We start from the raw sequence: 115343 nt of genomic DNA on the forward strand, positions 1-115343 counted from the left end.
CGCGCCGCTTGGGTTGCGCGTAGACAAAGCCATCGAGAAACGGCGCCTGGCCGGCCAACGCTGCCAGGGTTTGCACGCCCGTTAGCTTGCCTCGTCCGGCCTCGCGCCGCGCCGCCAAATCGGCGGTGACGCGTGCCGCGAGACGAACGTCGGCCGCAAATTGCTCTGCGATGACATTGGCATTGCCCGCGTAGTGAACCTCGATGCGGCTAAGCCACGCGGGGTCGGTCGCGGCAACGGGCAACGCCTGCGGGGCGTCGATCACCGACATCATGTCCTCGGTGATCTCGACCTCTATGGCCTCGGGGACCTCCGCCGCGAGCGCCTTCTCGAGTTGCAAGCGAAACCTCACCTCGTCGCGGTGAACCTTGCCGTCGTCGGCCATCATCGCGTCAACGGCGGCGATGAGCCCGGTGCGATTTTGCGGACTGAATTCAAGAAACGTCTCGTAGCAGCGCAGCATCAGCCGCGAGCTGACGTATTCGGTGGCATCTTCGTCTTTGGCGCGCGCCTCGCCGTAAAGCCCGCGAATATATAAGTCGACCTTGCTCACCAGATCATAAAAATGGCCGGCAAACGTCTGCGTGGTCGCCGCGCGGTCGGCGGCGCTGGCACTGGCCATGGTCGCCTCGACCTGCGCGTGCACGAGCTGATGCAAAATACCGTGCACCAGCGCACGTTCCCGGTCGTTAAATTCTCCGTCGATGTAGCCGAACGCGGTCAGGTAGAAGACCAGCGCGTTCATCTGGCGCTCGGCAACTACTGGATCGCTGCTCAGGTCCACCATCGAAATGAGCTTAGGACAATCGCCGTCGGCGCGCTTGGTGTATGCTTAGGTTTATGGCAGCAAAGTCGCGAGCGGCGGCGACGCGTGGGGCAATCGGTGGCGCGGCACTTGTCGCGGTGCTGCTCGTGGCAGCCTCCGCTGGCGAGGCCCGGCCGCGCTTAGACGTAGGTGCTTACACCGGCGTGCTGGTGCTGGACGACGGCAATGAGCTCGGCAACGCCTGGGCTCCCGAGCAAGTGCCGGGAGTTGGGGCCGTGCTTGGTGTGCGGCTCGGTTTTGTGCCCTGGCGATGGTCGGTGGGGCGAGGCTACCTGGAGCTCGGCGCTGAAGCCGAAGCACGGTTGTCCTTGGCCGCTACCGGCAGCGAGCCCGCGTACGGTCGCAATTCGTATTCATCACCCGTGGTCGGCGTGCATGCGCAGTTTTCGCTGGCATATGCGCCGAGCGCCGACGCGCGCTGGGTGCCGTTTCTCTTGGTAGGCGGCGGCCCAGAAACCGTTTTCTCGTCATCGCCGTATGTGCAAACCGATGCCGATGCCGCCGCGTATTGGGGCGCCGGCGTGCGTTATCAATTGCAGCCAACCTTCGCCTTGCGTCTCGACCTGCGCCAGGGCGTTACCGCTGGCCGCGACGCCGAGCGATCCTATACGTACGAAGTGGGGCTCGGCATCAGCAAGGCCATCATGTTTGGCCGGCCACCCAGGCCATCGCTGCCGCAGGATCGCGATGACGATGGCATCGTCGACGCGACCGACAAATGTCCCGAGGACGCGGAGACCTATAATAGCTATGAAGACGACGATGGCTGTCCCGACAACGCCGATCTCGACAACGACGGCATCAAAAACCAAGACGATAAGTGCCCCGAGCGCATCGAAAACTTTAACGGCATTGCCGACGATGACGGCTGTCCGGAAACGGATGACGACAACGATCGCATCCTGTCAAATCTCGATAAGTGCCCCGACGTGGCCGAGGACTACGACAAATTTGAGGACGAGGATGGCTGTCCAGATGTCGACAACGACCGCGATGGCGTGAGCGATGCGCTCGACGAATGTCCTGCGGAGCCCGAGTTGCGCAACGGGTATCGCGATGAAGACGGCTGCCCCGACGAGCTGCCGCGAGAAATTGCCAAGTACGCCGGCGTGGTGCCAGGCATTTCATTCGAGATGGGCGACGCCCGCATCAAGAAATCGTCTAATGCAACGCTCAAGGAGGCGGTGCGGGTATTTCGCAAGTATCCCGAGCTGCGCATTTCGATCATCGGCCACACCGATGACATCGGCACCCGCGAGGAAAATCTCGATCTGTCCAAGCGGCGCGCCGAGGCAGTCAAGTGGTGGTTAGTCGACCGCGGCATCATGCCCGAGCGCATCGAAGCCTTTGGCAAGGGTCCCGACGAGCCCAAGGTGCCCAACACCTCGCCGCAAAATCGCGAGCTCAACCGCCGCATCGAGTTTCAGCTCATCATTGCGCCCCCGGTGGTCGCGCCGCCCCCGTCAGCCCCGCCGGCTGCGGCACCCGCCGCGCCAAAGGCCGCCCCCGCGGCGCCAAAGACCGCACCCGTTGCGCCAAAGGCCGCACCCGGCGCGACTCTGCCGAAGAAACCTTGAGCGGCTGCGGGGCGCGCGTGACGCGAAACCTTCGTTGCGGTCCCACGGCTATTCGCAGGGCTCATAACGCCTGGCACTCGGCCACGGCCTTAACGAAACAATTGGCACGAATAGAGAACCTCGTGACGGGACCTTCACGAAGCTTCGCGCCCCGCGCGCTGGACCGCCGCGCTTGCGACGTCACGTATTAGTCATTTGTCAGCGAAAAGCAAAGGCCAATTGAATAGGGCGACCTTTAACGTCGACTCGCGGACGTAAGACATATCTCGCAGAGGTTGATCGTAAGGCGCCGGGCGCGGCTGTAAATGGCCGGCGCTTCGGCGCTCCACCGCAACGATTCACCAGGTGGATCTCTTGGCTATCCCTGCTCGTATTCAGGAGCATCCTCGGCCTCCGGTGGTAAGACAAACAGCTCTCGCAAGAAACCGGCGACCATCCACACCACGGCGAACCATGGCAAGGAGATGGCCCATAGCATAGGCACCGCTAGCGCGCCCATTCCGCACCCATGCCCCGGCGGCGGGGATGCCGTCGCCAAAGCTATAACAAGCAGGTCGAGTACACCTCCGACGAATAGCGTCGCAATAAAGACTAATGTGAGGGCCATCCCTCGTCTGAGCCGGCGGCTTACCGAGATATATATGAAGTAGCCAGAAATTGGGACCACGAGCAATAACAGCGCGGGGATCAGCAATTCCATAGGATTATGGTGGTCTGTCGCGTGAAGCTCGACAAGCAGGATCCTTGAGAGCAGGGCAAAACTTTGTCAACGAGGTAAGGCATTGTCTACGAGATGTATCGACGCGTGGTGCCCGCAAGGAATCGTGCGGACGGTGCGGATCATCAAAGGCACGGCGGCAGGGAAATTACCGCGTGCTCGTCGCGTCCGCGGCGTCGATGCGCAGCGGCGCGTCGGCGAGCACGTACGCCATGACGGCGATGGCGGCGATGTTGTTTGTAAAATCGACGGGGTTAATCTTGTCGAGCGTGTCGGCGTGGGTGTGGTGGTAGTCGAAGTAGCGTTCGTTGGCGCTGTCGATGGTGGCGCCTAGCATGCCCAAGTCGATCATCGGCTCAATGTCCGTGCCGGCCCAGCCCGTCTTGATCGTTGGCGCGCCCGCCACGGCGAAGATCGGCGCAAGCTGCGCCCACCGGGCCGTGATTGTCACCTCGGTGGCCTTAGGCGCCGCAATGGTAAAACCGCGCGGCGCAAACGTGCCGGCGTCGGTCTCGAACACCAGCACGTGGTTGCCGGCGTCCTTGCCGTATTGCGCGGCGTAGGCCTCGGCGCCGGCCGTGCCATTTTCTTCATTGGTAAACAAGACGACGCGAATCGTGCGGCGGGGCGTCAGGCCGAGGCGTTTCAGCGTCGCAAGCGCCTGCATGCACGCAACCACGCCGCCGCCATCATCGTGCGCACCCTGGCCAATGTCCCACGAATCGATATGGGCGCTAATCAACACGATTTCGTGCGGCGCCTCGCGGCCTGGCAGCTCCGCGATGACGTTGAACGACGGCGCCGGCGGCCGCTCGCGGCTTTGCAGCCGCAGCGTCACGCTGACAGGTTGACCGCTCGCAACGAGGCGCGCGATCAAATCGGCGTCTTCGATGGCAATGGCCGCCGCGGGGATTTTTTTGACGCCGGCTTTATAGCTGAGCGTGCCGGTGTGGGGCGTGTGCAGCGAGACCGTAGTCAGCGATCGCACGAGCACCGCCGCCGCGCCGAGCTCGGCCGCGCGCGAGGCGCCATAGTAACGAAAACCAAAGATGGCCCCGTAGCTCGCCATCGTTGTCATCGGCACATTGAACAACACGATCGCGCCCTTGATGCGATCTTTCGCCGCCGCCATGGCCTCCCACGAATCCACCACGACCACATTGGCGGTGATGCCCCGCGCCGGCGTTGACACCGTGCCGCCAAGCCCAAGCAGCGCAAGGCGATGCGAGATGGGTGCAACGATGCTGCCGCGTTCCTCACCGCGTACCCAATGGCGCACCTTGACCGGCTGCAACGTTGTCGCGAGGCCTTCTTGGATCAACGTCGTCTGCGCCCACGTAATGGCCGCCGCCAATTGCGGCGAGCCGCTGAGGCGGGCACCGATGCGGTCGGTGAGATAAGCGAGGCGCGGCCACGCGGTGGTGTCCGCGGCGACCGCCGCGATGATGCGCTTGGCATCGCCTGCAAGGCGAGCCAGTTCGGCTTCGGCGAGCCACGCGGTTGCGTTAGGCGCCATTGCCCCGCCGCCGGTTGCGCCCGACGTGCCGGTCCGCGTAACAAAGGCATCGGCATCGCCGTCGATTTCGGCCGCACGCTCGGCGTCACTTTCACGCGTCGCCATTGGATCGCGCGCATCGTCGCCGCCAAGCGGTCGTGGGCCATGCTTGGGCGTGCAGCCCATCATGGGCAAGGTGCAAGCGAGCAGCATGATCAGCGCCGCAGCGGAAAGACGCGTACCTGGTTGCATAATCGGTTCCTCGTGAAGGAAGGGGGCGGCGTCGACCAGCAGCCACAGGCCAACGACGCCCATCAAGGTATAGAGCGGCCAGGGCAGGCCAAGCCCGCCCATCATGATGAGCGCGAGGCCAACCGACGCATCGCGCTGCGCCCGTACCTCAGAGACGGCGCAAGCGCCGATGGTCCACATAAGGGCGGCCGCGGCGGAGGCTCCGACCAATAGGCGCGACGGCGAGACGCCTTCGCGCAGATCGATGCCAAAGGTCGTAAAAAACATCTGCGCGCTGGCGACCGGTTGTTCGTCGAGGCTGGAATAGATCACGCCTGCACAGAGGATGGCGAGCAGCCACGGCCCACTGCGGCGAATCGCCACGGACACCGGGCGTGGCGCAAACCATACCGGGGTAAGCAGCGCGACGAGCGGGATAAACGCGAGCAGCTTGTGGATGCCACGTGCCACGGCATCGGCGCCGAGCCACGGCCGCAACGCCACCAACGCGAGTGGCACCAGCAAGCAGCTGGCCCACACGCTAATGCCAAGCTTGCTGCGAATTGGCGCAGAGCTACGCCAAGCGACCACGACGGCGCCGATGACGGCGGCGATCGCGAGCACACGGAGTGCGACGGCCGCGTTGGCCAGCCCAGGCAGCGCAGCAGCCGTGACGCTTGCCAGCGCGGTGGTGCCGAGGACGAGCGGCAACGGCAGGCTTGTCACCCGCCGCGGCGCGCCTCCCGCGGTAAACCCGCGCCAAAACAACGCGATGGCCGCGACGATCGTCGCGAAATAAAACAGATAGAGGCCAGCCCAGTCGAGCGCCAGCAACGCCTTCGACGTCGCATGCCCAGGTGGCGGCCGCAACGACTCGACAATGACGCGGTTGATCGCTAGCTCCAGCGCGCCGACCACAAACAGCGTGCGCGACAGCGGAAAAAGTGCGTGCGCCGTATGATCTAAAAACATGGGGGTTATAGAAGGGTTTGCCGCTAGGTTTCGTAGCGAAATTAGCGAGTTGCGTCAAGGAAAGGCCGAAGTTTTGTCGCTTTACAGGCGATGTCGTATGGTGAGGAGACATGCTTCGATTGCTAGTGGCTTTGGGCGTTTGCGCGGCGCTAACCTGGGCGCTCTCGGGCGACTTTGCGACCTCCCGCGCGAGGCGTGAAGACACGGCGGCGGCCATCGCGGGCAAGGCCGCGACCCTTGCCGCGGCGCCGTCGATGCCAGCGACTACCGCGCGAACCGTTGGAGATGACAGCCGCATTGACACTGGACTTGGCGCCGCGCGAGGGCCGGTCATTGTGCTCGATCCGGGCCACGGCGGCTCAAACCATGGCGCGCTTGCCATCGTGCCAAGCGTGCTCGAAAAGCAGCTTACCTTGGCGATTGCGACGCAGACCGCGACACGCTTGCGCGCGGCGGGCTACACCGTCTATCTCACGCGCGAGGACGATCGCGCGCTGACCTTGCGCGAACGCTTGGCATTTGGCGAAAACGTCAACGCCACGCTCTTTGTCAGTATTCACGCCAATGCCTCGCAAAGTCGGCAGCAGCACGGCTTTGAAACCTATGTGCTTTCGGCGCGGGCCATCGATGTCGACGCGCCGGCGTTGCGTCACGATCTCTCGCGACCTCGGCCGGGCATTGACCCGACCACGGCGATGGTGCTGGACGACATCGAGCGCGGCGTGTCGCAATGGCGCTCGATTGACGTCGCGGAGCGGGTGCAGCTGGCGCTGGCGCAGGCGCGGCCGAACAGCCCCAATCGCGGCATTCGGCAGGAGTCCCAACATGTGCTGCTTGGCGCCACCATGCCCGCGATATTAGTTGAGGTGGGCTTCATCGACCATCCCCGCGAAGGGCGTGAATTGATGCAGCCGCCAGTACAGGGCAAGATCGCGGAGGCGCTGGCGAATGCGATGTCAGCCTGGATGGTCGCCAATAAACTTGGGCCGACGCGGCCGTAGCGCGCATTTGCGAGATGCAGTACTACCGGCGCCATGCGCATCGATGGCCGAAAAAACAATGAACTCCGCAAGCTCGAGATTGTTTCGGGCTATCAAAAACACGCCGAGGGCAGCGCGCTCATCAAGATGGGCGATACGCACGTGCTGTGTGCGGCCTCGGTTGAAGCGGGCGTTCCGCACTTCCTAAAGGGCAAAGGCCAGGGCTGGCTGACCGCCGAATACGCCATGTTGCCGCGCGCGACGCACACGCGCAGCAAGCGCGACCCGGGTGGCCGCGGCAAAGAAATCCAACGCCTCATCGGCCGCGCCTTGCGCCAGGCCGTTGACCTGCAAAAGCTCGGCGAATTCACCATTGCCGTCGATTGTGACGTGTTGCAGGCCGATGGCGGCACGCGGGTATCGTCGATTACGGGGGCTTGGGTCGCCTTGGCGTGGGCCATCGAGTCCATGATAAAATCTGGCGCGCTCGCCGATCGCGGCGCGCTATTGCCACCGGTGGCGGCGATCTCGGTCGGCATCGTGGGCGGCGAAGTCATGCTCGACCTGCCCTACGAAGAGGATAGCCGCGCCGAAGTCGACATGAATGTCGTCATGAACGAGCAGGGCAAGCTCATCGAAGTGCAAGGCACCGGCGAGAACGCGTCGTTTAATCGCGCACAACTCGACGCCATGCTCGACGTCGCGCATGTCGGCATCGACGTCTTGTGCAAGCGTCAGCGCGAGGCCGCGCCAAAATGAGCGCGCCGCGCACGCTGGTGTTTGCGACGCGCAACAAGGGCAAGGTCGCCGAGTTGCAGGCGTTGCTCGCCGGGGCGGGCATTGCGGTTTGTTCGCTCGCCGAGCTCGAGGCCGCGCGCGGCATCGCCCTGCCAGAGGTGATTGAGGATGGCGCGACGTTTTACGACAACGCGCTGCTTAAGGCCCGCGCGATCGCCTTGGCCACGGGCTTGCCGGCGCTTGCCGACGACAGCGGCCTCATCGTCGATGCCCTCGGCGGCGCGCCAGGGGTATTTTCGGCGCGCTATGCCGGCGAGCCAAGCAACGACGCCGCGAATAATGGCAAGCTCTTGGCGGAGCTCGCCGCGGTGCCCAGCGACCAGCGCACCGCGCGCTTCGTCGCCTCGCTGGTGTTTTGCGACGTGGCGGATGGCGTCGAACAACTCATCGCCGCCGAGGGCGTGTGCGAAGGCACCATCTTGACCGCGCCGCGCGGCTCAGGTGGCTTCGGCTACGATCCACTTTTCTTGTCCCTCGACGCCGGGGTATCGTTTGCCGAGCTCACGGTGGCGCAAAAGTCGCAATTCTCGCATCGCGCGCGTGCGATGGCGGCGCTGGCGACCAGCCTCGTCGCTGCCCTTCAACCATAGGAGCCTTATGCCTAAGCCTCACCTCTACGTTGGCAACTATAACTACTCCAGTTGGTCGTTGCGGCCATGGCTCTGCCTGGCTTGGTCGGGCCTTGCCTTCGACGAAACGCTCATCAATCTCGATCAAGACGGCTATGGCGAGAAAAAGATCGCCGACGTGCTAGCCGTCTCGCCGACCGGCACCTTGCCTGCCATGCGCGTTGGCGACCTGACGATTTGGGACAGCCTCGCCATTGCCGAGTGGGCGGCCGAGGCGGCGCCCGCCGCGAGCCTGTGGCCACAAGACCTGATGGTCCGCGCCGTGGCGCGCTCGGTGACGTGCGAAATGCATGCCGGGTTTCCAGGCATCCGCCGCGATCTCTCGATGAACATACGCCGGCGCGTGGTGGCGACCGGGCTGCCCTCGGAGACCCTCGCCGAAATCGAGCGGATCGATCAGCTTTGGTGCACAATGCGCGCGCAATTTGGCAGCGGCGGCGCGCATTTGTTTGGTCACCGCACGATCGCCGACGCCTTTTATACGCCGGTGGCCACGCGCTTTCGCACCTATGGCATCTCGCTCTCTGCCGCCGCTGGGGCCTATTGCGACGCCCTGCTGGCTGATACCGCCTTTACCACCTGGGAAGCACGCGTGCTCGCCGTGCCCGCCGAGCCGTTTTCGCGGGCACCGATCGACGCGCTCTATATTTAGGGCACGACAGCCCACGCCGGCGGAGGCGCGGTAAACGCAAGTGGCGCGTCGGTGACGGGATGGCGAAACGAAAGCGTGTGCGCGTGCAGGCACATCGGCGGCGCGCCGACTGGTAGCGTCTGCGCGTCGGCAATGCGGCCGCCCGGTAGGTACGTCGGGTCGCCAACCACCGGCATGCCGAGCTGCCAAGCGTGAATGCGGATTTGATTCGTCCGTCCGGTAATCGGACGAGCGGTGACCATCGCCGTGCCGTCGGGCAGCCGCGCCAAGACCGCAAATTCGGTGCGCGCGGCCTGGCCACCTTCGTCGTCGACGGTACGCGAGCCCGCAAGGCCCGCCCCCGTGCTGATCGGCGCCTCGACCACAAACGTATCTTGCGGTGGGTGCCCGGCGATGCGCGCGAGGTATTGCTTGCGAACGTCGCCACGCTCAAATTGCTGCTGCAGCTTGTGCGCCGCATGGCGGCTGCGCGCAAAGACCACCAAGCCGGACGTGTTGGCGTCGAGCCGGTGGACGGGACGAGGCCTTTGAGGCGCGTAGACCTGCGCCAACATGTGCTGCAGCGTGTTGCGATTAAAGCGCCCGCTTGGGTGCATGGGCAGCGGCGCCGGCTTGCCCACCACGAGCATCACGTCGTCGCTTGTCAGCAGCTCGATGTCAGCACAAACATCGGGCTCGCGCGTCGCTGGATCGATGCGAAAAAAACGCTCGCCGGCGCGCACGATCGTGTCGGACGCAATAGGTTCGTGTTCTTCGTCGATGATGCGCCCATGCGCAAACGCCACGTCCCAGGTCGCCACGTCTACGTGCGGAAAGACGCCGCGCAAGAAGGCGCCGATGGGTTGGCCGTCGAACGCCTGCGTGATCTTGAAGGGCTTAAAGTTGTCGTAGGGCTCGCTGCCTGGCAGCGCCTTGGCGAATGCGCGCAAGGCCGCGGCCTTAGCTACGCGCTCGGCGGCCAAATGGGTCTCGGACGTCACAAAGCAGTGTGGACAGGACTCGCCTTTAATGTAGCGCGGGTCGCGTTGCTCGATCGCGGTGACCGGCGCCATGCACGCAAAGCATTGCGCCGTCTCGGTCGGCTGCAGATGTGCGTCAATCCCAACCCGGTGGTCAAACACAAAGCACTCGCCGGTGTAGTGCGCGCTGCCAACATCTTCAAAGTACTTCAAGATGCCGCCGTCGAGCTGATAAACATGTTTGTAGCCAGCTTGTGCCATGTAAGGCCCAGCTTTTTCGCAGCGGATGCCGCCGGTGCAAAACATCACGATCGGCGTGTCCGGCGTAATTTCGCCTGCTTTCGCCAGCGATTCAACCGCGGCGGGAAACTGGCGAAAATGGTCGATGGGGAGGGTCTTGGCCCCGGCAAACGTGCCGATCTTGTATTCGTAGTCGTTGCGCGTATCGAGCATCAGCACCGGCTTGCCATCATCGAGCCAGCGCTTTAGCTCGGCCGGTGCCAGCTTAGGCGACGGCTTGTTGGCCGGATCAATGCCGTCAATGCCAAACGCGATGATCTCTTTCTTGATGCGCACCAACATGCGATTGAACGGTTGCGCCGCGCTCTCGCTGTATTTTGCCGCAAGCGTCCCCAGCCCCGGCACCGCCCGCAGCTTCGCGAGTAAATCGTCGGCACCTTGCTTGTCGCCGGCGATAAATAGATTAATGCCCTCCGGCGCGAGCAAGATGGTGCCCTTTAGCGCCCGCGCCTTGCAAAAGCCCTGCAGGTCCTCGCGCAGCGCGCGCAATTCGCCCAGGTTGGCAAACTTGTAGGCAGCAATATTGGTGACGGCTTCCATGTCGCGCCCCCACTTGGATTTGAACCAAGGACCTACGGCTTAGAAGGCCGTTGCTCTATCCAACTGAGCTATGGGAGCCGGGTGGCGCGACCATATCACCGCTCTCGCCTAGGCGGGTACCGGCGACGAGAGGCAAAATCCGCGCTCCTGGGCGCCCGGGCCTGGCCAATCCCCATGCGCGTGGTATCCAGGTCTGCGTATGCCCGTACTATCGACGCAAGCCCACGAAACTCTGTTTACCGCGGCACGCACGCATCAGGGCTGGACCGACGAAGCCATCCCAGAGGCGACGCTGCACCAGCTCTACGACCTCATGAAATGGGGCCCGACCGAAGCCAACACCACGCCCGGCCGCTTTGTATTTGTGACCTCACCCGAGGCAAAGGCCAAGCTGTCGCCGTGCATGGCCGCGGGCAATCGCGCCAAGACCGACGCCGCACCAGTTACCGTGCTGTTTGCCTACGACGCCGCGTTTTTCGAATTCTCGCCGCGGCTCATGCCCGCCATCAAAGGCCTGCGTGAGCTCTATGCCGGTAACGCCACGCTGGCTGAGAGCGTCGCGCGTCGCAGCGCCAGCCTGCAGGCCGCCTACTTCATGCTTGCGGCGCGCAGCCTGGGCCTAGATTGCGGCCCCATGGCCGGCTTTGACATCGACAAGGTCAACGAGGCCTTCTTCGCCGGCACCACGTGGCGCATCAACTTCGTCTGCAACCTCGGCCATGGCGACCCCTCCAAACTCTACCCACGCGGGCCGCGCCTTGACTTCACCGAAGCCTGCAAAATCCTCTAAACAGAAACGCATTGAGTGGGGATCTTTCGGTGTACGGCTTCGCGAGCCTCGTTGCAGCCAGACGGCTGCGCCTCGGCATCGCTGCAGGCGTGCACCGAAATCTCCTCCACCCACTGCGTTCTGTTCTCCGCCATTTAGGATCTATTGCTGCGCGATCCTTGATAGCTTCAGCTGAGAAGCCCACATACCTCTATCGCGACAACGCACCGTGAGCAGCCCAACGCCCCGACGTGATAAGTAAGCACCGTGCCGTAGCGGGATGCGAAGCTTCGTTAGGGCCGCCGAATGGGTAAGTCGGTCGAGGATCGGCCCCGAGGCGCCCGGATGGCAAGGCGCGAGGAGGGAGCTGGCCCGTCGGCCAGTGACCGAGGAGCAACGCAGTCAGCCGGGATGCATCGGGGGCGAGAACGAGCGAGTTACGCATTCGGTGGCCCTTAAGGTCCCGTCACGAGGTTCTAAATCGCTTCGTTTGTTTCGCGCTGCCCATGACCGAGTGCTAGGCGTCGCGAGCAGAGCGAGCAGCCGTGGGACCGTAACGAAGGCTTCGAGGCCCGCGAACTAAAACATCGTGCGAACGACCACTGTTGGTCGGGGTGGAGGGATTCGAACCCCCGACTCCCTGGTCCCAAACCAGGTGCGCTACCAGACTGCGCTACACCCCGAACGCCTTAACGGCTCGGCTCTTGTAGACAATGCACCAAAAACTTGCAAGCCAGTCCGTCGCGATTTTTGGGGCGAACGATGGGGATCGAACCCACGACAGCCAGAACCACAATCTGGAGCTCTACCGACTGAGCTACGTCCGCCAAGAAGGCCTACGGATATCACCTAGCCCCGTGCCTGTCAATGCCGGCATACGCGCGCCTAGAGGCCGCCATCGCGCCGCGCGGCGCTGGTGATTTGGGCTATTTTCGCCCGGCAAAGTAGTTGCGCAGCACGGTGGTCTCAACGTTGATGCCGGCCGCGGTCGACTTGCCTTCGGTTGATTTGGCCGCGGCGTCGAGCTTGGGCACGCATTCTTCGCAGGGCCGTGCGGCAATCTTGGGTAGGGCGAGCAAAATGGCTTGTCGCACTAAGCTGTCATCGGTCTTGGCGCCGTCGAGCAACGCGGGCGTCGCGCTAGCGGCGCTGCTACCCATCTTGCCGAGCTCAAGCATGGCACGGTCGATTTGCGCGGCAACGAGGTCCTTCTTTTCGTCCTTGGTCCAGGTTTCCTTGATGTTGGGCACATACGTCGCAACCGCCTCCGCCACTTCATCGGCCTTGGTGGTCAGTGACTTGGCGTAGCAGGCTGCGTCCTTGCAGCGCAGCGCGATTTCGATCTTGGCGACGTGGTTTTCAAACGTGCGCTGAAACGCGGTGTAGTCCTTGGCTGCGCCGAGCAGTGGCTTGTACGCATACTGTGCCTTCTCGAATTCGCCTTTGGCCTTGGCATACGCTTCCTTGGGGGCCGTCTCGCTTGGCGTACCCTTGACCGCATCCCATTCCTTTTTCTTGCCTTCCATAACTGCCTTAGCGGTTTCGAAGGCCGCCTTTGGCGCGCCATTGGCTTCGGTCAGCCTCTTGGCAGATTCGGCCTTGTAACGCCCCGCCGCTTCGAGCAGCGGCGCGATGTCGGCCGTGCTCTTAGCCAAGCGGCCATAGGTTTCGGCGGCCGCCAGACGCAAATTTTGGTCGGCGCTATCGTCTTTGAAAATCGCCGCGAGTTCGCCCAGCGCCGACGTATCGCGCGCGGTAAAGCCATACGCGCTCATCGCCATGACGCGAATTTTCAGGTCACCACTGCCGGCCCAAATACCTTTGAGCGCCGCCGAGGCGTCGGCCGAACCGATCTTGCGCAGCGCATCGATGATGCCGGCATGTTGCACGGGGCCCGGTTGGTCTTGAAAATAATATGAAGGCTTGGCTGGCTTGGCGAGCGCCGCAAGCAAGTCGGGGACCACGGCGTTGCTATACGTGTCGCCGAGAATAATCGCGGCGTAGTAATCCTTCATCGCAACCTCTTCGCACTGGCCTTGCACGCAATACTGGTCGAGCTTCTTGGCGGCAAACAGCGCGTTAACGCCGGTATGCTGGCCGCGGAGAATCTTCTGGCCCTCGGCTGCAACCTCAGGGCCGATCGAGGCCAAGGCGCGGCGGCAGAATTCAAATAGCGCCGGATACTGATACATGGTCTCAATGAGCACCGGCATCGATTCAGCGCCGCCGATGGTGCCAATCGCATTGACCGCCGCGCCACGCGCGAACAGGTCGAGCGTTTCCTTGCCGAGCAGCTCGGAAAGCGGCGCGATGCTGCTGGTTTGCTTGTATTTGCCGACCGCGCTGATAAACGAAATTTGCGCGCGCAGACCGTTTTTGCCATACGTCTTCTTGAGCGCCGAGACCAGCACCGGCAAGCCTTCGGCGTAACCCGAGTCTCCCAGCGCGTCAGCGGCCTTGATGGCCTGGTCGATGAGAAATTGCTTGGACTCATCGACTTCTTCGATTGCCATCTTGAGCGCCGGGAAGGCGTCGTCCCAATGAGCGTCGCGCGTCTGGTTATCTTGGTAGTAGACCTTGAGGTACTGCTCCTTGGTGAGCGGCCGGGCGAGGTTGATGATGACCTGCAAGATCTTGGAGGGCTTGCCTTGGCGTTCCCACGCCTTTACCAGGGCAGGAATGGCCTTGGGGTCGCCAAGCTGGTCGAGCTTGGTGACGGCATCTTCCCACTCGCGGCCGTCGAGTTTTTCGGTCCACGTGGCGGCGTCGTACGGATTCTTGGCGCAGCCGGGCGCGGCGAGCGCCAGAGCCAACACACACACAAGTCCAAAACATTTGGCGCGCATCATTAAACTACCCTTCGCTATTCGTATCGCAGAAACCTATTTGCCTTTGACGGCAAACAGGATGTTGTTAAAACCAGAAACTCGCATCGTCACGATCACCTTGTTGACGAGGCGCGCATCGGTGCCCTCGTCGGCTTGCAAGATCACGAGGCCTTCGGGACAGAAAAATTCGGGGCGCTTGCCCGAGGCGATGGCTTCACAGGCCTTCTTCAGGACGTCGTTGATGCGGCCGTTGTCGACATCATCTTTGATGCGCTTGGCCTCGGCCTCGAGCGGCTCCTTGAGCAGGTCAATCATGGGCGAGGAATCGTCGGCGACGATGTTCTCGACCGGCGCAATGAGCTTGCCGTTGAGCGTAAGCTCGTTTTGCGTGATCATGACGATCGGCGCGGTTTGCAGCGCCGCCTTGGTGACCGCCGTAGGCAAGGTCAGGCCGCGCTGCGACTTAATGATTTCGCCGCTGGCCGAAAACACGATGAGCAGAAACGTGACCAAGATGGTCATCATGTCGACAAACGGCGTCAGGTTAAGCGAGACGTTGCTGGCGCGGGTCTGCCCGGCGCCGGTGTGCTTGACCAAGTGGTCAAACGGCACCGAAGAATAGAGGCGTGGGCCGGGTGAATGAACTGGCATGGCGTAGCTCCTTTAAAGTTGTGGCCGGACCGAGAGGCCCGCGGGGTCGGAGATGCCGGGATCGATGAAGCCAACGGCTTTGGCGCGGTCCATGGCGGCGATGAGATCTTGGTAGGAAACCTTGGCCGTATCGGTGCTCTCGGCGGCAATCTCGAGGTCAGTGCGATCGGAGAAATACACCGACTCCTTATGCGCCTTGAGCTTGGCTTCGAAGTCGTCCCAGTCAAAGTCGCCGCCGCCGCCCTTGTCGACGGTTTGAAAATCGCCGCCGGTGACGCCAATCCAGATTCGATCGGACTGGATCAGAATCGAAAGCGTTTGGCGATCTTCAATTTGCTCGATGGGTTGCGATTCGCGGTTCTTGCCGCGCGGCTTGATGTCGAGCTGGGAGTTGTCCACCCAGACGGCGGTCGCGAGCAGGAACGATGCGAGAACACTCATCAAGTCGATAAAGGGAATGATGTTGAGCTCAATGTCAACGCTCCCTTTGCCGCCTGATGCTCCTAATGATGCGCCCATGGGTTAATCCTTTGTCCTTTGTCGGCCAAGTAACGAAATTAGAGGCGAGGGGGCGATGCGGTCACCGCCCCGTCGACCTAGCCTTGCATTTGGCCGCGGTTGTTGGTGACGAGATTCACCACTTGCACGGTCACTTCGTTGATGTCGTCGACAATCGCGGTGGTCTTGCCTTGGAGGAACGAGTAGCCGAGCAGACCGACCAGCGACGAGCCAATGCCGAACGCGGTGCAGTTGAGCGCTTCGGAAATGTGACCGGCGAGCTCGCCTGCCTTGCTGCCGGCGTCGCCGCCGACCGAGGCAAACGCGCCGATCATCCCGATGACCGTGCCGAAGAGACCCGCCATAACGGCGAAGTTGGCGAGCATGGCCAGGTAAGGGGTGCGGGCGTTGATTTTTGGCAACTCGCGCAACGCGGCTTCGTCCATGGCGGCCTGGACTTCGTCGTCGCTCTTGTTGAACTTAATAAGGCCGGCTTGCACGATGCGCGTAATTGGCGTTGGGTTGCCCGAGCAAACCTTGATCGCGCCTTGCACGTTGCCGCTCGAGACCTGGCTCTTAAGCAGCGAGAGCAGCTTGTCCTTGTCGACGGTGGATTTCATCAGGTACACGCTGCGCTCGACGGTGATCGCGACGATCGCCGCCAACGAAAGGAGGATGATCCACATCATCCATCCGCCGTGATCAAATGCTGTTGAAATAACTTGAAGTGCTCCCATGGCTTTTCTCCGATTAACTTGCTTGCAGTGAGTTGATGAATGCGCGAGGTGCGCCGGTAGTGTCGGCCACGTATCCTACGCGTGAAGGTTTGATGTGCAATAAGGCAGCCAAGCAAATGCGGGTCCCGCAGCTTCAATTTGGGGGCCAGGCTGATCGGCGCGGCGCGGTGGGCGGGGCATCGCGGGACATCCCAACGATGGCTGGGGTATTTCGCTACATATCTGGGATATTCGCGGAACCAGACGGGTTGCGCGGTGTCGTGGCAATTGCGATATATACTGTCGGCCGTCACGCCGACGCCCTGCTGATCAAGGACGCCACATGAAATTTCCGCGATGGATGAGCTGGTTTGATGTTGGCGCGATCGTCATCATGGTGACGTTGCCCTTCATGCCGGGTAGCGTTCATTACGCCGAATCTGGGGCGCTAGCGGCGTTTCGCGGCACCACCGATTCCGCCGAGGTTAGGTGGCGCGTGGTGATGGCGCAGGCGCGCAACGAGGTGAAGCCGACGGCGGGCCATACGGTGCAGTTGGTCGGCGCCTTGACGTCGGCGAGCTACGGTGATTGGGCGGTCGACGAGGCGCATCGCGGCGTTGCCGCGGCACAGGCCGTTTCGCGCAATGAGTGGCGCGAGGCGTTTGCCGTTTCCGAAGCCTATGCTGATCGTCTGGAGCCGCTGCCCGCCCTGGCTTGGGCTCAGCGCGCACAGGCCCTGTGTGCGGCAGCCGCCGGCGCCACAGGCGTGGGGAGCCAACCGGGGGATAGCTCGGAAGCCAGTCTCATGGCGGCCGGGATTTGTCCTACGTCCTGGGGCCCGCGATTAAGTGAATACATTAGAGCGTTTGAGGCAGGCGTCGCGTCGGGCATTGATCCACGCCGCAACCCAAATGGGTTTCGCGCCGCTGGTGAATCGGCCCTGCGCGTCATCCGCCCCGCCGCGCAATAGCGTTGTAGTGGTCGTTTGACCGCTCCGCCTTTTACCTACATCACACCTACATTCGCACTGGAGACGCACAGTTAGAAATGTGTTCAGTGTTGCTGTTCGTGTGTTTAGTGGAGGCGAAATTTGTTTAGTATTTAACTATGGGCCTATCGCGCGAAACCAACTTCTCTTCCATGGCCGCCTCGGCGGTGGCATCGAAGGCACTTGGTGTTTCGCGCTGGCGGGTTGCGTTTATGTGCGGCGTCTTGTCGCTCGTTGCTTCAGTAAGTGGCTGCGCGCGGCCGCATGGCGCGACCACGCTGAGCGTCAAACAGGTCGCCGTGCGCACCAAGCCTGGGATTGTTCGCGTCGAGGCAGGTGGCGATCGCGTGGGGTCGGGGTTTGTGGTCGATGCGCGCGGCCTGATAGTTACGAATTTGCATGTTGTTGCGGGCACCGCGGAGATCAAGATTCGCATGGCGAGCGGGCAGGAGCTGCGCGTCGTGCAGATTGCAGCCGTGGATCCGCAACGCGACCTCGTCCTCTTGCGCGTCAGCCCGCCAGATGAAATCCCTGCGCTGCGCCTCGGCGATAGCAGCAAGGTCGAGGCCGGCGACCCGGTGATCTCAATCGGCAATCCGCTCGGCGTATTTGATTATACGATTTCGGACGGGTTGATTAGCTCGGTGCGAGTGCTCAGCCCGCAACTTACCGTGCTGCAGATATCGGCGCCAATTTCGCAGGGCTCCAGCGGCGGCCCGATCTTTAATAGCTATGGCGAGGTAATTGGCATCTCGACCGCGATCGTAAACGGCGGGCAGAATATCAACTTTGCGCTGCCTTCGAACTATGTGCGGCCGCTGCTCGAGGAAAAGCGCGGCATGACGCTGGCGGCGTTTGCGCATGTGTCGCGGCGCTCAGAGGTGAAAGATCGCACCGAGCTGGCCACCGCCAAGGTGGTGCGGGCGATCCCGCGTGTAGAGGCCGAGGTGTTTGCCGGTTGCTCGGCGCGCGATGTCGAACAGTTGAAAGTTTCGCTCCTGGGTTCGATCGCCAGCGGCAGCCCGCTCTACAACGATGGCAATCACGAGGCATGCTACCGCATCTACGAAGGCACGGCCTTGCTGGCCGAGCGCGCGCTGCCGTGTGAGGGCGCGCGGGACGTGCTAACGCGAGGGCTTGCGCGGGCGGCGACGCTCGATAGCTTCGCGGCCAAGGCGTGGGCGCTGCGCGACACCATTGACGGCATGTTGGCGGCGCTTGAGCGGCTGGCGCCGAGCGGCGTTTAGGGCGCCCCGCGGCTTTATTCGGCGTTGCCGTACACAATGAGGCTAGTTAATTCGAGCTCCTCGTTTGTACCAAGACCCGAGACCGAGATAACGATGGCGCCGCGATCGGTAAATGGCTCGATGTTAGTCGCAGACGGAACGTCATTGATCACGTCTGCGCCCGGCGTAGGGCCAAAACAGATCGCATTGCCACCGATGAACAAGTGCATAACAGAGACGTAGTCGGCGAAGTAGTTCTGTTCTTGGCTGTCGCCAAAGTGAGGGAGAGTGTTATGTACCGCGACACCGTAGTCCAAGGGAGGATTGATGGGTTTCTGTTGCATTTGGCAATCGGCCACGGAGCTCTCTTCGCTTCTTGAGGTGTACGACTTAATCGAGATCGTGGCGTTGTTCAATCTGCCGCGCCACGTGGCGATGACGCCGACGTGGTTAGCGATTGCTGGATCATCTAGCACCCACTCCGAGGATTGTCCGGCAAACCGCAAGGATGAGCTGTCGGCGTCGTACGTCACGCGAACGGGTAGCCCTTTAGGTGCCTCGTAAAACATCTCGCGCAGCAAGACGACTTGAGCGGGAGTGGTGTCCCACTCGTCAAACGGAATTTCACAGGCATCGCCTAAGCCGTCATCGTCGGCATCGACGTTGTCAATGGTGTCGCGGTGCGGGCAATGATCGTCGGCATCGAGAAAGTCGTCGCCGTCTTCGTTGGCGGAGGACGGCGGCGGGGGTGTCGAGTCTGGCCGCGTGGTAACTTCATCAAGCCCCAAAATTGCGTTGCAGCCGGCGAGCGCCGTAGCGATCACGAGCCAGCCTGCCTGAGCGCGAAAGCGGACCATTGCTAAAGCATAGCAGGTTAGGGCGCTGGCGATGCAAGCGGTTGCGCCGATCGCGTCGGGCGCGCATTAAGCCAAAGGCGCAGCACCATCGCGATCGCTACGGATCCGAAGGCGACCCACAGCGTGACCGTCATGATGCTCACGTCGGGCACGTGCCGCAGGCGGCTATAGATGCCAAGCAACGCCCACAAGGTGACGGCGCCCCAGGCGAGGTCGCGCCGCGTAAGCACGAGGAAGGCGGTGAGGTTGGCGATGATGATGAGCAGTGCCGTGCCCCAGGCCTCCGCGGTAAGCGGCGCGCCGTCCCATCGCAAGCTCACCAGCAGCGCGGTGAGGTTGAGTACGAGTGCGAGCGAAATCCACGCAAAGTACACGGAGAACGGCAGGGTAACGCAGAGGTAGGCAGCGCTTGCGGCGGGCGTCTTGTTGGCGCCGAGGCGCACGTAGATCATCGCTAGCGACGCGAAGATCACCAGCATGATGGCAACCGACGCCTCAATTTGTAAATAGTGCCAGGCGGCGATCCAGGCGGCATTCGCCAGTGCGTTGACCACCAGCCAAGGCCCGATGGTCGCAACGGTCTGCTGCGCGGGGGCGCCGCCGAGAAACTGATACGCAACAAATCCCAGCACCAGCAAATAGATGACGCCCCAAATCGCGAAGGTGAACCCCGCCGGCACCAGCAAGTTGGGATAGAGCGCCGAGACGTCGCCGGTGGTGAGGCCATTGATAGGCAGGCCGTTTGCCAGCCCGTTGGCAACGAGCATGATCGCGACAGCGGCGACGTTGAGCATGGCGAGCGTGCGGGTGGACATCCCGGCAAGCTACGCCGCCCGAGGCCAATCGTCGCCTACATTGGCAGAAGGTTGACAATTGTTGAGTGCCTGCACGTCGGGGCACCGCGGCTAGTTTGATGCGGCGCTCGTGCTGGGTGGGGTTGACGTCGACGGTACGGCCCCACAGGCATTGCGCAGCGGATTTTCCTCGCCCAAGTCGAGGCCCTCGCGCACCGCGGCTGGCAGCTTACATACCGCGTGCTCGACGAAGGCCGATGTAATTTCGCTGGCCGGTCGCAACCGGAGCCAGTGCCGGTCTAGGCGCTGATCGGCATTGAGCGTCACTAGATAATCTTCAAGCGGGCTTGGGATCAGCCATATGCTGGACCGATCGACACTCAATAGCGCGATCTGCTTGTACGTCGTGAGTTCCCAGGCTCTTACCTCGCCTCGGTCATTTAAGCAGTAGGCGCGCGCGCCATCGGGGGTGATGATGGTGTCGGCAACGCGCGTACCGTGACCGCCCAAGACGCGGATTAGATTGCCCGAATTAACGCCCCATACCGCCGCATTGCCATCGAGCAAGCCGAAGATGACCTTGTCGCTTTGCGGGGTAATCGCGATTTGCTCGACGCGTTCGGTTTGCCGCATCGAGTGCCGCAGCGTGCCGTCGCTGCCCCAAAGCGTTGCGGTTGGATCGCCCCGCTTAATGGCGATGATAAAGGCACCATTGGGCGCGAGTTTAGCGACGCGCCACAGCTCGGGCAGCGTTGTGATTGGCGCGTGGCTGACAGCATCATAAAGAACGACCGTAAGCGCTGCGGTCTTGCCACTTGAAATCAGCAACCGGGAGCCATCGGCTGACCAGCCGCCGTCCATCGGCGCGCCCCCAGTGCGGCTCGTCGCCAGCAGCGTGCCCGCGGCGCCGTACCATCGCAGCGTGCCGTCGGCGGTTCCAACTACGAACCGATCACCTTGCGGTGAACTTTTCAGCAACGTAACCGCGCCTAAACGCTCTGCAATATCCTTTCGCTTGGAGAGGTCGGCGGTGGCAAAGAGCGAGGCAACGCCAGTTGGTGACCAATGCACCAGCGTTTGCCCGCCGTCGAGCAAGGCAATTCGCCCCGGGGCATTGGCATCGGTGTCGATGCTTGCGACGGCGCCGGTTGCCAGGTTCCACGCCATCACGCCGTCATCAATGGCTCGATAGAGCACACCGGCCGTCGAAATTTCAGGACGCTGTTCGTTGTCGTCCGAGTTGGCGGCAGGGGGCACGGTTCGTAGCAGGTCTGCCGCCTCGAGCCGCCAAAATTTTACGGTGCCCAGGCTAGACGCAGTGGCGTATTGCGCTGTGAGCGGTGACATTGCGGCATCCGTGATGAGGCCGCCGTGCAGTTGCGTTGCCACGAGTAGCCCCCGCGCGGTCTCCCACACGCGGATTGCGCCACCGTCATCGCTTGAAACGAAGTAGCTATCGTCGCTAGAGAAGCGCACGTAGGAGACGGAGGCGACGTGGCCGCGCAGGACCTGCACGTTGTTGCGCCCCAACTCCCAGCTGCGGATCGTCTGGTCGACAGAACCACTTAATAGCCTCGTGCTGTCTCTGCTAAATGCCAAGCTGCCAACGCTTCCATCGTGGCCGGTCAGGATTTCGACAATCGTCAGCGTCTGCGGGTCCAAGACCGTGACCACACCATCCATATCTGCCGTGGCGAGTCGTGTACCCAGTTGATTGAAGGCCATGGTTTGAACCGCACCATGACGGCCGGCAAGGCGGCGCGTCGGTCCTACCAAGGGCACCAACATGACCTCTCCGCGATCAGCCGCTACCGATGCAAACCCAATCGCGCACAACCCCGTGGTGGGCGAGACGGCCACTGCGACAGGAATATCCGACTTCGTGGGGTCGTGGTAGAGCAGGGTCGAGGAGCTGCTGTCAGGTTGCCACCGCCGCACCGTCTTGTCTTGTGAGATCGTGATGGCGCTGCGCGACAATGGATTCCACTGGATCTCAAACAACTCTTCTTTGTGGCTCGTATCTGACGCTACGACCTCACGGTTAGCGACATCCCACAGCCTGAGCGTGCCATCGCGGCTGCCAACTATAATGCGGTCATTGTCGATCCATGTGGCGACGATGCGGCCCGCCTCCTGGGGCGTTCCCAATTGGCTCCGCAACTGGTGCGTCGCGGCGTCGACGATGCGAATTGTCCCATCACCGCTCGCGGTGAGCAGGCTGGTACTGTCGGGTGAGTAGCGAATAGCGAAGATCTTGGCGGCGCCGCCGTCAAGCGTTGTCACCTCGGCTCGTAACGAGTCAGTGGCGCGCGTCAGCATATAGGCTAGGCCAGCGTCGGGTGAGTTGCGGAGGCGCGCCGCGCCAAAAAACAAGAGAGAAGAGGCCACGTCGCCCGCGAGGGCGGCGCGCCGGCCTTGCTCGACGTAATTTTGGGTAAGGCCCCGGCTCACGCGAGCGCGGTTAGTCTCGGCCGTCGAGCGCAAACGCGCGAACACGATCGTGGTGATCGTCATCGCAATCAGCAACGTCGCCAGCAACGCTCGGCGTATCCGCGCGACCCGGGCGGCGTCGGCGAGGCTCTCATTGGCAAACTGCTGCTCGATTTGCGTAACCTGTCCAGGGTAACGCGCGCGCCACAGGCGATATTCCGTGAGGGCGTCGCCGCGCCACAGCAGGCTTCGATTTCGGCCACGTTCCTGCCACTGCTTTGCGGCGACGCGCAATTGATCGCGCAGGCGTGCGCTCTCGGCGTCCTCATGGCGCCAAGCGACCAAGCGCGGCCACGCCGCCAACAGGGCCTCGTGAATCACCTCGATGCGCTCGCGTTCCGCACCATCCTCTTGCGCAACTAGCAAGCGCGCCGCGATCAGCGATTCGATCACGCGCTCCGCCGCCTCGCCGCCGCCGGTGACGTCGAGCAGCTCGGAGCGACTGAGGCTGGCACGCGTGCCAGCGGCGGTGACCAAGTGGCGAAATACCTCGCGCACGACGCGAGCCTCGTCGGCATTGAGGGAGGCCATGACCGATTCGGCGTGGTGCGCCAAGGCGCCCCCGACGCCACCAAGTGCCTGGTAAGCGGCGCGCGTCAACCGGTGGAAGTGTTTGTCGCGAAATTGCCACAGCTGCGAGGCGGTGAATGAGAGCAACGCCAACGCCGCGGATTGCTGCTCAACATCGCGAGCAATCTCGGCGACGAGTTCTTCGTCCTCAAATGCGTAGCCAAAGCGACGCGCCGGCTCGGTGAGAATCCGTCGCAGGTCGTCTGCGCTCGGGGTGGTCACCAGATGAAGGCTCGTTGCCAGCCGGTCGCGCAAGGTTGAAATCTGCGCCACCCGCAACAAGAAGTCATCGCGCAACGTGACGATGACCGTGCCGCCTGAGGCGTCATCTTCGCTGATCGCGACGATGGCTTTGGCAAAGGCGACACGATGTGCGTCGTCCAAACATTGTGTCACGAGCTCTTCGAATTGATCGACAATGAGCAACAACGGCCGCGTGCTGGCGCGCTTGCGCAGTGCGCTGAGCAGCGCGCTCGGCGCTTCGTCCATGGCCTTCGCCGCGATGTCGACGCCTACTTGCGCGAGGGCATGCGACAGGACTTGCAGCGGCTGAGGACCTGGGCGCATCACGACCACGTCCCCCGCCTCGCTTAGGTTGGGCATGACACCGGCCTGGATAAACGAACTCTTGCCCGATCCTGACGGACCAACAACCGCGATCCATCGCCGCCCGCGCAAGCGATTGATGAACCCAATGACCTCGGCCTCGCGGCCGAAATACAGATGCGCCTGATCGGCGGTAAACGTTTGCAACCCGAGATAGGGCACGGCATCTGCCGCGTGGATCGGATTGTGCGCCTCAGACTCGGCGTTTAGCTGATGTTGTCGCCACACATCATCGCGCCGCAGCTCAAGCGCGCCCGGCAGCGCGAGCAGGCGGGCGCTGCCATGGATGCCACCCGCCAGCCAAAAAAGCTCACGCGGCGCACCGGGGCTGGGGGCGGCGCAGCCGGCGACGGGGTCGAGGTTGCAGACAAAACCGCCGTTAATCCCAATCAGCGAGACCTCCGCCTCAAGCGTGCCGGCGACCGAGGCTTCGAGGCGAATTGGGCGGCGAACGCCCATCCATTCCTCGGCGATGCCTTGATGCGCCACCACGAGCGTATAGCTATGAAGAAACCGCAGGGCGCGCAATGCGCGGCCGCAGAGCTGGACGGCGCCGACCAAAAACGTGCGCAGCTCGTCGGCCGAGGCGGACGCTGGCGGGTTAAGGCGCCTGCTCGCGAGCATCGCATCCATTGCGCTGTGAACCTCGACCCCTTGTTCAAAGAACAGCTCGACCAGCTCTGGGATGGGATAGAGCGTCGGCTTGCCGGCAAAAGGACGTACCAGCTCGCGGGTGAGCGACCACCATTGCTCGGTTGCCAGTGAACCTTGCACCAAGGCTTGCAAAAAAGACGTCACCTGGGGCGCGTCGCCAACGCGGCCTTGCGAGCGTTGCCGAATGGCCAAGGCAACGTTGCCGACGTAGGCAGCGATGACGGTGACGACGTCCCACAGCGCTGCCCGCAGCTGGGCCGGGGTGCGCGCAGCTTCCATTGCCGCGAGGCTTTCGGCAATGGGCTGCGGCGCGCTCATCACCACTTCGTCGCGTGTCGCGGGATCGAGCTGAGGCAAGCCGACGGCTTCGATCGAAAGCCCCGAAGCATCGCGGATGGCCTCGCCGTATGCCAATGCCGATTGGAAACGCTCCGCGGGACGCTTGGCAAGGGCCTTATAGACGGCAGCCGCGAGATCTCGGGCGAAGAGGTCGGGTAGGGGTTTGGGTTGAGCGCGCGCATGCTGGCGTGCCACGTCCATCACCGACGTGCCGTTAAACGGCGGCGCGCCGGTTAGGACCTCATAAGTGAGTGCGCCGAGGCCATAGACATCGGTTGCTGGGGTAATTGGCGCGCCAGTCACCCATTGTTCCGGGGCCATGTACAGTGGCGTACCCGCGGCTACTAGCCCCGTCGCGGTGGATGAAGCACCCCGTGGTTGCGACGCGCTAGCCTCGCTGGCGATGCCCAGATCGAGCAGCTTGGGAAACATCGTGCCCGAGCGCGAAATGACCATCACGTTGTCGGGCTTGATGTCGCGATGGATAATGCCCTGCTCATGCAGCGTATGCACGACTTCACACAGGCGGGTCAGTAGTGGCACGGCGCGCCCTAGCGGCAGGCTGCCGCTTGCCAGCAGCTCGGCCAACGACGTGCCGCGCACCAGCTCCATGGCAATCCACAGGAAGCCGTCGGTCTCGGCGCCAAAGGCATACACGTGGGCGGCGAAGGGGTGATCGATGCGGGAGGCGATGCGGGCCTCTTGGAGAAATTTTCCGACGCGTTCTTGGTCTTTCAGCGTGTCGGCAAGTGAGATCTTAATGACGGCTTCGCGGTTGAGCATTTGCTGCTCGGCGCGATACACCGCGCCAAAGCCACCTTCGCCAATTTGCTCGCGCAAGACAAAGTCGCCACAGCGTCGACCCGTGAAGGCGCCCTGGAGAGGGACGTTAAGGCCGGCCATTGCGCGAAGTGTAACATGGACCGCGGAAGTCGGTTCTGGAGTGCAAATGCACTTGGCGGTCAACCGCCGATGCACTTTGCATGCAGCCTTAAGGCAAATTCACGTGCGAGTTAGCGACGTGATTGTGTGTAAAAAAATAGATGAACTATATGATATTATTATGCTAATCGTTGATACGCCGAATCAGCGAAACAGTTGGCACGCCGGATGCAAAGGTTAAGGTAGGAGGAAAATCAAATGAAGAAAATTAATAGCAAAAAACTCACGCTTTCCCGCGTTACCGTCACCAATCTCACGTCGGCTGCTGGCGGTGCGACGCCGGTTTACACTGATGGGAAGGACTGCCAGACTTCAGCGCCGGGCTCAAGGGTGAATTGCGGAATATGCGAATCAGTTGATGCGGCGTGCTTACCAGTAGCGTCTGTAAACGCACCGTGTGCGTGGACTCAACAACCAGGGTGTGTTCCCTTGGTTTCCGAACAATGCTAAATTAGGCAACGTCTGTTTGCGCGGCCTCCAGTGCCAAACTGGTAGCGGCGCGACGTACGACGAGTTCGCTCCCAAACGGAATCTTGTTTGGGAGCGAGCGCGTTTCGTGGCCGACAACCATTCTGCTAGGGTTCAATTGTTATGGCGGCATCGGCAGAGGCGACATATCACAGCATCGTGCAAGCGGTGCTCGCTGCATCGTTGGACGCAACGCAAGCCGCCCACGTGGCGTTGTTGCTCGCCTACCATCCAGCTCGAGAATCGGCTGAGGTATTTACGACGCTAAATAATAGTTTGGCGCAGGCAGTGGCGAATGTTCGGACGCCACGAAGTGCCCTGGGGGCATTTCATGTAGTGAATTTTGATGCGTGGGTATTGGCCCACGTAGGCGACGATGAGTTGGTCGCGAACCTAGCTAGCTTCGATGAGCGGCTGTTGGCATTGCTACAAGACCGTTCCATTGCCGCCGATTGTGGCCTGCGCCGCGGTGTCGCGGGGGCGGCGCTCTACGCCCTGGAGCGATGGCATCGCGGTGACCACCTTCTGGCTGCAACCATGTTTGAGGCGATCGTAACCCGTTTGCGCGGCATGGCGCGCTACGACGAGCACGGGTGTTTTTGGACAACCGGCTACGACGCGGCGTCGGATACCTTAGATCCTGTCTTGTCGACGGGGTATCAGAATCTCGGGTTGCTTCACGGCATCCCGGGTGTGATCTCGGTGCTGGGGTCCATTGCCGAAACCGGTACCGTCCCGTGCGCCGATTTAGTGCGCGATGGCGCGCGTTGGGTGCTGTCGCAGTTTGTCGACGATGATGCATACCCGAGCCGCTTGCCGTCGGTGGTAGGGGATCCAGAACTGGCCAGGCGAGTGGTGTCCGCGTGGTGTCGCGGCGCCGTGGGCGCGCTGGCTGGTTTGTGGAACGGGCTACGCCGCGCCGGTCTCAGCGAGACGCAGCTGGAACCCCAGATACAATACGTACTCGGTCGCGAGCGTGCGCCATCAAGGGTAGTTGATGCGGGGATTTGTCATGGCGCCGCCGGCATGAGCCAGATCTTTTATCGGTTCTACTATGCAACGGGCCGCAGCGAGTTTCTAAACGCCGCGCAGGCGAGGCTGGCGCAGGCACAAGCCTGTCATGTGCCGACCCTTGATTTTGGCGGGTACGGCGCCTGGAATAACCGCCCGCGAGGGAGCGTCGCGTCGTGGAAGGATGATTGTACGCTGCTTGACGGCGCGGTTGGCGTCGCGCTTGCCATGCAGGCGACGTGGCTTGGCGAAGAACCAGCGTGGGACCGCATACTTGCGATCAACATTCCAAAACTGAACCCCGGCCTCGGCGATGTGTGACCGGCTAGATCAGCTATAGTACCGCGGTGACCGCGTATCCTCACTTGCTCGCGCCGCTGGATCTCGGCTTTACGACGCTGAAAAACCGCTCGCTGATGGGCTCGATGCATACGGGGCTAGAAGATGAGCGCAAGCTAGACAAGCTGGCGGCGTATTTGCGCGAGCGCGCGCGCGGGCAGATTGGGCTAATTGTTACAGGCGGTTTTGCACCCAACTTGGTCGGCTCGGCCAAGCCGTTTGCCGGCATGCTGGCGAGCGACCGCGGCGTTGCGCGCCACAAGGCGGTGACGCAGGCGGTGCATGCCGAAGGCGGCAAGGTCGCGCTGCAGATCTTGCACACCGGGCGCTATGCGTATCATCCGTTTTCGGTGGCGCCTTCGCGCATCAAGTCGCCGATCACGCCGTTTACGCCGTTTGCCTTATCGGCGCGCGGCGTGGAGCGGCAGATCGCCGCGTTTGTGCGTTGCGCGAGCCTGGCGCGCGAGGCGGGCTATGACGGCGTTGAGATCATGGGGTCGGAGGGCTATTTCATCAATCAGTTTTTGGTGACGCATACCAATCAGCGCACCGATGCGTGGGGCGGCAGCTATGAAAACCGCATGCGGCTGCCGGTGGAAATCATGCAGCGCACGCGCGAAGCGGTGGGGCGCGACTTTATTTTGATCTATCGCTTGTCGATGATCGATCTCATTCCCGATGGCAGCTCGTGGGATGAGGTGGTGACGCTCGCCAAGGCGATTGAGCGCGCCGGCGCAACTATTATCAACACCGGCATTGGCTGGCATGAGGCGCGAATTCCAACCATTGCCACCAGCGTGCCGCGCGGCGCGTTTGCATGGGTGACGAAAAAACTCATGGGGCAGGTTGGCATTCCGCTGGTGACGACCAACCGCATTAACATGCCCGAAGTGGCCGAGGCGATCTTAGCCGAGGGCGCGGCCGACATGGTGTCAATGGCGCGGCCACTGCTCGCAGACCCTGAATTTATGATCAAAGCGGCGACGGGCCGTGCGCGCGAAATCAACACCTGCATCGGCTGCAACCAGGCGTGTCTCGATCACATCTTTGAACGCAAGCTCACGTCGTGTCTGGTCAACCCACGCGCCTGCGACGAGGCGGCGACGGCGATCGTGGCGACTACGGCGCCGCAAAATGTCGCCGTGGTGGGTGCAGGCCCCGGCGGCTTGTCAGCGGCGATTGTGCTCGCCGAGCGCGGCCATCGCGTGACCTTGGTCGACGCCGCGGCGCAAATTGGCGGGCAGCTAAACATGGCCAAGGTGGTGCCTGGCAAGGAAGAGTTTTTCGAGACGCTGCGTTACTACGAGGTGCAGCTGGCGCGGCTGGGCGTAAATGTGGTGCTCGGCACGCGCGCTGACGACGCGTGGTTGGCGGCCGGTGGTTTTTCGCAGGTTGTCTTGGCGACCGGCGTGGTGCCGCGCGTGCCGACCATCGAGGGGATCGCGCATCCCAAGGTGCTGTCGTATATTAATGTATTGCGCGACAAGGCCCCAGTTGGCGCGCGCGTCGCGATCATCGGCGCCGGCGGCATTGGCTTTGACGTGGCGGAATACCTGACGCATCAAGGAACATCGGCGAGCCTTGATCTTGAAAAATGGAAAACCGAATGGGGCGTCGGCAATCCCTCTGACGCGAGAGGCGGTCTGGCGACGCCGCAGCCCGAGGCGTCGCCGCGGCACGTGTATTTGCTACAGCGCAAGGGCGGCAAGCTCGGCGCCAACTTGGGCAAGACCACGGGCTGGATTCATCGCGCGCAAATGAAGACCAAGGGCGTACAGATGCTTGGCGGTGTCAACTACGAAAAGATCGACGACCAAGGCTTGTGGATTTCGCTTGGCGAAGAACGCCGCGAGCGGCAATGCCTGGCGGTTGACAACGTCGTTCTGTGCGCCGGGCAGGAATCGCTGACCGCGCTGGCAGGGCCGCTGCAGGCGCGCGGGGTGCCCGTGCACATTATTGGCGGCGCCAAGCTGGCGAGCGAGCTTGACGCCAAACGTGCCATCGCCGAGGGGGCCGCGGTTGGGCGAGCAATTTAGGTCCGCCGCGTTGAGGCGGCAGGCCCGCGCGTGCGCAACTTTAGTGACGGTCCTCGCCGTGTTCGGATCGGCGTCGCTTGCGCGCGCCCAGGGCTTGCCCCCCATTGACGACCGCGGCTACGCGATTGATCTGTATCAGGGCGTGGTCATTGGCTCGTCCGAGATCATCGGCCAAGGCGGCGCGGGCGTCGCTGGCAGTGAAGGCTCGGTCGGCGTGTTGTTTAATCCCGCGACAGCAGCCATACGCCCGACGACCACCAATAGTTCACTACGCGCCACGTTGCACCTCGACTGGCTCAATGCGGGGCGCAAAGACGATTTGGAAAACAGCGGCCTGCCGCACGATGACGCCTCATCGCTGCTGCTCACCGGTGGCCTAAGCATCACGTACAAAGCGTGGAGCCTGGCGCTAACGGGGACAACGTTCTCATTTGCCAAGCGGGATGACGCGGCCACGGAGGTCCGTTTGCAGAACGCGAAGCTCGCGGTCGCACGCATGGTGGCGCGCGATACAATCGCGCTAGGCGTCGCGGTGCGCACCGGCACGCTTGGCATCGACGCTGGCGGCGAGACGTTATTTGAGACCTCATCGCAGGCCCTTGAGCTAGGCGGTGTGTGGCTGCCAACCGGTCGCGCTTATCGCCTAGGTGCGGCCATGTCGCTGCCCGTGCGGCGCGGACGCGTTGAAGCGAGCAGCTGCGATCCGATGGATTGCATGGGGTATATCTTGCCCGAAGAAGTCGCGTTGCCGCCGACGCTGCGGCTCGGCGCGGCGTATCGCTTTGGCCCGACGCCGTGGAACACCCGCGTTGCGGCCAAGTATCGCGACGAACGGCACTACACCGTCGCGGCAGATGTCTTGCTAACCGCACCGGCGAGGCAGGGCGCGGGCCTTGGCGCCTTTCTCGAACAGAAGCTGCAGCGGTCTGGGCAGCATACGACGGTGAATATCAACGTGGGCGCCAATGCGGAAATCATGCCGGGCCGGCTGCGCGTTCGCGCGGGCAGCTACTGGGAGGCGGCGCGGCTAGAAAACCGGCACGGGCGCGTCCATGGCACTGCCGGCGCGGACTGGCGGCTATTTGCGATGCGGCTGTGGAGTTGGCGGTTTCGCGTTCGCCTGACCGCGACGGTTGATGTGGCCTCGCGCTACGTTAACAGCGGCATCTCGCTCGGGTTTTGGAACTAATGACGAAACAGCAAACGGAGCGGGGCATGCGACAAGCGATCAAGCGCATTGCGGCGCACGTGTGGCGCGCGCTGGGGCGCGTCTTTGATGGCGACCTTACGACGGTCGCGGGTGGCATGGCGCTGTTTTCGCTCTTGGCGACGATCCCCATGATTGCGGTCTTGGTGGCCATCTATGGCCTGGCGGCTGATCCGATGCAGGCCGCGTCACAGCTCGAGGGGCTGCAGCGTGTCTTGCCGACGGCCGTGGCGACCTTTATGTCCGAGCAACTCGCGCGCACCAGCGAGGGCTCGACCAGCGCGCTCGCGACGACCTTGGCGTCGAGCCTGGTGCTCGCCTTGTATTCGGCGCGGGGCGCGGTGAATGCGGCCATCTCGGGGCTCAACGCGGCCTATCGCTGCGTCGAGCACCGCGCGCGCTGGCGGCGATACGTGCAATCCGTGGTGCTCGCGGTTGGTGCCGTCGTGAGCTTTCTCGCGCTGATCTTCGCGGTGGTGGCGTTGCCCACGGTGGTTGAGCTCCTATTTTCGGGGCGCGCCTCGGCGATTGTAGCGACGTTGCGTTGGCCCGTATTGCTGGTATTTGTCAGCGCGCTGTATGGTTTTCTCTATCGGTGGGCGCCAGCGCGCCCGCGCACGGATCGTTCCCCCTTGGTGTGGCCAGGTGCGATCGTCGGCACCAGCATTTGGCTCATCGCGTCGCTTGGGCTGGCCTGGTGGGTCGAGCGAGGGGCTCACTATCAGGCGCTCTACGGCGCGTTTGCCAGCGTCGTGGTGGTGATCTTGTGGTTCTATATTTCCGCGCTTACGCTGCTCATCGGCGCCGCCCTAAACGCCGAAATCGCGGTAACAAAATCGACACCAAAATAGTGTGGTTTTTGATAGCCCGCGCCGCGCAAACTCGCTAGAAATCGCGCATGAGCAAGGTCCTTATTATTGGCGCCGGTGGCGTCGGCGGCGTAGTGGCGCACAAGTGTGCCCAGGCCAAAGAACATTTCTCTGACATCCTGCTGGCGAGCCGCACGGTGAGCAAATGCGAGGCGCTCAAAAAAGAAGTCAAGGAGCTGCAAGGCCGTGACATTAGCGTCGCCAAGGTCGATGCCGACAACGTCGCCGAGCTGTCGGCCTTGATCAAAGATTTTCAGCCCAAGCTGGTGCTCAACGTCGCCTTGCCGTATCAAGATCTGACAATTATGGACGCCTGCTTGGCGACCGGCGTCGATTACCTCGATACCGCCAACTATGAGCCGCCCGACGTCGCCAAGTTTGAATACAAGTGGCAGTGGGCGTATCGCGAGCGCTTCGAAAAGGCGGGGCTCATGGCGCTGCTCGGGTCGGGGTTTGATCCAGGCGTGACGAACGTGTTTTGCGCGCACGCGCAGAAAAACTTGTTCGATACGATTTCCACCATCGACATCATGGATTGCAACGGCGGCTCGCACGGCAAGGCGTTCGCCACCAACTTTAACCCCGAGATCAATATTCGCGAGATCACCGCGCGCGGCCGCTATTGGGAAAAGGGCGAGTGGAAAGAAACCGATCCGCTGTCGCAGTCGATGATGTTTGATTATCCAGGCGTTGGCGAGCGCAAGAGCTTTCTGCTCTATCACGAAGAACTCGAGTCGCTGGCGCAAAACATCAAGGGCTTGCAGCGCATTCGCTTCTTTATGACATTTGGCGAGGAGTACCTCACCCACCTGCGCGTCATGGAAAATATCGGCATGACGCGGATCGATCCGGTCATGTACGAAGGCCATCCCGTGGTGCCGATGAAGTTTTTGAAGTTGCTGCTGCCTGACCCGTCGTCGCTTGCGGCCAATTACACCGGCAAGACGTCGATCGGTTGTTTGGTGACGGGCAAAAAGGACGGCGTCGAGAAGACGGTGTTTATTTATAATATTTGCGATCATGCCGAGACGTACAAAGAGGTGCGAGCGCAGGCCGTGTCGTACACAACTGGCGTGCCCGCCGTAACCGGCGCCATCATGATGGTGTCCGGCAAATGGAAACGCCCCGGTGTATGGAACATCGAGCAGCTCGATCCAGATCCGTTCCTGGCTGAACTCGGCAAGCGCGGCCTGCCTTGGCACGTGGAGGCCAGGTGAGCGCAGGCGCCAGCCTTGGCGCCGAAATGGCGGCGCGTATAAATGTGAGTGCGCTGCAAACGCCGTGCTACGTCACGGACCTCGGCGCGCTGGCGCAGAACCTTGCGCTGATGGAGCGCATCCAGCGCGAGGCCGACTGCAAGATCATCCTCGCGCTCAAGGGCTTTGCGCAGTGGTCGACGTTTCCGCTGATTAAGCAGTATCTGCAGGGCACCACGGCTAGTTCCGTGGCCGAGGCGCGCCTGGGCCGCGAAGAATTCGGCGGCGAGGTGCATGCCTACGCGCCAGCATGGTCGGAGGCTGATCTGCGAGAGATCGTCGAGCTCGTCGATCACATCGTGTTTAACTCGCCAGGGCAGTGGAAACGGCTACGTCCGATTGTTGCCGCCGCAAGGGCGCGCGGGCGCAAGCTTACATGTGGCCTGCGCACCAACCCCGAGCACCGCGAAGTCGAAGTGGCGCTGTACGACCCGGCGGCGGCGTGCTCGCGGCTTGGTACCACGCGTGCCAACGTGACCGCGGCGGATCTTGAAGGCCTCGATGGCCTGCATTTTCATACGCTATGCGAACTCGGCAGCGACGCCCTAGAACGCACGCTAGAGGCGTTTGTCGCCAAGTTTGGCGAGTTCTTGCCGCAGTGCAAGTGGGTGAATTTTGGCGGCGGCCATCACATCACGCGGCCCGGCTACGACGTCGAGCGTTTGATCGCCATCATCAAGAACTTCAAGGCGCGCTTTGGCGTCGATGTGTATTTGGAACCCGGTGAGGCGGTGGCGCTGGGCACCGGCGTGCTCGTGGCGAGCGTGCTCGACATTTTTCACAACGGCGTCGACATTGCGATCTTGGATACGTCGGCGACGGCGCACATGCCCGACGTGCTCGAAATGCCGTATCGGCCGCAGATCTTGGGCGCCGGCGAGGCAGGCGCTACGCCGCATACCTATCGCCTGGGCGGCCTGACGTGTTTGGCAGGGGACGTGATTGGCGACTACAGTTTTGCTAAGCCCTTGGCCATCGGCGACAAGCTGGTGTTTCTCGACATGGCGCACTACACCATGGTGAAAAACACCATGTTCAACGGCGTGCAGCTGCCGTCGATTGCCACCCACGACCCTGCCACCGGCCACATTGCGGTGAGCCGCAGCTTTGGCTACGAAGACTATCGCAACCGCCTGGCCTAGGTAGTGGGCTGCCACGCCTCTCCAACCACGCGGAGACTAGGCTATACTCGTGTCATGTCACGACAATGCGCGATTGCGATGTTGCTCGCCGCGGCCGCTGCGCTCACCGCCTGCCAGGGGCGGTCTAGGCCTTGGCCCAAGTCGGCCGGCACCACGCCCTATCGCGACGAAGACCTCGGGCAATCGCTGGCGCCCGCGCAACCGCCGATGTCCGCCGTGGAGAGTGGCAAGGGCGCGCCAGCGCCAACGAGCCCCACCGCAACGCCTACCGCTGCACCTGCAACCTTGACGGTTCCGTCGCCCGACGCCAGCGCCGAGCCAGCGACCGATTCGGCGCCTGAAGAAGTCATCATTATTGAGGACTAGGTGGGGCACCTTAGCCCCAGCGAAGGCACCGGTCCGAGTGACCAATGAGCCCTCGCGTGGAATTTGCGGGCAGGCGCAGGCTGGCATGCTTGCTGCATTGCTTAGGGTCCATGATGAATCGACTACGTAAACTCCAGCTTAGCCTCATTGCCGCGACCTGTACGGGGGCGATTTGTTTCGCGCCAGCGCCCGGGGAGGCGAAACCCTTGAGGATTCGCATTGCGAATCCAGCGCTGACTCGCGAGCAAGCCTTTGTTGCCAATCCCCAAGGAGCGCGCCCTAAGACGAAGCTCTCGCGAACCAAGGGGATACGCGCACTAACCCTTAATCCGGTTCATACTGATGCGTTCACCATCAATGATGCCAATCTATTGGGCAGCCCGGCAGGTTCTGCGATTCAGCTCGCGGCCGTGACTCGCGAAGTTAGCAACTTCTACGATGGCGGTGGTCACGAAAGAGACGAAGGTAGAACGGAACGTGTTCAGGCCGTGGTGGGGCTCGACAGCGCGGGCAAGGCGAAGTTCATGGCGCTCGGGACCGTGCGGGCTAAGAATAAGCTATTCGTCGCGGTGGTGGACGATGATGTAGCAAGAGAGGCATCGGAAGTCTCACTTGTCAGTCGCAAAGGCGTAGAGGAAACATTTCGCATCGACGGCAAGGTGAACGCCGTTAGCTTTGGAATGTCTCAACAAGCGGACCCTATTCGCCTGCACAACGGATCCGTCGTCACGGGTTATGAAAATTTACCAATCTTACGCATGACGACCACGGTGAAGGGCCATGCTGCTGAAGTATTGCTCTCTTTGAGATACGAAGTGACCGGTGGCAACATGAGCCGGGACAAATGGTTAACAGATTAGACCGGCGACATAGCTGACACGTTTGGTTAAAATTGCAGCCCAGGGGGCGCCACGTGGTTCAGCGATTAGTGGCTCAGGTAGAGCGGCTATTTTTTAGTCAGCGCGTACTCGACGTCGGCCGCGCCGGTGGGAACCAGCGTTATGGTCTTGGGCTGATAGCCCTTCTTGCTGATGACAAGGTCGTGCGGTTCGAAGCCGGGCAGCGGGTGCGTAAGTGGCGTCTTGCCGACGAGCTTGCCGCCGATGCGAACCTGGGCGCCGGTGGGCTTGCTGATGAGCTTGATGTCAAACATTGGGCGGGCCAGCGCCACCTTCTTGGTGGTCTTGCGCGCGGGCGCGAGCGACAGCGCTACGGTTAGGTCTGCATACTTTGGATTGGAAAGCGTCAGCGTTAGGTCGCCGCAGGGCAATTTTTTGAGCTTGCGGGCAACGCCGAGTTTTTCGTCGCCAAGCGAGGCGATGGCGGTAGGTGGGTCAACGACGAGTGCGACGCGACAGCTAGCCTTCGGTGGCGCTGGCGGCGGTGCGAGCGCGGCGGCATCGGCGGTTGGGCCCGCGTCGGGCGCCGCGGTCGCGTCTTGGCCAGGCTCGGCAACGGCGGCGTCCGCTGGTTGATCAGCGGTAACAGCCGCAGCGGGAAGTGCCGGCGGTGGCTCAGCGGGCGGAGTTGCCGCACGTGTTGGGGCGGTGCTCGGCGTCGCGCCCTGCGGCGCAAACTTGTCTTGAAGCACCAACTTCCACAGCGCGATCGCCGCGATGCCGAGGGCGACGATGACGCCGAAGACCAAGAAAAAGGTTTTTGCTGGGCTGCGCCGCACGGCCAAGCCGGTGCCGCGCGGCGCGGCCGTGCTTAGCGTGACGCCACCTGGCGCCAACGAGGCGCGATGAGCGCGCACGATTGGTATTGCGGCATCCATGACCGAGCTCGCGCGCGTCGACTGAAACTCGTGCAGATTCAGCGGCTGCGCGCCGTTGTATGATTGAGACGCTGCATGTGCAGCAGGCGCTGGCGCTGGTACCACGGCTGGGCTTGGCGCGGCCGAGATAGCTGCGGCGTCCGGCGTGGTTGCCGGCACAAAAAGCGACTCGATCGGGGCAACGTCGCGACGCGGGTTGGTCGGGCCGCCAAATGCCACCGTGGCATCGTCGAGGTCGTGGTCGCGCTCGACCTCCGCGGCTTGCGCGGTATCATCGGCGGCATCTTCGAAGGCAACTCTCGTTGCGTCCTCGTCCGCGTCTTCATCTGCATCCGGTAACGGTAGTTCGACTTCTACCTCGTCTCCGTCGTTGGCCGCAAACTCAGGCGGGATGGATGCCGGGACGTCTCGCGGCGCCGGGCCAACTGGAATCGGCACCGCATTGGCCGACTTAAGCGTTTGCGGAATGCGAGGCGGAAAATTGGACCCCGTGGCATGCGCCGGCGAGGAGGCGCTCGCGGCCTTGCGCGCATCCGCTACGATCTTGGACAGCGACATGCGCGCGACGACGTTCGTGCTGACGGCTTCAAGCTCGTCCTCTTCATCGGGCTCCGCTTCCAGCTCTTCCGCGGCAGGCGAGACCTCGGTGCGCGTGCTATCGGGCGACCAAAGCCCGGGCGAGGCATTGTCGGCGCTAAGAATATGCGGGCCCTGAGGGCTCGCGGTCTCGGCTGGCATTGGCGGCAGCGCCACGAGCTGCGTGCCGACTCGTGGCCAGGCGCTGCCACCTTCAGCGGCGGTCGGTGGCGTAGAGGCCTTGGCCGAGGCGCGGGGCTCGACGGGAACGATGGGCGTCATCTTGGTCGAGGTGTACTCGCTCGCCGTAAACGCGGCAGGTGCCTCACCATGCTCGGTAACCAGCAGGCACTCAGCGAGCTGCAACACCGGATCGGTAATTGCGCTAGGCGCGGTCGGCAGCGATAGCGTTGCCAGCCGCTGGAGATCCAAGCTGCTTGGGGCGGCGCGCGCGGCCAAATGGTCAGGCAACGCGACGGGTTTGAGCATGGTGCGCGCACGCACCAACTGCGTGAGCATCTCCTTGTTGGTCGCGCTCGGCGCTATGAACCGCACCGTCATGCCCGGCCGGCCATAGAGGCCAGCCACGCGATCGACCGAGCTGCGCACTTCGATATCGCCCTCAATCAAGATTTCGCCGCTGTTTAAGCACACGTACAAAAACGCCGTGTCGGCGCTGGCGAACGGCGTCTGCGTCGGGACAAACAACGCGGTTGGCTCCGCATAGCGACGAAACGCGTTTTGGAACTCCTCCGCGGTTGCGCAGCGGCTAACCGCGATGATGGTACCTCGATGAGCCACTCTTAACAGTTTAACCGAAGTCGCTGGGGCAAGAGCTGATGGCGATGGCAAAACCGCGCCCGGTCGCTGGCTCCATACCTTTGCCTACCTGAACAGGCGCCTGGGAAACCGACCGAACCAACCGAAACGAAAAATGGCACCGCCGAAGCGATGCCATTTGATGAAACTAGCGCCGTGATTGCAGCGTTAGCTAAGCGCCGACGCTCTAGAGCGTGAAGTCGTGCGCGCGGACCGTCTTGCGGCCATTGGCGCTTGCGCGCTTGGTGGCTTGGTCGACGTACCAGTAGATCAGCCCGTTGAGACCGTCGAGCGCGTCGCTCGAGCAGTTGCAATCGTTGCCGCGAATGAGGCCTTTAACCTTTGAAGAAACGATCACCATTTCTTTGGTCTTGGCTTTTGGGGCTGCTTTAGCAGGGGATTTCTTTTTTGCTTTTGCCATGTTCTTTTCCTCCGGGAAGTATTGGAGCGCTTTTATGAATGACACCGAGATCATCAAGAAAAAAGGCCAAAGGACACATTTTTTGCACTTTTAGCGTTTTGGGAGATCTCCCGGGTAAAAGCAGCGACTGACGCGGGATGGCTAAAAACCGCCCTTTTGCCGCCTTTTAGCGCAATTGCGTCACGAGCAAAAATCCGTCGGCCCGGCGCGGCGGCGCCACCGCAGGTGCTTGAATTAGCGATTTCTCGCCATAATTCAGCGAGATACGGAAAACGCCGCCTATTGCCCAGCGCTGATTTGGCAGCGGCGCAAGGGCCCTGCCTTGGTCGTGGTCGCTGTCGCCAAATCGCGCTAAGGCGATCGCTTGGCCGTCAGCGTCTAAGCTAAGGAGCATCGCATCCTTGCCGCCCGAGGACGTCACGCCCTTCGTCTGACAGGTAAATTCGCCTTCGAACCACCCAGTGGCCGCGACCACGCCGGCTGTCGATGCCGCGGTGCTGTAGATGATATCTTCGCCCGCGCCACCGCAGGCGGTGACCCACCGCAACGCGCCTTGCGGCGAGATGCGTGCGACGAAGACATCGCTGGCGCCGAGTGAGGCGTAGGTTTTGCCTCCAAGCTCCAGCTTGTAGTCAAAGGACCCACTTACGACCAAGTCCCCGTCAGGCATCGCGGCGAGCCCGCCCGGGATATTGTTGAACGCGTTGCCAAACGCGACGGCCCACAGCGGCGTCAGCGTGGCGTCTAGGGCGGCCACGGCGAAATCGGTCGTACCGGTGCCGGCCGATATCAGGCGGTGCGGCCCAAGCGTTAGCGAATCGGTGTAGCGCACGACAATGGCAACCCCGCCAGGGCCGTGCGGCACGAGCGACATAAGGCTCTCTTCGCCTAGATCGCCAAGCGCACGGGTTTGGCCAAGCTTGCCGTTCATATCTAGCGACACGACAAAGGCGTCGGTGGTGCGGGCGGGCTTTAGCGTGCGACCCGCGATGGCCATGGCGCCGCGAAACGAGCCTCCGGCGATAATCGCGCCACCGGCGAGCACGAGCGCGTTGATGCCATCGGAGTCGGTGCTGCCAAAGGTCGTGACCCACAGCGGCGCTCCGGCCGGCGAAATCGCGGCGACCAGCGCATCATCGGAGCCGTTTGACGCCACGGTCAGGTCACCAAGCACGCCCGTGCCAGCGACGTTGCCGCCGATGATCACGTCGCCGCCCGCGGCCACGGCGATCGCATTGAGCGAATCTTCGCCAGGGGAGGCCAGGGCGAGCACCCATACCAAGTCGCCCCCCGCGCTGTATTTGGCGACAAAGCCGTCAGAAGCGCCGGCAGCGCTAAGCTTTTGCGATGGCGAAAACTCGGTATCGCCCTCGAAATAGCCGGCGACATAAACGCTGCCATCAGTGGCCGTCGCCACCGCGCGTGACGCCTGAGTTGCCAACCCGCCGATCGCCGACGCCCACAAGGCATGGTGCCGAGCCGTCGACGGATTCTCGGGCGCTTGCTTGGCATCGGCGGCAGGGGCTGGTGGCGTGGTCGAAGTCGACGGCGATAGCACAGGTGCCGACGCGGCATCGGTGAGCACGGCGGCGTCAGGCGCAGGCCCTCGCTCGCTGCACGCCGTGGCCCACAGCCCAACCAACAAAACCATGGCCATGGGGCGAAGCACATTGCGGCGATTCATGCCGCGACGATAGCACTAATCGATATTGTGCCGTCGGCGCGAAATTATTTCGATGATTTCCTCGTGCGACAGCCCGCCCGAGGGGCGAATGGTAACGCCCGTCTCGCGCCCCGTGGTCAGCTCTTTGGCGGTGCAGGCGACGATGGATTCGACGTCGACGGTAAGGGTGAGCTCAACCTTGAGCGTGCCGGCCTTGCCGCGCGGTAAATGATCGAGCACGACGCGCGCAAGCTTGCGGTTCTTGTCGGGGTCGCTGGAATTGCCCTGAAGGAGCTCAAAGCTGACGAATGATTGGTCATCCTGCGTGGTCGCAAACACCTTGGTGACCCGGCACGGCAACATGGAGTTGCGTGGCACCAGCACGGTCATTTGATTGCTGCCGATCTTAAGGCCGATGTCGTGCGGCGTGACGTCGAGCAGCGCGGTGTCGTTGGCGTCGTCGGCGAGAATGCCGGCAAAGGTGGCGGCGCCCAGCGCGACCACCTCGTCGGGATTGGCGCCGCGTGAGATCTTGTTGCCAAACACGCGCTCGATGATCGAAACGATGGCTGGCCACCGGGTCATGCCGCCGACCAGCAAGACCTCGTCGATATTGACCGCGGCCAAGCGCGCTTCTTGCAGCGCGCGCTCGCACGGCGCGATCAGGCGCTGCAGCAGATCATCGGTCCAGCTCTCGAGCTCGTCGCGGCTCAGCTTGCGTTCGAAATTTACGGGTGCGCCATCAGCGCCCGTAGCCAAGAACGGCAGGGAGATGGCCGTCGTCTTGGCGGTCGACAACTCTTTCTTGGCGGCCTCGGCGGCCTCGCGCAGCCGGCCGATGGCGACCGGTGAGGTCGTGATGTCGACGCGTGCGGTGTCGAAAATCTCGTCGGCTAGAGTCTCGACGACGCGGCGATCCCAGTCCTCGCCGCCGAGCGCGGTGTCGCCGCCAGTGGAGAGCACCTCAAACAGGCCATTCTCGACCGCCATCACCGAGATGTCGAACGTGCCGCCGCCGAGGTCGAACACCGCGATGTGCTTGCGGCCTTCACCGACGCGGTGCACCCCATAGGCGAGCGCCGCGGCCGTTGGCTCATTGAGAATGCGGATAATATCGAGGCCGGCAATCGCGCCGGCGGCCCGGGTTGCTTGGCGCTGGAATTCGTCAAAGTAGGCCGGGACGGTGACGATGGCGCGGGTAACGATTTCGCCAAGCGCGGCCTCGGCGATCGATTTCATGCGCCGTAGCACGTGCGAGGCGACCTCTTGCGGCGAGACCGCCTGGCCGTCGATGCGAATCCACGCATCGCCGTTGGGCGCGGAGACGATGCGAAATGGCGCTAGCCTGGCGAACCATCCAATCTCTTCGGCGTTCACCTTGCGCCCTATGAGGCGCTTGGCGCCAAAGACCGTCGACGTCGCGTTGCTCACCTGTTGCCGCTTGGCGGGGATGCCCACCACGACATGCGCGGCCTGTGCGCCCGCCTCCGCGATCCACGCGACGACCGACGGCAGGGTGCGTTCGCCGGTTTCGCTGGCGAGCACCTGTGGCACGCCGTGCTTGTCGAGCACCGCGACGCAGCTGTTGGTGGTGCCTAGATCGATGCCAATAATTTTCGACATGTTCGTCAATCCTTCTTGGTCATCAGGCGGGTTAGGTGGCCCTTGCGTTCATTGGTGGCGCGGCGCCGCATGTCGGCCAGTTCACGCGCGGCGCGGTCATTCGAGGGATCGATCTCAAGCGCCGCCTCGAAGCGCTCCGCTGCCTCAAGGCGATCGCCATCGGCCAGCGCGCGATAGCCATTACAGACGTCGACATAGGCCTTGGCGACGTGGTCGCCGGGCGTCGCTTGCAGTTGGCCGCGCGCGACGCTGGCCGCGGCGTCGTATTGCTTGGCCCCCAGGAGCCCATCGACCTGCGCCAGCCAGCCTTCGGCGCGCGCGCCGGCGGGCTTGAAGTTGGTCATCGGCGCGGTTTTTTGCGGCGCGAGGGGTACCTGCGGCGGCGCGGCAACCAGCGGCGTTCGCTGCGGCGTCGTCGCGGCGGTGCCGAGCTGCTGTTTGGTGGAGGCGCCTGGCCGAGGCGGTGAGGCCGGCTGGGATGGCGCGATGGGTGGAAGCGCCCGCGGCGCGACAACCGCCGCGGGTTTGCTCGGCGCCGCAGGGGTAGGCGCTGGCGCTGGCCGCGCCGCCCCGCTGCGCACGGCCGCCGCCGCCGCGGCTCGCTGTTGCGCATCGCCAAGCTTTTGGTAGGCATCGCGGATGAGAATAAAAATATCGGCGGCATGCATCCGCAGCTGAGCCGAGGCGTATTTGGCAAACCGATCGGGATGATAGCGCTTGGTGAGCTCGGCAAAGGCGAGGCGAATGTCGCTGTCCGACGCATCGTAGCTAACGCCGAGAATCTGAAATGCGTTGAGGCGTCGCAGCGACGCGAGCTCCTCGGCCAGCGACATGACGAGTTCGGTTTCCGCATTCGTAAGCGGCGCGCCATGTTCGGCGCTGAGGTCGGGTTGCCGCGTCATGGCCTTGAGGCCAGGCTCGGTGCCTGCGCGCGTTTTTTCGTTGAGTGAGGTAATCAGCGCCGACGCCGCGGTCTGGCTCGCCGAGCCGCTGGTGCGTTCTCGCGCCAAGGCGGTCTCGATGATCCACATCGCCGATTGCGGCACGTAGTCAAAGCGCACCTCGACGCCTGGGCCGCGGCCATTGGCGCCACCTGCCGCAACGTGCTCCGCGACGACGCCCTTGATCGAAACCACGGTGTCTGAAGGTAATGTTAGCTCGACCGTCACCAACGTGCCGACGGCCGGCGGGTTGCCGGATTTTAGGAACAGCGCATTGCGAATGAGATCGCGCTTGTAGATCGCCTCCACCTGTTCCCAGGAGGCGCAGCGCAACTTAACGCTCACCGGCAGTGCGGACACAAATCTCCTTACTAAGTATAGGGAGCTGCGTCGCCGTGCAGCAAGGCTGCGGACCGGCTACTTAGAAAATGACCAGTGCTCGGCGGCGGCCTGCGCAACCTCGGCGGGCGTGAAAGGCACAGCTTGGTGCACCTGTGGGATATACGCTACATCCAGCAACACCCGATAAAACGGGCTGGCGCGGTTATATACGGTGCCTGTCGGTAGTTGCAGATAGGCCTTGATCGCCCCGCCAACCTTGGCCTCAGCCATGAACCTCTGCGCCGAGCCGTCGGCGAGTTGGCGAAAATCCAAATCGTTCCAGCCAGCATCGGCGCGGTTCACGACGTCGTGGTCGCCGCCGCGCGGCACGCCGCCGGGATAGTTGGGGTCGTCGGCGGGCGGCAAGAGCAGGGCGGAATTTGGAAAGAGCGGGGCCATGCGCCAGAGGTGCTGCTTGCCCCACGCCCATTGCGCGGTATCGCTGCTGCCAAAGCCATCCTCCGATGCCAGCCAAGCCGCCGCGTCGGCGAGGGCCTCGCGGATGCGGTCGCCGCACGGATCGCTGCCATTGTTGGTGACCCCGTCGCCGCAAACCGCGGGGGCCGCGTCGCCAGGCCACATCGACGCCGGCGCGTTGAGCACGCCATCGACCAGCCGCACCGCATGACTAGTTCCCATCGTCCAGGTTGCCAGGCCGAGCTGGGCGTATTCATCCGCGATCAGCCGTTCGACGAAAAAATGCGCCCAGGCGTTAAACGCCGACGTCGCCGCGGCGTGGCGAAGCTCGGTCGCGCTCGCGGCGCCGGTGGCCGTGGGCGTTGAAAAATCCCAGGTCGAAAACAGATCGCACAGCGCGGCGGCGTCGCTTAGGCCGTCGACCGCTTCGCAGGCCGCCAAGATTGCTGGCACGAACTTGGCGCCCGTGCCCGATCTCGTATCGTGTTGCAGCGAGGCCATGTCGGCGAGATCGACGGCGCCGGCGGCAACGGAGGCGTCGAGCACATCGGCGATGCGCTCTTGCCGCAGGCCAATGGCATAGTCTGCGCCGAGAAACCACGGCAACCCGTCGACGTCGCCGTCGTTTAGAAGGTCGTTGTCAAACGTCGCGCCGACCGGATCGGCATTGGCGGTCACGATGAGCCCGCTATCAGGGTTAAGGGCCTGCGGCATGACCGCGTCGGGGATATAACCGTCCCAGTCGGCGCTGCCATCGCCGGGCAGCACCATAAAGGGCGCGACGCCGGCTTGATTGCTGTCAGGGTCCCACGTAAATGCGCCCAACTTGCGGCGCGGCACCTTGGCCTTCATCGTCCAACCAATAGAACCGGCGGTATCAATAAGCACCCAGTTTTGGCCGCCGAACGAAAAGTCGTCGAGCGCGGCGAGGCCGGCCTGTACAGTGCCACTTTGCAATAGGCGCCAAATCGCGCGGATTTCAAAGGTTGGCTCGTGGCCGGTGTACTGCACCGACAATGCGGTATTCGATGAGCGCGGCACGACGCGGCCATCCTCAAATGTTGGGATAATCGGGCCATGATGCGGCACGGTTTCGTAGGTGGCGGTGACGGTCTCCGAGACGGTCCCGAGCACGCCGATGCCAAAGGATTCGGTGCGCGCCTCGATGGGCACCAACGCCTCGTTGTGCTGGACGCAATCGCCGGTGTCGGGGCAAGGCTCGATGGTCTCGGCAAAGACGTCCATGACGTCGTGATACGCGGTGGTCGACGACCATGCGGTCTTGCCGTTGTGGCCTAGGATGATGCCAGGAATGCCAGGGAACGTGATTCCGTAGCCATCGAGCACGCCGGGCACGGTCAAGTGGACGGGATAAAACACGCTTGGATTTGGCAAGGCCAAGTGCTGGTCGCCGATGAGCAGCGCGCTGCCGCTCGCATGCGCTGGCGCAACGGCCCACGTATTAGAGCCTGCGTTGGGTCGTTGATAGAGGCGCGGCTCGAGATTGCCCAGACCGCGATCGACATGGGCAGGGTTAATCGCGCTGCGCGCATTTCGCACCGCGGCGCGCAGGGAGGCGGCCTGGGCGCGGGTGTATGGCGAGCGGGCGGCGGCCTTGGGCTCACTTGCGCGCGCGGGCTTGCCTACCGCTTCCAGCGTCGAGCGCTGCCCGACGGGCGTTAGGCGCAACAAATCTTTAACAATGCCGCGGCGCTCATAGGCATAGGTGTCACCGACGTCGGCGCCGAGATAGGTCTCGACCGCGGCGAGCGCAATATCGGTGTACGCGAGCTCGTCGGCAAGCGATCCCGAGAGCGAGTACGCCTGATAGCGCCCCAGGGTGAGGCTGTCGATTTCGTTCCAGGCGGCAAAGCGCGTCGGATCAAAGGAAACCTGCACCTCAATGTCGAGTTCAAACTTGCCAGCGACGAGGTGTGCCGCATAGGCATTCACGCCTAGCGCATAGCCGCGCAGCATCTCGACCAACTGCACGTCGACCGGATCGCTCGACGCCTGCATTTGGGTCCACGACTGTTCCGCATAGTGGCGCATGCGGTGCATGCGAATCTCCATGTCGGCGGTGACGATGCTCGGGCTTACGGCGCCGAAGATCTCCGCGAGCGTGCCGCTGGCGTTGCGGCGCAAAATATCCATCTGCGGCAGGCGGTCGTGCGCGGTGATGTAGCCCTGCACAAAGCCTAGGTCGTGGACGTTTTTCGCCGTGATGTGTGCGATGCCAAGCGAATCGCGGGTGACCGAGACCCGGTCCGTTAGCGCGGGATTGCGCACGCAGGTTGCGCCACTGCACGCCGCGCTATTGTCGCCACAGCCGCTCCCAACCAGCGCGCCACCCATGGCGAGCGCGGCGCCTACAACTACGCAAATCATTCCTGGCTTCATGGCGGCACCATAACAAATGGCAAATGCGGTGAAAGCGGCCTCGTCGACTATCTCAATTGGCCGCGCCGCCCGGTGCCGTTAGCCGGGCGCGTCATGTATGGTGGCGGCATGCGCGCGAGCCTAGAGCCGACTCATTTGTTTTTGCGCGCGTGCTACCAATTGCCGGTGGCGCGCACCCCGGTGTGGATGATGCGGCAGGCCGGGCGCTATCTTCCGCAGTATCAAGCGGTGCGCCGCAAAGTCTCGTTCCTTGAGCTCTGCCATACGCCGGCGTTGGCGTGCGAGGTCACGTTGCAGCCCATCGATGAATTTGGCTTTGACGCGGCCATCTTGTTCTCGGACATCTTGGTGCCGCTGCCGGCGATGGGCCTGCGCGTCGCCTTTCCCGAAAAAGGGCCGGTCATCGAAAATCCGGTGCGGACGGCGGCGGAGGTCGCGGCCTTGGTGGTGCCTGATCCAGAACGCGAGATGCCCTATGTGCCCGAGGCGGTGCGGCAAATTCAGGCCGCGCTCGCGGGGCGCGTGCCGCTGATCGGTTTTAGCGGCGCGCCGTTTACGCTGATGACCTACGCCGTCGAAGGCGGCGGGTCAAAAGAATATGCCTTCACCAAGAAATTGCTCTTTGGCGATGCGACGGCGGCCCACGCCTTGCTGGAAAAACTCGCGCGCACATGCTCGGCGTACTTGCAGGCGCAAATCGCCGCCGGCGCCGATGCGGTGCAAATCTTCGATTCGTGGGCCGGGGTGCTGGCGCCCGGTGACTTTCGCGAATTCGCGCTGCGCTGGGCGAAATGGCTGATCGATGACGTCCGCGCGTCGGCGGCATTTTCCGCGCGGCCGGTGCCGATCGTCTATTTTGCCAATGGCTGCGCGCCATACCTGGACTGCTACGCCGATTGCGGCGCCGACGTGCTCGGCGTCGATTGGCGGGTGTCGCTTGCTGCCGTGAAACGCGCGATCGGCGACCGCGCGGCGCTGCAAGGCAATCTCGATCCAGGCGCGCTTTATTTGCCGCCGGCACAGCTGCGCGAACGCACCATCGCGGTGCTGCAAGAAGGTGGCGGCCGCGGCCACATCTTTAATCTCGGTCACGGCGTGCAGCCGCATGCCGACCCAGAGCACGTGCGCGCCATGGTTAACGCGGTCAAAGAATTTCGCCATCCGGCGCATCTCGTCGCCTAAAACCGGCGATGCGGCGCGCCGATAGCGGCGGGGCGTGTTACATGCGTAGCATGATCGCGCGACCATCGATGTGCAGGCCTGGCGGCCGCGCAAGGTGCGCTGTGGCGTTGCTGCCGGCGTTCGTGCTGATAATGGTGATGGGCACGGCCTCCTGCGCAGGGCAGCGCAAAGACCGCGACGGCACCATCGACACGACCGCGCGTCCCGGTGCGTTGGATGCAGGCGCCGCTGCGCCCGACGCCGCGGATGGCACTATCGCGGTGCCGGCGCGCGTCGGCGACGTCGAGGTGCGTGTGCGCTGGCCCAAGGTGCCGCGCGCGCTGCTCGGGCCGGGGGCATTTGCCGCCGCGCGATCATGCGGCGAGCCTTTGCCGCGAGCGGTGAGGGTCGATGCGGAGTTCGCGGTGGAGGGCGTGTTCGTCCTCGTCGAAGGACCCCATACGGCGCCGCCGACGCCGCCCGTGCCAGAGGCGCGCCTATTGCTCGCGGCATGTGACCCATCTCCGGCTGTGACCGTGGCTGGCATCGGCGATCTCCTGCTTTATAATCAAGGCGCGGCGCGCGAGATCAGCGTTCGCTTCAGCCCATGGACCTTGCCGCCGGCGCGGGGCGAAGTGAGGTTTAAAACCAAGGCCGCCGAGGGTGAGCTGTTATTAATGTCGCTGCGCGAACCGGGCGTCTACGGCGTCACCACGGCGACGTCGCCGCAGCCTGCCATCGTCGTCGTGCCCGCAACGCCGCACGCGGCGCTCACCGACGAGCGGGGCATTGCTACCTTGCGCGATTTGCCCGCCGGCGAACATCGCGTCGTGGCGTGGCTGCCCGGCGCCAGCGACGAGGCAGCGCAGATTGCGAGCGGGGCGGTCACTGTGACGCCGGGCAAGACCGCGGAGCTCGCGCTGCAGTTTGGAGCGCCATGACGTGGCAGGTCGCGCCCGAGCTCGAGGAAGCCTTACGCCGTGCGGCGGCCGCCGAGGTACAAGGGGCGGCGTTAGCTCCCGCACGGCTACACGCTTCGGTGATTGAGCGTTCCTTGCGCTACACCTCAGAGCGGCAAGCCCTGGCCAAGGGCCGCGACAACGACGACGACCTGGCGGCGCGCGCCGTGTTCTTTTCTGTGGCCGATGCGCCGAAGTTGTGGCAACCGCTCGCCGAGCTGTTGCGGGTGGCGCCGGCGTTCGCGTCGTCGCCATTGGTCGTGCTCGATATCGGCGCAGGCTGCGGCGCGATGAGCCTTGGCCTCATTGCCGCGGCGGCCGCGCTTGGCTGTCCCGCCTTGACGCTGCGCCTGGTCGACGTCGACCCGCGGGCCTTGCGGATTGCCAAGGCAGCATGCGCGCAATATGCCGCGGCTTGCGGCGTGCCGTGTGAGGTGGTCACGGCCTCGGTCGATGTTACCCATGGGCTTTCCGCGATGCCGGACGCATGGGTGGCAAACGATTTGGTCTTGGCAGGCTCATTGCTCAACGAGTTGGCGCCGCCGCAGGCGTTGACGCTGGCGACGCAGGCGATCGAGCGTTGCAAGCCAAGCGGCGCGGTCATCATCATTGAGCCCGCGCTGCGAGCAACGTCGCGGGCGTTGCACCAGCTACGCGATGAGTTGCTAGTCAAAAAGAGGGTCGCCGTGGTGGCGCCATGCACTCACCAAGGTGGCTGCCCCATGCTGCGCAATGAGGTCGATTGGTGCCATCAAGAGCAACCCTACGCCTTGCCGCCGCTAGCCGAAGCTATCGCACGCGTAACGGGCCTGCGCGATGGGGCGATGAAGTACGCGTATCTCGTGTTGTGCCCGGATGTCGAGCTGGCGCGCGCAAAGCAAACGTTGGTGGCGGTGGTCAGCAGGCCGCAGGCCAGCAAGGGCAAGCTCGAAATGGAGATCTGCGGGCAACGCGGGCTAGAGACCCTGCGGCGACTTAACCGGCATCGCGCCGATGGCAACCGCGCCCTCGATCGCGCCGGGCGTGGCGATTTTTTGCGGCTGGTGCCGGAAATGCCTATTGTCGATGCCGAGACCACCGTGGAACGGCTTGCCCGCGCCGCGATCGGGCCGCTCATTCGCTAGCTGCCAACGCGTTCGCAGGCTGCCGGCGATCAATCGCGCGTGGCGATTTCGGTGTCTTCGTCGCCGATAGGCGGTGGCTCGGTCGACGCGATAGGCACGCGGTCGGTTTGATCGGCGAACGTCGCGGTGGTGCGGTGAATCGGCCGCGTCGGGTCGATCGGCATGTCGCCGGGTACGCCGCTGGTACCGAGGCCGCGAATTTCAATCGCGATGGCGGTGATGTTGTCGTGCCCGCCGCGCTCCTTGGCGAGCTCAATCATGTGGCTAAGCTGGGTGTGCAATTCACCGGTCGCAATGTGCGAGGCCACCTCGGCGTTGACCGTGAAGTAATCGTGCAGGCCATCCGACGACAGCAAGAGCCTGTCGCCATCGTTAAGATGAACATGCGCCATCTCGACGCCAACGTCGGCCGAAACGCCGATGGCATTGACGAGGATATTGCGCCAATTTGACATCAGCGCTTCTTCCTCAGAAATGCGCCCTTCAATGACCGCGACCTGCGCGACCGTGTGGTCGGTGGTGATTTGTGAAATTTTACCGTCGCGCAGTAAATAGGTTCGGCTATCGCCGACGTGGGCGACGAAGGCTTCCGCGCCGGCTAGCAGCACGATATCGAGCGTCGTGCCCATGCCCTGCTTATCGACTTCGCGATTGCCGCGTTGAAACACCGCTTGATGCGCCGAAAGCACGGCGTCTTGCATAATCTGCGCGAGTTCGCGGCGCGCGGTTTCGGTGGGGTCGGTGGCGAAGGTGGCGATGCGCTCGTGCGCTGCCTCCAGCGTGGTGCGCACGCTTTCGACCGCCATCGAACTCGCGATCTCACCCGCGGCGTGACCACCCATGCCGTCGGCGACGATGAAAAAGCGATGCGCCGGATCGATGTACGCTGAATCTTCGTTGTGCTCGCGTACCACGCCGATGTCGGTCATCATGACCGCCTCAATCGTCGGCGTCGTTTCAGTCTTGTCCATGAGGTCTCGCTTTGCAGTAGTAGCTTAGATGTGGTTGACGATTGTCGCTTGCAGGCGTCCGTTGCCGCAACCTCAAGTTGACAACATCGCGGATTGTATCAGAAGGTAACGCGACGCGTTAGCGCCCCGGGCAGCAGAAGCGGCTTCGCCCGCTGAATATTGCGTCAATCTAGCCGTCTCAAACCGCGTGGTGATTGACGCCGACGGATCACTTTCTATACGGTGGCCGCTGGCTTGGAGAACATATGAAATCAGCATTTATTGAGGCAACTTCTCGCGCGGTACGCCGGCGAATCACTTTCATGGCGGCGACGCTGGTGATTTGCGGCGCTGGCTTGGTGGCAGTGCCCGCGCATGCGCAGGTCAAAAAGATCGAGCTGCGCATTGCAACGGTCGCGCCGGCCAAGACGCCGTGGTCCAAGGTACTCAAAGAATTTGAGACCAACGTCGAGGCCGCCTCGGGCGGACGCATCGATGTGCGGGTGTTTCTCGGCGGCACCATGGGCGATGAGAACACGACCGCCGTGATGACGGCGCGCGGCAAGTTGCAGGGCGTCGGCGGGTCGACTGGCTCGATCGCGACCTTGGTGCCTGAACTCGACGCCATCGAGGTGCCTTTTATGTTTGCCAGCGCCAACGAAGCCGACTACGTGCTCGATAAATTTTTGCTCGCGCCGATGGAAAAGGCGTTTCGCGAACATGGTCTGATCCTTGGTTTTTGGGGCGAAAACGGCTTTCGCCATTTTGCCAGCACGGTGGCGCCTATTGCCACGCCGGCCGATATTCGCGGCAAGAAAATGCGTTCGCAAGAAAGCTTCGTGCACCTCGAGATGTACAAGGCGCTGAGCGCCAACGCCTCGGCGATTCCAACCACCGAAGTTGATACCTCGCTGCGCACCGGCGCAATTCAAGGGTATGACCAATCGCTGCTCTATGCCATCGCGGCGAGCTGGCATACGACGACCAAATTTCTCACGCTCTCGGCTCATATTTATCAGCCGGGCGTCATCGCGTACAATAAGGAATGGTTTGACGCCCTGCCGGCCGATCTACAAACGATCGTGATGGACGAGGGTCGCAAGCTCACCCGCAAGGGACGCAAGGGCGTGCGCGACATGAACCCCGCGATGGTCGCCTTGTTCACCGACGCCAAGGTCAAGGTAAGCACCCTGACCCCAGCGCAACGGGAGGCCTTTGTCACCGCGACCAAGGGCGTGCGCGAGGTGGTGCGCAAGAAGAGCGCGGCGCACCGCGCAACGCTTGAGCTAATCGAAAAGGGCATCGCCGAGTTTCGCGCCAAGGGCGGCAAGTAACCAAGTAACGCGGGCAGGCGCGCGCGCGTGCCCTAAATTATGTTACCAACATCGCATGTCCCAATTAGCAGACGGGGGCGGCGAGCCGGCGCCATGGACGCCCACGTATCCTCGGCTTCGCAAGCTCGACGAAACTTGGTACTTCGCGGAGCGGGCGCTATGCAGCGTGATGTTCCTCTCGATGGCGCTGCTGGCGTTTTCGCAGCTGCTCGCCGATGCCTTTGTTAGCCGTCACGAATGGTCGGACGTCGCGGTGTTGTTTGGCGTGGTGCTGCTCGCCCTCAGAACGCGAGCGGTAGCGCCTGGCAAGGCAGCGCTTTCGTGGCTGATGTCGATCGCCTTGGCGGCGGCAATCGCAGCGGCCTTGGCGGCAGGCACGTATTATTTTGCCACCACGTATGCGGGCAAGCTGATCTGGACCGACAGCCTGGCGCTCATCTTGATGCTCTGGGTCGCGCTATTAGGGTCGTCGCTGGCGACCTATGAACGCAGCCACTTGGCGCTGGAATTTGGCGAGAAGCTGTGGCCGGCGCGTCTGCGCCATCTGATCAAGGCGCTGGCCCACGGCGTCACCGCGGCGTTTTGCGTGATTGCCATTTACATCACCTATCACTCGCTCATGGATGAAGTGAAAATTGGGCGGGTCAGCGGGGTCGAAGCCATTCCGATGTGGGTGGTGTTTCTGATTTTTCCGTATGCCTTTGCGGCGATGGCCGTGCGCTATCTCGCGCAGGCAATTACCACGGCAACTAAGACCGAGGCACCCGTCGAAGAAAGGCTGCCATCATGAAGGCATTTCTCGCGCTGCTATTTTTGGCGCTGCTCGGGGCGCCGCTATTTGTCATCGTCGGCACCGTTAGCGGCGTCGCCTTTCTCGACTATGCGCCGGCGCTCGGGCTATCGACGGTGCTCGATCCGTTTGCCGAATTGCTCGCCAACAAGCAATTCTTAGCGATTCCGCTGTTCATCGGCGCCGGCCAGCTCATGACCGAGGGCGGCATGGCGCGGCGTATGGTCGACTTTATGCGCGCGCTCTTATGCTGGTTGCCCGGTGGTCTGGGCATGGCCGCGGTATTTGCGTGCATGGGCTTTGCCGCGATCTCGGGTTCATCACCGGTGACGCTGATTGCGGTCGGCTCGATCATGGTGCCCGCCATGGTCAAGGCCAAGTACGACGAGAATTTCTCGATGGGCCTGGTGATGACGGCGGGCTCGCTGGGGTGCCTGGTCATTCCTTCGCTAATTTTGATGATCTATTCGCTCGCGGTGAGTTCGAGCAATGCGTCGGTGCAGGCGAGCGATATGTTTATTGCGTCTGCGGTGCCGGCGGGGCTGATCGCGCTCACGCTCTGCATTTACTCGGCGTGGGCAAATCGCAACGCGGCGCGAGAAACGTTTTCTTGGGCACAGGTCGTCGCAGCGGGAAAAGAAGGCGTTTGGGCCCTCATGCTGCCGGTGGTGGTGTTCCTCGGCATCGTCATGGGGTTCTTCGCGCCGTTTAAGGCTGGTGCCTTTGCGTTTGTTTATGCCCTGCTGGTGACCACGCTGGTGCACCGCGAGCTAAACCTACGCAAGGTCTTCTCGGTGCTCGCCGACGCGAGCCGGCTGATGGGCATGCTGATTTTGATCATCGGCCTGACATTTGGCATTAACAAGCTGATCGTCGAGGTGGGCGCAGATCAGGCGATCGCGGCATGGGTGGAGCCGCTGGGGCCGGTCGCGTTTATGTTGCTCGTCAACGTGCTGCTGATCGTGCTCGGCGCGCTGATGGACTCGGTCTCGGCGACGCTGCTGTTTGCGCCTATCTTGGCGCCGATCGCCATGGCCAAGGGCATCGACCCGGTGCACTTTGGCATTGTCTTCGTGGTCAACATGGAAATTGGCTACCTGGCGCCGCCGGTGGCGACCAACTTGTTCGTCGCCTCGGCGCTATTTAAAAAGCCCTTTGGCCAGGTCAGCCGCGCGGTCTTGCCAGGGCTTGCGCTCACCGTGGTCGCGCTGCTGTTCTTTATTTTTGTGCCCACGATCAGCAAGGGCGCGCTCAATGCCAAGCGCGGCGATGACGTCTGGGAGTCGTTTCCGTGGGACGGCCAGCCGTATCGCGACAAGCATCCCGGCAATTCGCCCAAATCGCTCGAAGACATTGGCGGCGGGCTAGGCGAGGTGAAGTCTGATGAGCTCAACAAGCAGGGCGACGACGACTACTACTTTAAAGATGGCGGTGGCGACGCCGGGCCCAAGGCCCCCGCGCCCGACGGTGCGGTGCCCAACGCGGCCGCGCCCGATGCAGCGCCGGCTAACCCAGATGATGCCGCGATCGATCTAACCAACGTCCAGCTGTGACAGCCGCGCCGTGGTCGCGGTAATGGCCGGCGGATTTTGGTCGGCGACGACGAAGCGGCGGCCAAGCCCGTGGGCGGCGACGGCGGTGGTGCCAGAGCCACTAAACCAATCGGCCACCCACTCGCCAGGCTGGGTTGTGGCCTTGATGACGCGCTCAAGCAGGCGCAGCGGCTTTTGCGAGGGATAGCCGACGCGCTCGGCATCGCTGTGGTTGAGCGTCTCGATGTCGCTCCACCAATCTTCGGGCACCTTGCCTGCCCCCAGCGGATATTCGTAGGTCTTGCCGCTGCGGCGATCGGTCTTGCTTTGCACGCGCGTGCCATCTGGCCGCGTGATGAGCTTCATGTGGCTACCGGCACGCCGTGGGATGGCGATGGCGTCGGGATAAAACGACCACTGCTCGCTCTTGGCGTACCACAGTATGGTGTCGTGTTTTTGGCCAAAGCGGCGCGGCGATTTGCCGCCAACCGCATAGCACCAAATGATTTCGTTGACGAACAGGTCGGGCCCAAAGAGTTCGTCGAGCAGGACCTTCACGTAGTGCACGGCGCGCCAGTCGAGATGCACGAACAAGGAGCCCGTGGCGGTAAGCACGCGCTGGCTGTGCTCAAGCCACGGCAATAAAAACTGCGTCAAGGCGCGCGGCGACGCCAGGTCATCGCGATAGGTGGCGGCGCGGCCCGCCTGGGTCTTGCCGGTGCCAAAGGGCGGATCGATATAAACGCATTGCACGCTCGCTTCCGGCCACAGCGCAGCGAGCGCAAGGCTATTTCCGCTGGCGACAACACTCTGTTCCGAGAAGATCGCCTGCTCGATTAGCGCGACATCATCTACGCGCACGCTGGCAAACGCCGACACCGCGGCACTGTATGCCAGGGCTTTGCTTATGGGAAGCAGATGCAATTGGTTCTGGATATGGATATCGTCCCGCTGAAGGCGGCCCGCTCGGCCGTTGTTGGCATCGTCGCACCTGTCACACCGGCGAGGAATCTTGTTGACGCCCTGCAGGGGCCAGGCTAGAAGCGGCGTGATGCGGCTTCGGTTAACCAGCCTTTGTGGCTATCGTTTGCTTTCGGTTGGAGTTGTGGTGCTTGCCGCGTGTGCTCCCCAGCAAACTTCGACTCCAGTATCTGCTCCCGCCGACGCTCTAACTTCGGATGACGGCGGGAACAATCATCCTGACGCGGCTGCCGATGCTCCCCTTGCGCCTTTTCATCCAACAAGAATCATCACAATTAACGCACATGCTGCACCGCGCATTCTGATTTTAAGTCTGCAAGGCGAAATCTTGGATGGAATTGACATCCCAGCGGAGTATTGGAAAGCCGAGCAATCCGCAATGCGTGGCATTGTCGAGGATGCCGCAGGCCGAATTCATATTTTTGTGGGGACATTCAGCCCCTTCCTATTGTCCTACCACCAAGGACAGTGGACTCGCAGCGATCATTATCAATGGGGTATTCCAAACGTTACTTTTTATGGTCACTTGGCCGCAAAAAACAATACTGTTTTCGCCACGTCAGGTATCGGCGTGGCAAAAGGGCTCGCGACATTCGATTTGAGTCCTGGCGGAGCGCAGTCATTTGTCAGTTTCCGCAACACATCAGATGTTACCCTGGGGCTTGATGGCAACATCTACGCGATTAGTGAAGACGACGAGCTGTACGTTGTGACAGACGGCGAGGCGGCGGCCGTGCCGCACTACAGTCCACTACCCGATTTGTTCACGCTTGATGAATCCCTAGACATCTACGGCGTCTGGTCCCAGATAAGTCAAGTCCACCGACTTTCGCAAGGAGGCGAGTCCTCATCATCTCCGCAATATGCGCTCTTTAACGCCAAGGACATAGACTTGGCACCCGATGGCCTTATCGTTTTGTGCGCCGAAACCGGATTTGCAGTTACCAATCGCGAATTCGAACAAATCTACGTTAAAGAATTGGCGATGTCGGGCTTTTGTAGCTTTGGCTACCACTGATTCACTCATAGGCTGGGTAGACCGGGACCTCCAATCGTTGGAAGGTGCGGAAGGCCATCGCTGCCGGCGCCGTGCTATCTTAGCGGTGTGGACGGGCCTCTCGCAACTGCGGCGTTCGGACGCTGGTACCCCTTGGCGGCATTTGCTGAACATATTGAGGCGGGCGTCGGCGTATTTCAGGTGAAGCTCGCGAAGGGGCTCATCGACTATCCAAAGGGCAAGAGCGCGATGATCCACTATGGGTATGGCGCCTCGCTGCGGGACGAGGTGGGGTCGCTGGTCGCCGTAAAACAGACGGCGGGAGGGCAGGTTGACGCTTGGATGTGTCGGCACACAATTGAATTTCCAAGCGGGCGTGTTATGGAGGCGCAGCACTTGTACGAGCGCCTGCTGGCGCAATTTGTCAGCCGATTTGGAAGCGAACCGAGATTGCCATGCGCCTGATGCACACCGACGCCGATCTGCCCGTGGATGCCGCCGACGGCCCGCCCGTCGCGTTGCCACCGCGGCCCGAGCGGCGGCGGGTGAGCACGTCGTTTTTGTTCATGATGATCGTGCTGGTGGGCATGGTCGCGGCCATCTTCACCTTGTTTCCCAAGCGGCAAAATTTGCTGATGAGCGAGGCCATCGCGGCGCATCAGGCGCCACCGGCGTGGCAGCTCGCGGCGCCGCCGCTGGGCGAGCTCAAGGCGTGGTGGCTCGGCATGTTTGGCGATAAGGTGAAGTTGCCGGGCATTGCCGCCGAGGTGGTGCCGCTCGGCCTCGCCCACAAGACGCTGCATCGCCGCGCTACCGCCGTCGCGCGCGTGCGCGCGGCGGGCATCGAGGTCACCCTGTTAATGCAGCGCACGCCAGGCATGGCGCCGCGGCATAAAGAGCGCACGGTCGGCGAGCTCATCGCAATCGAATGGGCCATCGGGCCGTGGGCGTATGTGGCAGTAGGGCCCAGCGCGGCGGCGACGACGTGGCGGCCCTTGCTCGGCGTGCCGCGACGGCCAGAGCTAGCGCCGTAGCGGCGGCCTTGCCCGCTATGCTAGCGATAGCGGCGAAATAGCTCTTGTTGCCGCGTGTCGGTATTTTGCACCACGCCGCCGATGATGACGACCTTGGCCCAGGTTGAGATCTCAAACGGATCGCCACTCCACATCACGACGTCGGCGCGCGCACCAACTTCGAGCGTGCCGCTGGGCAGCTTCCGCGCCGTGCTCGACCCGGTGGCGCCACGCCGCGCCGCGACGACGGGGGCATAGATTGCCGCGGGCACCGTGGTGAGCGCCGCTAGGGCGTCGTCGTAGGCCAGACCGTCGGCGATGGCGATGCCGGCGAATTGGCGCAGCGTTACCGACGACCAGGCGGCGTCGAACGTCGAAAAGGCCACGTGCACACCGGCGGCCCGCAGCTTGCCCGCGGCGTTAATTGTCACGCGGGGCGCATTGATGCTGCCAGGCAAAATATTTTGCGGATCAATAATGACGGCGACGTCGGCCCGCGCTAATTCGTCGGCGACGAGCCACGCCTCGGTGCCGCCCACGATGACGAGGCGCAGGCCAAACTCGCGCGCGAGCGCCATGGCGGCGCGGATATCCGCGACCGCGCGCGCGTCGACGAGCAGCGGCTGCTGCTTGGTGAAGATTGGTTCGAGCGCCGCAAGTTCGGCGGCGGACAACGCGGTCTTGTCGCGCGGCAGTCGCTGATATTGCGCCTTGTCCCGCAGCCACAGCTGCGTTTCGGCGAGCACATCGCGCAGCTCGGCGACGCTGGTGCCACGCGATTTTTCGAGCGTTGCGGCAGGACCTAGCTCGGCGTGCATGGCCGCCGAGGCGAGCAGCGGGTCGCGTGCGTCGTGCGCCATCGAGCTCCACGCGGATTGGCCGGCAACAAGGACACCCTGTGGCACGGCGATCACCGAGGTGATGCCTACGGCGCGGACGAGCGCGCGCATAATGCTAAATGGATCGATCGCGTCCGCGGCGCGATAGGTGGCGTGGGTAACGCCGCGAGCGGGCGATAGGTTGCCGTCGCTCGCGCCGGTCTCGGATCGATTTCGCTCAGGCCCACCTGGCTGTACGCGTCGATAAAGCCAGCCGTGACCACGCTCCCGGCGCCGTCGATGGTGCGGGCCCCGGCGAATGCAGGCAGGCCGGACCGACCGCCGCGATCGCACCATCGACGATGATGACGGTCGCCTCGGGCAACGTGGTGCCGGGCTTGAGCAAAACCCGAGCGCCGACAATCGCGATCGGCTGCGAATGCGCGACCGTTTCGGCGTTAGCAAGCTTTCCCCCACCGAGCACGGCGAGGCAGATCGCGACCGAGGCGAAAACAAAGCGTTGACGGTGAAAGATCATGGCTGCTCCAGGGTGGCGGGCGTACGGCCCGCTTCGTAGTCAGATGGGCGGAGGCCAACGGCCGCGTCATAGGCCACCTCGCCGGCGATGTAGACGAGCTTGGCCTTGGCATAAACCGAAAACGGGTTGCGATTCCACACCACCACGTCGGCGCGCTTGCCAACTTCGAGCGTGCCGGTCACCGCGTCGATGCCGAGCATCCAAGCGGGATTTGCCGTAATCCATTTGAGCGCGTCGGTGTCGTCGACGTCGAGGCCATCGCGCTGACCGGCAAAGAGCGCCTTGCCCGCCTCTTGGTTGAGCCGTTGAATGAGCTCCGCGGAATCGGAGTGGATGACGGTGCGACCGCCCGCGAGATGAAGGAGTGGCGCGTTTTGCACGATGCCATCGAGCGCCTCGAGCTTGAAGGACCACCAGTCGGCCCAGGTGGCCACCGCGATGCCCTTGGCCGCGAGCAAGTCGCGAATTTTGTAGGCCTCAAGCCCGTGGTGAAAGGCGCGTATGGTTATGCCAGCTTGCTCGGTGACCTCGATCATCTCGGCCATGTCGCTGGCCTTATAGCAGTGCACTTGCAGCAGCACGTCGCCGTCAATTAGGTCGGCCAGGGTTTCCAGCGCGCCGTCGGTGCGACGAGGCCTGCCTTCTTCCTCATCCGCATCGATCTTTTCGCGGTACGATTTGGCATCGACAAAGAGCTGACGAAACGAGGCGAGCTCGCCCATGCGCGTTGAGGGGCCACCTTTCTCGCCATAGGAGCGCTTGGGGTTTTCACCACATGCCATCTTGAGCGTACGCGGGGCGCCGGGAAACGCCACCTCGCTCGCGGTGCGGCCCTCCTTCATCACGACGGTGAAGCCCTCGCCGCCGATGAGATTGGCCGAGCCGGGCAGGATGAGCGCGGTGGTGACGCCGCCGCGGACGGCGCGCGAGATATTGGGGTCTTGCGGCCAATAGCTGCTCTTGGCCCTCACCTCGGGCGAGGATGGGCGCGTCGCCTCGTTGCCGTCGTCGTAGCCGGTGGAGCCCGGCGAGGCATAAACGCCGAGATGCGAGTGCGCGTCGATGAGGCCCGGCGTAATGACAGATCCGGTCACATCGATTTCCAGAGCGCCGGGAGGTGAGACGGTGGTCGCATCCCCCACCGAAATAAGTCGCCCCCCGTCCATGACGATGACGCCCCCATCAAGCACGACATCGGTGCCCGTCATGATGGTGGCGCCGCGCAGCACGACCAGCCTCGCCTTGGGGTTTACCAGGGCCGCGCTGAGGGCACTGGCCTGCGGCGAAGGGCTGGCAACGGTTGGGCTGGCGTGCTGGGTCAACGCTGGGCGGCAGGCAACGGCCATGAGCGCGAGGGCCGCGATGCCAAGCACCAGGCCACGGGTGGCAATCTTCATAGGCAACCGGATATCACGGGCTAGGCGACAAGTGGTTTAGACGTCGCGCAATACGCTAATGGCGCCGCAAAATTTAGCCTCTCGCCGGCGAGGTTGGCCCCTCGATGGGTCTTGACGTAGTAGCGGTGGCACTAAATCCCGCCGCTGAGCGCCTGCAAAATTTGCACGCGGTCGGTGGGCACGAGCGGGTGACTCAAGTCAAATGTCTGCGCGTCGTTGACGAAGATGCGCATGTGCGGGCGCACGCGGTTTTGCTCGTCGATCATGCGGTAGCGCAAGCCAGGGAACTGGCGGTCGAGGTCGAGTAGCAGCTCGCCCACGGTTGCGCCAACGGCAAGCACCTCGTTGGCACCGCCGGTATACGAGCGCAGCGGTGATGGGATGTGAACTTGCATGCGTTCACCAAGCCGTGACGCTATAGACATGTGGCAGGTGGCGCGCGATGCACGCGAAGTCCTCGCCGCGGTTGGCGCTCGCCCATATTTCGCCAGAGGTTGTGCCAAAATAAAGGCCCATGGGGTCATGCGCATCGCCGCACATGCCCTGACGCTTCACCGTCCACCACGCCTGCTCGCGAGGCAGCCCGCGGTCAAGGCGTTGCCAGGTTGCGCCGGCATCGCGCGTGCCAAATACCGCGGGCTTGCCGCCCGGGCTGGTGCGCGGCCATACGCTGGTGCCATCCATCGGAAAGACCCAGGCGCAATCAGGATCGCGTGGGTCAATGACGATCGGAAAGCCGATGTCGCCAACGTCGGCGGGCATGTTCTTGCCGACGCGCTGCCAGACGTTGCTCGTCTTGCGATCCATGCGGTAGATGCCGTAGTGACTTTGCATCCAAAGCCGATCCGGATCGGTGGGATGAATCGCGACACAGTGCGGGTCCTGGCCATATTCGGCCTCGACGCCGTCGTGCAGCGGCTGCCACGTCGCGCCCGCATCTTCGGTGAAAAACACCCCGCCGCCCGACATGCCGAGGAGCAGCTTGCGTGGATCGCGCGGATCGACCTGAATCGAATGCAGCTTGCCACCTTCGGGCGTTTGGTCTTGGTCGCCTCCGGCCCAGTCTTTTTGTTCAGGGTGATCGTTGAAGCCCGCGACGCCCTGCCAAGACAGGCCATCGTCATGACTGACAAAGAGCGCTTGCGGCGACGTACCCGCGTACCAAACATTGGCCGCCGCAGTTAGCCAAAACACGTGATTGACCGCCCGCTTACGTGGCTCGTCGGCTGGAAATTTTGGCGGGTTCGCGACTTCGACCCAGGTTGCGCCGTCGTCGGTTGAGCGATGTAGTGCTGGGCCCAAGTGGCCCGCGCTGGTCGCCATCAGCAGGGTGTTCTTGGCATTGCGCATCACGTGATAGACGAGGTTGCCGAGAAACTGGGGCCCCGAAAGCTTCCACGTCTTGCGGTCCGTCGAATCCAAACGAAACGCGCCTTTTCTCGTGCCGATCCAAAGTGTTGTCATCTTGGCGGACGAGGCTAGCAGAATCAGCCACGCCTTGCCGAGGTGCGCGCAATTTGAGGTTAAAGATTGCACCGGCCGATCCAGCATTCAGACGCCGGCGTTAAGGAAACTGTGAAATTTTCGCGTCGTAGGCCGGCCGCGTATGTGGCGTGTGCACCACAATGATGGGTCAAGCCCTGCTGCGGCCGTAACCCATGTCATTGGTACGGTCCATGCATTCTGGTCGGCGCTATGACCCGTCCAGAAAATTTTCTCTCCCTCTTCGCTGGGCTTGCCACATCAATTGCATTTGGTTGCGCCAGCCGCAAGGCGATGCAGCCACAGGCGGCCATGGCTACCGCGGCGGCACCCTTGGCGATGGCGATGGACGCGCCGGAAGGCGCACCCGCCGGAGGCGTTGTCACCGTCAACAGCTCGGACGAGATGCGAACGACGGGGGAAATTGTCGTGCGGTCGCCTGACTTGTTGACGCAATCGGCGATGTTTCGCAGCGAAATTTATGCCCGCGGCGGGACCGTGGTGAATGAAGACATCAAATTTACACAGGCAAAGAGCGTCCAGGAGTTGCGGACATTTGCCTCGCCCGCGCGCTCGAATTATGCGCGCTTTACCGTAACCTTGCCCGCGAGCAGCACTGCCGGGCTGCTGCAATGGATCGTGCAGCACCACGAAATCATTCACCAGGCCATTTCGGCGATACAGCTCGTACCCGCGGCGGGTCCTCAAATAGCCACGGATGGCGAAGCGCCGCCGCCAGTGCACAACGTGTCGTTTGTCGTCACGTTTGTCGAAGAAGTGCGCCGCGAGGCATTTGACGAGGCCAGCATCTCGCTATCTGTGCGCGGCGTCGGCATGGTGACCGATGCGCTCGACCGACCGGCCAATCGCGACACGCGCTCTGGCGTTGGGCTAGGCCTGCGATTTGGCAATTTCACCATAGAGACCACCGGGATTTTTGCGACCGAGGCCAGCTCGGCCGGCATCATCGTTACCGCCGGTAACGTGGTTTACGCGCGCACGATGGGCAAGGGCGCGCGTACCGCGATGAACCCCTATCTGCAAATCAAGTCGGGTTACGCCTATCTGAACGGTTCCGCCTACGTGCTCGGCGCCGAACTGGGGATCGAACTGATCAAGGCAGGGGGCGTGGCCTTGGCAGCTAGCGTCTCGCCGCTGGGCCTGCTCGGCAAGCACAGCATGGTCGCGGTGCAAGGCGGTGCCGAGCTCCGCGTGGCATTCTAGGTCTAAGATTTGTCTCGCTTGGCGGCCAGCGCGGCGCGCACGACGGTGTCGTCGCCAAATTTTGCGCCGATGGCATCGACGGTGGCGGCGAGGCGCGCCTTCTTTTCCGCGCTGGCGTGGTCGAGGCTGAGCTGGCCGGCATGAGCGGCGTCGACCAAGTTCACCGCGGTGACGCCGCACAAGCGCACGCGCGTACCGACCGTGCTGCCAACTAGGATCTGCGTCAGCAAGTCGCGGGCGACGCGCGCGATGTCGCCGCCATCGCTGGTGGCCTCGGCGACGCCGCGTTGGCGGGTTACCTGGCGAAAATCGTCGTACTTGATAGTGAGCACGATCGTCTTGGCGAGCAGCCCATGCGCGCGCAGCCGCGCCGCGACGCGATCGGCCTGGTCCAAAATCGTCAGCGCCAAGTCCTCGGCGTCGGTGATGTCATCGTCGAAGGTTTCGCGATGGCCGACCGACTGTGGCTGGCCGTGCGCTTCGACGTCCCGATCGTCAATGCCCAAGGCGAGCTGGTGCAGGTGATGCGCCGCCGCGTCGCCAAGGCGCCGTGCTAGCGAGGCCACGGGATAGCGCGCGACGTCGCCAATGGTTGTCAGGCCCAAGGCCGCGAGCTCGGCCTGCGTCGTCTTGCCCGCGCCCCACAGGCGTGAGGTCGGCAGCGCCCAGAGAAATGGGATCACCTCGGCCTCGCCGACTTCGCGCAGCCCATCGGGTTTGTCGATGTCGCTGGCGATCTTGGCGACAAACTTGCTTGGCGCCAGGCCGCACGACGTCACCAACTGCAGCTCGGCGTGAACGCGAGCTTTAATCGTTTGTGCGATTTGCCGCGCCGGGCCGAGCAGGCGTTCGCTCCCGGTTAGATCGACAAAGGCCTCGTCGAGCGACAGGCCCTCGACCAGTGGCGAATAGTCGGCCAAGATCGCAAAAAAACCGCGCGACGCGTCGACATAGCGATCCATATGGTGCGGCACGACGATGGCGTGCGGACACAGCCGCAGCGCGTGTGCCATTGGCATGGCCGAGAACACGCCAAACTTGCGTGCCTCGTAGGACGAGGCGGAGACGACGCCACGGCGCACCGAGCCGCCCACGATGACGGGCTTGCCGCGCAGGCTGGGATTGTCGCGCTGCTCGACCGCGGCAAAGAACGCGTCGAGGTCGACGTGCAGGATGCTGCGTGCGGCGGTCACGCGGCTATTTTCGCAGGAGCGTGGGGTAACCGACAACCACGATGATCGCGATGGAGGCCACGAGGACGACCGGGAAGATCCATGACGGTACGGCGACGTCGCTGGCGGGATTTTTGCGGAGCCGCGACAGACGTGCACGCAAGATGATGTGCGGCACCAGCACGCCGAGCACGACTAGCATTAGCTTGGCATGCAGCCAACCGCCGGTGGTAAACGCGGTTTGGTTGCCCCATCGCGCCTTGGTAAACGCCATGACGAAGCCGAAGACGAGTGCCAGCGTGGCGCCGATATCCATGGCCACCGCGACGCGGCGCAACTTGGCGATGAAGGCGTCTTTGTGTGCGGCGGCGACATGGCCGGCGCCCGTGAGCAGGGCAAGCGTGGCGGCGATGCCACCGAGCCACAGCGTCATGCCGATGAAGTGCGCGATGCGATACCAGGCGTAGTGTTGTTCCATGCGGCTTGTGTAGCATGCCGCGCTGATCGCTCAGGCGGCGGATTGGCAAAAGCCACCTCGCGCGCCGCGTGATCGCCGCTAGGCGAGCTTAAGCCGCTCGACCAACGCGACGTATTTGGCCTGAGCCTCTGCCGACGAAAGCCCGCGTTTTTGCGCCCAGGCGTCGTATTTGGCGCGGCCCTTGAGATCGAGCATGCCGGGGCGCGCGCCGCCTATATCGCCGCTGGTCGCCTGCTTAAACAACGCATAGAGCTCGAGCAGATCGGCGGTACCAGGCGTCTTGGCGAGGCTCTTGGCGGCGGTCACCGCGGCGGCAAATTCAGGCGAGTCACTCATGCCTTAAGCGTAGCATGCTCGCCGCGCCAATTGGCCCACTCATGGTTCTCTTGCGCGGTTAGATCTACTACCCTCGCGCCATGAGTCTTTCGCAAAACGGACCAACCACGGAACGACACGGAGGCAATTTCATCGCCGAGGTTTTGGCGCGTCACGGCGTCCGCCACTTGTTTGTACTCTGTGGCGGCCACATCTCGCCGATCTTAACCGGCTGCGAGCAGGCCGGCATTAAGGTCCTCGATACCCGCGATGAGGCGAGCGCGGTATTCGCCGCCGAGGCCGCGGCGCGGCTCACGGGCGTGGTCGGGGTGGCTGCGGTGACTGCGGGTCCGGGCGTTACGAACTCGCTGACGGCGATAAAAAACGCGCAGATGGCGCAGACGCCGCTTATCTTGTTTGGCGGCGCGACGGCGACCTTGCTCAAGGGGCGAGGTTCGCTGCAGGACATTGACCAATTGTCTGTCTTAAAGCCGATGACCAAATGGGCGGTAACCGTGAAAACCGTGCCGTCGCTCGCGGGCATCGTCGAACGCGCCATCGACATTGCGACCAGCGGCGTGCCAGGGCCGGTGTTTATCGAGGTGCCAGTTGACTTGCTCTATCCGGAGTCTGTCGTGCGGCAATGGCACGCCAAGGAGCTCGCCGGCGGCGACTCGGTGACGGAGAAAGCGATGGGCATGTACGTGCAAGCGCATCTCTATCGCCAATTTAATGCGCCGGCGTTGGCTCAACTGCCGCGGCCGCATGTGCCGAGTATGGCGCGTCTGCAGCAGACGGGTTCGATCACCGGCGTCGTCGCGGCGCTCGCCACCGCGAAAAAACCTGTGCTCGTGATCGGCAGCCAGGCGCTGGTGAACACGAAGAATGCGGCGCCGCTCGCACGTGCGGTGCAGGCGCTGGGCATTCCCGTGTTCTTAGGCGGCGGTGCGCGTGGTCTGCTTGGACGCAGCTCAGCGACTCAGTTTCGCCATGCGCGCGGCGCCGCGCTCAAAGAGGCCGACGTTGTCATCGTCGCCGGCTTTCCCTTCGATTTTCGCATGGGCTACGGCCGCGGCATTAATCGCAAGGCGGTGCTCATCGCCGCCAACCTCTCCGCTAGCGAACTTAAGAAAAATCGCAAGCCCGACATGACGCTGCAAATGCATGCGGGGCAATTCTTGATCGAGCTAGCCGAAGCCACGCCGGCGTCGGCGCGCGATCAACCAGAATGGTCGCCGTGGTTTAAGACCTTGCGCGAGCGCGAGGCGGCACGCGATCGGGAAATAGCCGAGCAGGCCAAGGTCGTTGGGCCCTACGTCAATCCGCTCGATATTTGCCTGACGATTGAAAGCCTGATGGCTGACGACGCCATCTTGGTGGTCGACGGCGGCGACTTCGTGGCCACGGCGGCGTATACGCTACGGCCGCGGGCGCCGCTTTCGTGGCTTGACCCTGGGGTGTTTGGCACGCTGGGCGTCGGCGGCGGCTATACCCTTGGGGCCGCGGCGTCGGCGCCGGGGCGCGAAATTTGGCTGATTTGGGGTGACGGCTCATCGGGCTATTCACTGGCTGAATTCGATAGCTTTGTGCGCCACGGCTTGGCGCCCATTGCCATCATCGGCAACGACGCGTCGTGGGCGCAGATCGCGCGCGACCAGGTCGAGATCTTGGGCACCTCGCTCGGCACCGACTTGGTACGCACCAACTATCACAAGGTCGCCGAGGGCTATGGCGGTGTGGGCCTGTTCATCGAATCCCCCGCGCAGGTAAAGATCGTGCTTGCGCAAGCCAAGAAAGTTGCCGCCAGCGGCAAGCCGGTTTGTGTCAACGTGCTGATCAACGCCACCGAGTTTCGCAAGGGCTCGATTTCGATCTAAGGAAATTCGCTAGCGGCGGGTCGCCGGCTTGATGGGCTTGGTCGTCCGCTTGCGGGTGGTCGACACGGACTTGCGCGCCTTGGGCTTGGTCGCGGGCTTATGCGGCGGCCGGCCCTTCGCGCCAAGCTTGCTGACTTCTTCGCGCAGCGTCGCGAATTTTCCGTGCAGCACCTCGACCTCCGTGCGCAGGCGCTGCAAGTCTTCGCTGGTTGCGGCATCTTCGCCAAGCTGACGCACCACCTCGCGGGCGCGGCGCTTGAGGCGCCCATCGCTGTCGCGCTCGATGGTGGCGTGCAAGGCGCCAATGGCGCCGGGGTGGCCAAGCGTCGCCAAAGCCTCAATAGCCGACGACTGCACGCGGAAATCGCCGTCGCGCAAGAGCTCCTGCGCGCGCTCGCGGACCTCGTTACCAAACCGATCGCGGCGGCCGCGCACGAAGCTTGCGGCGGCGCCGATCGCGGCGCGGCGGCCCTGCGATGGCTGCCCCCACCGCGTCGCCGCGAGCAAGACGTCGATGGCGCGCTCGTCGCGCGTTTCGGCGAGGCCGCGGTACGCGTGCTGGCGGATCACGTCTTGAAACGAATCGCGCGTCGTCGCCAACATAAGCAGGTCATACGCCTGTGGCACACGCAGCTTGCCCAGCGATAAGCAGGCCTGCGCCTCGACAAAGTAGCTTGCGTCGCCTTTTGCGATCAGCGCGCCGAGCACGGTCGCAATTGCGTCGGCGCTCGAGGTGCCGCGAAATGCCGCAAGGGCGCGCACCAGGCCTCGGCGCGCCTTGGCGTGGCGCTCGCTAGGCAAGGCGGTGAGGATGGCCGTCGCGGCCGACGCGGTGCGAATCGCCGCGAGCGCCGTGGCGGCCTCATCGCGCACCGCCCAAAAGGCATCGCGCTTCATGGCCTGGATGAGCGCGGCCTCGACCTGTGCGCCATGTTTCTTCCCGAGCTGGATCGCCGCCGCGGCGCGGTCGACCGCGAGCGTTGCCTCGGCAAGCTGCGCGATCAGCATCGGCTCGGGGACGTCGAGGCGAAATTCGCCAAGCGCGACCAGCCCCGGATTCCACACCACGTGCGTCGGCGCCGCAGCCAGCGGAAAGAAGAAGACGTGCTGTTTCTCGCAGACCTCAACTGCTAGATCGATATCCTTGCCGGCGACGCGCGCCCTTGCCACCATGGGCAAGCGAAACAGCGGCGTCTTGCCCTCGACTTTTTGTGCCTGCGTCGTCGCGACGCGCAACAGCTTCTTGTCGTTGTCCCAGGTAATCGCAACCTCCAGCTCGGGATGCCCTGCGCCCTCGGTCACCCACTGCGCGAAAAACCAATCGAGTACGCGGCCGGTCGCGGCCTCAATGGCGCGCGCCAAATCGCGGGTCTCGACCGCGCCGCCGCGGTGCTTTTCTAAATAGTGCTTGATGCTGCGAAAAAACTCGGCGTCGCCAAGCTCGTGTCGCAGCATGTGCAGCACGCGGCCGCCCTTTTCGTAGAGATGCGCGTCAAAGACATCGATCGGCTCGTCGTAGAGCTTGGTGACAATGGAGCGGCGATAGCGCGCGCTGTCCTCGCCGAAGTAGCTCTCGTCCCAGGCCTGCAGCAAGAGGTCGCCCTCATCGCGCCCCTGATGATGCGCCCGCCATAGGTATTCGCTGTACGTTGCAAAGCCTTCGTTAAGCCAGCCTTCCCCCCAATCGCGGCACGTGATGAGATCGCCAAACCATTGGTGCGCCAGCTCATGCGACACCAGATCGTCGGCGTCGTAGTCAAGCGCGGCGCGCTCATCCATTAGCACGCTGTCGGTGAGCGTGGTCGCGGTGGTGTTTTCCATGCCGCCAAAAATGAAGTCGGCGACGAACACTTGGGCGTAGCTCTTATAGGGATAGGTGACGCCAAACAGTTCCGAGAAGCACGCGAGCATCTTGGGCGTGTTAGCGAGCGTGCGCCCCGCGTGCTCGGCGTAGCGCGGTTCCACCAAGTAGGTGCACTCGACCTCACCCCAGCGATCGCGTGACACCGCAAAGTCGCCCACCGCCAAGGTAATGAGATAACAGCTATGCGGCACGTCGTGGCGGAAATGCCAGGTGACCTGGCCGCCCTCTACCGGCGTGCGCGATACTAGCTCGCCATTGGAAAGCGCCGTCAGCGGCGCCGCGATCGTGACGATGAGCTCGCTGGTCGACTTTTGGTGCGGCGCATCGAAGCAGGGAAACCAATACCGCGAGTCTTCGTCTTGACCCTGCGACCAGATCTGGTTGGGCTTGTCGGGGTAGCCCGCGTCTGGCGCGATGAAATAGAGGCCGCGCGTTGGGTGGCAGGCATAGTCGATGTCGATCACGAGCGCATCGCCACGCGCGACGCCAGCTGGCACGTCGATCGTCAGCAACTTGCCGTCGACGCCAAAGGTCGCGCGCTTGCCGTCGACGCGCACGGCGCGAATTTGCAACGCCACGGCGTCGAGGACTACGGTGGTCAAGGTGGGTGCCAGCGCCACCCCGCTCAGCGTCGCGGTGCCGACCAGGCCGCGCGCCTCGGCGTCTAGCGTCAGCGCCAGCTTTATGTGCGTAATGTCGATCACGCGATCGCGCGCGTAGTGCGGCCGCGCGGTATGAAAGGCAAACTCTCGGGTCATGCGCCGAGCCTAGGGCGCGGGCCCAAGGCTTGGCAATTGGGCGAGGGCAACTTCGGGCACATTCCGCAAGGCGCCACAGGTGTGTTAGCGTTGCGCGATGAGCGATGGGCCAGGCGGCGGCACGTGGATCACCTTTTTGGGCGGACGCGCCAGCAGCCTGCGCGTGCGGCGGGTCGAGCTGTCGGTGGTCGCGGGGCCCGATCGCGGCAAGCGCGCCGAGTTCGAATCTGAGCGCATCACGCTCGGCGCCCGCCGCGCTGATTTTGAAGTAACTGATGGCAAGGTCAGCGGCCTGCATTGCGAGATACGCCTCGACGCGCGCGGCTATCGCTTGGTAGACTCGGAGTCCACCAATGGCACCTTTGTGGGCGGCCTGCGCGTCAATGACGTCTATATTGAACCCGAGACTACGATTGCCATCGGCAACACGCGCGTTATGTTTCGGCCGCTTGACGCCTCGGTGGAGGTGCCGTTAGCCGAGCGTGACCGCTTTGGCGACTTGGTGGGGCGCTCGCCCAAGATGCGCGAATTGTTTGCCCGCATGGAAAAGCTGGCCAGCAGCGATGCCACCGTGCTCATTCGCGGCGAAACCGGGGCCGGCAAGGACCTCGTCGCCGAATCGCTGCATCAGGCCTCGCCGCGCAAGGAACGCGCCTTTGTCGTCGTCGACTGCAGCGCGATTCCGCCCCACCTAATTGAAAGCGAGTTGTTTGGCCACGAACGCGGCTCGTTCATGGGGACGCAGGCTAGCTATGCCGGGGCGTTTGAGCGCGCCCACGGTGGCACCTTATTTCTCGACCAGATCGTCGAGCTGCCGATCGAGCTGCAGCCCAAGCTGCTGCGCTGGCTCGAGACGCGCGAGGTGCGCCGCATTGGCGGCACCGTGGCCAAGCACGTCGACGTACGCGTCCTCACCGCCAGCTCGCGCGATCTAATGGTGGAGGTAAATCGCGGGCGCTTTCGCGAAGATCTCCTGTACCGCCTGTTGGTCACCACGCTCGATGTGCCGCCACTGCGCGAGCACAAAGAGGATATTCCGTTGCTCGTGGAGACACTGCTTACGCAATTGCCGGGCGGCGACACCGCCACCATCGCGCCGCAGACCATGCAGATGCTCGAGAAGCACGATTGGCCAGGCAACGTGCGCGAGCTGCGCAACGTGCTCGAGCGCGCCATCTCCATCGCCGAGCCGCCGACCGCCTTGCGCAATCGCCCGCCGACCGCGAACCGGACGCGCAGCTCGGTGCTCAGCGCGCTTGAGGCCGACGACGGGATGCATATTAATTACACCGTGGATATCGCGGTGCCGTTCAAAGATGCCAAGCACGAACTGGTTGAAGTGTTTGAGCGCGCCTATGTCACCCGCTTGCTAATGGAGCACAAAGGCAATCTTTCGGCGGCGGCGCGGGCGGCGGGTATCGACCGCATGTCTATTCACAAGTTGATTGCTCGACTTGGGCTGCAAGAGCCGGCAGAATCGTAGCCGGTGAGGCAATCAGCGGTAATCCTGGCGCTCGCGACGGGGGGCCTTTGGCTCATCGGCTGCAATAGCCTGCTGGGATTGGATGCGGTCGAAGGTGTACCCGCCGATGCCATGGTCTCGTGCCCGCAGCGCGGGGATGCACCCGTGCTGGATTGCGCCGGCGCCGTGCCCACTCTGGCGGTTAATCGATATGCCATCAATGAGGATTGCGATGATCTCTCGGATAATTGCGAATCGGCGATCGAGGCTGTTGCCGGCGGCTTGCAAGAAGTTGTGTTTTTTGAAGATTTTACCGACAACGAGATGGCGCCCGAATTTACCGATTTGCTCAGCGGGCCCGCACATGCACTGACCAATGGTGCTTACGAACTTGCCACCGGCGAAGGGCTTACAGTTTCCAATGTGCCTCACGCCGCCGCGTTAACGTATGTGAAAAACCTAACGACCAACAAATTGCAATCAACATCATTTGTGAAGGACGAGACGCTCCATACGTTTGATTGCAAGTTGCGAGGCGGCATGCAAAACGAAATCTACTACCAAGTGGACATTTCAAACGACCAATGGGGTTGCTCGAATATGCCGTCACGGAGAACACGGCGCCTCATGTCTTGTACCTCGCAACCTCGGAAACTGACCTCCATTGCACAGGGCTAACCCCGACACCTTCAGAGGTCGATGACCTGCACGTGGTACTGCCCGTTGATGTTGTGCACCCAAATTCATTTACGATTGCTTCGCCCAACCCGGAAGGGGACAATGACCCCTATCAAATTACCGCGATCGTGCTGCTTGCCGAGCAGTAGCAGCCCGCCGCCTGCTTAGGCCTCCGGTGCCCGCAGGACCACGACCGTGAGCTTTTGGCTGATGAGCCCACCCACTACGGCGAGCGGTATCGGCGCGACATCTTGTGCGCGCTGCAGCGACCACGTCGCCGAGTAAGGCACGTCGGTCGAGACGAAATCGCCGGCGGCTGAGGTGCTTGCGGGCCGAAGCTCGAGCTGTCCAGGCTCCAGGTAGTGCACCTGCCCCAGCGAGGGCAGCGCCTGCGCACCGGCAAGCGGCTCGCCATCGTCGCCGATGACAAGGCCATAGAGCAGCCCCTCATCGGGAAAGCTACTGAGGCCAAGCACGGCTAGCAAGCGGTCGCGCCGCGCCTCGTCGACGAGGTAGGCATGCGGCGCCAGCAATGGCGTATCGTCATAGGCGCCGCAGGTAACGCTCGCCACGGTCTCTGCCAAGTCGTCAAGCACGTGGATGCATCCGTTCGCGACCGGACGCGATGCGACGCCCACCCACACCGACGACCCCGCGGCGGCTTGCCGCACCAATTGCGTCAGCCGCGAAGAGGGCAAGCGATACACCGGCTGAAATAATTCATCGAGCTGCAGGACGGGCTCGCCGAAGCTCACCTCGATGCGCTCGGCGATGGCGGCGCCGACGGGCACAAGCGTCGAGCTTTCGTACACCGAGGCTTGCAGCCGCACGCGTTCCGGATCGTCGCACGAGCTTGCGCTGAGCGCGGCCACGTCAAGGCACCCAAGGGTGACGTCGACCACCGCATCGTCGCCCGGCGTAAAATAGGTCTGCCCACCCAACGCGGGCACAGGCACCGCGGCGAGAGGAAAGCCAAACGCGTCGAACACGAGGTCGGTTGGACATCGCCCATCGTCGGGCAGGGCGGAGGCGGGCCAGATCACCACCGAAACCTGCAAGGACGCGATCGGCACGTTGACCTGCGGCAGCGCCAGCGAGCCCAGGCCGCACAGCTCGCCAAATGGCAGCGGCTCGCAGACGCTTACGTAGGGTTGGCCGCTGCGGGCATCGACGATGCGAATGGCGGCGACGGCGTCACAGCCAATCTCGACGTCGGCGCAGGTGGCGTTGCCACAGGAATAGGGCGGGGTGGTGGCCAGCGACACCGTGAGCTGAAACGTCGGCTCGCCGCGGCGATCGCAGCCCACCCACGCGCTTGCGCAGGCGGCGGCAAAAATGAGGGCAAGTCGCGGCGTCGTCATTGGATCACGATCACCGGGTCGAGGGCGGCGGTATCGCGCTTGCGCGAAAGCAAGATGGCAGCGGAGATGGCACCAACGGCGACGCCGGCCGCGGTCCATTGCGCCCACCGCCGTCGCCAAACCGGCGGCCTATCCAGCCGCGGCGCCGTGGCTACGCGCAGGCGACGCACGATCTCGGTTGGATCGGCGTCGCCGAACACGATGCTGACGTCGCGACCTTCGCCGGGCCATACGACCGTTTGTGGCTCTCCCAGTGGACCCCGGCGAAAGGCAACTACCGCATGCCCCGAGGTCTGCGCAATGAGTTGTTGCGCGGCGGTGGTGATCGCCACGTCGGAGGTGGCACGCGCCAACTGCTGTCGCCACGCCTCAATCATCTCCATGGCCCCAAGTGGCGCCAGCGCCACATAGATCTCGCTCGGCGCGCCGGGTTGGATAATGATACGCTCGCTGGTCGACGCGTGGCCAAACGCCTCGATGCGGATAAAATGAGGGCCCTCGGCAAGTTCGGCGCTGGTGCTCCAGGTTGTGCCGACTTGGCTGGGCGCGAGCCGATCGCCGTCGATCCAGATGCCCGGCGGCGACGCATTTAGGCGGGCCGCCTCGCCATCGACGCGCACGACAAACTTCAGGGTTGGCGCAGGTTGGCTGGCGATCGCATAGGCGGCGAGGACGTCGGGGGCATAGCGCGCCGGATCGAGGACGAGGCCCGGGTTGGTGCGATAGGCGGTACGCAGGCTCGCGATCGCCGCTGCTTCTTGGCCAGCGCTGAGGTGAATGCGCGCCTCGAGCACGAGCAACGAGACGACCCTCGCGCGCCACATGGGACGCGACGAAAGCGCCGAGAGTTGTTGTTGGCCTTGCAGGCATTCGCGCAGCGCGGTCGGATGGTTAAAACGCGCGAGGGCGTCGCTGGAGGCGCCTTCGCTGGTGGCCACGGCGCGCTCGATTGCCGCCTCGCCATCGACTGGGGCCACGAGCAGGCGCTCGCGCATCGCGGTCGAAGGCAACAAGGTGAATTCGTTGGCGCGCAAGATGTCGCTTTGCACGGTTTTTATGTACTCGGAGCGTTCGGGCGTCCCGTCTTGACGAATGATTACCACCCGCGTATCGGCCTGCACGCCGGGCGTCGCCACAAGTGCCAAGATCGCCAGCAAAACCCGCGCGAAACCGTACCCGTGTCGGACCCGGCGACGATCCCCAACGTAGGCCGAACACCGCCGCCATCCCACATGGAATCGCTGGCGAAAGGGTTGTCGGCCCGGCATGCGCAAGGCGATACTATAGAACCTTGGCGTTGTCGTGCGCAAACGCCCTTGCTTGGCCCTTCTATGACCGCCTCACCCAACGAGTCGTCGCCGACAGCGGCGGGCACACTACCCGAGGCAAACGACGCCGGCGCCTCGGGCTCAAGCAACCAGCTTGAGCGCTACGACGTGCGCAGCCGCTTAGCCGTTGGAGGGATGGCGGAGGTGTATCTGGCCACGGCTCGTGGCGCGCATGGGTTTGAAAAAACCGTTGCGCTCAAACGCATCTTGCCTCAGCTCGCGCTGGATTCGCAGTTCGAGCGGCGTTTCATCGGCGAGGCCAAGCTGGCTGCCAAGCTCTCGCACGCCAACATCGTGCAGGTGCTCGATTTCGGCCGTTATGGCGGCTCATGGTACATCGCGATGGAGTTCGTCGACGGCGTTGACTTGGCGCACCTGCTGCGCGAGGTGCAGGCAGGGCGACAACAGTTGCCCCTGACCGCGGCCTTTCACATCGCCATCGAGCTGCTGCGCGGCCTGGAGTACGCGCATCAGCTCGGGGTCGTGCATCGCGACGTGTCACCGTCGAACATCTTGTTGTCGCGCGCGGGCGAGGTCAAGATCGCGGACTTTGGCATCGCGATCGCCGCTCGCCGCGATCCGCTGGCGGCGCAAGGCGAGCGCGTGATCGCGGGCAAGTGGCGCTACATGTCGCCCGAGCAGGCGGCGGGGCGCGACGTCGACGCGCGGTCCGACATTTTTTCGGCCGGGGTTGTGCTCTACGAACTTTTTACCGGGCAGCGACTTTTTAACGGATCGTCGAGCGAGGAGATCGCGGCCAACGTGAGAGGCCTTGCCATTCCCAAGGCATCGTCGTTGCGGCCCGACCTGCCGGCGGCCCTGGATGACATCTTGGCTGGCGCGCTGCAGCGCGAGCCAATGTCGCGCACGGCGCGCGCCGCGATCATGCAGCGCGCGATCACCGAGCTTTCATATCAATGCAACATCGTCGTCTCACCTGAAGAGGTGGCCGGCGCGGTGGCCACGGCCATCACCAGCACCGACAGTCGCAAGTCACTCGATCAAGTGATTCGGCAACAACTGGCGGCCGTTGGCATTGAGGCGAGCACGCAGGCCTCGCAGGCTTCGCAGGTAGGGGCCTCGACGCTGCGCCATACCGATTTGGCAAGCCTTCCCGGGGTCGCTGGCGGCGCTGAGGCGCTCGCGGCCGGCCGCGAGAGCAAGCGAGATCTTTGGCAACCTCGGCAAGACGAGGCCGAGGCAACGTCGCTGAGTTTGGTCTATCACATCGGCCGTGACGGCATCGCGGAGCTCGAGGAACAAGTAGGCGAGGCGCCGCCCGTGCCCGAGGCGACCATCGCTGGCTTGCCGCGCGCGCGGCGGCCGTCGGTCGATGCCTTGCGGCTTGATGACCATTTGCTCGAAACCGTGGGCGCCCCGAGGGCGGTGACCGCCGGCGAGCGCGATGCGTCACATAGCGCGTCGGCGACTGCACCCCTCCTGGCGCGGCAGGCGCTCGCCGCGCGCGGCGCAACCGAGGCACCATCTGCCACGTTCCCGCGCCCACGGGGGCGGGCGTGGTTGGTCGCGTTGTTTGCAATTTTGATAATCGCGTCGGGCACGTGGCAGTTCGCGCGTAACCGAAGATCGCCTGATCCCGACTCGACGCCAACGGCGACCATGTCGGCGCTGCAAGTCGATAGCGAGCCTCTCGGCGCAAGCGTTAGCATCAACGGCGTCGCCATGGGGCGTTCGCCGGTGCAATGGAGCTCGTTTTCGAGCGACGCGGTGCGCGTCGAGGTGAGGCTCGAAGGGTATGAAGCCTATGTCGATCCGGCGGTGGCGCTGCGCGACGACGCGACGACGCGCGTGTTCGCGCGCCTGAGACCATTGCCGACCGCGGCGGCAGTCGCACCTGATTCGGCTAGCTCGCAACCGGCGACGAATCCAACGGTTGCCGTGACAGCGGATGCGCGAGTCGTAAGGCCGCCGGTCGACGCGCGAGTGGCTTCGCCCCGTGTCGATGCTGGCGACGATGTGCCGGTGACGCTGGTAGCCGCCAAGCCGAAGATGGCGACTATTTCGCTCTATATCGACGATAGCTGGGCCGAGGTGTATTTGCGCGGCAAGCTGGTGGGGCGAGCGCCGAGCAAGGCGCTGGAGTTACCAATCGGCACGCACACCCTGGTGCTGAAAAATCCACCGAGCGGGCGCGAGACCACCATCGAGGTGCTGGTCGAAGCGGGCCGCGTAAATTACTTTCGCACCAAATTCTGAGGTTTTGTAGCGGGGCGCCGCCTCGGTATGACCTCGACCACGACGTCCGCTTCGCCAAGCACGCGCGTGCGACAAGCCAAACGCAGCTTGGTCAGATGGTAGATATTTCCAATATGACGAGTTTCCTCGTCGGTATAGGGCGACAGCGACGCCTCGCCTTGCAGCACTTTTACCCGGCACAGCCCGCACGTGCCCTTGCCAACACAGGCCGTCTCCACGCTCGCGTTCGCCTTGCCACCGGCTTCAAATAGCGTCGTCCCGACTTCGACGTCAACCTCATGTCCGGTCGGCCTGAACGTAACCCGCGCCACGCGCATTTATAACACGTCGCTGCAACGAAGCATGTGGTCGCGCACCGCGCACGGTAGTTGTTTCGACGAGCCGCAGCGCACAGTGAGCGACGGGGCTCGCTCCTGGGACGTGCCGGCAACGCTACGGCTGCGCGTTTTGGCTATCGACGTTGGTCTTGCGCTCGCGGGCGGCGCGTCCTGACATAAGGACTATAATGAGAGGCGCGGCGACCAAGGCGACGACCATCGCGACGATGGCGCCGCCGAGCATCCACGCGCCACCAATGACAAGCGCCAGTAGCACCGCAATGAGGGCGGTCGTGCCAACGATATCGTGCGGCACGCCATCGGGTACCTGCAGTGGCTCACCAGCCGGCGGTGTCACCCGCGATGCCCGCCTAAAGCGTGGAAAGAATGTTCGCATCACTAATTGCTATGCGAGACCCGTGCCAACGCGCCTACTAACCGCAGCGAGGCGTTGGCGGCCTGCGAACGACGTGCTACCAACGCCGCCGAGGACCTATTTCTATGAGTACATCACAGCGCAGTTTTGGAGTAGTTGGCGTCGGCCTGGCGGCCGTCATGGCGGCCGCTTTTGGGGGCGCTGCGTGCGCGCCGAAAGAAACCCCGATCAAGAGTTCCGAGTCGACCTCGGCGCTGGGGCAAGACGAAATTATCGAATTGCAAACCAAGCCGCTGCGCGGCTCGATCTGGCAGCCCGAGGCGCTCGGCCTGCCGCCGATGGTGCTGGTCGCGGGTCGCGCTTCTATGTCGCTCGACAAGGCGCGCGAAGCCTTTGCCAAGGCCTCGCCCAAGAAAAAACAAATCGAAGCGCAGTATCTTGCGACCGAACTCTATGAAGCGAGCAAGTCGGCGCCTGAGGCGAAACCGTTGCTCGACGAAGCACGCACCGTGCTGCGCAGCGTCGGCGGCGCGGACCTAAATGGCCTTGATGAAAACAGCAAGAAGATGCTGCTGTCGTTTGATTTTCAAGTCGAAGACTACGCCGCCGCGCTGGCCGTGGCCAAGCTCTTGCCGCCCGCTGATGGCCGCATCTGGGAAATCTCGGCGCTGATTCGGCTCGGCCGCATCGACGAAGCCGCGGCGTTGCCAGCCAAGGCCACGCTCGCCAAGGGCAAGCCCTCGCCTGACACCATCGCGCGCGACGCCTATCTCGCGGCGTGGATCGCGTGGCGCCAAGGCAAGTCGGCCGATGCCGTCGCGGCCATCGAACTCGCCGCCAAGAACTGGGATCGCCGCTTTGGCAGCGACGTCATCGACACCGAAACCATGGTGATGATGGCGCGCAACGGCGCCACCGCGGCTCGCGCCGTCGAGCTGTTTGCTGGCCTCTATAAGGGCGAAGAGCGCGACAAGGCGATGGATCGCCTCGTCGTTGCCTTTGAACGCGCTGGCCGCAGCAGCGAAGCCGCAGGCGTGCTCGACGTAATCGCCAAGGACGGTGGCGAACGCGCCGTGGGCGCGAGGTTCAAGCAATTCGCGCTCTCGCTCGCCGGCTCGAACGTCGACGAGGTGGTCGCGGCGGGTGGCCAATTGCAGGCCGCCGCCAGTGCATGCGCGACGGCCAAGCCTGCCTGCCCGCCTAAGACTATCGATGACGCCGCCACCGAAGTTAAAAACGTCGGCACGTTCATGCACGCCGCCTTTGTTTCGGCGCATGACACACGCTATGCCGATGCGGCCGATGCGCTCTACGATCTCTATCCGAAATTTCCAAACCGCACCGATCTCGCGCAAGTCACCGGCTACAAGAAAACCTTGGCCGACTCGCGCCCGCGCCTGCCAAAAGGCAAGGGCACGCACTCCAAGGATATGCTGACGCCGCTCTTTGGCATCCACACGCCAGAAATTGTCGGCTGCTACGATCGCGCGCTGCTAGCCAACGCGTCGACGTCTGGCGAGCTCGTCACCGAGTTTGACGTGTCGGAAAAAGGCATGATCGCCGCAGTGCGCGCCACGCCAGCGGCGGCGAGCACCGGCCTTGAGCCGGTCGCGGCTTGCATCACCGATGCCTCCAAGGCATGGGCGTTTCCGACCCGCTCGATGCCCGGCTCGACGCTGGTCAAAATGAAGTTGACCTTCGTCGTAAAGTAAGTGAGCTGCGCGCCAGCGTCTGGTTGGCGTGAATTTCGCTCAAACCCACCCTTGGCCGCCGCGGCAGATTTGCTGCTTTACAGCCCATGCGAATCTTCGTACGGTGGGCGGCTCGGGAGACGGTAGGGAGAAATATGTCGGATAACAAAGAATCCTCGGTGGTTACGCGCCTCCTTGAGCACGCGCAGCAGCGGCCCATTGAAGCGAGTTTTGGCGAGGCCGCAAAGCCGTCGCGGACGTTAACGCCGGCGATGCCGCCCGCGCCGATGCCGCGCCACCGCGCTCCGGCCGGCTCGGTGGCGCCGCCGCTGAGTTCGCTGTCGACCGCCCCTGGCCGGCTAGCGCCGCCAGCCTTGCCACCGCCTCCCCCGGCCGCAGCCACGGCCGTGCATGAAGACGATCTCGAATTAGTCGATGACGACGACTTCGATCCCGAAACTGCCAAGACCACCGAAGTCGATCAATCCATGATTGCGGCGGTGCGCCTGCTGCCGACAAATTTGGCGCCGCCGCCGTTACGCACGGCAAGCCGCTCTGGAGCCAGGGCCACAAGTTCGGTTGAGCAAGGGCTGCAGGAAATGGCGGCGCATCGTCCGCTTACCGAAGACACCAATCCCGGGCGCCGCATTACGCGCCCGGTGACGGCAGCGGTCGGGTTGCCACTGCACGAGCCGGTGTTGTCACCGATGATGCAGCCCAGCCCGAGCGTCATCGTGGCCCCCGCCTTGGTCGCGCCTGCGCATTCGGGGCAACAATTGCCGTCGGTGCCTTCAGCCGCATCATCGACCTCGTTACCTGCTGCCACCGCGTCGCAAGCTCAGGCGGTGTCGGCCCAGGCGTTGTCGTCGCAAATGTCGCTTCATGCGGGCACCGGCGTTGTTCGCGAGCCCGCGCGTTTTCGGCGAGCAACACCGTGGATCGCGGTTGGTGCGGCGGCCTTGTTGGCCGGCGCGTTTGGCGCGCTCTTGGCAATGCAGCGCGGGGGTGACGCGGTCGTCGCCGTAGGGCCTGCATCAGCGCCGGCAGAGGCGCCGCGGATAGCCCCGGTTGATATCGCGCTTAGCTCGATACCCCTTGGCGCCATCATTGAAGTCGCGGATGGCTCGACAACGAGAGAGTTGGGGCTGACGCCGCTGACCACCAAGTTGCCAGCCGACGGCGCGCTCGCTATTACCTTTCGGCGCGAAGGGTATGCGCCGGTCACCAAGGCCTTTAATCCCAAAACGCAACGCGAATTGGCCGTAGCGCTGGAGCCTATCGCACCGTCGGTCGGGCAACCGTCGGCGGTGCCAGAGGTGGCAGCTCTTGCCGCGGCGGTTGAGCCCTCACCAGTGACGAAGGAGCTTGACGCCCCCGCGCCCGCCAAGTCGTCTTCGAAACCCGCACGTCGCACCTCGCGCGTCGCGACGAGCTCGCGCAATTCGCGCCAAGTCAGCGTGGTGGCGGCACCGGCAGGCCAGAGCGCCACGCGCAAGGGCATGTTGTCGCTCGGTGCCAAGCCGCCGTGCGACATCTTGGTCAACGGCAAGCGGACCGGCCTGGTGACGCCACAGCGCGACATGGTGCTGCCGGTTGGCAGCCACAAGATCACGCTCATCAATAAAGAGTTCGGCATCCGCGAATCGTTTACCGTGCAGGTCGAGGCCGGTCGCGAGCAGCGCGTGGTGAAAGATCTTTCGAAGCAGATCAAGCGGTAGCCGCAAGCTTGAGCGCCCTCGAAATCTTCGTCCTGCTCGTCGTTGGCTTGGTCAGCGGCGCGATGAATACATTTGCGGGCGCAGGCGGGGCGCTGGCGATTCCGGTGCTCGCGCACATGCTAGGCAACCCGGTGCTCGCGCTCGCAACGTTTAGGGTCGGCGTGGTAGCCCAGAGCGCGATTGGCCTCGATGGCTTCCTGTTCGTTGATCGCAAGCCCGTGATTCCGTGGGCTACGCTGATGATCGTGCTTGGCGTCGGCGTCGCCGGTGGGCTGCTGGGAGCCGTGCTCGCCGCGGCGACGGATCCAACGTGGTACGGCTGGCTCGTCGTGCTGAGCCTCGGCGCGATCGTCGGGCTGCTCGCGCGCAGTTGGTGGCAGGGACGCGCGATCGAAGGCGCGGTCGCCTCGGCGCCACCGCCGGCGCCAGCGGCGTGGCCACAAGCCCTGCAACTTGGCGCCTTGATGCTCGCTAGCACCTATGGCGGCTTCATGCACGTCGGCATCAGCTTTATGTTGCTTGCGGTGTTACAGCGCGGCTTTGCGCTTAGCACGGTCAACGCGCTTGGCGTCCGCAGCGCGATTATGCTCGTGCTAAATGCGGTGGCGCTCATCTGGATGGGTGTGGCCGGCATGGTCGCCTGGCGGCATGGCGCCATCTTGGCGGTGGGCAGCACGCTCGGCGCCATCCTGGCGGTGCGCCTCGCCGTCTCACAGCGCGAGCGCACGCTTAATACAATCGTCTTGGCTATGGCGAGCCTGGCGCTCATAGCCGCCATCGTCGGGCTAGTCACCGCGTCCCGGTGAACTCGATTATCGTGCTACACCTCGGGCATGAAGGGCTTCTTCTCCCTCACGCCCGGCAAGCGGGTGTTGTATCTCACTAAAGACCCGGCGCGCATCGCCGCCCAATTGCGCGGCGAGCTGACGCTCACCATGGCGCAGCTCGATCCGTCGGAACTCCTCGACAACATCAACACCGACACCATGACGCCGGCGTGGGTGTGCTTTGATTTCGAACCGCACGAGATCGCAAAAAATGCCTATGCGGGCCTGGTTATCGCGGGGCAGCGGGTGTTTGGCCAGGGCGCGCTGGCGCTCGGCAATTTCGAGGTGATCGTATCGGGGGTGCAAAAGGGCGTCGGCTCTAGCCGCGAGCACGCCGCCCAATGTGAGGTATTTGCCGGTAGCCGGCTCGCGGTGGCGGCGTCCTTCGCGCCGATCCACGCCCGCAACAATATCAACATTGGCCAATACATGGGCACGTACGACATGTTGCGGCGGCTCGAGGCCGGCGAGGCGATCGCGCTCGACGAGTTTGCGCGCGGCGAGGATGCGATAACCAAGCTCATCGTCGAGGCGGGCGGCCTGTTGCCATTTTGTGCACGTCTAGCGGCAAAAGAGTTGTCCATTCCGCAGGTCACCACCACGGCGCGGCCGATGAATCTAACCGAAAAGATTCTCGCCAAGAAGTTGCTGCCAGGGCAAGGCGAATTTTTAAAGCCAGGCGACGCCGTGCTGGTGCGCGTCGACGGCGGCTATTCGCATGAATTCACCACCGCACAGGTGCATCACTTTTTGCGTGGGGAATACGGCGAGGCCTATCAGCTGCCCGCGCCGCATAAATTCGCGGTATTCGAGGATCACCTTATCTACGCCACCGGCGTGCCGGCGATGGCGCCCTTTGCCGACAAGATCGAGCGCTTGAGGCGCGAGCAGCGCGCGTTCGCGGCGCACACCGGCGTACGCAATTTCTGTGCGGAGGGCGGCGTCTCGCCGGGCATCTGCCATCAGGTAGCGCGCGAGCAATTTATTGATCCGGGCGATTTTATCCAGGCCACCGACAGCCACACCTGCATGGGCGGCGCCTCGGGTGCGCTGGCGTGGGGCGTTGGCACGACGGAGTATGCCGCGCTCGCCTATTGGGGCTTTACGCCGATGGCTGTGCCGGAGTCGATTCGCTTCGAGCTAACCGGCCGGCTCGCTCCTGGCGTTACGGCGAAAGACGTCATGTTGCACATCTTGGCCACCTATGCGACGCGCGAAGAGACGCTTAATCGCGTCATGGAGTTTGGCGGCGATGGGCTATTTTCGCTGTCGCCTGATGAACGCGCGACGCTGGCCAACATGGCGACCGAGTGCTCGGCGCGCGGCGCGGTGATGGAGGTCGATGACGTCATGCTGGCGTGGATCGCCGGCCATCGCGTAGGCGCGGGCAATGGCGACGCCGCGGCACGCGCGGCGCTGATGTCCGAATTGCGGACCAAGGTCGTCACGCCCGACGCCGGCGCGACCCACGCCGGCGGCGTCCATGTGATCGAGCTGGCGGCCATCGTGCCCATGGTGGCGACGCCGGGCGACCCCGATCGCGGCGTAGCGTCAGACCCAAAAAATGGCGCGGCGATCGCGGACCTGGGCCGGGTGAAGATCGATATCGCGTATGGCGGCTCGTGCACCGCGGGCAAGCGCGATGACATGGACTATTATGCCCAGGTGCTAGCAGCGGCCGAGACCGCCGGGCAGCGCATTGCGGAGGGCGTGACGTTTTACATTCAGTTTGGCTCGGCCGATGTTGAGCAGTACGCCACCGAGCGCGGCTATGTCGCGCTCTTTGAGCGCATGGGCGTCACCGTGATCAAGCCCGGTTGCGGTGCCTGCATCGGCTGTGGGCCGGGCGTCTCTGATAACGGCGCGCAGGTCACCGTCTCCGCGATCAATCGCAACTACAAGGGGCGCTCGGGCCCGGGCTCGCTGTACCTGGCATCGCCGCTTACAGTGGCCGCGTCGGCGATCGCGGGCGAGATCGTGATCGCGCCACCAGCCAAGCCGTAGCCTGCGCGGGCCGCGCGTTAGCGCTAGAGATTCCCCGGCAGCTTGACCTGCTTAGCCTTATCGCCGTCGCCGAGCGGACCGCTTTCGCCGCTGGCCTGGAAGGCGCGGGTGGCCTTAATGAGGCGCGTGATCAAGCGCTTCGGATTTGAATCGTAGATGATTGGCGCGCCAGGCGGCTTGCCCGCCTTGGTCGAGGCCTCGACGATTTGTTTGATCGTATCGGCGATGCCCCCGGAGCCGGTGAGCACGCCAATCGGGCGACGTTCGTCGGCGGCGATGGCGAATTCGCCTAAGGTGCCAAAGCGACCGCCAACAATTACGATGGCGTCGGAGTGTTCGATATTGTCGATCTCGCGGCCCATATAGTTAGGGCGATCTTGGCCGTGTAATGCTGGATGGCTAGTGAGCTTGATGACGTCAAAGTTCACCGGCGCCTTGGCGCGCTTGTGTTGCAACATCGTGCGATACGGCGAGATGCCAATCGTATAGGCGCCCTTGGCCTTGGCCGCGGTCGCGGCGATGTCGGGCAGGCCAGGCGCGGCGCCGGTGAGCACGATGCCCAACTGCGACGCGATGGCCGCCCCGAGGTGGGCGACCTTTTCGGCGATGTTCGGTGGTGTTACGGCGCCAGCGCCGCCCATGACGCCGATGACCAGCGCCGAGGGCTTGCGGGCGAGCAGCGCGGTGCGATGCGGCGTGCGCTTGGAGGTTAGCTGCCGCTTGGCCAAGGCCTTGCGCGGATCGCTGCGAGGCCCAACCAGCACCGGCGCATAACTGGCCTGCGAGGTGGAGGCTTTCTTGGCAACCTTGCGGTTGGCCTCGCTTGGATGAACAAAAAAGAGCGCGGCCAACAGCGCGAGCAGCAGCGCCGCGGGAAAACGTGGGTGAAGCGAACGGGGCAGCATCGGAGCTGGTATGTGCAAAGATGAAGCCAAGGTCGGCGGCATAGCGAGCGCGACCGTTGGCCGCGGGCATGCGTTCCGGACCGGCCGCCGCAACCCCACTAGCCGGGGACGACGGGGTCATCAGGCCCCGGGGAAGTTGTTGGACATGGCGTCGGACGCGGCGATGTGGCTAGAAACCGGAGAACGCCTTAAGCCGCGCGGCGTCGGGCGCGACGCTGGCGTCGGCATCGCGCAGCGTGAGCGAGGAGACGATGCAGCCGTTGGCAACCGCGGCGTCCGCGTGGCGCAACGTCCACACCGAAAATAGCGGTGGCTTCGGTGCATGCGCGATGACATCGGTGCGTGCGACAACGCAAAGCGCGGCGAGGGCCGCTGCCGCCGCGACGCGATCGTCGGTGCGCGCGTCGCCGCAGACGACCAAGGTGCCGTGCGGCGCGAGATAGCGCGCACCCGCCGCGATATAGGCCTCGACGCCGCCGCGATATTCGATGCGCGCAAAGGCTCGCTGCTCATCCATGGCGTCGAGCGCCGCTTCTGGCGGAAAATAGGGCGGCGTGCCCGTGACTAAATCGAACGTCCCGTTAATGTGCGATCGCAAGGCCTCGTCGCGCAGGTCGCCGTGCCACGTGGTCACGCGCGCGGCGAGCTGATTGCGCGCGACGTTGTGCTGGAGCAGGGCAAACGACACGGCTTGGGCCTCAATGCCAACCATGATCGCTTGCGGCAGAGACCACGCCAGATGCAGCAGCACCGAGCCGATGCCGCAGCCCAAATCCAAGACCGTCGCGGCCGTCGGCGCCGCATGAAACGCGACATACGCGGTGATGACGTCGTCGGACGAGAACCTGTGCCCCTTTTTGCGCTGCAGCAGCGTCACGTCGCGTGTCAGCCGGTCCGCGGTTAGCTCGCCATATGGCGTCAAGTCGGGCAGGGCGTCCGTCATCTCGCCAAGGTTTAGCACGCGCGAGTTGGTGGCTCGGGCAGCGGCGGGGTAGTATCGCAGCGTGGCACCCGACGATTTGGCAGCGAGCACGGCGACCTGTACCTATTGCCCCAAAATGTGCCGCCATGCCTGTCCGGTAGCCACCGCCACCGGGCGCGAGACGTTTATTCCGCAGGCCAAGATGGAAGCACTTGGCGGGCTCTTGCGCGAGCACTTGTCTTGGAGCGAGGAAAATGCCAATGCCCTATGGGCGTGCACGGGCTGCGGTCATTGCACCGACTATTGCGATCACGATATCAAGCCGGGCCTTGACTTGCTGCGCGGGAGGCAACTCGCGGCGGCGGCGGGCGCGGCCCCGGCAGCGCTCGATGGTTATCACGAACGCTTTCTCGCGCGCAGCCATCGCCTTGCCGCGGCGCAAGGGAAAAAAGGCGGCACGCAGCGCGAAGCTCGCGTTGCGTTTTGGCCCGGGTGTGATGCGGTTGATAAGGGCGCCGCCGCGGTGACCGCGTTTGAAGAATTGGCGGACGAGCACGGCCTGGGTATCGAGACGCTGGCGATCAGTGAGGCTTGCGCGGGATATCCGCTGCTCGCCGCCGGCCTCGTCGACGAATTTCGCTGGCATGCGCGCAAGGTCGGCGATGCGCTGCGCGGCACCGAAACCCTTGTCATCCACTGCTCCGCGTGTTTGCACACCTTGCGCCACGACTACAAGGCGGCCGGCGTGGTGCTGCCCAGCGAGCTTATTTCGATGGCCGAGTTCTTGGCCCGGCGCATAGTGCCCTCACCTGGGAGCGCCACGGGCGCCGCCTCCTTGGAGGAGGCGCCTGCCCCCGCCAAGCCAACCGTCTACTATCACGATCCTTGTTACCACGCGCGTTACAACAAGGTCATGGACGAGCCACGCACCTTATTGCGGCAAGTGGCCGAGGTACGTGAGTTTGCGTGGAGCGGTGGCGACGCCGAGTGTTGCGGCGGTGCGGGCCTCTTGCCCAAGACCATGCCGGAGGTCGCCGATGCCATGGCCAAGCACCGCCTGGAAGAGGTGTCGCGCGCTGGCGGCGGCACGGTGGTCACGTCGTGCGCTACGTGCGCGTTTCAGCTGCACCGCAATGCGCCGCCCGGCGTCACGGTGCTCGATCTGCCCGAGGCCCTGCAAACCCTTGGCAAACCGGCGGTCAAGCCCTAAGGCAGCTGCTTTGGATCGTGGGCGCTGTTGATCGCAATGCCTTGCGCGGCTAAGTGCCGGAGCACGTCGACCGAGGCCAGGCGTGCCGCGCGATCGGTTTGCAGCACGCTGGCGAGCACGCGAATGCCCCACGGCGTGGCGGAGCCGTCGCCTAGCTCGCTCGCGTGATAGATGGCGTCGCCAGCGTGCATGAGCCAACCGGCGTCGCCTTGCACGACGACGGCGGAGTGGCCTCGCGTATGCCCGATCAAGGGTACGAGCGCTACGTCGGCCTCAACGCCGCGCAGCCGTGAGACCGCTGGCAGCTCCATCCAGCGATCGCCGAAATCGTCGTACGTCGCCCAGGTCACGCCGTGCGACCAGCGCGCGGGCTCATAGCGTTTCTGCGCGAGCAGCGTGGTGCGCGCCTCCGCGGCCGCTAGTTCGGCGGCATGAACGTGGACGGTCGCCCACGGAAAATCAACGAGGCCACCCGCGTGATCGAGATCGAGATGGGTCAGCGCGATGTGACGGACATCGGTGGCGGCAAAGCCAAGCGCGACGACTTGGGCCAGCGCCGACTCAGCGGCTCCGGGGCGCGCGCCGGTAAACATGCCAAAGCTCTTGCCTCGGAAGTTGCGGCGCAGCACCCCCGCATCGCCGAGCCCCGTATCGACCAAGATAAGGCCATCGCGTGCGGTTTCGATGAGCCAGCAATGACAGATCATGTGGCCCCTGGAAAACCACGACGAGCCGCCGGTGAGCGCCCCAAGCGGCGGATGCATCGTGCCGCAATTGAGGTGGTGAACGCGCGCCATGGCCCGCTTGATAACACAGAAGCTGGCCGGGACTAGGAGGTGTAGACGGCGGGCCCCAGCTCGACGTCCGCGCCAGACGCGGCACCATAATTCCAAATACTTAGGCGTCTGCGGTGGTGGCCCACGCGTTGCAATTACATGCTCCATGGAAGCTGGTAAGCCCTTGGCAAATGCGCCGCTCGGTCGGCGGCTGCTGCCACGCATGGTCGCGTGGTCGGTGATGGCGCAGGCGGGATGCCTAACGCCGGCGAGCGATCCGGCGGCCTACGAATGGGTTGATCCCGACGGCGACAAGGCCCTCGGCGTGCCCGCGTGGCTCGAGGTTCGCGAGCTACATTTTCGCTTCAGCGTGCCGGGCGACACGTATCTCTACGAGAGCCTCTTGGTCGATGTTTACACCGACATGCAGACGCAGATCGAGTTCAACGCGACGCCGCGCAAGTTAACTATTGTCGCGCCGCTCGTGATCGACGTCTTGGGTCCCATCAATGAGGGGCTCACGCGCGTCGAGTACGATTTTGCCACCGGCGAGGTTGCCGTCACGTTCTCGACCAGCGATGTCGGGTGGGACTGGCAGACCGTCATCAAGGATTCGCTGCAGGACGGCGTTGCCAGCGCCATCGCTGGTACCCGCATGGCTAAGCTAGGCTACAACCCCTCGCTCGACCCCAATATCGCCGAGACGCTCTCGTCGGTCGCAGGCGGCATGTTTGGTGGCGCGACGAGCGGCCGCTCGACGCCGTTCGATATGACCCTCGCCAATCAGCTTGGCGTGCGCGCAAGTTTTTTTGTTAAGGAAGAAAAATCGATCATCGAGAGCGCTGGCAATGGCATTTTGCTATTTAAAGGCAACGTCATCGAGCTCGAGTCGGATAACGATTTTCAGTGGCCCGAGGGCAGCAACTTGCAGGCGCTTATGGACGCGAGTGGGACCGAGGAATTAGTCGCCGCGTTGGGCGTCGAGGATCTGACGCTCCGCTCGTTTGGGCTTGATGCCACCGGAGACCCCGCACCGCACACAGGCTTTCAAGTCATCTCTAAGGGCAAGCCCGTGGCGCATCTGCAAGACGTGCGCATCATCGGTGATGTGCTCGAGCTGAGGACCTGGTTCCTCGCCGGCGCCGCGCGAGATTCGGCGGTGATCGAGAAGGCGTTCCTCGGGCTCTTTTTCGGCCTCGATCCACAGACGGCAGAGGCACGCGCGGACAAGCGCGCGGGCATCGTAAAGGGCCTCGTCTCCGACAAGCTGGAAAATGGGCTCAGCGTCGCGTTGCGGCGCCTGGTCTACAAGCATCGCGCCGTCATTGGCGGCATCGATTTGCCGCGCGTGCTAGGGATGTCGCCGCCGCCGCCGCGCGTGGACCCTTAGCCCGTCATTTAGTGTAGACTTGCGCCGCATGGCGGCCGAACCAATCGCGGTAATCGTCAACCCCCATTCGCAGGGCGGGGGGCTTGGCAAAAAGTGGTTCGCGTTGTCGGCGCAGCTGCGGCGCCATGTTGCCTTTGACGCCCATCTCACGCAGCGGCCGGGTCATGCCACCGAGCTCGCGCGCCAGGCATTGGCGGCGGGCGCGCAGACCATCGTTGCGGTCGGCGGCGACGGCACCATCAACGAGGTTGCCAATGGTTTTTTTAAGGATGGCGCGCCACAACACCCGGCTGCGAGCCTCGCCATCCTGCCGCTCGGCACGGGCGGCGATTTTCGTCGTTCGCTTGGCCTCGGCACAGAATTTGACGCCGCCTGCCGCGTGCTCGCCGCGGGCAAGACGCGCGCGCTCGACGTCGGGCTGCTGCGCTACGCCCTCGCCGGGGGCGGCACCGCGTCGCGCATCTTTGTCAACGTCGCCTCATTTGGCGTTTCGGGCCTGGTGGTGTCAATGGTCAACAACTCGGGCAAGAAGTTAGGTGGCCGCCTGACGTTTATGTTGGCGAGCCTGCGCGCGAGCATGCAATACGAAAACCAGCGCGTCCGCCTGCGCTTTGACGAGGATGAGACCACGGCGGTCGACGTCACCCTCAACGTGTGCGCGATAGCCAATGGTCGCTATTTCGGTGGCGGCATGATGATCGCGCCGGCGGCCGAGCTAGATGATGGAAGATTCGACGTCGTCACGCTCGGTGATTTATCGTTTGGCGAGACCTTGGGCCTAACCACGAAGATTTACGCGGGCACGCATTTGCAGCACAAGAAGGCGGCGTCGCGGCGGGCGCGCGTGGTGGAGGCCGAGCCGGTCAGCCCCGGACAGGTGTTGGCGCTCGATATCGACGGTGAGGGCGATGGGCAATTGCCGGCGCGCTTTGCGGTGGTGGCGCAGGCGCTCAAGGTTGTCGTACCGTAGCCGTAACCTGGTGCTCATAGACCCTCATGCTACGCGTCATCTATGCCAATTCGCTTGAGCTGCTGACCGCGGTGCTCGGCGAGGCGATGCCGCATGGCGATCCCTTTGCCAAGACCGAGATCGTCGTGTCGCATCCCATCGTCGGACGGTGGCTCATGCTGCGGCTGGCGCAGCAACACGGCGGCGTGGCGGGCGTCACGACGTCGCTGCTTGACAAGTTCGCGTTGCAAACCGCGATGGCGCAGGCCTCGCTGCCGCTGGCGCCCTTGTCGCGCACCGCGCTGACCTCGCTCATCGCGAGCGAACTCGCGCAGGATGCCGCGCTGGCTGGGGCGCTGCGCCTGGATGGCGATGGCCGGATCGCTTCGCGTCGCCGCGTCGAGATGGCGGAGACGCTGGCGTCGTTGCTCTTGCAGTATGCCCGCACGCGCCCGGCCTGGCTCGACGCCTGGGGTGATGGCGATTTGGCCGCGGGCCTGGATGCGACGACGGAGGCACTGGCGTGGCAGCCGCGGCTCTATCGCGCGATCATGGCGCGCGCGCAACGCGGGCTGCGCGCGCGCGGCGGCGATGTGTTGCCCGTGATGGCGCCGCGCGCGTTGCGCGCCGTTGCCAAGCGTCATAAGGCGATTTCTGTCGAGACATCGCCGCTGCATGTGATCGGCTTTTCCTATCTCGCGGTTTCGGATCTGGAAACGCTAAAGATTATCTCGATGCATCGGCCGGTGACCATGTATCAGCTCAATCCCAGCGCCGATTATTGGCTCGACACGCCACGCCGCACCGGTGAATTTGCCAAACAGCGCGCGTTTGCGCCCGACGAGGCGGCGGGTGCGAGCCTGCGCCTGTGGGCGACGCCGGTGCGCGACACGCTCGCGTGGTTGCTCGAGCATGCCGATGAGGTCGATGGCATTTTCGCGCTGCCGACGGCGACGCTGGACAATGCGTTTCTGCGTTGGCAGCAACGCATCTTGGCCCCAAGCAGCGAGACGCCGATGTCGGCGGTCACGCTCGACGGCAGCCTGCAGCTGCACGCCTGCCCCTCACCGCTGCGCGAACTCGAGGTCGCGCTCGATGGCTTGCTGGCGCGCCTGGCGGCCGATGAAGGCTGCGCGCTGACCGACGTCGCCTTGCTCATCGCGGGGGCTAATGCCCAGCAATATCTCGCCTTGGCGCCGTTCGTGTTCGCGACGCGCGGCGGGGTGCCTATGGTCGTCGCGGACGGCACGCCTGCCGAGGGAAGGGCGATGGCGGACGGGCTCGTGCAGCTGCTGCAGCTCGCGCAAGCGCCGGTGACAAAGTCGTCGCTCCTGGCCGTCATGTGCCATGAAGGCCTTACGCTGGCAACTTCGGAGCAGCGCTTGGCGTGGCCGGAATTGGCAGAGCGCTTGGGTATTTTTGTCGGGGTAGACAACGCCGATGTAGCTGAGACGTATTTAGAGGGCAGCGGCGCGGGGCATTGGGACCAAGGCTTGGCACGGTTGTCGCTTGCGGCGTTTATGTCGGGCCCTGCGCTGGGCGACTTGCGCGCGGCGGATGTCAACGATGCGGCGTGGCTCCCGGCGGATTGGGCGACGAGTTCGCCCGAGGTTGCGGCTGAGTTTATTGCGGCGGCTCGGCGGGTCCTCGACGATCGCCAAACGTTGGCGACGGCCGCCATGCCTCTGGCGCGGTGGTGCGATCGCGTGTGGCAACTCGCCGACAAGTATGGCGCAGGTAAATCCGAAGAGGTGACGCGCGACCGGCTTGCGGTGCACGCGGCGCTCGAGACGCTGCGCGCAACGGATTTTGATGATCGCGACGTCGATGTCGCCGAGTTTGCACTGCGGCTCGCCAGCGCGACGAAGCAGGGCGGCGCCGTGCACGCCGCAAGGCTCTTTTGCGATGGCATTTACGTCGGCTTGCTGTCGACGATGAGGCCGTTGCCGTTTCGCCACGTCGCCGTGGTGGGATTGGCGGATCAGGCCTTTCCGCAGCCCTCGCAGACCAGCCCGCTCGATCTGCGCGCCCTACGCCGGCGCGGCGACGTAACGACACACGAGCGCGATCGCCAGGCTTTTTTCGATACGCTCTTGGCAACGCGGGCAACCGCCGATCTATGTTATCTCGCGCGCGCGCCAAGCGATGGCACGCCGCTTGAGCCCTCGCCAGTGCTTGCCGAGCTGGCGCGAACCTTGGTGCCGGGCGTGGGCGTGAGTGACGCGCTCGCGGCGCTCACCGTGACACATCCGCTGTATGCGTGGGACGACGCGATGCTGCCAGGAGCTGCGTCGGTTGCAAGCGCACGCGCGTTTGCGGCACCGGCGCGGCTGCCCTCGCTGCCGCCGGCGTCGGCGTGGCGCGACGTATTTGGCATGGTTGCGCGTGTGCCAAGCCCGCCGCGGCTGCCGCAAAAAATCTCGATCTCGTCGCTGCGAAAGTTTCTCGAGCGGCCGGCCGACGGCTGGGCGCAAGTGGCGCTGGGCCTGGCGCAACAAGAGGAAGCGCCGCTTGCCGCGCATGTTGCCGATACCGAGGCATTTCGCGCCAGCGGACTCGATGCAGCGGTCGCGGTGCGCGAGGCCTTGGTGGCGTGTTGGCAGGCACGGCGCTTTTCGCGCCAGGCGATCGACGACGCGCTTGCCGCGGCAATTGCCAAACGCCAGCTCACGGGCCAATGGCCCTTGGCGCGCCTCGGCGCGGCGCAGGCCGCGCAGTGGGCGAGTTATCTAGAACGGTGGTTGGCGCTGCCGCAGTTGCGCGCCGAGCAGAGCGTGCGGCGGTGGCGCTTCGGCGCGGCTATGGCGACGGCCCAAGCGGGCATGTTGCCGGCGGCGTTGCGGCTTGATCTCAACGTGGCGGGCACGGCGCATCAGCTTGAAATAGTCGGCACGTCGGAATGCGTCGGCGAGCATGCGGGCGCTACGTTGCTGCACACCAAGGCCGAACCTGATGACCTGCGGGCGTGGTTGCGATTGGGACTGGATCGCGTGGTATGCGCGGCTGCGGGCGTCAGCAGCAACCCTCACGTCGAGGCGACGATGCTGCTGCGGCCGGCGTTGGCGGATCTTGGCCTCGAAACTGCGGTGTGGTTTCAAACCGCGGCGCTGCCGACGTGGACCCAGGGCGCCGCGCAAGGCTATCTGCGGCGCCTACTCGAAGAATTGTTGGGTGCGGCACATGCGTATCGCATCGATTTAAAAAAGCCGCTAACGCCGGTGGAGGAGCCACCAAAGTACGCCGCAGAGTTTCTCGACGACAGCGAATTTGGTCCGCCCGCGGACTTGGCTGACTTGGTGGCGAGGCGCTATGCCCCGCTGCTGACGGCGACGCAGTGGACGGCGTGCACCGAAACCACGCGCAAGAAAGCGGCGGCCGACAAAGCCCCTGCCAAGCCCAAAGCGGACGCTAGCGTCCAGGGCAAGCCCACGGCCAAAGGCGGCAAAAAAGTAAAAGGAGGCGGCGATGCCTCCTGAGACACTACCGATCGTCGTGGCCTCGCGCCACCGCTTCGTCGTCGTCGAGGCGGCCGCGGGCACCGGCAAGACATATTTCCTCGAGCGCAAGTTCATCGATCTCATCGTGCACGACGGCGCGCGCGTCGATCAGGTCGTGGTGGTGACGTTTACTGAAAAGGCCACCGCCGAGCTGCGCGGGCGCATACGCAATTTGCTCGCCGATTTGCTTGAGCAGGCGGCGCCGACGTCGGAGGCCGGGGAGCGCTTGCACGCCGCCTATCGCGATTTCGATCGCGCGGCGATCAGTACCATTCATGGATTTTGCCAGCGCGTGCTGCGCAAGCACCAACCGGGTTTTGTCAGCGCTGACAACACCAACGCCGATATTCGGCAAATCGTCGCCCACGCGTTTCCCGTGGTGTTGCGGCGGTTGCTGCGCGACGATGAGGCCCTGGCGGCTTGGGTCTGCCAGCACGATGCGGACGATCTGCAAGCGCTGGTCGGGCGAGCCTGCGCCGCGGCGCTCGAAGGGCGCAGGCAGGCGATCATTACCACTGGCGGGCTTGATGCCCTGGTGGCGACGCTGTTGCCGCCGATGCTCGAAGAGATCGAAGCCGTCAAAATGCGCGGACGGTGGTTCGATTTTCAAGATTTGCTGCGCGGCGCCGCCGATTTGGTTGGGGCTGCCGATGGCGTGGTTGCGGCCGCGATTCGCGCCGCCACGCCATGGGCGTTAATCGACGAATTTCAGGATACCGATGCGCTGCAGTGGCGCATCCTCTCCGCGATCTGGATGCACCCAGGCGCTTGCGGACTCACCGTGGTTGGCGATCCTAAGCAGGCGATCTATGGCTTTCGCGGCGCCAACCTCGCAGTCTATCAGCAGGCGTGCCATGCCTTGCGCGAAGCAGGCGGCGTGACGTTGCCGCTAGCCGACAACTATCGATCGTCGAAGGCGGCCGTCGCGGCCTACAATCAATTGTTTGCTAGCGGCTTTTTTTCGCATCTCGACTATGCGCCGGTAGCCGCCAAGGCCGACGCCACCGTGGGCTTGTATGCGCAAGGCCGCGCGCTCTCGCCCTTGGTGCTATGGAATACCGACGACTGGGACGTGCGCAAAACACAAGCCCTCGGCGCGGTGGTGCGCGAGATTTCGTGGTTGTGCGGGCGAGGCGACGCGGCGGCAGACCCCACCGACGCAGCGCCACGGTTGCGTGACGGCACCAGCGAGCGCGCGCTGCGATACTCAGACATCATGATCTTGGCGCCAAACAATCGCATTCTTGCCGAGACCGCGGCGCAGCTGCGCGAGGCGGGCATCCCGGTGTCGATCCGCGGCCGGCAATCGGTTTTTAGCACGCCGGAGGCCGCGGCGCTGGCCACCTTGCTAACGGCAATCGCCTCGCCTCGCGATCGCAGCGCCATGTTGCGCGCGCTGCGCACCATGTTTATTCCGCCGGGCGACGTCTACCTCGTCGACGAGCGCGATCCGTGCGCTGGTTGGTTGGCGAGGTGGAGCTCCCTGGCGCGGCGGCGGCGCTTTGCCGATATGTTTAGCGACATCTTGGCGACGTCCAAGGTAACCGAGCGGCTGATCATCGGCGAAGGAGGCACCCGCGCGGTGGCCAACTTGCGTCAGCTAATTGAGGCGTGTCTCGAGTTTGTCGCGAGCGGCCCTTTCGGCATCGCGGAGCTCGCGGCGCACGTCGTCACGTTGTGCGACGACGACGAAGACACCGAGAGCGCACATGGCCTGCGCATCGATCTCGATGGCGAAGCGGTACGCCTGATGACGTGCCACACCGCCAAGGGCCTCGAGGCGCCGGTTGTCATGGTGCTGTCATTTCAGCGCGCGGCCAAGGCGGCTCGCGGCATCGTGCCATTCGAGCGCGACGCGCAGCTGTGGTTTACGTTGGCGCGCAAAGATGCCGGCGATGGCGAGGGCAAGGCGCTAGCGGCGCTCAGTGCGAAGCAGGAAAGCGAACGCTTGGCATATGTGGCGTTGACGCGGGCCAAGGTGCGCACCTATGTGCTGGGGCCCATGCGGCTTAAAACCGGCGGCTTGGTCAATGACCACTTCTACATGCCGATCTGGCGCAGCCTGGAGGCGGCAAGGCTTGGCGACGCGCAATGCGAGGTCATGGCCTTGCCTCCGCCAGCTGATATGGCGGCCTCAGCGCCGAAAGCAGTTACCAACGACGCCGTGCTCGCTGAGCCACCGCCCCTGGTTGATTTGGCGCCGACGCGCTCATGGCAAGGCCACGCACGCGGCATCAAGGTGGTGTCGTATTCGTCGCTCAAGTGGCGCGACGATCTAGCGGCGGCGAGCGCCGAGACGGGTGAAGCCACGCGACATTTGGGAGATGAAGTTGGCGAGGACGATTCGCCCGTGATGTCGCCGCTGCCCGCAGACGCGTTGCCCGCGGGTCGCGAGACGGGCCTGTTCTTGCATCGGCTGCTCGAGCTGGCGCCGTTGCCCGCGCGCGATGAGGCCTTCGAGGCGTGGGCCGACGCATCGGCGACGCAGGCGGGCCTCGCCACCGCGAGCGGCGAATTTGGCCTCGCGTCGGCACATCATGCGCAGGCGCTGCGCCTCGCGTTTAACGCGCTCATGCAGCCGCTCGCGCTTGGCAGGGCGCCAACCCCGCTTGCGCGCGCCGACAAGCTCGCGCGCGAGCTGGCGTTTATGACGCCCTTGCAGCCTGCGGCCGCGCGCTCCGATATGATGGTCGGTGTGCTCGACGTCTTATGCGAAGTCGAGGGGCGCCTGTGGGTGATCGACTACAAGAGCGATGTCGCCGCTGGCGCGGATCTGCCCGCCGCCGCGTCGCATGTTGCGACTCACTACGGCTGGCAGAAAATGATTTACACCTTGGCCATGCTGCGTCTCGCGCGTGTCAGTGACGAGGCGACTTTTGCACAGCGGTTTGGCGGCATCGGCTTTTTGTTTTTGCGCAGCGGGCTGTTTGTCGCGGAGACGCCGAGCTGGCGCGAGGTAACGCAGTGGCAAGCTCGGCTGGCGCAGCAATTGGAGGCCGCGTGGTAAAAGCTCCCTTGTCGCCTTTTGAGGCCGCGCTCGCTGGTTATGAGCTCGACGGTGCTAGCGTCACGCTCGCGTGTGAACTTGCTCGCCTTGAGCCAGAAGACACAGATCAACCCGCGGCGGCGTGCTTGGCGTTGGCCGTGCTGCTGGCGCAGCGATCGGGACACACGCGACAGCCGCTGAGCGAGCAGGCGGTGCGGCAAGCAATCTTTGGCGCGCGCGAGCATGGCTTGCCTGCGGCCGTGAATGCCGCGATTGCAGCGGCCGTTGCGTATGCCACGCGGGCGCAGCGCACGCTGGTCAGCCACGAGGGCGCGAGCGCGCGACGCCCATTTGTCGTCGCCGGCGGTTATCTCTATGCGCAGCGCAACCATTGGCTAGAGGCGAGCCTTGGCGCACGTTTGCTGCAGCAGCGTCAGCGCGCCGATCGCGATGGCACACTCGATGCCACGTCACCGGCGTGGCAGGCGATCATACGCGGCGGCGAGTTTGCGCTGTCGGACGAACAAGCAGCGGCGGTGGCGCTCGCGTTGCGGCGGCCGCTGCTCGCGATCAGCGGTGGGCCCGGCACCGGCAAGACCGCCATCATCACGGCTATGTTGCGCACCTGGGCCGCCAATGGCGTCAGCCGAGTCGCGCTGGCGGCCCCGACCGGCAAGGCCGCCAACCGCATGCAAACCGTCATTGCTGCGCAATTGGCGCGCCTATCGCCGCGTCTGGCGAGCGATGAGCTGCTCTGCGAACAGCCGCCGGCCGCACAAACGCTGCATCGTTTGCTCGGGTTTCAGGTCGCGCGCCAAACGTTTCGCCACGGCGAAGACGAGCCACTACCTTACGATCTCGTCGTCGTCGACGAGGCCTCCATGATCGATGGCGTCATGATGGAGCGGCTGGTGCGTAGCCTCGGTGACACCACCTCGCTGGTGTTGCTAGGCGATGTCGATCAATTGCCGTCGGTCGGGGCAGGGCGGTGTTTTGCCGATATCTGCCGCTGGGGCGCCCAGGTTGCCGCCGCGTCGGCAGGCGAGTCGCCGCTGGTTGTATCGCTGACCAAGAGCTTCCGCATGAATCCGGCCGATCCTCACGGCAGCCAGGTGTATCGCGCGGCGCAGGCAATTCGCAGCGGCAATGCTGGTGCAATCGCAGACTTGCCGCAACGCAAGATCGCCGAGCTCGCGTGGGCCGGCGCCGAATGGGTACAGACAAGCGACGATACGGCGCCCGCGCTCGCCGCCTGCGACGCGTGGTGGATGCGCCTGCAAGCTTCGTTTTCAGGCTTGGTTGGCTTGGCGCGGCGCGAATACGCCTACGACGCCGCGGCCTGGGGCGACGGCGATGTCGCGGCGTTGACTTCATTGTTCGCGGGCCTGGATGGCTCGCGCATTCTCACCGCGACGCGCGGCGGCGCACTTGGCGCGCTCAGCATCAACGCGCGCTTGCACGAGCGCATGCGCTTGCTAACAACGTCACCAGGCGGCGAGCCGTGGGGCGCTCAGCGCGCTGCCGAGTTCTTGCCCGGCGAACCCGTGCTATTTGCCACCAACAACTATGAGCTCGGGCTCTACAACGGCGACGCCGGCGTCGTGGTGCGGGTGCGCGACGGCAGCGGCGAGCAACGCTATGCCGCGGTGTTTCCCGTCGGCGACGCCTACGTGCCCTTTGCGCTCGACGCCGTGCGCGGCCACATGGAACTCGATTGGGCGCTCACCACGCACAAGGCGCAAGGCTCAGAATACGACGGCATCATGCTGGTGCTGCCCGCTGAGCCTTCGCCGGTCGCAACGCGCGAGCTGGTCTACACCGCGCTCACCCGCGCTCGGCGCTCGGCCGTTATCGTCGCGACGCCCGACGCCCTGTCACGCGCGTTAGCGCAAGCCACTAGTCGCGAGACCGGCCTGCTCGCCGCCATCGAAGCATCGTGCCCGCACGAGCTGCTCCTCAACGGCGCCTGCGTCGCTTGCGGCAGCACGTCGATCGATCCGGTCGCTGCGTCGAACAAGCCCGTTACGCTCATCGCGCCACAAACCCTCGTGCGCCGGCGCTGAGCGTCGATCTAGGGTCACTCTCGCCTCCCGATTAGCCTGTAATTACTGGATGTTAGACCCGGTGCTGCGTAGTTACGTTCGCTTGAACGTGATCACGCAGTAGCCTAGTGAAGCACTTGAAATAGCAGTTAAATTTCGGGACGAGAGTGACCCTTACTTTCAAGAATGAATCAGATATTGAACAATTGGCAGATGCCATGATCGCTGTGGTGATTGGCCACGAAGCCTCCCATTTGTGGCGACGTGATGCGGATAACACCGGCGTGTTTACCAGCGTATTTGCCGAATCGCGCGCCAAAGAAAAGGCAGCAGATACCATCGGCTTCAAAATAGCCGAGGCCGCGGGGTTTCGGCCAGAAGGTGAATACTTACTCCATGTCTATCTCGCAGGTGATGAGATCAAAAATAAAGGTAGAATCAAGGCCGCAGACACGCACCCCACCATCAAAGCTCGCGCCGAGAAGGCGTATTCGCGGATGCACGTAAGCCTCAAGCAGCGCGGCCTGACCCCACTGGTGCCGCTGCCCGAGCCTGGTATCATCGACAAGCAAAACAACAGCGTGACAGCCAAGCTTCGTCGCGTATTTATGACCCTACGCAAACAACTCCCAATTTAGCAGCAGCCTACGTCATGTCTGCCGCCCTCTGCGAGGCCCCCATAAGGTGGGCGGCATGATTTAAGGCCTTAGAAATCCCTTTTTGGCGGCCTCTGGTTATTGTCGCGCCAGCGTCGCAGTCGCGCGGCGCGCTAGGAGGACTACATCATGGTCAAACCGTTTTTACGTTTTGCAGGCATCCTGCCTGCGCTGCTTGTTTCAGGGATTGCTGGCGCGGTTGGCTGCCAGGATGAACCCGCAGGACCGGCGGTGCCGCTAACTCAGCTCGAACAGGACATCCAGCAAATCCAAGCGTACCTCGACGATAACCAACTCAGCGCCGAGTCGACGCCATCGGGTTTGCATTACATCATCGAGACTCCTGGAATGGGCGGGCATCCGACCGTCGAGGACGAGGTGACGGTATATTACAAGGGGTACTATCTCGACCTCGAGGTGTTTGATGAGACCGATGGCAGTCCTGTGACCTTTCCCTTGGGCAACGTCATCGCTGGGTGGCAGGAAGGCGTTCCACTGCTGCAGAAGGGCGGCAAGGGGGTGTTGTTGCTCCCTTCGTCGTTGGCTTATGGCGACGCGCCACCCGACGGAGTGCGCAGCAATGCGGTCATGGTTTTTGACGTAGAGCTGGTCGACTTCTAAGTGTGACCACATGCGGCGTGGCAGCACGCCTGTTGCGCTGATTGCGCAGCGAATGCTAGTGCGTCGGCGCTGAGCCGCCCGCGGCGTTTGGTCCACCCGCGGCACTCGCCGTCACCAAATGCCGAACCGCCTCGCCAAGGCCATCGATGGTGAGCGGAAACATCGCAAACACCTCGGCGATTGGTTCGATCGTCGTGCCGCGCCAATACTGGTTGGGTTCGGGGTTAAGCCACGCCGTTTTGCGGAAGTGCCGTGCCACGCGGCGCAGCGCCTCCAGCCCCGGCATCCGCCCGGCGCGGCCGTACATCGACCACGCGCCCATGGCGTCGAGCAGCTCGGCGGGATGCATCAGCGCGTCGCCGACAATCACCACCTTCTCGTCGCGCGACGTGGTCGCCAAGAGCTCGTCGAGTGCCACCGGCTTGCGAAATAGCGCATCCTCGTACACCGCTTCGTAGATGCAATTGTGGAAATAGTAGCTGCGCATGCGGGCAAAACGCCCGGCGCGGCTGGCGGCGGTAAACAGGCGACTCGCCAGCTCACTATGCGCATCCATCGAGCCCCCGACGTCCATCAGCAAGAGCACCTTGGCGCGATTGCGCCGCGGCGCGCGCATGACAATCTCGATGTCGCCGGCGTTGCGGCAGGTCTCGTCGATGGTCTCGTCCATGTCGAGTTCTTCTTCGGCACCGTCGCGCCCAAGCTGGCGCAGCCCGCGCAGCGCAACGTCGATCTGCCGCACGTCGAGCACGACGTCGCGTCGATACTCGGCAAACCGTCGCTCGCCGGCGACCGCCATCGCTGAGCGCCCGCCACCGGGGCCGACGCGGATGCCGGTAGGGTGGGTGCCACCCGAGCCGAAAGGCGAGCTGCCGCCAGTGCCAATCCACCGATTGCCGCCGTCGTGGCGCTCTTTTTGCTCGCGCAGCCGCTCTTCGAACAGGCGGCGCAGCTCTTCGAGATTTAACCGCTGCAATGCCGCGCGCTCGGCGTCGCTGAGTTGCTTTTTGGTTTTCGGGTCGGCCAGCCAATCGAGCAGGGCCTGCGAGAGCGCAAGCGCGTCGCCTTGTACGTCGCGAAAAACGGCCAAGAATGCCGCGTCAAATGCATCGTACTTGCCGATATCTTTTACGCATAGGCAGCGCGCCAAATGATAGAAATCGTCGAGCGAACTCTCGTGCAGGCCGAGCGCCAAGGCCTGCGACAGCGCGATCCACTCGTGCGTCGAGACCATCACCCCGCGGGCGCGCAGCTCATAGAGAAATTGCAGAAACATTAGGCCTTGGCGCGCTTGGTCAAAAGCTCCATGTCTTGCTCGGTCTTAATCAGCGTGCCGAGAAACGGAATGCCCGCCGCCAGCTTCTTAGGCGACATGCCGCTGTGCTTTAGCGCCGCCAGCCAATCGATAAACTCGCTGGTCGACGGGCGCTTGCGCAGGCGCGGCGTATTACGGAGGCCGTAAAAGATTTCGATCGCATTGGCCAGCACATCGTCTTCGAGGCTCGGGAAGTGCACGTGCACAATCTCGCGCATCTGCGCGCGATCGGGAAACTCAATAAAGTGGAACACGCAGCGGCGGAGAAACGCGTCGGGCAGTTCTTTTTCGTTGTTGGACGTAATGATTACGATCGGCCGTTCTTTGGCCGTCACTTCGCGGCCAGTCTCGTCAATGCGAAAGCGCATCGCATCGAGTTCCATTAGCAAATCGTTGGGGAACTCGATGTCGGCCTTATCCACTTCGTCAATCAGCAGCACGACGCGGCTCTCGGCGGCGAGCGCCGTGCCCAAGGGCCCGAGCTTGATATAGCGCTCGATGTCGCGCACCTCGCCATCGCCAAACCGGCTGTCGTGCAGCCGCGCCACGGTGTCGTACACATACAGGCCATCCTTCGCCTTGGTCGTAGACTTAACGTGCCAGCGCACCAGCGGCAGGCCCATCGCCGCCGCGACATTTTCCGCCAGCAGCGTCTTGCCCGTGCCCGGTTCGCCGCGCACTAGCAGCGGCCGGCCCAGCGCGACTGCCACGTTGACCGCATACTGCAGCTCCTCGGACGCAATGTAGGATTCAGTACCCTTGAACGAATTCACGATGGCCGCAGAATAGTCGAAAGCCGGGCTAATGCCGATGCGCTAGCCGCGAAACCGAGGGGGCATATTGGTTTGGGCGGGGTGCCGCCTAAGCCGGCGAGAGGTAAGGCTTATCAGAAAATTGCGGCGCGTTAGATCCTAGCTGCCGCTGGCGCGTTAGGTCCCATATGCGCGCCAGCTTCGTTCGTGCCAGCACCCGTGCCGCGACATGGATTCTCTGGCTGGCGCTGGCCTTGGGCGCCGCGCTCATCATCGACGCGAGCCTGGTGTATTGGGGCGACGACCTCGCGCCCTTCTTCGTTGAACGTCTGCCGTTGCCGCACGAGGAGCTGTGGATGACCGCGGTGCAAGTTCACGTCGCCGCCGCCTGCTTCGCGCTGGCGGCCTGCCTCGTTCTGGTGGTGCCATGGACCATGCGCCGTGTGCCGCGCCTGCATCGCTGGCTGGGGCGAGCCACGGGCCTGGTCATTCTCCTCGGCGTGGTCCCAGCGGGGTTTTACTTGGCGTTCTTTGCTCGTGGCGGCCTGCCTTCCACCCTTGGCTTTTTGCTCACCGGCGGCATCACTGCGTTCGCCATGGTGCGTGCGATCACCAGCGCCAGGTCGCGCGACCTCCGCACACATCGCAAGATGACGCTGCACGTGCTGGCGCAACTCAGCGTCGCGGTGACGTCGCGCGCCATCTTGTACGGCTTGGCGCACTATGGCTACGACAGCGATCCTCTCTACATTGCCGCGCTTTGGATCCCGGTCGTCGGCAGCGCCGCCGTCATCGAGTGGATGCTGCCTCGTTCAATACAAGCGTCGCCACCAGCAATTCGGCTGGTGGTGGCAAAGGCAACCGAGTTGTCGCTTAATCGATAAGGAACCCCATGAAACGTATAGCTTTGCTCGCCGCCCTATTCACCGCGCTGCCGCTCGCGCTAGCCGCGACATCTGCGCACGCCGATGCCCGCAGCGATGCGCTGGCCGTCGTCGAGCGCGAGATGGAAAAGGTTGAGTCCGCCGCGCCTCGCAAAAAGACATTTTCGCGGATGGCTCAGCCGTTGTCATACGACCCAGAGCTAGACGCAGATGCGAGCGTGGACGCCAAGGGGCGAGCCTTCTACGCCTTTCGCGTCGATCAGGGCTCGGAGTCCCTCGCGGGCTGTGTCTACGCGGCAACCGCCGACGTCTTCATTACCAAAAAAGGCGCCGTGTACCCCGTGGCCCACCTGCGCGGCAAGCGGGTAAAGCGCGCGGCCGCGGGCACCTGCGTCAGCGCGGAGGTCTCTAGCACCAAACTTTCGCAGGTGTTTGCAGCCCCACCACCAAGCAAGCACGCTCGCCGGCGCTAGCTACCGTTCGCTCAACCTCAGCGCACGTATGTAACCGCGGCGCCCGAAAAGAGCCAGTCCTCGGCTGCGCCGCTGCACGGCGTTTGGCCCAAGTCGTGCGAGATGAGCTCGAATGTCAGCGTGTCATCGTCGCTCAGCGCGAGCATCACCGAACGAGTATCGTTGGGCACGGCGTAGCAGTGGATGCTGTCGTCGGCCGGCACGCTGGCAAAGTCGAGGTTGGCGCGACCGACAAAGGAGCGGGTGACGACGTGCAACGGCCGGAGCTCTTCGCCACCAATCGAGATGAGCAGCTCGGCTTCGGGGTCGAGGAAATCCGGCGCGAGCGTCAGATACGCGTGCGCGCCGCCGTCGTACGGAATCACGTTGTCCTCGCGCACCCAGACGCCCTGCGCGCTGCCGGCAACATCCACTTCGATCGTGCCGCAGGCGGGGTCGCCGCTGCGCATCTCGCCGAGGAGCCCGGTGAGGGATTCGAGCAGCGTGCGATCGGCGCCGTCATAGTAAGAGCTGAAACATACGGCATGCTTGTAGAAGGGGTTCGCGCGCGTGGTCACCACCGCTTCGCGGCGCGTATCGCTCATGTCGAAGTCAAAGCCACCGGCCGTCGCGCCGCCGACGGTACCGAGCACTTCGCCCGCGGTCACCGGCACCGCCAGGCCCTCGGCCGAGCACGCCTGAATCGTCTCGCTCTCTGTGTCGTAGGTCTCGCAGTCCGCGTCTTCAACCAGCGCCGCAAGCGCAGCCGTGGTCGTGAAGACGTGCTGCAAGGAAACCGTCGCCTCGTCGCACGGGCGGAATATGAGCGAGAAATCGGACTCCCCTTCGCGAAATTCGGAGGCCAGCCATGTGAATTTCTCGACGGCGACGATGAAGCCGTCGGCTGGCGCACGCAGCTCTACGCCGGTGCCATCGAGCCGGATGCCGCTCTGCCCATTGGGGATGACATCGCCACCGCCGGGATCGAGTTCACCAAACACGATCACCTCGTCGATCGCCGATTCGTCGACAGGCAACGCGGTGAACAAGGGCGCGTTGACATCGCTGCCGCACGCAGGGATGTCATCATCCGGCGGCGGTGGCGGTTCGTCCGAGGCGGACGTGCACGCCGCAATCGCGAGCAGGGAAGCAAACGTCAAGCGTGAGGGGAAGCGAGCGGTGAATGACATCGTGATCTCCATTGCGGCGAGTGTGTGAGCACCGCGCCTATAGATTTCCCGATGATCACTTCGCTTGTCAAATGACGAAAAGACTAAATACCCTGATGAACCAAACCTATCTTAGGTATCGAAGTTGTTATGCGCGACGCTGTAGGTGCGCAACATACGTCGCCTCAGTCTACATGGCTGATAGCGAGCCAGCACGTGGCGTGTATCGCCCCAAGACGCGCAGCTCATCGACAGCGGCCGTGAACGCCGCCAAGCTCGCGCCCTCGCCGCCATTCGCCTCAGGTGCGATCAAGTCGACAAAAAAGCGATAGCGCCCCGGCTCGCTTGGCATCGGCACGCTTTGAATCTTGCTGAGGTTCCAGCCCGCGGCGGCAAGCACGCCCAGCGCGCGGTGCAAGCTGCCGGGCTCATCGCGCACCGCAAAGCTAACGCTACAATGGGTGCCTACCTCGCCAGCTATGCCCGGCATCAGCTGCAAAAATCGCGTCGTATTGTGCGCGCTGTCTTCGATGTTGCGCGCGAGCACCGTCAGGCCATACACCTCGGCTGCCAGCTGCGGCGCAATCGCTGCCACGTCGAGGCGCCCGCCTTGCGCTACGTCGCGCGCGCTGCCCGCCGTATCGCTCGCCTCAACGCGCTGCCACTGCGGATGCTTGTCTAAAAACGTTTCGCACTGCGACAGCGCCATTGGATGCGAGCGCACCTCGCGGATCGATGCCAGCGTTGCGCCCGGGCAGGCCATGAGCTGCTGCTCGACGCGCAATCGCATCTCATTTACCACGTGCACGTGGCTTGCTTGCAGCAGCGAGTAATTGGGTAAAATGCTGCCGACGACGCTGTTTTCGATCGCCATTACGGCCGTGTCGACGCTGCCTTGCTCGACGTGGCGCACCACCTCGGCAAACGTCGCGCATGCCACCAAATCGCCGGCGGCGCCGAGCAACGCACGCGCCGCGATGTCATGAAATGAACCCGCCATGCCTTGGATTGCGATGCGCACAGGTGCCAGCATAGGGCATCGGGCTACCATCCGCGACGCGCCCGAATCGCTACTTGAGAAGGCGCGCTCCCACCTTACAAGTGGCGGTGGCCCTGGGGGCCCACCCCCCACGTCGGCACGCAATAGCCCCGCGCATCGCGCGGTCACACCCCACCAGCTACGCCGGTGGGCGCAAGCCGCACCGGGCCGAGCCCCCCGTCCCTGGCATGTGCCTTGCTTATTAGCTACCTATGACCACTAAGCTTCGCGTCGCCGTCATCGTCATCGCGGTCCAGGCGCTTCACGCCTGCGGTGAAACCACTGATGAAACCGCAACCTTTGCCGCCGAAATCGCCTGTGCCTGTGGCGATCGCGTCTGCGGCTTAGCACCGGGGTGCTGGGAAGAGTGCGGTCAGTGCGAAGAAGGCGATACGTGCACCGGCATGGGCCAGTGCGAGGCGGCGCTCGGCTGGCGCCTTTCGTTCGAAGACGAATTTGACGGACCGCCCGCGGATCCCAACCATCCGGATGCCGATTGTTATAGCCAGGCCCCGCAATGCCATCACCTCGGCTGGGCCTCGGAGGCGTGTCCTCCCGAAGCGGCGGACAACCTAGCCGGGCTTAACAAATGCGTGTGGACGCCGATGACCTATTACAACTATATGGATTGGGGCAAGCAGTTCATCGACGCCAATGGCAACAAAACCGGCATCAATGCCTTTTCGTCGGAAGAAGTAACCGTGCGCGATGGCGAGCTCCAGCTCACGTCGCGCGTAACCAGCGTCGGCCGCAGCAAACCTCGCGGCCCATGGCAATGTGGCCAGCCCATCCCAAATTCCTACGAGCATTATACGGATTGCCCAACCGTCACCGGCGGCGTGGTGTCCAAGCGGCTTTCTGACGGCACGCAAACCTCTCCGGGCTTTCAACAATTGTATGGGCGCTTCGAAGTGCGGGCCAAGCTGCCGGAGGGTACCGGTTCGTGGCCAGCACATTGGCTCTTGCCGCAAGAGGGCCACTGGCCTGAAAAAGGCGAGATCGACATCATGGAAACCTACTACAACTCCGAACCACATGAGTTCGGCGGCAATTTTGTGTGGGGCGAAAGCAACGCCGATCGTTCCATTGTTAAGACCGGGCATACTCATGGCTTCATTCACAGCACCGGCAATCGCACGACGTACACCGATTGGCACACCTATGCGGTCGAATGGGAGCCAGAGGAGGTGCGCTACTACGTCGACGATCTGGAAATTGGCCGGGTGCAGCGAGGCGATTTGCTAAAGGCGCACTATGAAAAAGATGGCAGCGCCGCCGGCACCTTGCCCGCCGGCATCCCCGCTGATCCATTCTACTGGATCCTCAATACCTCGATCGTGCCGGTCGGCGGCAGCAGCTTTGCCATCTCGCAGGTGCCAAACATGATTCATCGCATCGATGCGGTGCGTGTCTATGAGCGCTGCGCCTTAGGCGAAGATGGGTGCTTGCCCGCGCGGCCTAACTCGCAAATTCTCGGTCACGATCCGCGCATCGATCCCAACGGATTTTACATCGACAACCATTTGCCACTCGCGGGCGACTTCAACGGCGACGGGCGCGATGACGTTTTCTTGCAAGGGAGGCGCGCCTCGGCGCCGCCCAAGGCCTTGTTCTCGGGCGTGGGCGGCCGCACGCAGCCGCCGGTACCGGTGCCGCTGCAGGCGCGCTTGTTTGCCGCGGATCTGCGGCACGCCACCGTCATCGACGTTGGCGGCGATGGCCGCGACGAACTGCTTTTTCGCGGCATTGCCACCTCTACCTCGACCTTGCTCGCGCGCATGAACGACGATGGCAGTTGGACGACAACGGATCTCAGCACGACGAGTGGCATGAAGAAGGCGTGGTGGGCGGCGCGCGATCGGTACGTCTTGCGCGGCGACTTCAATGGCGATGGCCTTGACGATTTAGTCGTCGCGCCGCTGACGGCTGAGCTTCCGGCCTATCTGCTTGCCGGCACCGCGGAGGCGGGCAGCTTTGCCGCTGCGCGCGACGTCGCGGCGCCGCTGGGCGCCAAGCGAAGCTATTGGCAAGCCAATCGCCGCGAACCCGCGGTTGGCGACTTCAATGGCGACGGCAAAGACGACGTCTTGCTACGCTCGCTCGACGAAACCTCCGAGGTCGTGATGTTGCTCGGCGCCAGCACCGGCTTTGCCGCGCCCATCGATCTGACGACGATTCCATGGATGTCGGCTAGCAAGTGGTCGGCCAAATATCGCGCCCTCGTCGTGGTGGATATCAATGGTGATGGCCGCGATGACGTCGTTCTGCCGTCCAAGGCGCCCGTGCACGCGACCTACAAGCTAATCGCGGATGGCACCGGGAAATTTTTGCCCGAGCAAGACGTCAACTTCGAGTATTGGATGGATTGGGGCAGCTGGACCACGCAGCACGGCAAGCACGTTGGCGGCGACTTTGATGGAGATGGCTTGGGCGATCTCTTCATCCAAGGGCTGACCGAATACCACGGGTCGCGCCTGCTCTACGGCAACGCACAGGGTGGCTTTGACCGCCGCGTCGTGGTGAGCGATGCCTCGCCCTTTGGCAGCAAACGCCTGGCCGCCAGCGCGCGCGTCTGCGTAGCCGCCGATCTCGCTGGCGATGCGACGACTCAGCTGCTCTGCCTGTACCAAGGCGACAAGAGTTTGGCCGAAAGCGGGCGCAACAGCTACCGCCTGGCGTGGCCACGCCGCCGCGAGGCCGGCGATCCGCCATAGCACAGACCGCAGGGGTGTGAGGTCTAGAACGTCGTCGCGACGCCGAGCATGAGCATCAGGTAGCTCGACTTGTAGGTGCCGGCGTTGAACGGCGATTGGAATTGGCTATCGGCGGACTTCAAAGGCGCAATTGGATCGGGCCCCGTGCGGTCGGCTGGCTCGGCAACGCTGCCGCCGCAACCGGGCTCGTCGTTGGTTGGGTTGCAATCAGTGCCTACTTCGCGCTTACCCTGATACGTATACATCGCGCCGAGCTCGACGGCGACCTTGCCAAACGCCATGCCGACGCCTGCGCTGCCGATGGTCTTGGCCGCGCCGTCGAGGTCGACGCGCTCCCATCCCGGCTTGGCCGTCGCCGTCTCGTACGCTGCGCCGGCGCGCAAGATGGCGCTGTTGCCGCCCACCGGCACGCGGTAGTTACCGCCAAGGCGCGCCGACCACACGTCTTGAAAGCCATGCCGCACCAGCGATTCGCGCAACGCAATGCCCGAGGCCTGCGCGTCAACGACCACGGTGAAGTCAGAGGCGGCGCTCCACTGCTCCCAGCGCACGTCGGCTTCGATGCTGCCGCGCTCGCTGTTGTCCGAATTTCGCATGACGTAGCGCGCGCCGATTTCCGCGGTCATTGGCAGCGCAAAATCCACGCACGTCGCCAGCGCGTCGGGCGTGCCACCCTTGGCGCACTTGGTTTCCGCGTCGGGTAGCGGATCGAGGCCAATAGGTAGGCCGCCAAGTTCAAGGTCTTCGCTTAGCGTCGGCTTGGTGCTGCCCTTGGCACTAATTTTAGTTATTGACTGCCACATGGCTGCCACTTCCCACGTCGGCGATAGCTTGTAGTGCACGCCGAGCGAGACAATTGGTACGAAATCATCTTTGCCGGACAGCTCGATGCGCGCTTCATTGCCGACCCACTCTTCATAGTTCGCCGTCGGCAGCGCCCACGTATAGACGGTGGAAGAAATCTCGCCAAAGCCCCACGAGAAACGACCGCCAACGCTTAGGGCGTCGTTGACCTCATACGCAACGGCAATCGACGGCAATACCACCGAGGCGTCTTGCTTGACCGCGTCGTAGCGAGTTGGCGGGGGAGGGCGGTTTGGATCGTCGATCACGTAATCTGACTCAAAGTCGCGGGCGGGATAGGCTGGCGGCGCGGTAAAGCCAAAGCCAAAACGCAGGCCTTTAATACCTAGCCCAAGGTCCGTCGACACGGCGATCATCGGAATGGCCTGAAAATCGCCGAAGCCAACTTCGGGCTGCGCGGTGTTGTGCACCGTCTCGTAGGCATCGCCCTCCCACGGCAAAGTTTGCCCGTCGACCGCGTCGTAGGCGCCGCGGCGCGTAAACGAGAGCGAATAGTCGATGAAGCTGCCGCCAATTTGAATCGTCGTGCCGCTTTGGTCGGCGAGGCCGGCGGGGTTGGTATAAATCGCCATCGCGTCGTCGGCGGTAGCGACAAACGCCCCGGCCTGCGCCTGCGCCGCGGGGCCAAACCCTGGCAGATTAAAGCCACCCGCGAAGGCGCTCGTTGAACCTAGCGCAAGCGCTGCGAGCCCACCTGCCGTGCCAATTAACCTTGCAAGCGACTGTTCCTTAGCTTTCATAATAAAAGCGTAAATTAAATGTCGCGAGGGCGGTGTGCGCTCGGGCGCAAATCGCGGCCGCAGCCCGACTTTCACCGGAGCCGGCAGGCATTTCTTACGGGCGCGCTGCTTGGTGCCGGGTAATGGCGATATGCGTCATTAAAATCGTAACTGCCGCGGGCGTGATGCCGGAGATCCGCGAAGCCTGCCCGAGCGACTGCGGCCGCACGGCCGTGAGCTTTTCGATCACCTCGCGCGACAGACCGGGGACGCCAGCATAATCTAAGTCGTCGGGCACCAGCATATCGTCTGCACGCAGCAGGCGCTTGGCGTCGCCTTGCTGCCGCCGCAAATACCCCGCGTATTTGATCTCGGTCTCGACGCGCTCGGCGATGTCGCGTGGCACCTGTGCGCTGGCAAGGCCGGCGACCTCGGCAACTTGCGCCGCGGCATCCCATGTCATTTCTGGTCGCCTCATTAGTTCGGCTAGGCTGACTCGGCGATCGTGAAGGGCTGCGGAGCCAAGCTGCGCAAGCTTGGCGTTAACCGCGTCGGTGCCGGTGATTGTCGCGGTCTCGACGCGCGCCATCGCCTCCGCCAGCTCGGCCTGGCGGTGCTCATACTCGCGCCACTTCTCATCGCCAATGAGCCCAAGCGAGCGCCCCAGCGGCAGCAAGCGCTCGGCGGTGTTGTCTTCGCGCAAGATGAGGCGAAACTCGGCGCGCGACGTCATCATGCGATACGGCTCCTTGGTGCCACGCGTGACGAGGTCGTCAACTAGAACGCCGCCATAGGCCTGATCGCGGCGCAAGATTACCGGTTGCCGGTCGCCGGGGCCAAAGCCCAAGGCACACGCCGCGTTGATGCCCGCGAGCAGGCCTTGGATCGCGGCCTCCTCGTAACCCGAGGTGCCGTTGAGTTGGCCGGCGTGATACAGGCCCGCGCAGCGCTTGGTCTCAAGCGTCGGCAGCACCTCGCGCGGATCGATAAAGTCATATTCGACCGCATAGCCGGGCCGGGTCATCTCGGCGCGCTCAAGGCCGCCGATGGTGCGAATCATCGCGAGCTGCACGTCAAACGGCAGCGACGTCGAGATGCCATTGGGATAGACCTCGCCGCAGTCGATGCCTTCGGGCTCTAAAAACACTTGATGCCGATCTTTGTCGGCAAAGCGCGTCACCTTGTCTTCAATGCTCGGGCAATAGCGCGGCCCGGTGCCCTCGATCGCGCCGGCAAATAGCGGCGAGCGATGAATATTATCGCGAATGATTTGATGGGTTTTTTCGTTGGTATAGGTCAGCCAACAGGCGATTTGCGGCAGGGGCGGCGTAAAGTCGCGCGGCCCGAGCACGCTAAACGCCGGCGTCGGTGTTTCGCCCGGCTGCACTTCAAGGCCGGCGATGTCGATGGTCTTTAGATCGATCCGGCACGGCGTGCCGGTCTTAAGCCGCTCAAGCACAAAGCCGAGCTGCTCGAGCGACGTCGACAACCCCATTGCGGGCGCTTCGCCGACGCGACCACCCGCCGCGCGCGCCTCGCCGACAAAAATCTTGCCGCGCAGAAACGTGCCCGTAGTGAGAATCACCGTGCGCGTCTGATACGTCACGCCCATCGTGGTGGTGACCGCGGTAACCCGCGCGCGCGAGGTCGAAGCCGAGCCCGCCCCCGCACCGGCATACGCGGTGCTCGTCTCATCCCAATGCAAGCAAGCGACCTCGCCTTGGCGCAAAAACAAACCCGGCTGCATCTCGAGGCGTCGCCGCATGGTTTCGCGATAGGCGCGCTTGTCGGCCTGCGCGCGCGTTGAGCGCACCGCCGGGCCTTTAGATGCATTGAGTCGGCGAAACTGAATGCCCGTTTGATCGATCACCGACGCCATCTCGCCGCCGAGCGCGTCGATTTCCTTAACCATGTGCCCCTTGGCGACGCCGCCAATCGCTGGGTTGCACGACATCTGCGCCACCATGTCGAGATTGCCCGTGAGCACCAAGACCCGCGCGCCCATGCGAGCCGCAGCCAAGGCGGCCTCGCAACCGGCATGGCCGGCGCCGACGACGACGACGTCGTACTGCTCGGGATAGTCGTAGCGCATCGCGGCGTCGGTACCACAGCTTCTCGTGGCCTCCCGCGCATTTTCGTCAGATTTCTGAGGCCTGGGGAGCCTAACTAGCCGACTTGTAAAGACTCCAAGGTGGCGCAATGATTGCATCGATCGGCCGCATGACTAGATATGCCCTTGTGGTCGTGACCTCGCTAACTGGTGCCCTGTTCGGCTGTATCTTGCCAGAAGAAACCAAGTGTTATGAAGTGCCGGGCGACCCCGAGACGCTGCGAAATCCATACACGGGTGAATGTGAAACCTTCGGTGGGGGCCATACGACCTGCGATGGCCCCATCGAAATTCAAGGCGCGGCTGGAGACGAGCTAAGCTTGGCGCCGCTCCCTCCATGGGGCGCATGTTCGTCGGCGCAATGCGATTTTCTCGATGAGGCCGCGTGCAACGAACAAGCGGGCTGCCAGAGTGCCTACGTCATCGACCCAGGGCTGGACGGCCCAGCGTCGCCGACCTTCGTGGCATGTTGGCCGACGGCGATGGCCTACGATAGTACGCCACCGCTTCCGCCGGCGCCCGCGTGTAGTGGCTTGCTTGCCGACGCGTGCGTGACTCGTGATGACTGCAGCTTGCTCTACCACTACGGTCAAGCCCTAGACTACGGCCAGGAATTTGCATCGTGCATTCAAGAGCCGTCGCTAGCGCCGCCGCCCCTTGAGATTGGCCTGTGCTACGCGAGCTCAACCTGCGATCTTGTCGCGCCGCTCTGTCCACAGGGCACCTTGCCCGGCGTCGCCGAGAGCTGCTGGACGGGGTACTGCATTCCAGTTGACGCGTGCGAGCCACCGCCTGCGTGCGAAGCGATGCCGAGCGAGGAGGCCTGTCAGAGCCGTGAGGATTGCGTGCCGCTCTACCATGAGGTTTCGCCGATATGTGGTCCCAGCGATCCATGCGAGTACGAGTTCTGGGGATGCGCAACCGCCTAGTCTCAATTACGTGCCTAAGGCCCGTAACAGGCGGAAATTACGATAAGAGTCGGCGCCCCCCGAACCTTTACTAGGCAACCGCGCCACCCCCCGGGGAGTCCTGCCGCCTATCGTGTTGCCCTCCCCACCCAAGCGTTGTATCCATCGTCTTATGTCAAAATGGCTACTTGCCGTGGTGTTAGCCTTCACCGCGGCCGCGCCCGGCTGCTCCAAGGGCGGTACCGGCAAGGTCCGTTACGTCACCACCGCCGAGGGCAACTACGCCAAGGGCGAGGCCGCGCTTAAGGCCAAAGATTGGGTCGCAGCTTCTAAGTATTTCAATTTTGTTCGTGTCCGGTTTCCGTACACCGGCTTTGCCACCATGGCCGAGCTCGGCCTGGCCGACGCCGAGTTTGGCGCCGGCGAGTACATCTCGGCCATCGATAGCTACAAGCTCTTCATTCGCTTTCACCCCAACCACGAACGCGTTGCCGACGGCTACGTCAATTTTCAGATTGGCGCGGCCTACGTAAAAATGCTGCCGGGCGAGAGTTGGCTGTTGCCGCCTGCCGCCGAAAAAGATCAATCGCCCAACGAAGAGGCGCGCACCGAGCTGACCAAGTTCATCACCAAATATCCGGGCTCGAAGTACCGGCCCGACGCCGAAAAACTGCTGTTTAAGGCCAACACCAAGCTCGCCAATCACGAGTGGTACGCGGCCAATTTCTACTGGAAGCGTAAAAAATACTCGGGCGCCGTGCTGCGCCTGCGCCGCATCACGGAAATGTATGCCGGCTCGGCCTACGACACGCGGGCGCTGCTCATGCTTGGCCGCGGCTATATCAAGTTAGCGATGCCAGATCGCGCCACGGCGGCGTGGACGCAGCTGCTCACCAAGTATCCCACGTCTGACTATGCGGCCGCGGCCAAGCGCGAGCTCGATAAACTCGGCACGACTGCCAGCCGTTGACTTTTAGAGCCCTGCGCCGCGAGAGGTTTCCATGACCATCAACCATATCGATCATCTCATCAACCTCGGGCGCGAGCACTATGCGCAAGGCGAGTACGACAAGGCCGAGGTCTACCTGTCGCAAGCGGTCGCGCTGCGGCCGACATTTGCCGATGTCTACAACATGCTCGCGATCATTCATCATTCCAAAGATCGGCTCGACGAGGCCGAAGAATGCTGGGAGGCGTCGCTGCGCATTAACCCGGCGTACACCGAGGCGGCGCTCAATTTGGCCGTCGCCTACAACGATCGCGGCAAATACGATCAAGCCCGCGAACTCTATAAGCGCGCGCTATCGGTGTCGCGCGGCGAGACGCAACAGGTCGACCCTTATGCCAAGGGCAAGCTCGCCAACATGCACGCCGATTTGGGCGCCGCCTACCTTGGCCTTGGCATGCACGACGAGGCCGCGCGCGAATACGCCAAGGCGCTCGATCTGTGCCCAGATTTTGTCGACTTGCGCGTCAAGCTCGGCAACGTCTATCGCGACAAGGGCTTGTTTAACGCCGCGCTGGCGGAGTTTGCCCAAGCCAAGCGGCTCAAGCCCGACTACGTCCCCGCGCGTATCAACCTCGGCGTCACCTATTTTTCACTCGGCCGCAAAGACGATGCCGTCGCCGAGTGGCGCGAGGTGCTCAACTACGAGCCCAACAACAAGAACGCGCGGCTGTATTTGCGCATGGTCGAAGACGAGCACGCGCCTGTGGCAGGCTCGGCGCTGCCTAAATACGAATAGAGCTTCGCGCGATGGGCAATTAAGACGGCAGGGTAATCCTGCTAAGGCAGGCGCAGGCAAGGTGTCGACGCAGGTCGCATGCTGCAATGGCATGTTAGCCAGGGCGCGCCCACGACGCCGCGAGGCGTGCGTAACGTGCGCGCATGCACAAAAAACAAATCGGCGTGTTTGGTAGGAGTTCTTTTGCGGCCATGGCGTTTGCAAGCGCGGCCCTAACCCTGGGCGGCGGCTGCGCGAAAAAGCATGTGTCAATGCCGCATTCGACGTTGGGCAAGGTGGTCATCTACCGCAATGGTGTGGCGTATTATCAGCGTACGGCGCGGCCGGTAAAGGGCAAGCTGACGGTGGCGGTGCCGCGGCGCCTGGTCGACGATTTCCTCAAATCGCTGACCATTCGCGATAAGGCGAGCGGCGCGTCGATTGGTGCCTCGTTTCCGCGCCGCACCGATCATGGCGACGTGGTGCAAATGGAGCTTGCGCTGCCACCCGGCACGCGCGACGTGGTGATGACGTATATCACCGAAGCGCCGGCGTGGAAGCCGAGCTATCGCGTGTCGTTGCCAAAGGAGCCCGGCGACACCACGGTAACGCTCGAGGGCTGGGCGATTGTCGACAATGTCTCAGGCGAAGACTGGAAGCAGGTGCTCGTCGGCGTTGGCTCGAGCGCGGCGATGAGCTTTCGCTACGATTTATGGAGCGTGCACAAAGTCGACCGCGAGCAGCTTGCGACGGGCGAACTGTTTGCCGTCGCGCCGCCAGAGTCGGTCAGTCCGCATCGCGGGATCGACGCGGCCGCTGCGGCGGCAACGCCACAAATCGCCGGTGGCATGCGCGGAGTTGCCAAGGACGAGAAGGGCAAACCGTTGGCAGGGGCGACGGTGATGATTAGATCGCCAGGAGGTGCTGACACTATTTTTATTACCGAAGAGGACGGCACCTACAATGCCACCAATCTTAAGCCAGGCTCTTACACGGTGTCGTTTTACTATAACGACGCAGAAGTAACCCAAACCGGCCAACCTGTTGGATCCGGCAAGACGACGGTTGTGAACCAGGTCATACCGACGAGTCGTGGCGAAGTAATCGTAGTCTCCGGACAAGCTCCGCTGATCGATCTTGGCTCAACGAAATCCGGCATCACGATTTCTGAGGACTATGTGACCAATATTCCCGTGGGCCGATCGTTCAGCGGATCGTCGAGCATCGAGTCACGCTACGTCGTCGACGGCACCAACACCTCGGGCATTGGGTATGGCAGGTTAAGCCGACGCAGTCGCGACGAGACGCCGCGCCCACCAACCGCACAGGAGCTGCTGCGCAAAGAAGCACAAGACATCGCGAGCAACGCGGACGTGGGCTCGCGCGGCGTCAAGCTCATGCAATACGTCGCCTACAAAGCGCAATGCGACGAGCAGACCAAGGCGCAAATCATGCGCGATCACCTAATCGACGTCGGCCTTAATGCGGCCAAGGTGCAAGTCGGTTGCGAAGTGCGTCCCGGCAGCAGCCACCTCGACGTGCAATACGTCGACATCGCCAGCCTTATCGCCGCGGGCAGCGGCGCACCAGCGGCCATGCATGCTGGGCCGCCTATTGGCACCGCACTCTTTATGGCCGCGGCGCCGATGAGCGTCGCCAAGGACACCAGCGCGATGGTGTCGGTGATGCAAGAGACCACCGAGGGCGAGGTCGTCTATCTCTACGACCCAAGCGGCGCCCGCGGCAACCAGGCCTTTGCGTTTCGCGCGGTGCGGCTACGCAACCCAACGGGCGCCATGCTCGAGCGCGGCCCGGTGACCTTTTACGGCAACGGCCAATTTGTCGGCGAAGGCGTCACCGAGCCGATCGCGGGCCATGCGGCCGTCGTCATTCCATTCGCGCTCGATCGGCAAGTGGTCGTCGAGCACGCCGACACGTCGACGTCGGAGATGACGCGCTTTATTGGCGCCGACCGCCACGGCTTTCGCGCCGACATCGCGACCAAGCAGACGGTGGCCTATACGGTAACCAATCGCGGCGGCGAGGCGACCACCGTGTACCTGCGCCATGCCGTGCCTCTCGGCTATGAGCTCGGCAAAGAAGTCGTCGCCGAAAAAGTTGGCGACAACTATCTCATCGCCGTAAAGGTGGAAGCCGGCGCCAGCACCAACATGAAAGTGACGCAAAGCCAAACCTACGCCCGCGGCTATGACTTCTCCGATGCCAGCGCGCTTGGCCTCTTGCGCAGCTACCTCAAGGCGTCGCCGAATGTCGCCGAGGCACCGGCGCTGGCCAAGATCGTCGCGCAAGGTCAGGCGCTTGAGATTCTGGTGGAGGAAATCACCTCGCTGCAGGAGCGCGCCGATGAATGGGCGCAGCGCGAGGCCGAGCTGCGGGCGCAAATCGACAGCTTCCGCGCCGCCAAGGCGGGCGCCTCGATGTTGTCGCAGCTCACCACGCGTCTGGGCTCGGTATCGCGCAAGGCCGGCGAGCTGGCGATTGCCATGGAGCGCGCGCGAGAGAAGCTGCTAGGCGAGCGAATCCGCTTCGTCGAGCTGGTCGCCGAGGCCTCGGCCGAAGCGTCCCCCGCGGTCGCGAGCAAGTAGTCGGCAGCCATCGCTTGCGTTGTCGCGCGTTGGGGTCACTCATTGGCCAAAATTGTCTTTTTATAATGGTGCG

Annotated in this window: 89 protein-coding genes and 3 tRNA genes (1 of these 92 cut by a window edge); 49 read left to right on the plus strand and 43 right to left on the minus strand. The window is 63.4% G+C overall.

The features are described from left to right. Nucleotides 1-787: the 5' end (the start) of a serine/threonine protein phosphatase gene (locus tag IPL79_16590; protein ID MBK9072597.1), read on the minus strand. Its footprint begins 905 nt before the window's first position; the window shows 787 of its 1692 coding nt (coding positions 1-787); it begins with the start codon at nucleotides 785-787; its stop codon lies off the left edge, out of view. 53 nt (nucleotides 788-840) lie between these two features. On the opposite strand from IPL79_16590, the gene IPL79_16595 reads away from it, so the two are divergent. Further along, the gene (locus tag IPL79_16595; protein ID MBK9072598.1) at nucleotides 841-2403 is read left to right on the plus strand and encodes an OmpA family protein; all 1563 of its coding nucleotides are present in this window, start codon (nucleotides 841-843) and stop codon (nucleotides 2401-2403) included. 866 nt (nucleotides 2404-3269) lie between these two features. On the opposite strand, the gene IPL79_16600 is transcribed toward IPL79_16595, so the two are convergent. Continuing rightward, nucleotides 3270-5819 carry a M20/M25/M40 family metallo-hydrolase gene (locus tag IPL79_16600; protein MBK9072599.1) on the minus strand — a complete coding sequence of 850 codons (2550 nt, stop codon included), beginning with the start codon at nucleotides 5817-5819 and terminating at the stop codon, nucleotides 3270-3272. A gap of 110 nt (nucleotides 5820-5929) precedes the next feature. On the opposite strand from IPL79_16600, the gene IPL79_16605 reads away from it, so the two are divergent. The 4 genes from IPL79_16605 to IPL79_16620 are packed head-to-tail and all read left to right on the plus strand — an operon-like array spanning nucleotide 5930 to nucleotide 8878. Continuing rightward, nucleotides 5930-6820: an N-acetylmuramoyl-L-alanine amidase gene (locus IPL79_16605; GenBank protein ID MBK9072600.1), complete on the plus strand. Its 891-nt coding sequence runs from the start codon at nucleotides 5930-5932 to the stop codon at nucleotides 6818-6820. 33 nt (nucleotides 6821-6853) lie between these two features. Beyond that, on the plus strand, nucleotides 6854-7558 hold the full coding sequence (gene rph / locus IPL79_16610; protein ID MBK9072601.1) for a ribonuclease PH: 705 nt from the start codon (nucleotides 6854-6856) through the stop codon (nucleotides 7556-7558). Further along, on the plus strand, nucleotides 7555-8187 hold the full coding sequence (gene rdgB, locus IPL79_16615) for an RdgB/HAM1 family non-canonical purine NTP pyrophosphatase (GenBank protein MBK9072602.1): 633 nt from the start codon (nucleotides 7555-7557) through the stop codon (nucleotides 8185-8187). Before rph ends, rdgB begins: the two co-directional genes overlap by 4 nt. A 7-nt stretch (nucleotides 8188-8194) precedes the next feature. After that, nucleotides 8195-8878, plus strand: coding sequence for a glutathione S-transferase (locus IPL79_16620; GenBank protein ID MBK9072603.1), 684 nt, complete (start codon nucleotides 8195-8197; stop codon nucleotides 8876-8878). Here IPL79_16620 and IPL79_16625 read toward each other — a convergent pair. Together IPL79_16625 and IPL79_16630 are read right to left on the minus strand one after the other, a co-directional pair. Then, on the minus strand, nucleotides 8875-10677 hold the full coding sequence (locus IPL79_16625; GenBank protein ID MBK9072604.1) for a sulfurtransferase: 1803 nt from the start codon (nucleotides 10675-10677) through the stop codon (nucleotides 8875-8877). The genes IPL79_16620 and IPL79_16625 overlap by 4 nt on opposite strands. 4 nt (nucleotides 10678-10681) lie before the next feature. Beyond that, nucleotides 10682-10755, minus strand: a tRNA-Arg gene (locus tag IPL79_16630). A 121-nt stretch (nucleotides 10756-10876) separates the two neighbouring features. Here IPL79_16630 and IPL79_16635 point away from each other — a divergent pair. Beyond that, a complete protein-coding gene (locus IPL79_16635; GenBank protein ID MBK9072605.1) occupies nucleotides 10877-11467 on the plus strand; it encodes a malonic semialdehyde reductase in 591 nt (196 codons plus the stop codon). A 585-nt stretch (nucleotides 11468-12052) separates the two neighbouring features. On the opposite strand, the gene IPL79_16640 is transcribed toward IPL79_16635, so the two are convergent. The 6 genes from IPL79_16640 to IPL79_16665 all read right to left on the minus strand — a co-directional run bounded on the left by IPL79_16640 (nucleotide 12053) and on the right by IPL79_16665 (nucleotide 16160). Further along, nucleotides 12053-12129, minus strand: a tRNA-Pro gene (locus IPL79_16640). Nucleotides 12130-12197: 68 nt separating this feature from the next. Further along, nucleotides 12198-12273: transfer RNA gene (locus IPL79_16645), tRNA-His, on the minus strand. A 99-nt stretch (nucleotides 12274-12372) separates the two neighbouring features. Beyond that, nucleotides 12373-14295 (minus strand): hypothetical protein, encoded by a 1923-nt coding sequence (locus IPL79_16650; protein MBK9072606.1) that lies wholly within the window; start codon nucleotides 14293-14295, stop codon nucleotides 12373-12375. A 33-nt stretch (nucleotides 14296-14328) separates the two neighbouring features. Continuing rightward, complete coding sequence (locus IPL79_16655) at nucleotides 14329-14925, minus strand: biopolymer transporter ExbD (GenBank protein ID MBK9072607.1); 597 nt, start codon at nucleotides 14923-14925, stop codon at nucleotides 14329-14331. A gap of 12 nt (nucleotides 14926-14937) precedes the next feature. Further along, nucleotides 14938-15444 (minus strand): biopolymer transporter ExbD, encoded by a 507-nt coding sequence (locus IPL79_16660; protein MBK9072608.1) that lies wholly within the window; start codon nucleotides 15442-15444, stop codon nucleotides 14938-14940. 77 nt (nucleotides 15445-15521) lie between these two features. Beyond that, entirely contained in the window at nucleotides 15522-16160 is a 639-nt protein-coding gene (locus IPL79_16665; protein MBK9072609.1) for a MotA/TolQ/ExbB proton channel family protein, read from the minus strand. 322 nt (nucleotides 16161-16482) lie between these two features. Here IPL79_16665 and IPL79_16670 point away from each other — a divergent pair, with 322 nt between their 5' ends. Next, nucleotides 16483-17109 carry a hypothetical protein gene (locus tag IPL79_16670; GenBank protein MBK9072610.1) on the plus strand — a complete coding sequence of 209 codons (627 nt, stop codon included), beginning with the start codon at nucleotides 16483-16485 and terminating at the stop codon, nucleotides 17107-17109. A 137-nt stretch (nucleotides 17110-17246) separates the two neighbouring features. After that, nucleotides 17247-18374 (plus strand): trypsin-like peptidase domain-containing protein, encoded by a 1128-nt coding sequence (locus tag IPL79_16675; GenBank protein ID MBK9072611.1) that lies wholly within the window; start codon nucleotides 17247-17249, stop codon nucleotides 18372-18374. A gap of 14 nt (nucleotides 18375-18388) precedes the next feature. Here the strand turns inward: IPL79_16675 and IPL79_16680 are convergent, their stop codons facing one another. The 3 genes from IPL79_16680 to IPL79_16690 all read right to left on the minus strand — a co-directional run bounded on the left by IPL79_16680 (nucleotide 18389) and on the right by IPL79_16690 (nucleotide 25566). Further along, nucleotides 18389-19210, minus strand: a complete 822-nt coding sequence (locus tag IPL79_16680) for a hypothetical protein (GenBank protein MBK9072612.1) — start codon at nucleotides 19208-19210, stop codon at nucleotides 18389-18391. A 17-nt stretch (nucleotides 19211-19227) separates the two neighbouring features. Then, nucleotides 19228-20025 carry a tryptophan-rich sensory protein gene (locus tag IPL79_16685; GenBank protein ID MBK9072613.1) on the minus strand — a complete coding sequence of 266 codons (798 nt, stop codon included), beginning with the start codon at nucleotides 20023-20025 and terminating at the stop codon, nucleotides 19228-19230. A 90-nt stretch (nucleotides 20026-20115) separates the two neighbouring features. Then, nucleotides 20116-25566, minus strand: coding sequence for a protein kinase (locus IPL79_16690; protein MBK9072614.1), 5451 nt, complete (start codon nucleotides 25564-25566; stop codon nucleotides 20116-20118). Between the two features lie 630 nt (nucleotides 25567-26196). On the opposite strand from IPL79_16690, the gene IPL79_16695 reads away from it, so the two are divergent. The 8 genes from IPL79_16695 to IPL79_16730 all read left to right on the plus strand — a co-directional run bounded on the left by IPL79_16695 (nucleotide 26197) and on the right by IPL79_16730 (nucleotide 35159). Continuing rightward, the gene (locus tag IPL79_16695; GenBank protein MBK9072615.1) at nucleotides 26197-27405 is read left to right on the plus strand and encodes a hypothetical protein; all 1209 of its coding nucleotides are present in this window, start codon (nucleotides 26197-26199) and stop codon (nucleotides 27403-27405) included. A gap of 8 nt (nucleotides 27406-27413) precedes the next feature. Further along, nucleotides 27414-29459 (plus strand): NADPH-dependent 2,4-dienoyl-CoA reductase, encoded by a 2046-nt coding sequence (locus IPL79_16700; GenBank protein ID MBK9072616.1) that lies wholly within the window; start codon nucleotides 27414-27416, stop codon nucleotides 29457-29459. Nucleotides 29460-29502: 43 nt separating this feature from the next. Then, the gene (locus tag IPL79_16705; protein MBK9072617.1) at nucleotides 29503-30648 is read left to right on the plus strand and encodes a hypothetical protein; all 1146 of its coding nucleotides are present in this window, start codon (nucleotides 29503-29505) and stop codon (nucleotides 30646-30648) included. Further along, the gene (locus tag IPL79_16710) at nucleotides 30648-31517 is read left to right on the plus strand and encodes a YihY/virulence factor BrkB family protein (GenBank protein ID MBK9072618.1); all 870 of its coding nucleotides are present in this window, start codon (nucleotides 30648-30650) and stop codon (nucleotides 31515-31517) included. Before IPL79_16705 ends, IPL79_16710 begins: the two co-directional genes overlap by 1 nt. 47 nt (nucleotides 31518-31564) lie before the next feature. Beyond that, on the plus strand, nucleotides 31565-32752 hold the full coding sequence (locus tag IPL79_16715) for a saccharopine dehydrogenase family protein (protein MBK9072619.1): 1188 nt from the start codon (nucleotides 31565-31567) through the stop codon (nucleotides 32750-32752). A 26-nt stretch (nucleotides 32753-32778) separates the two neighbouring features. After that, complete coding sequence (gene nspC / locus IPL79_16720) at nucleotides 32779-33933, plus strand: carboxynorspermidine decarboxylase (GenBank protein ID MBK9072620.1); 1155 nt, start codon at nucleotides 32779-32781, stop codon at nucleotides 33931-33933. 54 nt (nucleotides 33934-33987) lie between these two features. Then, nucleotides 33988-34299 carry a hypothetical protein gene (locus tag IPL79_16725; GenBank protein ID MBK9072621.1) on the plus strand — a complete coding sequence of 104 codons (312 nt, stop codon included), beginning with the start codon at nucleotides 33988-33990 and terminating at the stop codon, nucleotides 34297-34299. Nucleotides 34300-34409: 110 nt separating this feature from the next. Beyond that, a complete protein-coding gene (locus IPL79_16730; GenBank protein ID MBK9072622.1) occupies nucleotides 34410-35159 on the plus strand; it encodes a hypothetical protein in 750 nt (249 codons plus the stop codon). Nucleotides 35160-35245: 86 nt separating this feature from the next. Here IPL79_16730 and IPL79_16735 read toward each other — a convergent pair whose 3' ends face one another. The 6 genes from IPL79_16735 to IPL79_16760 all read right to left on the minus strand — a co-directional run bounded on the left by IPL79_16735 (nucleotide 35246) and on the right by IPL79_16760 (nucleotide 45317). Next, nucleotides 35246-37453, minus strand: coding sequence for a PEGA domain-containing protein (locus IPL79_16735; protein MBK9072623.1), 2208 nt, complete (start codon nucleotides 37451-37453; stop codon nucleotides 35246-35248). Between the two features lie 205 nt (nucleotides 37454-37658). Then, nucleotides 37659-37892 carry a hypothetical protein gene (locus IPL79_16740; protein MBK9072624.1) on the minus strand — a complete coding sequence of 78 codons (234 nt, stop codon included), beginning with the start codon at nucleotides 37890-37892 and terminating at the stop codon, nucleotides 37659-37661. Between the two features lie 166 nt (nucleotides 37893-38058). Continuing rightward, entirely contained in the window at nucleotides 38059-39576 is a 1518-nt protein-coding gene (locus IPL79_16745; GenBank protein MBK9072625.1) for a hypothetical protein, read from the minus strand. Between the two features lie 15 nt (nucleotides 39577-39591). After that, complete coding sequence (locus IPL79_16750; GenBank protein ID MBK9072626.1) at nucleotides 39592-41178, minus strand: Hsp70 family protein; 1587 nt, start codon at nucleotides 41176-41178, stop codon at nucleotides 39592-39594. A 5-nt stretch (nucleotides 41179-41183) separates the two neighbouring features. After that, complete coding sequence (locus IPL79_16755) at nucleotides 41184-42479, minus strand: DnaJ domain-containing protein (protein MBK9072627.1); 1296 nt, start codon at nucleotides 42477-42479, stop codon at nucleotides 41184-41186. A 57-nt stretch (nucleotides 42480-42536) separates the two neighbouring features. After that, nucleotides 42537-45317: a penicillin acylase family protein gene (locus tag IPL79_16760; protein MBK9072628.1), complete on the minus strand. Its 2781-nt coding sequence runs from the start codon at nucleotides 45315-45317 to the stop codon at nucleotides 42537-42539. Between the two features lie 108 nt (nucleotides 45318-45425). On the opposite strand from IPL79_16760, the gene hemE reads away from it, so the two are divergent. The 3 genes from hemE (at nucleotide 45426) to IPL79_16775 (ending at nucleotide 48561) form a co-directional block, all read left to right on the plus strand. Continuing rightward, nucleotides 45426-46499: a uroporphyrinogen decarboxylase gene (hemE, locus tag IPL79_16765; GenBank protein MBK9072629.1), complete on the plus strand. Its 1074-nt coding sequence runs from the start codon at nucleotides 45426-45428 to the stop codon at nucleotides 46497-46499. Nucleotides 46500-46600: 101 nt separating this feature from the next. Next, on the plus strand, nucleotides 46601-47419 hold the full coding sequence (locus IPL79_16770) for a hypothetical protein (protein MBK9072630.1): 819 nt from the start codon (nucleotides 46601-46603) through the stop codon (nucleotides 47417-47419). Then, nucleotides 47416-48561: a hypothetical protein gene (locus IPL79_16775; protein ID MBK9072631.1), complete on the plus strand. Its 1146-nt coding sequence runs from the start codon at nucleotides 47416-47418 to the stop codon at nucleotides 48559-48561. Before IPL79_16770 ends, IPL79_16775 begins: the two co-directional genes overlap by 4 nt. A 29-nt stretch (nucleotides 48562-48590) precedes the next feature. Here the strand turns inward: IPL79_16775 and IPL79_16780 are convergent, their stop codons facing one another. Further along, nucleotides 48591-49532 (minus strand): serine/threonine-protein phosphatase, encoded by a 942-nt coding sequence (locus IPL79_16780; protein ID MBK9072632.1) that lies wholly within the window; start codon nucleotides 49530-49532, stop codon nucleotides 48591-48593. Between the two features lie 245 nt (nucleotides 49533-49777). On the opposite strand from IPL79_16780, the gene IPL79_16785 reads away from it, so the two are divergent. The 3 genes from IPL79_16785 to IPL79_16795 are packed head-to-tail and all read left to right on the plus strand — an operon-like array spanning nucleotide 49778 to nucleotide 53188. Continuing rightward, on the plus strand, nucleotides 49778-50845 hold the full coding sequence (locus tag IPL79_16785) for a TRAP transporter substrate-binding protein (GenBank protein MBK9072633.1): 1068 nt from the start codon (nucleotides 49778-49780) through the stop codon (nucleotides 50843-50845). Between the two features lie 55 nt (nucleotides 50846-50900). Continuing rightward, nucleotides 50901-51635, plus strand: coding sequence for a TRAP transporter small permease (locus IPL79_16790; GenBank protein ID MBK9072634.1), 735 nt, complete (start codon nucleotides 50901-50903; stop codon nucleotides 51633-51635). Further along, nucleotides 51632-53188, plus strand: a complete 1557-nt coding sequence (locus IPL79_16795; GenBank protein MBK9072635.1) for a TRAP transporter large permease subunit — start codon at nucleotides 51632-51634, stop codon at nucleotides 53186-53188. The genes IPL79_16790 and IPL79_16795 overlap by 4 nt, the downstream gene beginning before the upstream one ends. Here IPL79_16795 and IPL79_16800 read toward each other — a convergent pair. Continuing rightward, complete coding sequence (locus IPL79_16800) at nucleotides 53168-54046, minus strand: site-specific DNA-methyltransferase (protein ID MBK9072636.1); 879 nt, start codon at nucleotides 54044-54046, stop codon at nucleotides 53168-53170. The genes IPL79_16795 and IPL79_16800 overlap by 21 nt on opposite strands. Nucleotides 54047-54218: 172 nt before the next feature. Between IPL79_16800 and IPL79_16805 the strand changes: the two genes are divergently transcribed. The 3 genes from IPL79_16805 to IPL79_16815 all read left to right on the plus strand — a co-directional run bounded on the left by IPL79_16805 (nucleotide 54219) and on the right by IPL79_16815 (nucleotide 56179). Further along, nucleotides 54219-55166: a hypothetical protein gene (locus IPL79_16805; protein MBK9072637.1), complete on the plus strand. Its 948-nt coding sequence runs from the start codon at nucleotides 54219-54221 to the stop codon at nucleotides 55164-55166. Nucleotides 55167-55253: 87 nt separating this feature from the next. After that, entirely contained in the window at nucleotides 55254-55610 is a 357-nt protein-coding gene (locus IPL79_16810) for a hypothetical protein (protein MBK9072638.1), read from the plus strand. Next, a complete protein-coding gene (locus IPL79_16815; GenBank protein MBK9072639.1) occupies nucleotides 55610-56179 on the plus strand; it encodes a hypothetical protein in 570 nt (189 codons plus the stop codon). The genes IPL79_16810 and IPL79_16815 overlap by 1 nt, the downstream gene beginning before the upstream one ends. Nucleotides 56180-56199: 20 nt before the next feature. On the opposite strand, the gene IPL79_16820 is transcribed toward IPL79_16815, so the two are convergent. The 5 genes from IPL79_16820 to IPL79_16840 all read right to left on the minus strand — a co-directional run bounded on the left by IPL79_16820 (nucleotide 56200) and on the right by IPL79_16840 (nucleotide 60375). Further along, nucleotides 56200-57108 carry a hypothetical protein gene (locus tag IPL79_16820; GenBank protein ID MBK9072640.1) on the minus strand — a complete coding sequence of 303 codons (909 nt, stop codon included), beginning with the start codon at nucleotides 57106-57108 and terminating at the stop codon, nucleotides 56200-56202. Between the two features lie 106 nt (nucleotides 57109-57214). After that, complete coding sequence (locus IPL79_16825; protein MBK9072641.1) at nucleotides 57215-57514, minus strand: hypothetical protein; 300 nt, start codon at nucleotides 57512-57514, stop codon at nucleotides 57215-57217. Next, nucleotides 57511-58911: an amidohydrolase family protein gene (locus IPL79_16830; protein ID MBK9072642.1), complete on the minus strand. Its 1401-nt coding sequence runs from the start codon at nucleotides 58909-58911 to the stop codon at nucleotides 57511-57513. The genes IPL79_16825 and IPL79_16830 overlap by 4 nt, the downstream gene beginning before the upstream one ends. A 131-nt stretch (nucleotides 58912-59042) precedes the next feature. Beyond that, nucleotides 59043-59306 carry a MoaD/ThiS family protein gene (locus IPL79_16835; GenBank protein MBK9072643.1) on the minus strand — a complete coding sequence of 88 codons (264 nt, stop codon included), beginning with the start codon at nucleotides 59304-59306 and terminating at the stop codon, nucleotides 59043-59045. Nucleotides 59307-59310: 4 nt separating this feature from the next. Further along, a complete protein-coding gene (locus IPL79_16840) occupies nucleotides 59311-60375 on the minus strand; it encodes a glycosyl hydrolase (protein ID MBK9072644.1) in 1065 nt (354 codons plus the stop codon). Nucleotides 60376-60606: 231 nt separating this feature from the next. Between IPL79_16840 and IPL79_16845 the strand changes: the two genes are divergently transcribed. Further along, complete coding sequence (locus IPL79_16845) at nucleotides 60607-61617, plus strand: hypothetical protein (GenBank protein MBK9072645.1); 1011 nt, start codon at nucleotides 60607-60609, stop codon at nucleotides 61615-61617. Nucleotides 61618-61619: 2 nt separating this feature from the next. On the opposite strand, the gene dinB is transcribed toward IPL79_16845, so the two are convergent. The 3 genes from dinB to IPL79_16860 form a co-directional block, all read right to left on the minus strand. After that, on the minus strand, nucleotides 61620-62810 hold the full coding sequence (gene dinB / locus IPL79_16850; protein MBK9072646.1) for a DNA polymerase IV: 1191 nt from the start codon (nucleotides 62808-62810) through the stop codon (nucleotides 61620-61622). 4 nt (nucleotides 62811-62814) lie between these two features. Next, nucleotides 62815-63267, minus strand: a complete 453-nt coding sequence (locus IPL79_16855) for a hypothetical protein (protein MBK9072647.1) — start codon at nucleotides 63265-63267, stop codon at nucleotides 62815-62817. 78 nt (nucleotides 63268-63345) lie between these two features. After that, the gene (locus tag IPL79_16860; protein ID MBK9072648.1) at nucleotides 63346-63603 is read right to left on the minus strand and encodes an acyl-CoA-binding protein; all 258 of its coding nucleotides are present in this window, start codon (nucleotides 63601-63603) and stop codon (nucleotides 63346-63348) included. Between the two features lie 80 nt (nucleotides 63604-63683). On the opposite strand from IPL79_16860, the gene IPL79_16865 reads away from it, so the two are divergent. Then, a complete protein-coding gene (locus IPL79_16865) occupies nucleotides 63684-65459 on the plus strand; it encodes a thiamine pyrophosphate-binding protein (protein MBK9072649.1) in 1776 nt (591 codons plus the stop codon). Between the two features lie 9 nt (nucleotides 65460-65468). Here IPL79_16865 and IPL79_16870 read toward each other — a convergent pair whose 3' ends face one another. Continuing rightward, nucleotides 65469-68081 carry a M1 family metallopeptidase gene (locus IPL79_16870; GenBank protein MBK9072650.1) on the minus strand — a complete coding sequence of 871 codons (2613 nt, stop codon included), beginning with the start codon at nucleotides 68079-68081 and terminating at the stop codon, nucleotides 65469-65471. A gap of 97 nt (nucleotides 68082-68178) precedes the next feature. Here IPL79_16870 and IPL79_16875 point away from each other — a divergent pair, with 97 nt between their 5' ends. Then, the gene (locus tag IPL79_16875; GenBank protein ID MBK9072651.1) at nucleotides 68179-69564 is read left to right on the plus strand and encodes a sigma 54-dependent Fis family transcriptional regulator; all 1386 of its coding nucleotides are present in this window, start codon (nucleotides 68179-68181) and stop codon (nucleotides 69562-69564) included. Nucleotides 69565-69642: 78 nt separating this feature from the next. Next, the gene (locus tag IPL79_16880; GenBank protein MBK9072652.1) at nucleotides 69643-70221 is read left to right on the plus strand and encodes a hypothetical protein; all 579 of its coding nucleotides are present in this window, start codon (nucleotides 69643-69645) and stop codon (nucleotides 70219-70221) included. A gap of 164 nt (nucleotides 70222-70385) precedes the next feature. Here the strand turns inward: IPL79_16880 and IPL79_16885 are convergent, their stop codons facing one another. After that, the gene (locus IPL79_16885) at nucleotides 70386-71582 is read right to left on the minus strand and encodes a hypothetical protein (GenBank protein ID MBK9072653.1); all 1197 of its coding nucleotides are present in this window, start codon (nucleotides 71580-71582) and stop codon (nucleotides 70386-70388) included. Beyond that, nucleotides 71579-72718, minus strand: a complete 1140-nt coding sequence (locus IPL79_16890; GenBank protein MBK9072654.1) for a hypothetical protein — start codon at nucleotides 72716-72718, stop codon at nucleotides 71579-71581. The genes IPL79_16885 and IPL79_16890 overlap by 4 nt, the downstream gene beginning before the upstream one ends. Before the next feature lie 195 nt (nucleotides 72719-72913). Here IPL79_16890 and IPL79_16895 point away from each other — a divergent pair, with 195 nt between their 5' ends. Continuing rightward, a complete protein-coding gene (locus IPL79_16895) occupies nucleotides 72914-75127 on the plus strand; it encodes a protein kinase (protein MBK9072655.1) in 2214 nt (737 codons plus the stop codon). Here IPL79_16895 and IPL79_16900 read toward each other — a convergent pair. Continuing rightward, complete coding sequence (locus IPL79_16900) at nucleotides 75106-75438, minus strand: 2Fe-2S iron-sulfur cluster binding domain-containing protein (GenBank protein ID MBK9072656.1); 333 nt, start codon at nucleotides 75436-75438, stop codon at nucleotides 75106-75108. The two genes, IPL79_16895 and IPL79_16900, sit on opposite strands and share 22 nt — an antisense overlap. A 121-nt stretch (nucleotides 75439-75559) precedes the next feature. Further along, entirely contained in the window at nucleotides 75560-75841 is a 282-nt protein-coding gene (locus tag IPL79_16905; GenBank protein MBK9072657.1) for a hypothetical protein, read from the minus strand. A gap of 104 nt (nucleotides 75842-75945) precedes the next feature. Here IPL79_16905 and IPL79_16910 point away from each other — a divergent pair, with 104 nt between their 5' ends. The 4 genes from IPL79_16910 (at nucleotide 75946) to IPL79_16925 (ending at nucleotide 82060) form a co-directional block, all read left to right on the plus strand. Further along, nucleotides 75946-77532 (plus strand): tetratricopeptide repeat protein, encoded by a 1587-nt coding sequence (locus IPL79_16910; GenBank protein ID MBK9072658.1) that lies wholly within the window; start codon nucleotides 75946-75948, stop codon nucleotides 77530-77532. 134 nt (nucleotides 77533-77666) lie between these two features. Beyond that, nucleotides 77667-79229, plus strand: coding sequence for a hypothetical protein (locus IPL79_16915; GenBank protein MBK9072659.1), 1563 nt, complete (start codon nucleotides 77667-77669; stop codon nucleotides 79227-79229). An 8-nt stretch (nucleotides 79230-79237) separates the two neighbouring features. Further along, complete coding sequence (locus tag IPL79_16920; GenBank protein ID MBK9072660.1) at nucleotides 79238-80035, plus strand: sulfite exporter TauE/SafE family protein; 798 nt, start codon at nucleotides 79238-79240, stop codon at nucleotides 80033-80035. Between the two features lie 27 nt (nucleotides 80036-80062). Beyond that, complete coding sequence (locus tag IPL79_16925) at nucleotides 80063-82060, plus strand: aconitate hydratase (protein ID MBK9072661.1); 1998 nt, start codon at nucleotides 80063-80065, stop codon at nucleotides 82058-82060. A gap of 23 nt (nucleotides 82061-82083) precedes the next feature. On the opposite strand, the gene IPL79_16930 is transcribed toward IPL79_16925, so the two are convergent. Continuing rightward, nucleotides 82084-82965 carry a hypothetical protein gene (locus IPL79_16930; protein ID MBK9072662.1) on the minus strand — a complete coding sequence of 294 codons (882 nt, stop codon included), beginning with the start codon at nucleotides 82963-82965 and terminating at the stop codon, nucleotides 82084-82086. A 169-nt stretch (nucleotides 82966-83134) separates the two neighbouring features. Further along, entirely contained in the window at nucleotides 83135-83998 is an 864-nt protein-coding gene (locus IPL79_16935; protein ID MBK9072663.1) for a methyltransferase, read from the minus strand. Between IPL79_16935 and IPL79_16940 the strand changes: the two genes are divergently transcribed. Continuing rightward, the gene (locus tag IPL79_16940) at nucleotides 83970-85097 is read left to right on the plus strand and encodes a (Fe-S)-binding protein (protein MBK9072664.1); all 1128 of its coding nucleotides are present in this window, start codon (nucleotides 83970-83972) and stop codon (nucleotides 85095-85097) included. The genes IPL79_16935 and IPL79_16940 overlap by 29 nt on opposite strands. Here IPL79_16940 and IPL79_16945 read toward each other — a convergent pair. Continuing rightward, nucleotides 85094-85894 (minus strand): MBL fold metallo-hydrolase, encoded by an 801-nt coding sequence (locus IPL79_16945; GenBank protein MBK9072665.1) that lies wholly within the window; start codon nucleotides 85892-85894, stop codon nucleotides 85094-85096. The two genes, IPL79_16940 and IPL79_16945, sit on opposite strands and share 4 nt — an antisense overlap. Nucleotides 85895-86039: 145 nt before the next feature. On the opposite strand from IPL79_16945, the gene IPL79_16950 reads away from it, so the two are divergent. From IPL79_16950 to IPL79_16980, 7 genes are all read left to right on the plus strand, one after another. Further along, complete coding sequence (locus IPL79_16950; GenBank protein MBK9072666.1) at nucleotides 86040-87263, plus strand: hypothetical protein; 1224 nt, start codon at nucleotides 86040-86042, stop codon at nucleotides 87261-87263. A gap of 28 nt (nucleotides 87264-87291) precedes the next feature. Then, a complete protein-coding gene (locus tag IPL79_16955; protein ID MBK9072667.1) occupies nucleotides 87292-88233 on the plus strand; it encodes a diacylglycerol kinase family lipid kinase in 942 nt (313 codons plus the stop codon). 26 nt (nucleotides 88234-88259) lie between these two features. Next, on the plus strand, nucleotides 88260-91688 hold the full coding sequence (locus tag IPL79_16960; protein MBK9072668.1) for an exodeoxyribonuclease V subunit gamma: 3429 nt from the start codon (nucleotides 88260-88262) through the stop codon (nucleotides 91686-91688). Beyond that, complete coding sequence (locus IPL79_16965; GenBank protein MBK9072669.1) at nucleotides 91678-94716, plus strand: UvrD-helicase domain-containing protein; 3039 nt, start codon at nucleotides 91678-91680, stop codon at nucleotides 94714-94716. Before IPL79_16960 ends, IPL79_16965 begins: the two co-directional genes overlap by 11 nt. Then, the gene (gene recD / locus IPL79_16970; protein ID MBK9072670.1) at nucleotides 94710-96758 is read left to right on the plus strand and encodes an exodeoxyribonuclease V subunit alpha; all 2049 of its coding nucleotides are present in this window, start codon (nucleotides 94710-94712) and stop codon (nucleotides 96756-96758) included. Before IPL79_16965 ends, recD begins: the two co-directional genes overlap by 7 nt. 146 nt (nucleotides 96759-96904) lie before the next feature. Continuing rightward, nucleotides 96905-97375, plus strand: a complete 471-nt coding sequence (locus tag IPL79_16975; protein ID MBK9072671.1) for a M48 family metalloprotease — start codon at nucleotides 96905-96907, stop codon at nucleotides 97373-97375. 147 nt (nucleotides 97376-97522) lie between these two features. Further along, nucleotides 97523-98014 (plus strand): FKBP-type peptidyl-prolyl cis-trans isomerase, encoded by a 492-nt coding sequence (locus IPL79_16980; protein ID MBK9072672.1) that lies wholly within the window; start codon nucleotides 97523-97525, stop codon nucleotides 98012-98014. 55 nt (nucleotides 98015-98069) lie between these two features. Here IPL79_16980 and IPL79_16985 read toward each other — a convergent pair whose 3' ends face one another. Together IPL79_16985 and IPL79_16990 are read right to left on the minus strand one after the other, a co-directional pair. Then, a complete protein-coding gene (locus IPL79_16985; protein MBK9072673.1) occupies nucleotides 98070-99290 on the minus strand; it encodes a VWA domain-containing protein in 1221 nt (406 codons plus the stop codon). Further along, nucleotides 99290-100105: a MoxR family ATPase gene (locus tag IPL79_16990; protein MBK9072674.1), complete on the minus strand. Its 816-nt coding sequence runs from the start codon at nucleotides 100103-100105 to the stop codon at nucleotides 99290-99292. The genes IPL79_16985 and IPL79_16990 overlap by 1 nt, the downstream gene beginning before the upstream one ends. Before the next feature lie 164 nt (nucleotides 100106-100269). On the opposite strand from IPL79_16990, the gene IPL79_16995 reads away from it, so the two are divergent. Both IPL79_16995 and IPL79_17000 read left to right on the plus strand, forming a co-directional pair. Next, on the plus strand, nucleotides 100270-100965 hold the full coding sequence (locus IPL79_16995) for a DUF2306 domain-containing protein (GenBank protein ID MBK9072675.1): 696 nt from the start codon (nucleotides 100270-100272) through the stop codon (nucleotides 100963-100965). A gap of 8 nt (nucleotides 100966-100973) precedes the next feature. Beyond that, nucleotides 100974-101438: a hypothetical protein gene (locus IPL79_17000; GenBank protein ID MBK9072676.1), complete on the plus strand. Its 465-nt coding sequence runs from the start codon at nucleotides 100974-100976 to the stop codon at nucleotides 101436-101438. A gap of 17 nt (nucleotides 101439-101455) precedes the next feature. Here IPL79_17000 and IPL79_17005 read toward each other — a convergent pair whose 3' ends face one another. Both IPL79_17005 and IPL79_17010 read right to left on the minus strand, forming a co-directional pair. Further along, on the minus strand, nucleotides 101456-102607 hold the full coding sequence (locus IPL79_17005; GenBank protein MBK9072677.1) for a hypothetical protein: 1152 nt from the start codon (nucleotides 102605-102607) through the stop codon (nucleotides 101456-101458). Nucleotides 102608-102776: 169 nt separating this feature from the next. After that, the gene (locus tag IPL79_17010; protein ID MBK9072678.1) at nucleotides 102777-103607 is read right to left on the minus strand and encodes a chorismate mutase; all 831 of its coding nucleotides are present in this window, start codon (nucleotides 103605-103607) and stop codon (nucleotides 102777-102779) included. Nucleotides 103608-103837: 230 nt separating this feature from the next. Here IPL79_17010 and IPL79_17015 point away from each other — a divergent pair, with 230 nt between their 5' ends. After that, nucleotides 103838-106339, plus strand: coding sequence for a VCBS repeat-containing protein (locus tag IPL79_17015; protein MBK9072679.1), 2502 nt, complete (start codon nucleotides 103838-103840; stop codon nucleotides 106337-106339). A gap of 23 nt (nucleotides 106340-106362) precedes the next feature. Here IPL79_17015 and IPL79_17020 read toward each other — a convergent pair whose 3' ends face one another. Beyond that, nucleotides 106363-107943 carry an outer membrane protein transport protein gene (locus IPL79_17020; protein ID MBK9072680.1) on the minus strand — a complete coding sequence of 527 codons (1581 nt, stop codon included), beginning with the start codon at nucleotides 107941-107943 and terminating at the stop codon, nucleotides 106363-106365. 94 nt (nucleotides 107944-108037) lie between these two features. Then, nucleotides 108038-110014, minus strand: coding sequence for a tRNA uridine-5-carboxymethylaminomethyl(34) synthesis enzyme MnmG (gene mnmG, locus IPL79_17025; protein MBK9072681.1), 1977 nt, complete (start codon nucleotides 110012-110014; stop codon nucleotides 108038-108040). A gap of 107 nt (nucleotides 110015-110121) precedes the next feature. Here mnmG and IPL79_17030 point away from each other — a divergent pair, with 107 nt between their 5' ends. The 4 genes from IPL79_17030 (at nucleotide 110122) to IPL79_17045 (ending at nucleotide 115270) form a co-directional block, all read left to right on the plus strand. Further along, nucleotides 110122-110961 carry a hypothetical protein gene (locus tag IPL79_17030; protein ID MBK9072682.1) on the plus strand — a complete coding sequence of 280 codons (840 nt, stop codon included), beginning with the start codon at nucleotides 110122-110124 and terminating at the stop codon, nucleotides 110959-110961. 151 nt (nucleotides 110962-111112) lie between these two features. Then, nucleotides 111113-111910 carry an outer membrane protein assembly factor BamD gene (gene bamD, locus IPL79_17035; protein ID MBK9072683.1) on the plus strand — a complete coding sequence of 266 codons (798 nt, stop codon included), beginning with the start codon at nucleotides 111113-111115 and terminating at the stop codon, nucleotides 111908-111910. A 31-nt stretch (nucleotides 111911-111941) separates the two neighbouring features. Beyond that, the gene (locus IPL79_17040; GenBank protein ID MBK9072684.1) at nucleotides 111942-112685 is read left to right on the plus strand and encodes a tetratricopeptide repeat protein; all 744 of its coding nucleotides are present in this window, start codon (nucleotides 111942-111944) and stop codon (nucleotides 112683-112685) included. 143 nt (nucleotides 112686-112828) lie between these two features. Next, entirely contained in the window at nucleotides 112829-115270 is a 2442-nt protein-coding gene (locus IPL79_17045; GenBank protein ID MBK9072685.1) for a carboxypeptidase regulatory-like domain-containing protein, read from the plus strand. Nucleotides 115271-115343: the final 73 nt, after the last annotated feature.

The sequence above is a fragment of the Myxococcales bacterium genome, from assembly GCA_016716835.1.
GTDB lineage: Bacteria > Myxococcota_A > Polyangia > Haliangiales > Haliangiaceae > JADJUW01.

Excerpts from the sequence above, each read along its gene's own strand:
- IPL79_16595 (MBK9072598.1), top strand. The coding sequence starts at position 841 with ATGGCAGCAAAGTCGCGAGCGGCGGCGACGCGTGGGGCAATCGGTGGC.
- IPL79_16600 (MBK9072599.1), bottom strand. The coding sequence starts at position 5,819 with ATGTTTTTAGATCATACGGCGCACGCACTTTTTCCGCTGTCGCGCACG.
- IPL79_16605 (MBK9072600.1), top strand. The coding sequence starts at position 5,930 with ATGCTTCGATTGCTAGTGGCTTTGGGCGTTTGCGCGGCGCTAACCTGG.
- rph (MBK9072601.1), top strand. The coding sequence starts at position 6,854 with ATGCGCATCGATGGCCGAAAAAACAATGAACTCCGCAAGCTCGAGATT.
- rdgB (MBK9072602.1), top strand. The coding sequence starts at position 7,555 with ATGAGCGCGCCGCGCACGCTGGTGTTTGCGACGCGCAACAAGGGCAAG.
- IPL79_16620 (MBK9072603.1), top strand. The coding sequence starts at position 8,195 with ATGCCTAAGCCTCACCTCTACGTTGGCAACTATAACTACTCCAGTTGG.
- IPL79_16625 (MBK9072604.1), bottom strand. The coding sequence starts at position 10,677 with ATGGAAGCCGTCACCAATATTGCTGCCTACAAGTTTGCCAACCTGGGC.
- IPL79_16635 (MBK9072605.1), top strand. The coding sequence starts at position 10,877 with ATGCCCGTACTATCGACGCAAGCCCACGAAACTCTGTTTACCGCGGCA.
- IPL79_16650 (MBK9072606.1), bottom strand. The coding sequence starts at position 14,295 with ATGATGCGCGCCAAATGTTTTGGACTTGTGTGTGTGTTGGCTCTGGCG.
- IPL79_16655 (MBK9072607.1), bottom strand. The coding sequence starts at position 14,925 with ATGCCAGTTCATTCACCCGGCCCACGCCTCTATTCTTCGGTGCCGTTT.
- IPL79_16660 (MBK9072608.1), bottom strand. The coding sequence starts at position 15,444 with ATGGGCGCATCATTAGGAGCATCAGGCGGCAAAGGGAGCGTTGACATT.
- IPL79_16665 (MBK9072609.1), bottom strand. The coding sequence starts at position 16,160 with ATGGGAGCACTTCAAGTTATTTCAACAGCATTTGATCACGGCGGATGG.
- IPL79_16670 (MBK9072610.1), top strand. The coding sequence starts at position 16,483 with ATGAAATTTCCGCGATGGATGAGCTGGTTTGATGTTGGCGCGATCGTC.
- IPL79_16675 (MBK9072611.1), top strand. The coding sequence starts at position 17,247 with ATGGGCCTATCGCGCGAAACCAACTTCTCTTCCATGGCCGCCTCGGCG.
- IPL79_16680 (MBK9072612.1), bottom strand. The coding sequence starts at position 19,210 with ATGGTCCGCTTTCGCGCTCAGGCAGGCTGGCTCGTGATCGCTACGGCG.
- IPL79_16685 (MBK9072613.1), bottom strand. The coding sequence starts at position 20,025 with ATGTCCACCCGCACGCTCGCCATGCTCAACGTCGCCGCTGTCGCGATC.
- IPL79_16690 (MBK9072614.1), bottom strand. The coding sequence starts at position 25,566 with ATGGCCGGCCTTAACGTCCCTCTCCAGGGCGCCTTCACGGGTCGACGC.
- IPL79_16695 (MBK9072615.1), top strand. The coding sequence starts at position 26,197 with ATGGCGGCATCGGCAGAGGCGACATATCACAGCATCGTGCAAGCGGTG.
- IPL79_16710 (MBK9072618.1), top strand. The coding sequence starts at position 30,648 with ATGACGAAACAGCAAACGGAGCGGGGCATGCGACAAGCGATCAAGCGC.
- IPL79_16715 (MBK9072619.1), top strand. The coding sequence starts at position 31,565 with ATGAGCAAGGTCCTTATTATTGGCGCCGGTGGCGTCGGCGGCGTAGTG.
- nspC (MBK9072620.1), top strand. The coding sequence starts at position 32,779 with ATGGCGGCGCGTATAAATGTGAGTGCGCTGCAAACGCCGTGCTACGTC.
- IPL79_16725 (MBK9072621.1), top strand. The coding sequence starts at position 33,988 with ATGTCACGACAATGCGCGATTGCGATGTTGCTCGCCGCGGCCGCTGCG.
- IPL79_16730 (MBK9072622.1), top strand. The coding sequence starts at position 34,410 with ATGATGAATCGACTACGTAAACTCCAGCTTAGCCTCATTGCCGCGACC.
- IPL79_16740 (MBK9072624.1), bottom strand. The coding sequence starts at position 37,892 with ATGGCAAAAGCAAAAAAGAAATCCCCTGCTAAAGCAGCCCCAAAAGCC.
- IPL79_16745 (MBK9072625.1), bottom strand. The coding sequence starts at position 39,576 with ATGAATCGCCGCAATGTGCTTCGCCCCATGGCCATGGTTTTGTTGGTT.
- IPL79_16750 (MBK9072626.1), bottom strand. The coding sequence starts at position 41,178 with ATGTCGAAAATTATTGGCATCGATCTAGGCACCACCAACAGCTGCGTC.
- IPL79_16760 (MBK9072628.1), bottom strand. The coding sequence starts at position 45,317 with ATGAAGCCAGGAATGATTTGCGTAGTTGTAGGCGCCGCGCTCGCCATG.
- hemE (MBK9072629.1), top strand. The coding sequence starts at position 45,426 with ATGCGCGCGAGCCTAGAGCCGACTCATTTGTTTTTGCGCGCGTGCTAC.
- IPL79_16775 (MBK9072631.1), top strand. The coding sequence starts at position 47,416 with ATGACGTGGCAGGTCGCGCCCGAGCTCGAGGAAGCCTTACGCCGTGCG.
- IPL79_16780 (MBK9072632.1), bottom strand. The coding sequence starts at position 49,532 with ATGGACAAGACTGAAACGACGCCGACGATTGAGGCGGTCATGATGACC.
- IPL79_16785 (MBK9072633.1), top strand. The coding sequence starts at position 49,778 with ATGAAATCAGCATTTATTGAGGCAACTTCTCGCGCGGTACGCCGGCGA.
- IPL79_16790 (MBK9072634.1), top strand. The coding sequence starts at position 50,901 with ATGTCCCAATTAGCAGACGGGGGCGGCGAGCCGGCGCCATGGACGCCC.
- IPL79_16795 (MBK9072635.1), top strand. The coding sequence starts at position 51,632 with ATGAAGGCATTTCTCGCGCTGCTATTTTTGGCGCTGCTCGGGGCGCCG.
- IPL79_16805 (MBK9072637.1), top strand. The coding sequence starts at position 54,219 with ATGCGGCTTCGGTTAACCAGCCTTTGTGGCTATCGTTTGCTTTCGGTT.
- IPL79_16815 (MBK9072639.1), top strand. The coding sequence starts at position 55,610 with ATGCACACCGACGCCGATCTGCCCGTGGATGCCGCCGACGGCCCGCCC.
- IPL79_16820 (MBK9072640.1), bottom strand. The coding sequence starts at position 57,108 with ATGCGCGCGCTCGTCCGCGCCGTAGGCATCACCTCGGTGATCGCCGTG.
- IPL79_16825 (MBK9072641.1), bottom strand. The coding sequence starts at position 57,514 with ATGATCTTTCACCGTCAACGCTTTGTTTTCGCCTCGGTCGCGATCTGC.
- IPL79_16830 (MBK9072642.1), bottom strand. The coding sequence starts at position 58,911 with ATGAAGATTGCCACCCGTGGCCTGGTGCTTGGCATCGCGGCCCTCGCG.
- IPL79_16835 (MBK9072643.1), bottom strand. The coding sequence starts at position 59,306 with ATGCAAGTTCACATCCCATCACCGCTGCGCTCGTATACCGGCGGTGCC.
- IPL79_16840 (MBK9072644.1), bottom strand. The coding sequence starts at position 60,375 with ATGACAACACTTTGGATCGGCACGAGAAAAGGCGCGTTTCGTTTGGAT.
- IPL79_16845 (MBK9072645.1), top strand. The coding sequence starts at position 60,607 with ATGACCCGTCCAGAAAATTTTCTCTCCCTCTTCGCTGGGCTTGCCACA.
- IPL79_16855 (MBK9072647.1), bottom strand. The coding sequence starts at position 63,267 with ATGGAACAACACTACGCCTGGTATCGCATCGCGCACTTCATCGGCATG.
- IPL79_16860 (MBK9072648.1), bottom strand. The coding sequence starts at position 63,603 with ATGAGTGACTCGCCTGAATTTGCCGCCGCGGTGACCGCCGCCAAGAGC.
- IPL79_16865 (MBK9072649.1), top strand. The coding sequence starts at position 63,684 with ATGAGTCTTTCGCAAAACGGACCAACCACGGAACGACACGGAGGCAAT.
- IPL79_16870 (MBK9072650.1), bottom strand. The coding sequence starts at position 68,081 with ATGACCCGAGAGTTTGCCTTTCATACCGCGCGGCCGCACTACGCGCGC.
- IPL79_16875 (MBK9072651.1), top strand. The coding sequence starts at position 68,179 with ATGAGCGATGGGCCAGGCGGCGGCACGTGGATCACCTTTTTGGGCGGA.
- IPL79_16885 (MBK9072653.1), bottom strand. The coding sequence starts at position 71,582 with ATGACGACGCCGCGACTTGCCCTCATTTTTGCCGCCGCCTGCGCAAGC.
- IPL79_16895 (MBK9072655.1), top strand. The coding sequence starts at position 72,914 with ATGACCGCCTCACCCAACGAGTCGTCGCCGACAGCGGCGGGCACACTA.
- IPL79_16905 (MBK9072657.1), bottom strand. The coding sequence starts at position 75,841 with ATGCGAACATTCTTTCCACGCTTTAGGCGGGCATCGCGGGTGACACCG.
- IPL79_16910 (MBK9072658.1), top strand. The coding sequence starts at position 75,946 with ATGAGTACATCACAGCGCAGTTTTGGAGTAGTTGGCGTCGGCCTGGCG.
- IPL79_16915 (MBK9072659.1), top strand. The coding sequence starts at position 77,667 with ATGTCGGATAACAAAGAATCCTCGGTGGTTACGCGCCTCCTTGAGCAC.
- IPL79_16925 (MBK9072661.1), top strand. The coding sequence starts at position 80,063 with ATGAAGGGCTTCTTCTCCCTCACGCCCGGCAAGCGGGTGTTGTATCTC.
- IPL79_16930 (MBK9072662.1), bottom strand. The coding sequence starts at position 82,965 with ATGCTGCCCCGTTCGCTTCACCCACGTTTTCCCGCGGCGCTGCTGCTC.
- IPL79_16945 (MBK9072665.1), bottom strand. The coding sequence starts at position 85,894 with ATGGCGCGCGTTCACCACCTCAATTGCGGCACGATGCATCCGCCGCTT.
- IPL79_16950 (MBK9072666.1), top strand. The coding sequence starts at position 86,040 with ATGGAAGCTGGTAAGCCCTTGGCAAATGCGCCGCTCGGTCGGCGGCTG.
- IPL79_16955 (MBK9072667.1), top strand. The coding sequence starts at position 87,292 with ATGGCGGCCGAACCAATCGCGGTAATCGTCAACCCCCATTCGCAGGGC.
- IPL79_16960 (MBK9072668.1), top strand. The coding sequence starts at position 88,260 with ATGCTACGCGTCATCTATGCCAATTCGCTTGAGCTGCTGACCGCGGTG.
- IPL79_16965 (MBK9072669.1), top strand. The coding sequence starts at position 91,678 with ATGCCTCCTGAGACACTACCGATCGTCGTGGCCTCGCGCCACCGCTTC.
- IPL79_16980 (MBK9072672.1), top strand. The coding sequence starts at position 97,523 with ATGGTCAAACCGTTTTTACGTTTTGCAGGCATCCTGCCTGCGCTGCTT.
- IPL79_16985 (MBK9072673.1), bottom strand. The coding sequence starts at position 99,290 with ATGTTTCTGCAATTTCTCTATGAGCTGCGCGCCCGCGGGGTGATGGTC.
- IPL79_16995 (MBK9072675.1), top strand. The coding sequence starts at position 100,270 with ATGCGCGCCAGCTTCGTTCGTGCCAGCACCCGTGCCGCGACATGGATT.
- IPL79_17000 (MBK9072676.1), top strand. The coding sequence starts at position 100,974 with ATGAAACGTATAGCTTTGCTCGCCGCCCTATTCACCGCGCTGCCGCTC.
- IPL79_17005 (MBK9072677.1), bottom strand. The coding sequence starts at position 102,607 with ATGTCATTCACCGCTCGCTTCCCCTCACGCTTGACGTTTGCTTCCCTG.
- IPL79_17015 (MBK9072679.1), top strand. The coding sequence starts at position 103,838 with ATGACCACTAAGCTTCGCGTCGCCGTCATCGTCATCGCGGTCCAGGCG.
- IPL79_17020 (MBK9072680.1), bottom strand. The coding sequence starts at position 107,943 with ATGAAAGCTAAGGAACAGTCGCTTGCAAGGTTAATTGGCACGGCAGGT.
- mnmG (MBK9072681.1), bottom strand. The coding sequence starts at position 110,014 with ATGCGCTACGACTATCCCGAGCAGTACGACGTCGTCGTCGTCGGCGCC.
- IPL79_17030 (MBK9072682.1), top strand. The coding sequence starts at position 110,122 with ATGATTGCATCGATCGGCCGCATGACTAGATATGCCCTTGTGGTCGTG.
- bamD (MBK9072683.1), top strand. The coding sequence starts at position 111,113 with ATGTCAAAATGGCTACTTGCCGTGGTGTTAGCCTTCACCGCGGCCGCG.
- IPL79_17040 (MBK9072684.1), top strand. The coding sequence starts at position 111,942 with ATGACCATCAACCATATCGATCATCTCATCAACCTCGGGCGCGAGCAC.
- IPL79_17045 (MBK9072685.1), top strand. The coding sequence starts at position 112,829 with ATGCACAAAAAACAAATCGGCGTGTTTGGTAGGAGTTCTTTTGCGGCC.